The following is a 115343-nucleotide window of genomic DNA, read 5'->3' as shown; positions in this document are numbered from 1 at the left end:
GGCGAGCGGCCGGATCGAGCCTTGCACGATGCTCGCGCCGAAATCGCGGATCAGCGACTGCACGAACGGGTCGCGCTGGATTTCCTGTTCGGCCTCCTGCTGGCGTCGTGCGCGTTCGCGGGCATCGAGCGCGGCGGCGGTGCGGCGCACGGGGCCGACAGCGACGTTGACCTCGATTGCGCGGCCGAGTTTTTCCGCGAGCGCAGCCTTGAGCTTTGCGACGTGCGAGGCGTCGGCGTACATCTGGACTGCGACGGCGAGCGTGACGGAATTCGCGTCGCAGGCGCTCAGTTCGCTGTTGAACGCAAGCTGATAGGCGACGCCCTTGAGCGGCAAATCGGCTGCCAGCACGGCCCATTCGACCGCGACGCCGAGCGCATCGAGCGGCACGGCGGGCGGAAGCGGCGTGGCATCGACCTTCGGTGCGGGCGTGGATGCGGACTCGCCGGCGAAGCGCATGTCGTCCGGGCCGCTATCGAACGCGGGCACGAAGCCGTCATCGGGCGGCATGAAGTACTCGTCTTCCGACGATACCGACGGGTAATCGTCCGGCGGCATGTCTTCCCACGGCGGGACGACCTTGGCGGCGGGCTTGGCCTGCGGTTCGGGCGCGGCTGCGGGTGCAGCGGCCGGCGCAGCGCGACGCGGCGCGGGAGCCTGAACCTGAACGGCTGGCTTGGCGACCGGTTTCGGCGCGACAGGCTTCGCCGCAGCCGCCGATGCCCCGCGCGCTCCGCGATCCGACGACAGGCGCATGCCTGCGCTGCGCAGCACTTCGAGCGCGGCGCTGGGTCCGGTGCCGGCGCGCTTCGCCGCTTCGGCCTGCGGGGTGTCCTGTGCCTGACTCGCGGCGTCGTTCAGCGCTTGACTCGCTGCTTTGGGAAGCGGCGCGGACGCGGCGGGCGGCGCATCGGCCGGTTCACTCGGCTCGGCCGCTCGCGTCACGACGACAGGCGGTGGAGCAACATCAGCAGAGGCGTCGACGATGGTTTCCGCGACCGGCTGCGCCGGCTTTTCGCTAACCGCCGGCTCGCCCGTAACCGGCTGCGGCTGAGAAATATCCGCAGTTTCCACGCGCATGACGGACGCTTCCGCCGTCGGCTGCGACGAACCGTTCGCCGAAGTCTCGACGGGCGAAACTTCCACCGCCTTCGCGGAGACCGGCGCGGGCGCCACCGCGCGCTCGGCCATCGCGCCGGCGAGCGCGGCGCTGCGCTGCGACTTGGCCGGCTGCGGCGCGTTGACGGCGACACCGCCGCCGCCCGGCCCGCCCGCCGGCTCGAACGCCAGCATGCGCAAAAGCGTCATCGTGAAGCCGGCGTATTCGTCGGGCGCAAGGCCCAGTTCGCCGCGCCCCACGGTTGCTATCTGATAGAACAATTGCACCTGCTCGGCGGAGAGCATCTCCGCGAAGCGGCGGATATCCGCGGCCTCGGGCCATTCGTCGAGCACCGACGACGGCGCGAACTGCGCCCACGCAATTCGATGCAGCAGACTCGCCAGATCCTGCAGCGCCGTCGAGAACGACAGGCTACGCAGCGCCATTTCATCGGCGATGGCGAGGACGCCTTCGCCATCGCTCGCGGCGAGGGCGTCGATCAGCCGGATCAGATAGCTTTGATCGAGCGCGCCGAGCATGCCGCGCACGGCTTCCTCGGTAACTTCATTGGCCGAATACGCGATGGCCTGATCGGTCAGCGAGAGCGCGTCGCGCATGCTGCCGTCCGCGGCGCGCGACAGCAGCCGCAGCGCCTGCAACTCGAACGTGATCTGTTCCTGCTGAAGGATGTTCTCGAGATGCGAGACGATATGCCCGGCCGGCATCTGCTTCAGATTGAACTGCAGGCAGCGCGACAGCACCGTCACCGGAATCTTCTGCGGATCGGTCGTCGCCAGGATGAACTTCACATGCGGCGGCGGTTCTTCCAGCGTCTTCAACATCGCGTTGAAGGCGTGGTTCGTCAGCATGTGGACTTCGTCGATCATGTAGACCTTGAAGCGCGCATCGACGGGCGCGTACACGGCGCGCTCGAGCAACGCGGCCATTTCATCGACACCACGATTACTCGCCGCATCCATCTCGACGTAATCGACGAAGCGGCCTTCGTCGATTTCCCGGCACGCGCGGCACACGCCGCACGGCTTCGAGGTCACGCCGGTTTCACAGTTGAGCGCCTTCGCGAAGATCCGCGAGAGCGTCGTCTTGCCGACGCCGCGCGTGCCCGTGAACAGATGCGCGTGATGCAGACGGCCGCCATCGAGGGCGTGCGTGAGCGCCCGAACGACGTGCTCCTGGCCGACGAGCGACTCGAACGATTTCGGCCGCCATTTGCGTGCGAGAACTTGATAGGTCATGCGCGAAATTGTATCAGCAACGACTTTGGGTAAACGCCGCTCGGACGCGCAGTGCCGGGCGTCGGAACGGCCGCTTTCGGGACAACGGATGCCCGAAGCAACGCGCGCGAAAGCAGCGGCTCGTGCTGGAATGACTTCGAAGATGGGGGGAGATACAGCAGAAGAAAAGCGGAAGGTGACGAGCCCGACCCTCGGCACTGGTGGAAAGCGGCTGTGGCTGCTTCGTTCCCGACCTGACCAGGTTGACCGCGCCACCATGCGAGGAGGCCCGTCACGACGAATCATAGCACAGCCCGCGCGACGCCCGGAAGCCTCGTACAGGCGCCCTCTTGCGCTGCGTGTTTTCGGCCTCAGATGGTCCCCCTATCGGGCACCGGCAACGGATAGCAAAGTAAGCTAAGATGACACATGACTCATCCGTGACCGGCGAATCGCACGCTTCATGACGACGTCCGGCAAGCGGAGTTCGCGGCTTTCGAGCGGCGAAATCCTTTTTCTGTTTTGGTGTATCGTGGCGAGCATTCCAACGCGGCCTCGAATCAATTGAGGTATTCAGATAATGAGCGAATCAATCAAGCACATCAGCGACGCTTCTTTCGAACAGGACGTCGTCAAGTCGGATAAACCTGTCCTGCTCGACTTCTGGGCCGAGTGGTGCGGTCCGTGCAAGATGATTGCCCCGATCCTCGACGAAGTTGCGAAGGATTACGGCGATCGTCTGCAGATCGCGAAGATCAATGTCGACGAGCATCAGTCGACGCCGGTGAAGTTCGGCGTGCGCGGCATTCCCACGCTGATCCTCTTCAAGAACGGCGCGGTCGCCGCGCAAAAGGTCGGCGCGCTGTCCAAGTCGCAGCTCACCGCATTCCTCGACAGCAACCTGTAAAAGCGTCGCCGGGCGTCTGCCTCGTTTATCCCGGCGGCAGCGCCATGAAGAACGCGCCCGGGCCGATGTTGTCGCGCGACAACATCGGCTGAAAAGCCCCGCCCCCGGCCTATCCGAGGCCTGCAAGGCGTGTGCTATGCTAGAATTACAAGACTTCAAGAAGTATTAAGTCCTAGAGCGGTTCCGCTCACCTCTTCTCCCATCTTTCTGTCGCACCTCTTCTCCCTGGCGGGAAATCCGTATGCATTTATCCGAGCTCAAGTCTCAGCACGTGTCTGCACTGATCGAGATGGCCAATGGCCTCGAGATCGAAAACGCGAACCGCCTGCGCAAGCAGGAATTGATGTTCGCGATTCTTAAAAAGCGCGCCAAGGCTGGCGACACGATTTTCGGCGACGGCACGCTCGAAGTGCTGCCGGACGGCTTCGGTTTCCTGCGCTCGCCCGAGACTTCCTATCTCGCGAGTACGGACGATATCTATATCAGCCCGTCGCAGATCCGCCGCTTCAATCTGCATACCGGCGACACGATCGAAGGCGAAGTCCGCACGCCGAAAGACGGCGAACGTTATTTCGCGCTGGTCAAGGTCGACAAAGTCAACGGGCAGCCGCCCGAGGCCTCGAAACACAAGATCATGTTCGAGAACCTCACGCCGCTGCATCCGAACAAGCCGCTGCCGCTCGAACGCGAAATGCGCGGCGAAGAAAACGTCACGGGCCGGATCATCGACATGATCTCGCCCATCGGCAAGGGCCAGCGCGGCCTGCTGGTGGCGTCGCCGAAGTCGGGCAAGACCGTGATGCTGCAGCACATCGCGCATGCGGTGAAGGCGAATCATCCCGACGTGATCCTGTTCGTGCTGCTCATCGACGAGCGTCCGGAAGAAGTCACGGAAATGCAGCGTTCGGTGCGCGGCGAAGTCATCGCATCGACGTTCGACGAACCCGCCGCGCGTCACGTGCAAGTGGCCGAAATGGTCATCGAGAAGGCGAAGCGCCTCGTCGAAATGAAGCACGACGTGGTGATTCTGCTCGACTCCATCACGCGTCTCGCGCGTGCGTACAACACGGTCGTGCCGGCGTCGGGCAAGGTGCTGACGGGCGGTGTCGATGCCAACGCGCTGCAGCGTCCGAAGCGGTTCTTCGGCGCGGCGCGCAATATCGAGGAAGGCGGGTCGCTGACCATCATCGGCACGGCGCTGATCGAAACCGGCAGCCGCATGGACGACGTGATCTACGAAGAGTTCAAGGGCACCGGCAACATGGAAGTGCACCTGGAACGCCGCCTCGCGGAGAAGCGTGTTTATCCGTCGATCAACCTGAACAAGTCGGGCACGCGCCGCGAAGAACTGCTCATCAAGCCGGACCTGCTGCAAAAGGTCTGGGTGCTGCGCAAGTTCATTCACGACATGGACGAAGTCGAAGCGATGGAATTCCTGCTCGACAAGATCCGTCAGACGAAGAGCAACTCCGAGTTCTTCGACATGATGCGCCGCGGCGGGAGTTGATCTCCTGCTCGACACAAAAAACCGCCTGCACCGTCAGGCGGTTTTTTTATGCTCGCCGGGGTGCCGCCCTTCGTACAATCGATCTGTCTTCACGATCCGCACGACCGATGGCCAATCTTTTCACCCGCTGGCTCGGCGCGCAACGCCGCGAGCGCGCGCTGCGCAAACACGCTATCGACGACGCCCTCTGGCAACGCACGCTCGATGCGTTCCCGTTTTACCGCCACCTGAACGCGGCCGACCGCGAGCGTCTGCGCGAGACGACGAGCCTCTTTATCGCGCAGAAGGAATTCTCGACCGCGCATGGACTCGAGCTGACCGACGAGATGATCGTGTCGATCGCCGCGCAAGCCTGTCTGCCGGTGCTCAATCTGGATCTCGATCTGTATGGCGGCTGGGTCGGCGTGATTGTTTATCCGGGCGAGTTCGTCATCAGGAAGACGGTGGAGGACGAAGCCGGCGTCGTTCACGAGATCGAGCACGACGCGAGCGGCGAAGCATGGGAAGGCGGGCCGGTCGTGCTGTCGTGGGAAGACACGCAGATGGCCGATGCCTCGGACGCGTACAACGTCGTCATCCACGAGTTCGCGCACAAGATCGACATGGTCAACGGCGAAGCCGACGGGCATCCTCCGCTCTTTCGCCGCTGGCACGCGCCGCTCGACAACGCCGCGTGGTCCGACATCTTCGATAACGCCTACGACCAGTTCTGCGCCCGCGTCGATGCCGTGCCGCAGCGGCGCTGGAGCCGTTTCGAGCGCGAATCGCTGATCGATCCTTATGCGGCGGACCATCCGTCGGAGTTCTTCGCCGTGTGCAGCGAGGCGCTCTTCGTCACGCCGGACGCATTCGAATCCGGGTACCCGGAGCTCTATCGGCTGCTTGCGCGGTATTACCGGCAGGATCCGGCGAACGTCGGTGCGCTGGCCGGCTTCTCCGCGTGACCGCAAAAAGTGTCGAGCGGCTGATTTTCTGGCATAATCGCCGTTTTTCGACCCCAGGCAAGTGACTCGCGAAAAGCGCCGTGAAACGGTGCGGCGGGTTGGCTACCGCCAGATACCAGGAAAGACCATGAAAGAAGGCATTCACCCGAATTATCGCGAAGTCCTGTTCGTCGACATGTCGAACGACTTCCGTTTCGTGACCCGCTCGACCATCCAGACGCGCGAGACCGCCGAATTCAACGGCAAGACGTACCCGCTCGCGAAGATCGAAGTGTCGTCGGAATCGCACCCGTTCTACACCGGCCAGCAGAAGATCATGGACACGGCCGGCCGCGTCGAGAAGTTCAACAACAAGTTCGCACGCTTCTCCGCCAAGAAGTAAGTTGGGCTTTAGGTTTCAGCAAAAAGGGCAGCTTCGGCTGCCCTTTTTTGTCGGCGCGCGGTTTGTGCGTCGCGCCGCTGCATCGCAAGCGTGGAGCCGGGTCCCGCATTGAACGCTGCAACCCGCGACACGACTACAATGCCGGATGCTCCAGCCACGCTGCGTTTCGGCACATCTCTCAGGCCCGTCTTTTCACCAAGCTTCTCGCATGCGATCTGTCGTTCGTCTGACCGCCTCCGCCACCAGCGCCCTGCCGCGCTGGCTGCTGCTCGCCATCTGCATCACCTATGCGTCGTTCGGCCTCTTCGGCCGCGATCCCTGGAAGAACGAAGACGCGGCCGGCTTCGGCGTCATGTGGACGATGGCCAACGGCGACGCCCGCGACTGGCTCCTGCCGAACCTGATCGGCAAAGCCGCCACCGGCGACGGTCCGCTGATGTACTGGCTCGGCGCGACGTTCATTCGCGTGCTGAGTCCGTGGGTCGATGCGAGCAACGCATCGCGCGTCATCACCGGGCTGCTGTTCTGTCTCGCGTGCGCGTTCGTGTGGTACTCGGCCTATCTGCTTGGCCGGCGTGACGAAGCCCAGCCCTTCAAATACGCTTTCGGCGGCGAGCCAGAACCGCGCGACTACGGCCGCACGCTCGCCGATGGCGCGCTGCTCATCCTGCTCGCGTGCTTCGGTCTTGCGGAACGCGGCCACGAAACCACGCCGCAACTCGCGCAGTTCGCCGGCACCGCGATGCTCATCTACGGCCTCGTGCGCAGCCTCGACAAGCCGATCCACGGCGCGCTCGTGTGGGGCGCGGCGATCGGCGTCGTCGGGTTGTCGAGCTCGCCGGTGCTCGTGTTCGCGCTGCTGCTTTGCACGCTCGCGATGACCGTCATCGTGCGTCAGGTACGCGCCGCGCCGCTGCTGATCTACGGCTTGCCGGTTGCGGTCGTGCTGATCGCCGCCTGGGTGCTGCCGACGCTGCACTTCTTCCCCGACGACGGCGAATGGTGGCTGCGTCAATGGTGGCGCAACAGCTTTCATACTTTCACCGCGCCGCCGTCGCTGGAACTGGGCTACGCGATCAAGAACCTCCCGCTCTTCACGTGGCCCGCGTGGCCGCTCGCGATCTGGGCGTTCGTGAGCTGGGGCGGCATGCGCCGCTCGCCGCACGTCGCGGTGCCCTTGTCGATCATCGGGCCGCTGCTGGTGCTGGTCGTGCTGCAGGCGCACGAAACCAACCGGCTCTTCATGCTGCTGCTGCCGCCGCTCTCGGTGCTCGCGACGTTCGCGCTGCCCACGCTCAAGCGCGGCGCGATCAACGCGATCGACTGGTTCGCGATGCTGAGCTTCACGATCATCGGCACGCTGGTCTGGCTCGTGTGGACGGCCGGCATGTTCGGCTTTCCCGCGCCGATGGCCCGCAATCTTGCGCGTCTGGCGCCGGGCTTTCATCCCGAGTTCAAGCTGATTTCGTTCGTCTGCGCGGTCGCCGTGACGGTCTGCTGGTTCATGCTCGCGCGCTGGCGTCTCACGCGTCATCCGAAGGTGCTGTGGCGCAGCGTCGTATTGTCGAGCGCCGGCACCACGCTGATGTGGGTGCTGCTCATGACATTGTGGCTTCCGGTGGTCAACTATAGCCGCACCTATCGCGACGTCGCGGAGCAGATCGCATCGCATCTTCCGCCTGATTACACCTGCATCTCCCCGGCGCGTCTGGGCGACGCGCAGATCGCCACGTTCGCCTATTTCGGCGGCATGCAGTTTGCATTCGACGAAGACTGCGACGTGATCCTGCGTCAGGATCGCGCGGACTTCGGCGATCCGTCGTCCATGTCGACGTTCGAATGGAAGCTCGTCTGGGAAGGCCGGCGCGTCGCCGATCGCGACGAGCGGTTCCGACTGTATGTGCGCATCCAGCGTCCGGTGCCACCGCCGACAAAACCCGAGCGCAAGCGCAGCCTGCGCCGGCCGCAATAAAAGGACATGACCTCGATATCACCCGTTCGTACCGGCACGACCGGCATGTGGAGCGATGTGCGAAAGATCGCATCGCTTGCATGGCCCGTGCTGATCGGCCAGCTCGCGGTGATCGCGTTCGGCGTGATCGATACCGCGATGGTCGGCCGCTTCTCCGCCACCGATCTCGCCGCGCTCGGCCTCGGTTCGTCGATCTATATCTCCGTCTACATCGGGCTCACGGGCATTCTCGTCGCGCTGCAGCCGATCGCCGGGCAACTCTTCGGCGCGGGCCGCGAAAGCGAGATCGGCGAGGAGACGCGTCAGGCGCTGTGGCTCGCGGCGGTGCTGACCGTCGCCGGTTTCGTGCTGCTCTATTTTCCCGAGCCGCTGCTGAGTCTCGCCAAAGCCCCGCCCGCGCTGCATGACCGCACGGTCGACTATCTGCGCATCCTGTCGTTCGGCTTGCCCGCGAGCCTCGCGTTTCGCGTCTACAGCTCGCTGACGAACGCGGTCGGCAAGCCGCGGCTCGTAATGTTTCTGCAGATCGGCGGACTCGCGCTCAAGTTTCCGCTCAACACCTGGTTCATCTTCGGCGGCTTCGGCGTGCCCGCGCTCGGCGGGCCGGGCTGCGCGCTCGCGAGCACGCTCATCAACTGGGTGCTGGCGATCGTCGGCATGACGGTGCTGCTGAAGTTCGAATTCTTCCGTCCATTCGGCATCTTCTCGCGCTTCACGTGGCCCGTGTTCAAGCGACAGGTCGCGCTCCTGCGGCTCGGCATTCCGATGGGCCTCTCGTACCTGATCGAAGTGACGTCATACACGTTCATGGCGCTCTTCATCTCGCGCTTCGGCACGACGACGCTCGCCGGTCATCAGATTGCGGGCAATCTCGGCGCGGTGCTGTACATGACGCCGCTGTCGATCGGCATCGCATCGTCCACGCTGGTCTCGCAGGCGCTCGGCGCGCAACGCTTCGACGATGCCGCGTCGATCTCGCGTCACGGCATCGGCATGGCCTGCGTCCTGGCGCTCGGGTATGGCGTCGCGCTGCTTGCCGCACGGCCGCACGTGATCGGCGCCTACACGCCCGATCCAAACGTCATCGCCGCGGCGATGCCGCTCGTGCTCATCATCTTCTTCTATCACCTCTGCGACGCGCTCCAGATCACCACGGCGTTCATCCTGCGCGCGTACAAGGTGACGATCGTGCCGACCGTCATCTATGCAATCGCGCTGTGGGGCATCGGACTCGGCGGCGGCTATCTGCTGGGCTTCGACGTCGGCGGCGCGGTGCCCGCTTCGCTGCAAGGCGCACGCGGTTTCTGGATCGCCAATTCGCTGAGTCTCGGCGTGGCGGGCGTCGGCCTCTTTCTCTACTGGCGGCGCGTGAGCACCCGGCATATCAGCACCGTCGACCTGCGCTGAGCCAATTCGTCGCAAAGCGTCAACGCTTTCGCACGGGCAGCAAGAAGGACGTAGGCGTCCAGTAGAATCGCGCGTCGAGGAACCCTCGGAGCGAGTGGATGAGCCGCGTTATCAGCAAACAAAAATGGATCCTGGCCGCAACCACCGTACTCGCCGCGCTTGCGTTGAGCGTGGCGAATCATCGGGCCGATGCGGCGCGCGCCGTCAGCGTGTCGCCGCAAGGCAAGGTCGCCCAGGTGAGGCAGGTCGTCGTCAAGTTCGACGAAGCAATGACCGCGTTTGGCGGCCCCACTGCCGCCGCCCCGGCGAAGCTCGCATGTGACGGCGCGCCGGCCGCTGCCACGGCGGGCAGCGCGCGCTGGATCGACCAGAAGACGTGGGCTTTCGACTTCAACAGCGATCTGCCGCCCGGCGTGCGCTGCGCCGTCGATCTCAACGCGGGCATCAAGTCCGCCGCAGGCAACGCGCTTGCGGGTCCGAGTCACTTCACTTTCCAGACCGGCGGTCCGTTCGTGACGCGCATCGAGCCGCGTGGCGGCGACATCGAAGAAGATCAGGTCTTCGTGCTGCGCCTGAACGGTCCGGCCACGCAAGCCTCCGTGCTCGATCACCTCTGGTGCGAATCGAGCGCGCTCGGCAACCGCATCCCTGTGCGCATGACCGATGACGCGACCCGCACAGCTCTTCTCGAACATTTCCGCTACCAGAAAGAAAGCGATCGCGTGCTCACGCTCGCGTGCCAGCAACGGCTGCCGTCCGCGTCGAAGATGCAGCTCGTCTTCGGACAAGGCGTGACTGGGCCGAGCGGCATCCCGAACGACGTCGAGAAGCGCTTCGACTACACCGTGCGCGAACCGTTCAAGGCAGGCTTCACGTGCGAACGCGAGAACGCCAACGCGCCGTGCACGCCGCTGAGTCCGGTCCGCCTCTCGTTCACCGCGCCGATCAGCCGCGCGGACGCAGCGAAGTTCGTGTTGCGCGGGCCGAACGGCAGCGTCGCCCCGCGCTTCAATCCGGACGACAAGGATGCCGAAGTAAGCGCCGTCGAGTTCGCCGCGCCACTGCCGGAGCGCGCCGCGCTGACCATCGAAGCACCGTCGAACCTGAAGGACGTAAGCGGCCGCGCGCTCGCCAACGCGGACTTCTTCCCGCTCAAGACGGCCACCGCCGGGATGCCGCCGCTCGCGAAATTCTCGTCGGGATCATTCGGGATCATCGAGCGGTTCGCCGAACCGGACATGCCCGCCATGCTGCCGGTCACGCTGCGTCACGTCGAAGCGGACCTGCACGTGCAAGGGCTCAATGCCGGCGCTTCCAGGATCACCAAGCTCAAGCTCGATGCGGACACGGACATCCGCCAATGGATGCGAACCGTCGACGTGTTCAACGGCATGACGATGCCGCGCTCGAGCGTCCAGGCGCGCATGCCCGAAGCGTTGCATAACGGCATCGCGCCGGTCATCGTGCGCAATCAGGATGGCATCGTGAGCAGCGATCCGGCCATCGACATTCGCTCGCTGTCGCTCCTGACCAAGCGCGCGGGCGTCGAAACGCTGACGCTGCCCGCCGCCGATCCGAAGGCGCTGCGGCCGTTCGAAGTCGTCGGCATTCCGTTCGCGAAGCCCGGGTTTTATGTCGTCGAACTGGCGTCGCCGGCGCTCGGCGCATCGCTCTTGGGCAAGCAACAGTCGATGTTCGTCCGCACGTCGGTGCTCGTCACGAACCTCGGCGTGCATTTCAAGCAAGGGCGCGAAAGCAGCGTCGTCTGGGTGACGACGCTCGACAAGGGCAAGCCCGTGCCGAAGGCGCAAGTGCGCGTGACGGACTGCAACGGCGATCAGGTCGCCACCGCCACCACCGATGCGCTAGGCATCGCGAAGATCGACAAGCCGCTCGCGGCGGCGCGCGAGTGCGGCGAGCGGAGCCTGGCCTATGACGGCTTCTTCGTATCGGCGCGCGTGAACGATCCGGTCACCGGCCCCGACATGGCCTTCGTGCAATCGGACTGGAATCGCGGCATCGAATCGTGGCGCTTCAACGTGCCGACGGACATGAGCGTCACGCGCACCGCACGCGCCCACACGATCTTCGACCGCACGCTGCTGCGCGCGGGCGAAACGGTGTCGATGAAGCATCTGCTGCGCGTCGAGACGCTCGGCGGCTTCGCGTTCGCGAAGAAGTATCCGACGCGCGTGACCATCCGCCATATCGGCAGCGGGCAGACCTGGCATCTGCCGCTCGCGTGGGCCGCGGACCATAGCGCGGATTCCACGTTCAACGTGCCCGCAGCGGCGAAGCTCGGCGAGTACAGCGTATCGCTCGACGACGGCAAGTCCGGCGCAAGCAGCACGGACGACGAGGACAACGGCGGCCCGGTCAGCGAGTCGTACGCGACGGGCAGCTTCCGCGTCGAAGAATTCCGCCTGCCGGTTTTCAAGGGTTCCATTTCGGCCGGCGACAGCAAATCGCCGGGACTCGTCGCCGCGAAGGAAGCGCCGGTTTCGGTGCGACTCGAATACGTGCAAGGCGGGCCAGCGTCGAATCTGCCGGTGCAGGTGTCGGCGCTCGTGCGCGACGCGTACCCGTCCTTCGCTTCGCAATTCGCAGAATTCAGCTTTTCGCCGTATCGCAAGCCGGCGAACGATGGCGCAAGCGCGCCCGCCGAGGATCAGGAAGGCGATGGCGGCGAAGAGCAGCAAGGCGACTCGACGACGAAACTGGTCGCCGACAAGGTGCGCGTGACGCTCGATCGCGATGGCGCGGGCAAGCTGACCGTGATGCCGCTGCCCGCCGTCGATGCGCCGAAGCGCCTCGCGCTCGAAGCCACCTTTGCCGACCCGAACGGCGAGATTCAGACTATCAGCGGCGCGGCGACGCTCTGGCCCGCCGCTGTCGCTGTCGGCGTAAAGGCCGGGCATTGGGTGTCGGTCGGCGATACCGTGCCGGTTCAGGCGCTCGCGCTCGACCTGCAAGGCAAGCCGCGTGCGGGGGTATCGATCGAAATCAGAGGCATTGCGCGCGTGATGTCCAGTTCGCGCAAGCGCATGGTCGGCGGCTTCTATGCTTACGACAACCACAGCGAGACCAGCGACCTCGGCACGCTCTGCAGCGGCAAGAGCGACGATCACGGCCTGCTCTCCTGCGACGCGAAGCTGAAACAGGCGGGCAACGTCGATCTGATCGCGGTCGCGAAAGACGGCGACGGCCACGAAGCCAACGCGAGCACGTCGGTCTGGGTCACGCGCGAGGACGAACTGTGGTTCGGCGGCGAGAACACGGACCGCATCGACGTGTTGCCGGAAAAAACCAGCTACGAGCCGGGCGAAACCGCGCGCTTTCAGGTGCGCATGCCGTTTCGCGCGGCGACGGCGCTCGTCGCCGTGGAGCGCGAGGGCATCGTCGAAACGCGCGTCGTCGAACTGAACGGCAAGGATCCGACCATCGAACTGAAGGTGCAGGACGCGTGGGGGCCGAACGTGTACGTGTCGGTGCTCGCGCTGCGCGGACGCGTGCGCGAGGTGCCGTGGTACTCCTTCTTCACGTGGGGCTGGAAAGCGCCGGTCGAATGGGCGCGTGCGTTCTGGTACGAAGGGCGCCAGTATCAGGCGCCGACGCCGCTCGTCGATCTGTCGAAGCCCGCGTTCCGTTACGGGCTTGCGTCGATCAAGGTCGGCACGGCGTCGCACAAGCTCGCGGTCAGCGTGAGTCCGGACGCGAAGTCGTATTCGGTGCGCACGACGGCGCATGTGAAGGTGAAGGCCGCCCTGCCCGATGGCAAACCCGCGCCGGCCGGCACGCAGATCGCCGTCGCCGCCGTCGACGAAGCCTTGCTCGAACTCATGCCCAACCAAAGCTGGGACGTGCTCGACGCGATGCTGCAACAGCGCGCATACGGCGTGGAAACGGCGACCGCACAAATGGAAATCGTCGGGCGGCGTCACTTCGGGCGCAAGGCGGTGCCCGCGGGCGGTGGCGGCGGACACGGCGCGACCCGCGAACTCTTCGATACCCTGCTCCTGTGGAATCCGCGCGTCACGCTCGATGCCAACGGCGAAGCATCCGTCGATGTCCCGCTGAACGACGCGCTCACGCGCTTCAGGATCGTCGCGATCGCGGCTGTCGGCGCGGGGCGTTTCGGCACGGGCAGCGCATCGATCCAGACGTCGCAGGACCTGCAGCTCATCTCCGGATTGCCGCCGCTCGTGCGCGTCGGCGACGCGTTCCGCGCCCAGTTCACGGTGCGCAACGCGACGTCCCGCACGATGCGCGTCGTGCTTTCGCCGCACGCCGGTCCGCTCGCGCTCGATGCGCGGACCGTCGAACTGGCGGCGGGATCGTCGCAGGAAGTGGCCTGGGATGTAACCACGCCGGATGTGCTCGGCGCGAATGCTTCCGCCAGCCTCGTCTGGGACGTGAGCGCCAGCGAGCAAGGCACGGGCAAGGCCACCGACGCCGTGAAACTCACGCAGCGCGTCGTGGCAGCGATTCCGGTGACGGTGCAGCAGGCGACCATCGCACAGGTCGATGGCACGCTCGCGCTGCCCGTCGCGCCGCCCGCCGATGCGACTAAATCCGCCGATGGCGCGGTGCGCGGCGGCGTCGCGGTATCGCTGCAACCAAAGCTCGCGGACGGCTTGCCGGGCGTGCGCCGCTGGTTCGAGCGGTATCCGTACAACTGCCTCGAACAGCAGACCTCGCGCGCACTCGGCTTGATGGACGCCGCGCAATGGCAAGGCGTGCTCACGCGCATGCCGGCTTATCTCGATGGTGACGGCCTCGCGAATTACTTCCCGCCGTTCGACGATCAGCGCGCGAGCGGCAGCCCGGCGCTGAGTGCGTATCTGCTCGCCGTGACGGACGAAGCCGCGAAGGCGGACCGCCGCTTCGCGCTGCCCGCCGATCTGCGCGACCGGCTGACGGCGGGCCTCGCGAACTTCGTCGAAGGCAAGGTCGAACGCAAGTTCTGGGCGCCGCGCAACGATCTCGACTTCGAGAAGCTCGCGGCCATCGAAGCGCTCTCGCGCTACGGTCTTGCGCAGCCTCGCATGCTCGGCTCGATCACGGTTGCGCCGAACCAGTGGCCGACATCGGCGGTGCTCGACTATTACGCGATTCTGTCGCGCGTCGATGGCATTCCGAATCGCGAAGAGAAGCGCGCGCAGGCCGAGCAGATCATTCGTGCGCGGCTCACGTATCAAGGCACGCGCCTCGGCTTCTCCACCGAGCACGACGATGACCTCTGGTGGCTCATGACGAGCGTCGAGACGAACGCCGCGCGCACTGCCCTGCTCTTCGCCGATGCGCCCGGCTGGAAGGAGGAGATGCCGCGTCTCGTCGCGGGCCTGCTCGCGATGCAGCAGCACGGCGCATGGCAGACGACCACGGCCAATCTGTGGGGATCGCTCGCGGTCGGCCGCTTCTCGCGCCTGTTCGAGAGCACGCCGGTGACGGGCAGCACGGCGCTCGCGCTCGGCTCGTCGGTGCGTGACGTGAACTGGGATGCAGCCGCGCCGGCGGCGATGGCGTCGACGGTATCGGCCACGCCGGTCACGAAGACCGCCAACACGCGCAACACGATGCTGCCGTGGTCGACCGGCTCGCTCACGCTGACGCAAAACGGCACGGGCAAGCCGTGGGCGACCATCGAAAGCCTTGCGGCAGTTGCGCTGAAGGCGCCGCTCGCGGCCGGCTATCGCGTCACGAAGACGGTGACGCCCGTCGAGCCGGCGGTCAAAGGTGTGCTCTCGCGTGGCGACATCGTGCGCGTGCGGCTCGAGATCGACGCGCAAAGCGACATGACCTGGGTCGTCGTCAACGATCCGATTCCGGCCGGCGCGACCATCCTCGGCTCCGGGCTCGGCCGCGATTCCGAAGCGGCGACGCGCGGCGAGAAGCAGGACGGCGCGGCGTGGGCGACGTTCATCGAGCGCAGTTTCGACGGCTATCGCGCGTATTACGACTATCTGCCGAAGGGCGGGCTGAAGGTCGAATACACGATGCGGCTCAACAACGCCGGCACGTTCGGCCTGCCGCCGACGCGCGTCGAAGCGCTCTACGCTCCGTCGACTTTCGGTGCTTTGCCGAATGCGCCGATGGTCGTCAAGCCGCTCGCGGCAAAGTGACATCGTGAAGCGCGCCGCCTGCTTCGTCATCGCGATGGCACTCTGCGCGGCCGCTCACGCCGCGCCGGGCTTCGACGAGGTGCGCGCGAACTGGCGCAGCTCCGACTGGCTGCTGCTCGACCGCGACGGCGAAACGCTGCAACGCACGCGCATCGACAAGAGCGCGCGGCGCGGCGACTGGATCGCGCTTGCGGAGATGTCGCCGGCGCTGCGCGAAGCGATCGTCGTTTCGGAGGACAAACGATTCTACGAGCACGCGGGCGTCGACTGGCGCGGGGCCGCCGCCGCCGCGTGGGGCAACTTGTGGAACACGCGCACGCGCGGCGCATCGACGATGACGATGCAGCTGACCGGTCTTATCGGCGATGAAGGCAGGAAGCCGTCCGGGCGGCGGTCGCTCGCGGAAAAAGCGCAGCAGACGGTCAGCGCGTTGTGGCTCGAGCGCACGTGGCGCAAGGATCAGATCCTCGAAGCGTATCTGAACCTCGTGCCGTTTCGCGGCGAGATCATCGGGCTGTCGGCGCTGTCGCAGACACTCTTCGACAAGGCGCCGTCGGGCCTCGACGAGCGCGAAGCCGCGCTGGCCGCCGCGCTCGTGCGCGCGCCGAATGCGCCGTATGCGAAAGTCGCGGCTCGCGCGTGCCTCATCCTGCGCGACATGCAGTCCTTGCACGCAGACGGCAAACAGAAGGCCGCCGATCCCTGCGTCAATCTCGACAGCTACGCGCAACTGACGCTCACGCGCACGGCCTCAGCGCCGTCGTACGCGCGCGGCGGCGATGCGCTCGCGCCGCATCTCGCGCGGCGCATCGCGGGTGAAGTGCATCCCGCAGCCGGCGCGCGCGTGCGTTCGACGCTCGATGCGCGGCTTCAGCGCTTCGCCCGCGACACGCTCGCCCGCACGCTGGCCGAGCTGAACGCGCGCGCGCATCCGCGCAACGTGCATGACGCGGCGGCGATCGTCATCGACAATGCTTCGGGCGATGTGCTCGCGTGGGTCGGATCGGCGGGCGGCTTGTCGAACGCACCCGAGGTCGATGCCGTGCTCGCGCAACGTCAGGCCGGCTCGACGCTCAAGCCTTTTCTGTACGCCCAGGCGATCGACGAAAAGCGCCTGACCGCCGCCACGCTGCTCAACGACGCCCCGCTCGATCTCGCGACGGGCGGCGGCCTCTATATCCCGCAGAACTACGATCACGACTTCAAGGGCTGGGTGAGCGTGCGCACGGCGCTCGGCTCGTCGCTGAACGTGCCGGCCGTGCGGGCGCTCGTGCTGGTGACGCCGCATCGCTTTGCGAAGACGCTCGTCGCGCTGGGCCTGCCGCTGTCGCAAGCGGGCGATTACTACGGCTTCAGCCTCGCGCTCGGCAGCGCCGATGTGACGCTCGCGTCGCTTACGAATGCGTATCGGGCGCTGGCGAACGGGGGCATCGCGCGGCCGGTTTTCGATCTGGCGGACCATCCGGCGGCGCCTGCCGGAACGCGCGCGTTCAGCCCGGAGGCGAGCTTCATCGTCACCGACATGCTCGCCGACAACAACGCGCGCACCCGCACGTTCGGCTTCGACAGCGTGCTCGCTACCCGCACGTTCAGCGCGGTCAAGACCGGCACCAGCAAGGACATGCGCGACAACTGGACGGTCGGGTTCACCTCGCGCTATACGGTGGGCGTGTGGGTCGGCAACGCGGACGGCGCGCCGATGTGGGACGTCTCCGGCGTGACGGGCGCAGCGCCCGCGTGGAATGCGCTCGTCAACTATCTGCATCGGCGTACAGGCAGCCGCGCGCCCGATGCGCCGCCGGGCGTCGTGAAGACGCGCGTCGCGTATCAGGACAATATCGAGCCGGCGCGCGACGAATGGTTCGTGCGCGGCACGCAGATGGACCGGATCGGCCTGACGGCGACGGCTGCGGCGGCAACCCGCACCGTGCGCCTCGATGCGAAGGCCGCGAAAATCGGCGCACCGACCGACGGCACCATTTTCGCGCTCGATCCAGACATTCCGCCCGCGCGCCAGCGCGTGTGGTTCGAACGCACGGGCGGCGGCCGTCTTGTCTGGCGGCTCGATGGCAAGCCGTTCGGTCACGATGCCCGCGCCGCCTGGCTACCGTGGCCCGGCCGGCATGTGCTCGAACTCGTCGATGCGCGCGGCGACACGGTCGACAAGGTCGGCTTCGAAGTGCGCGGTGCGTTTGCAAAGACAGCCCGGCCGGCATCAAAATAGGTTGCCTGGATCACGCGAACATTGGCATCGCGAAAGTTCTCTCGCCGGCGATTGCTTCGCCGCAGGCTTCTTATCTCTCCGACGTTAAAGATTGTGCGCAAACGCGGCGCATCCTGCCGGGTCATGCAAAATGCCCACGGTCCCCGCTCAGGGCGGGAAATTGTCCTATGCTTGACGGCGTTGCCCGCCTGATTCCTTCGGCGGTACGTGCCTGAGCGTTTCCAATCCACTGTTTCGATTCCTTTGTCCGGAGTGTCGTCATGCTGAAAAAGCTGTTGATGCTGTGCGTTGCGTTCATGCTGTCCATCGGCGCCGCGTTGGCCGCCGTCGATGTCAATACCGCCGACCAAGCCGCGCTCGAAGCGGTGAAAGGGCTTGGGCCGGTAAAATCGAAGGCCATCGTCGATGAACGCACGAAGAACGGACCGTATAAGGACGCGGACGATCTCGCGAACCGTGTGAAGGGCCTCGGCACGAAATCGGTGGCGAAGCTGGAGGAGAATGGACTGACCATCGGCGGCTCGTCGCTGCCGCCGACCGGCAAGACCTCGACGCCCTCGTCGACGAAGCCGCAAGGCGGCGCGGCGCCCAATTCGACCGTCAGGTCATCGACGGCGGCGACGGCAGCGACATCCCCCGCGGCCACGAACGAGCGGACGCCGGCTGTGACGCCGGCGTCGGGCCCGTCCACTGCTTCCGGCAAGAAGAAATCGAGCGCGACGAGTGCCGCAGCATCGGCACCGGCCGCGACGAGCGACGCGCAAGCGTCCAAATCAAAGCGCAAGAAAGACAAAGCGGCGAGCGCCACGGCCGCCAGCGGTCTGTGATGCGCGACGTTACCCGAAAACCTTTTGTAGTGAGATAGAAATGAGCCTACTCGATATCCTCGCCTCCTCCCTCGGCAATTCTTCGCAACAAGGCGGCCAGAGCGGCGGCGGTCAGGCCGCGCTGATCGCGGCGGCGCTTGAGTTCGTCAACAGCCAGCCTGGCGGCATCGCGGGCCTGATTCAGCGTTTTCATCAAAACGGCGCGGGCGATATCGTGTCGTCGTGGATCGGCACGGGTGAGAACAAGCCGATTAGCCCGGGACTGCTGACTAATGTGCTCGGCTCCGAGAATGTCGGCGCGCTGGCGCAGAAGGCGGGCGTGTCGGGCGATCAGCTTTCGGGATTGCTGGCGACGGTGCTGCCGCATATCGTCGACCGTGCTACGCCGAACGGCGAAGTGCCGCCGGAAGGAAAGCTGGATCTGACGGGCGTGCTGGGGTCGCTGGGCGGCCTCGCCGGGCTGTTCGGGGGAAGCGAGAGCCCGAAGCAGGGATAAGACGCGGTTTGTCCCGCATTGGGATGACTTAAAAGCCCCGCCCGGCGAAGCCGGGCGGGGCTTTTGCTTTTTCGATTTCGTGGATTGAAGAAAGGCGCGCATGCGGTTCAAGCGAACCGATGGCGTTTCGCCGTAGTGGCGCAAGCACGCAGCTACGCGACAAACGCGATCACGCACGGCCCGCGCGATGTGCGGGCGCTGCTGCCGATGCCCGCGGAGGATGCTGCGATGGCGCGCAGTCGGCCAGGTTGGTGGGAGGTTCCCACGCGATCGACCCTCCCGCGTCTCACCGCTATCAGCTTTTTCAATTCACTATGCAGAAAGTGACAGTCCGTATGGGCTGAACAGCGAGGTGCATTTGATACGGCATCCAAACTAAGTACCGGAGCCACCGCATGCGGATTTCCGACTTCGGAATTCCGTACTACGATTCGAACGTTTTGCGACGATGGAAACGCCGCGACGGTTGCCAAGTCGTCGCTGACATGGACATCTCATTGCTGCGTGAACCGCCAAAAAGACTTCATTCAGGCGCAAGAGATCGCGCCGGGAGCGCGAGCCGTGCTTCATCAGGCTAGCCAGTTCTAACGACGTACTACTCAAGAAAAAAGGCAACGGTCCCCCGTTGCCTTCCAACCGCTCCCCCGCCTCAGCAAGGGAGCGAACCACACCTTAATGCACCACCCGGTCAAACACGAACTCGCCATCCCGGATATCAACCGGAATCACATCCTTAGGCCCAAAGCGCCCTGCAAGAATGAGCTTGGCCACCGGATTTTCGATCTCCTGCTGAATCGCCCGCTTCAACGGCCGCGCACCGAACACCGGGTCATAACCCACCTTCGCGATCTGCTCCAGGGCCGCATCCGACACGTCGAGCTGCATATCCAGCTTGGCCAGCCGGTCATGCAAGCGCTGCAGTTGAATCTTCGCGATCGACTCGATATTTGCCCGGTCGAGCGAATGGAACACCACGACATCATCGATACGATTCAGGAACTCCGGCCGGAAATGCAGTTTCACTTCCTCCCAGACCGCGTCTTTCACCTTGTCGTGCGGTTCGTCGACCATGCCCTGAATCACATGCGATCCGAGGTTCGACGTCATCACGATCACCGTGTTCTTGAAGTCCACGGTACGGCCCTGTCCATCGGTCATGCGGCCATCGTCCAGCACTTGCAGCAGCACGTTGAACACATCCGGATGCGCCTTCTCGATTTCATCGAGCAAGATCACGCTATACGGCTTGCGGCGCACCGCTTCAGTCAGATAGCCGCCCTCTTCATAACCGACGTATCCCGGCGGCGCGCCAATCAACCGCGCGACGCTGTGCTTCTCCATGAATTCGCTCATGTCGATGCGGATAAGATGCTCCTCCGAATCGAACAGAAACGCCGCAAGCGCCTTGCACAGTTCCGTCTTGCCGACGCCCGTCGGCCCCAGGAACAGGAACGAACCATACGGACGGTTCGGATCGGAAAGACCCGCGCGTGAACGGCGGATCGCATCGGCCACCGCGCCGATCGCTTCATCCTGGCCGACGACGCGCTCATGCAGCTTGCCTTCGATCTGAAGCAGCTTCTCGCGCTCGCCCTGCATCATGCGCGACACGGGGATGCCCGTCGAACGCGACACCACTTCCGCGATTTCCTCCGCGCCGACCTGCGTGCGCAAGAGACGCGGACGCGTCGGATTGTTCTGCTCCTGCGATTCGGCCTGCGTGACCTGCTTCAGCCGCGCTTCGAGCTCGGGCAGCTTGCCGTACTGCAACTCGGCGACCTTCTCGAGCTTGCCCTCGCGCTGCAAACGCGCGATGTCGGCGCGCGCTTTCTCGATCTCTTCCTTCAGTTGCGCGCTGCCCTGCACCGCGGCCTTCTCGGCGGTCCAGATCTCTTCGAGATCGGAATACTCGCGGTTGAGCCGCTCGATTTCCTCTTCGATGAGCTGCAGCCGCTTCTGCGACGCCTCGTCCTTCTCCTTCTTCACCGCCTCGCGTTCGATCTTCAACTGAATGAGACGGCGATCCAGCTTGTCCATCTCTTCGGGCTTCGAATCGATTTCCATCTTGATGCGCGACGCCGCTTCGTCGATCAGATCGATGGCCTTGTCGGGCAGAAAACGGTCGGTGATATAGCGATGCGACAGTTCCGCCGCCGCGACGATCGCCGGATCGGTGATTTCGACGCCGTGGTGAAGCTCGTACTTCTCCTGCAAGCCGCGCAGGATCGCGATGGTCGCTTCCACCGACGGTTCATCCACGAGCACTTTCTGGAAACGGCGCTCGAGCGCCGCATCCTTCTCGATGTACTTGCGGTACTCATCGAGCGTCGTCGCGCCGATGCAATGCAACTCGCCGCGCGAGAGCGCAGGCTTCAGCATGTTGCCCGCATCCATCGCGCCTTCGGCCTTGCCGGCGCCGACCATCGTGTGAATTTCATCGATGAAGACGATCGTCTGCCCTTCGTCCTTCGCGATGTCGTTCAGCACGGCCTTCAGGCGTTCCTCGAACTCGCCGCGATACTTCGCGCCGGCGAGCAGCGCCGCCATGTCGAGCGACAGCACGCGCTTGCCCTTGAGCGTCTCCGGCACTTCGCCGTTGACGATGCGCTGCGCGAGACCTTCGACGATCGCCGTCTTGCCGACGCCCGGCTCGCCGATCAACACGGGGTTGTTCTTCGTGCGGCGCTGCAAGATCTGAATGGAGCGGCGGATTTCGTCGTCGCGGCCGATCACCGGATCGAGCTTGCCGGCGCGTGCGCGCTCGGTCAGATCGACGGTGTATTTCTTGAGCGCCTCGCGCTGGCTTTCGGCGTCCTGGCTGTTGACCTGCGCGCCGCCTCGCACCGCGTTGATCGCGGCTTCCAGCGCACGCCGCGTGAGCCCGTGCTGCTTCGCGATGCGGCCGGCCTCGCCTTTGTCATCGGCGACCGCCAGCAGGAACATTTCGCTCGCGATGTAGGTGTCGTTGAGCTTCTGCGCTTCCTTGTCGGCGTTGTTGAGCAGGCCCGCCAGATCGCGGCTGACTTGCACGTTGCCATCGGTGCCCTGCACTTGCGGCAGACGGCCGATCGCGTCGTTGACCGCCGACTGCAGCGCCTGAACCTGCACGCCGGCATGCGACAGCAGCGAGCGCGCGGAGCCGTCGCGCTGCGCGAGCAACGCGGACAGCAGATGCACAGGCTCGATATATTGATTGTCGTTGCCGACCGCCAGACTCTGCGCGTCGGACAAGGCTTCCTGAAATTTGGTGGTGAGTTTGTCGATTCTCATTTTTGGACAGCTCCAATTCTGAATACGACGAAAATGAGGCGGTTTCGCCCGCTTTCAAGCACGGTTTCGCTCAACCAGCGCATTTTTTTGGGTCTTTGGCGCGCGGATGGCGTCCGCGGATTCGGCCATAGCGCGAACGGACGTTCAGCGCGGCGTATCGGACGATACGATCGCAATCGCGGGCCTGGCACCCTCATTCGCGACGCCCAGCAGCCGCGCGAGTTCGTTCTCCGGCTCGGAGAGTTCGGCAACGGTACGCTTGTCGAGTTCGGCGAGAAACGCATCGCGGGCGGCGGCGAGCGCGCCGCGCAACCGGCAGACCGGCTGGATCACGCAATGGCGATGATCGCTTTCGCGCGCGAAACAGCCGACGATCGCGAAATCGCTCTCCGTCGCCCGCACGATCTCTCCGATCGTCAGCGAACGCGCCCGCTCGGCGAGCCGCAGGCCGCCGCGCCGCCCGCGCACCGTCTCCACCCAGCCCAGGTCTCCCAGTTGCTGGACGATCTTCATCAGATGGTTCCGCGAGATGCCGTAGGCGTCGGCGATTTCCTGAATCGTCGAAAGGCCCGACGGCCGCACCGACAAGTAGAGCAGGACGCGCAACGCATAATCGGTGTAGTCGGTCAGTCGCATGATGTCGTGCGATGAGTGAAGAGCCGGGTGCGGCAATAAATCCGCGCGATCCCAAGGGGCGATCGACCCGCGTGGGCGTCACGCGGTCTAATATCCGGGCGCAGCCTGCATGAGACACGCATTTTGCGCCACATGAGTGCCTGTCGTCAGGAAATACCCCATCGACGTCTGCCCGACCGATTTACGCCATGAGTCAAGACCCACCGAGCGCCGCCGACACGCGCGAGCGCGAACCGAACGAAACCAACATCCGCGCGCTGGTCGAAGCGTTTTACCGCCGCGTGGACGACGATCCCCTGCTCGGCCCGATCTTCGCCCGCGAACTGGCCGGCCGCTGGGACGAGCATCTCGCGAAGATGACGACCTTCTGGTCGAGCCTCGTGCTCGGTTCGAAGCAGTATCGCGGTAACGTGCAGGAGGCGCATCGGCCGCTGGAAGGCATCGAGCCGCGTCATTTCGCGCGCTGGCTGTCGCTGTTCCTGAACATGGTCGAAGCGCGCTACGCGCCGGCCGCCGCGGTGCAGTTCATGGAACCGGCGTTGCGCATCGCGCAGAGTTTGCAGTTGAGCAAGTTCGGCTGGGACTACCAGATTCCCGTCGAACAAGAGGAACTGCTCGCGGCGCTGAAACGCCAGCGCACCGCCGGCAACGATGAGCCACGCTTTCCCGAGCGCCCCGCCGGCGAGCCATTTCCCGCGAAATTCGTCGGCAAGCCCGTTGACGAGCGATAACCATCAGCTTCCCGGCGTCGTCCAGCGCGCGAGCGCGGCGTCGTCGGATTCGCGGGCGTCCACCCAGCGCTCGCCGCGTTCGGTCTTCTCCTTCTTCCAGAAGGGCGCTTGCGTCTTCAGATAGTCCATTACGAACGCGCACGATTCGAACGCTTCCGCGCGATGCATCGCCGTCGTCGCGACGAGCACGATCTGATCGAGCGGTTTCAGCTTCCCCACGCGATGCACGATCAGCACGTCCGAGCCCGGCCAGCGCTCGCGCGCCTGATCGGCGATCGCTTCCAGCGACTTCTCGGTCATGCCCGGATAGTGCTCGAGTTCCATCGTCTCGATGGCGCTGCCTTCGTTCAGGTCACGCACCGTGCCGATGAAGCACGCCACCGCGCCGACCTTCGGATTGTCGGCGCGCAGTGCGGCGACTTCCGCGCCGAGATCGAAATCGGCTTCCTGCACGCGGATTTTGGCGGGCGTCGTCATGTCAGCCGCCCGTCACCGGCGGGAAGAACGCGACTTCGCAGCCATCGGTGATGCGCTGCGAGGCGTTCGTCATCACGTGATTGCAGGCCATGCGCAGCGCGCGGCCTTCCGCGAGCGTCTCGGCCCAGGCGCCGCCGCGCATGCGCAGCCAGGCGCGCACGTCGCCGACATTGACGACCGTATCCGGCACGCTCACGGTCTCGTTCGCGACGCCCAGCGCCTCGCGCACGCTCGCAAAAAATCTCAGTTCGACTTTCATTTACGCTGGTCCTTCGCCTTCGATTAGCGCATCAATTCTGAAAAGGGGATGAAGCGCACCATCTCGCCGGCGCTGATCGCATGATCCGGCGGATTGTCGATGAGTCCATCGCCCCATACCGTCGACGTTAGCACCGCCGAACTCTGGTTCGGAAACACGTCGAGTCCGCCCGTCTCGTTCACGCGCGCGCGCAGGAATTCGTTGCGGCGGTCGCCCTTCTTCTGCGTGAAGTCGGCGCGCATCGAGTAGACGCGCGGCGCGACGTGCGCCACGCCCGCCAGCCGCAGGATAAACGGCCGCACGAAGAGCAGGAACGTGCAAAAGCTCGATACCGGATTGCCCGGCAAGCCGATGAAATACGCCTCGTCCGGTTCGCTCGCCTGTCCGCGCCTCACCGCGCCGAACGCGAGCGGCTTGCCCGGTTTCATCGCGATCTGCCACATGGCGATGCGGCCTTCCGCCTCGACAGCGGGCTTCACGTGATCTTCCTCGCCGACCGACACGCCGCCGCACGTCAGAATCAGGTCGTGCTCGAGCGCGGCGCGGCGCAGGGTATCGCGGGTCGCGTCCAGCCGATCCGCCACGATGCCGAAATCGGTGACGTCGCAGCCGAGCTTCGCGAGCAGCGCGCGCAGCATGAAGCGGTTCGAGTTGTAGATCGCGCCGGGCGCGAGCGGCTCGCCGGGCATGCGCAGTTCGTCGCCGGTAAAGAAAATCGCGACGCGCACACGGCGCACGACTTCCAGCGACGCGCATCCCACCGATGCCGCAAGCCCCAGCGCCTGCGGCGTCAGTTGCGTGCCCGCCGGCAGGATCACCGCGCCGCGTTCGATGTCCGCGCCCTGCTGCGTGATCCATTCTCCCGCCTCGGGCGCTTGCGCGAACGCGACGCTCCCGTCGCCGGATGCGCGCGCCATCTCCTGCATCACGACCGCGTCCGCGCCCGGCGGCACCGTCGCGCCCGTGAAGATGCGCGCCGCCGTGCCCGCCGCGAGCGGCCCGGCCGTGTGGCCCGCCGGCACCCGCTGCGAAACCGGCAGCGCGACCGGCGCGGCGTCGCTGGCGGCGGCGAGATCGGCGGCGCGGACCGCGTAGCCGTCCATCGAGCTGGTGTGCATCGGCGGGACGTCGAGCGGTGAGATCACGTCGGCGGCCAGCACGCGGCCGAGCGCATCGAGCGTGTCGATGCGCTCGACGCCATCCACCCGGCGCGCGGCATCGAGCAGAAGGCCGAGGGCGTCGGCGGTGGCGAGCATCGGAGGACGGGGTTGTGATGACATGGTTCGCTGAGGCGCGCGGCGCGCTTGTGTAATGAGACGGCAGGTTATGAGCAACTATTGTAGCGAGTAGCCGGCCGGCTTCGCCCGCGCGCGAAGCATCGAAGATAAAGAAACCGAACGACCGTCACGCGCCAAAGCCGCCCCGCCCCGGTGATACACTCGCACCACACTTTCCGCCATCCATTTCCATGAAATTCTGTTCCGTCTGCGGCCATGAGGTCGGCCTGAGCATTCCGCCCGGCGACAACCGCGAGCGCTATGTGTGCGGCCATTGCGGCACCGTGCACTACCAGAATCCGCGCAATGTCGTGGGCACGGTGCCGGTGTGGGACGACAAGGTCCTGCTGTGCCGCCGCGCGATCGAGCCGCGCTACGGCTACTGGACGCTGCCCGCGGGCTTCATGGAAATGGACGAGACGACGAGCGAAGGCGCGGCGCGCGAAACACTGGAGGAAGCCGGCGCGCGCGTCGAGATACAGAGCCTTTTCACGCTGCTCAACGTGCCGCACGTGCATCAGGTGCATCTGTTCTATCTGGCGCGGCTGCTCGACATCGAAGTCGATGCCGGCGAGGAAAGCCTCGAAGTGCGTCTTTTCGAGGAAAGCGAGATTCCGTGGGACGAGATCGCGTTCCCGACGGTCGGGCAGACGCTGCGCTTTTTCTTTGCCGACCGCGCCGCCGGCAATTTCACGCTGCATACGGGCGATATCTTCCGCACCCTGCGTGAAGGCTGAAGCAGCGCCCGCCGATCATGGTCCCCTGGCTCGCATTTGACGATCCGTTCCCGCCCGTCGAGCGCGCGCTCGGCGCATCGAGCGGTGCGCCGGGCTTGCTCGCCGCGAGCGCGGATCTGCTGCCCGCGCGTCTCATCGACGCTTACGGGCGCGGCATTTTTCCGTGGTACTCGGACGGCCAGCCGGTGCTCTGGTGGAGCCCCGACCCGCGCATGGTGCTCGTGCCGGCCGAGTTCAAGGTGTCGCATTCGCTGCGCAAGACGCTCAAGCATGTGGTGCGCGATCCGCTGTGGGAAGTGCGCGTCGACGACGACTTCCCCGCCGTCATGCGCGCGTGCGCGCAGACGCCGCGCGAGGGCCAGCGCGGCACGTGGATCACGGCGGATATCGTGGATGCGTACACGTCGCTGCATCGCCAGGGGAAAGCGCATAGCGTGGAGACGTGGTTCGACGGCGTGCGCGTCGGCGGGCTGTACGGCGTCTCGTTCGGGCGCATGTTCTTCGGCGAATCGATGTTCGCGCACCGCACCGATGCGTCGAAAATCGCGCTTGCCGCACTCGTCGGACACTTGCGCCGCAACGAAATAGAGATGATAGACTGCCAGCAGAACACGTCGCATCTGGCGTCGCTGGGCGGCCGCGAGATTGCCCGCCGCGCGTTCGTCGCGCATCTGCGCAAGGCAGTCGCCGAACCGCCCATTGCCTGGCGCTTCGACAAATCCGTCCTCGCCGGTCTCATCGAGACGCCCGCGCGCTGACGCCTTCGGCGCGTTGCGTCCCGCCAGGCGCGACGCTTGCAACGCAGTACTGACGACAAGCACGATTAGCCAGGCGCCGCTTGCCAACAAGCCGGCGATGCCGGCCACGAGAGACGACGCCTGCGAGAGCCTCCAACGTGACACATCCGAACGAGCTGCCGCTGTCACCGCTTTCCGCGCTGCAATTCTATGCAACAGCGCCTTACCCTTGCAGTTATCTGGAAGGGCGCGTCGCGCGCTCGCAAGTCGCGACGCCGAGCCATCTCATCAACTCCGATGTCTACACGGAACTGGTCAAGGCCGGTTTCCGGCGCTCGGGCGTGTTCACCTATCGCCCTTACTGCGACGGCTGCCGCGCCTGCATTCCTGTGCGCGTGCCGGTCGGGCGCTTCGTGCCGAATCGGGCGCAGCGGCGCGTGTGGAAGCTGCACGGCGATCTCGTCGCGAGCGTTGCGCCTTTGCATTACGACGAAGAGCATTACGCGCTCTATATGCGTTACCAGTCGGCGCGGCACGCGGGCGGCGGCATGGACCGCGACAGCCGCGATCAGTACGAGCAGTTCCTGCTGCAAAGCCGGATCAACTCGCGGCTCGTCGAATTCCGCGAGCGGCCCTCGCCGGACACGCCGGATGCGCCCGGCCCGCTGCGCATGATCAGCATGATCGACATCCTCGGCGACGGGCTCTCGTCGGTCTATACGTTCTTCGAGCCCGATATGCCGAAGACGAGCTTCGGCACGTTCAACATTCTCTGGCAGATCGAGCAGGCGAAAAGCCTCGACTTGCCGCACGTCTATCTCGGCTACTGGATTCGCGAAAGCGAAAAGATGGCGTACAAGGCCAATTTCCGGCCGCTGGAAGGGTTGATCGACGGCCACTGGTCGCTGCTCGATCCCGCCTCGACGCACTCGGCGGGCGCACTGCCGATGCCCGGGCGCATGAACGGCCCGAGCCAGCCGAAATAGCCGCCGCGCGTCCGGGCGCTTCAGGCAGTCCGGCAGACGCGCCAAAGCCGCTAAAATAGCGGTCTCAAAAAATTCGCCGTCGCCGGCTTTCATTTCGTGTTCAGTTCTCTCTACCCGCTCGCGCGTTCGCGCCTCTTTCGCATGGACGCGGAAGACGCGCATCACCTGACGCTGCGCATGCTCCGCGCGGCTGGCCGCACCGGACTCGCCGGCATGCTCGGCAGACACGGCCCCGACTCGCCCCGCACGGTGATGGGTCTCACGTTCAGAAATCCGGTCGGCCTCGCGGCGGGTCTCGACAAGGACGGCGCGTGCATCGACGGGCTCGCGGCGCTCGGTTTCGGCTTCATCGAAGTGGGTACGGTCACGCCGCGCGCGCAGCCGGGCAATCCGCGTCCGCGCATCTTCCGGCTGCCGGAAGCGGGCGCGCTCATCAACCGGATGGGCTTCAACAACGGCGGTGTCGATCAGTTCGTCGCGAACGTGCAGGCCGCGCGTTATCGCGGCGTGCTGGGGCTCAACATCGGCAAGAACGCGGATACGCCGATCGAGCGCGCCGCCGACGATTACCTCTACTGTCTCGAGCGCGTTTATCCGTTCGCGAGCTATGTGACGATCAACATTTCGTCGCCGAACACGAAAAACCTGCGTCAGTTGCAGGGCGCAGGCGAGCTCGACGCCCTTCTCGGCGCGCTCAAGGACAAGCAGCAGCGCCTGTCCGACCTGCACGGTAAGCTCGTGCCCCTTGCGCTCAAGATCGCGCCCGACCTCGACGACGAGCAGATCAAGTCGATTGCCGGCACCTTGCTCACGCATCGGATCGACGGCGTGATCGCCACCAACACGACGCTTTCGCGCACCGCCGTCGCGGGCATGCCGCACGGCGACGAAGCGGGCGGGCTGTCGGGGCGTCCGGTATTCGATGCATCGAATGAAGTGATTCGCAAGCTGCGCGCGGAAGTGGGCGCGGATGTGCCGATCATCGGCGTGGGCGGCATTTTTTCGGGCGCGGATGCGCGCGCGAAGCTCGCGGCGGGCGCATCGCTCGTGCAGATTTATACGGGGCTGATCTATCGCGGGCCGGCCCTCGTCACGGAATGCGTCGAGGCGCTTGCATAGGAATATCGACATAAGCAAACGATCTGACGCGCGGCTTGCGTTTTATCTATGATGCCGCACCTATCGGGCGTGCCGCGCGAGACACGCGCCGCCCACAAGCCAACACCAGGAAAACAACACGATGAAACTGTCCACGCTCAAGAAGCTCGTCGCCGCCAGCCTGATCGGCGCATCCTTCACCGCCGTCACCACGGCTGCGCATGCCGAGGATCTGCTCGATCAGGTCAAGCAGCGCGGCACGCTGCGCGTCGGCCTGGAAGGCACGTTCCCGCCGTTCAACTCGAAGTCGCCGTCGGGCGAGCTCGTCGGTTATGACGTGGACATCGCGAAGGCCGTCGCCGCGAAGCTCGGCGTGAAGCCGGAGTTCGTCACGACGGAGTGGAGCGGCATCATCGCGGGCCTGCAGGCAGGCAAGTTCGACGTGATCGTCAACCAGGTCGGCATCACCGACAAGCGCAAGGAAACGCTCGACTTCTCGCCGGCGTACACGTACTCGAACGCGCAACTGATCCAGCGCGCGGACGACAAGCGCGAGTTCAAGTCGCTCGAAGAACTGAAGGGCAAGAAGCTCGGCGTCGGCCTCGGCACGAACTACATGGACATGGCGAAGTCGGTGCCGGGCATCGACGTCAAGACGTATCCGGGCGCGCCGGAATATCTGCGCGATCTGGCTGCGGGCCGTCTCGACGCCGCGCTCAACGACCGTCTGATGCTCGCGTATCTGCTCAAGAACTCGCAATTGCCGCTGCGCACGGGCGCGAGCGTCGGCGCGGGCAACCCGTCGGGCATTCCGTTCAAGAAGGGCAATCCGAAGTTCGCGAAAGCGATCGACGACGCGGTGACCCAGCTCGAGAAGGACGGCACCTTCGCGAAGATCTCCGACAAGTGGTTCGGCATCGACGTGACGAAGCCGGCGAAGTAAGCGCGGGCTGACCGGCATTCGGCAGTGGGCGGCATCGTTTTGCGGTGCCGCCCTTCTTTTTTGGCGTCCGGTTTATGATGGGCGCTTTGCGCGCGGCGCTTGCTTCGGATTCGCGCGCTTTCCGCTTACGTTTCCCCTTTCATGTCCACGACTTCCCTGCTCGTTCAATCGGCGCCGGTGCTGGCGCAAGGCGCGCTACTGACGATCAAGTTCGCGCTCTATTCGATGTTCTTCGGCCTCATCGGGGCCGTCGTGCTCGCGTTGATGGGCATCAGCCGCAACCGAGGCCTGGTCGCCATCGGGCGCTGCTACGTGAGCATCATGCGCGGCACGCCGCTGCTCGTGCAGATATTCGTGATCTATTACGGCTTGCCTAGTCTCGGCATCTCGCTCGAACCGACGCCCGCCGGTGTGATCGCGCTGTCGGCGAACGTCGCGGCGTACCTGTCGGAAAGCATGCGCGGCGCGATTCTCGGCATCCATAGCGGGCAATGGCTCGCGGCGTACAGCCTCGGGTTGTCGCGCACGCAGACCCTGCGCTTCGTGGTCGGGCCGCAGGCGCTGCGCATCGCGGTGCCGAGCCTGTCGAACAGCCTCATCAGTCTCATCAAGGATACGTCGCTCGTGTCGGTCATCACCGTCACGGAGCTTCTCAGAAGCGCGCAGGAAGTGATTGCATCGACGTATCAGCCGCTGCCGCTCTATCTCGCTGCCGCGTTCGTCTACTGGGTGCTGTGCAGCGTGCTAGAAGTCGTGCAGCGCGTGTTCGAGCGGCGTCTCGCGCTGCCGGGACGCCACTAGCGCGCCGCTGACGGTCAGTCGGTCTCGAAGGGAAAGCGCACGCCGAGATCGCGCCGTGCGGCGTCCATGATCGCCATCATGCGCATGGACGTCGCGTGCGGCATGACCGGGCTTTCCGTCGCGCCGGCGCGCAGCAGTTCGCAGAAATGCGCGGTCTCGTAGTTGAGGCCGCCGCCCGTGAACGGCTCGTCCAGTTCGACCGTGCGCCCGTCCGTATAAGCGATGGTCGCGCGCGCCGGATTCCACCAGTTCTCGTGAATCGTCACCGTGCCGAGCGTTGCGCCGATCAGCGCATCGCCGCGCCCCTGCATGTCCAGCCCGCAGAAGGTCTGCGAAATGCCGCGCTCGTGGCGCACGTTCAGACTCGCGAACACGTCGACGCCCGTTGCGCCGACCCGGCCGATGGTTTGCACGTCGATCGCCTCGCCGAGCCAGTCGACTGCGAGAAACGCCTCGTAAATGCCGATATCGAGCAGCGCGCCGCCGCCCGCATCGAGCGAAAACGACGGATGATCCGCTGGCACATTCGCCATCGAGCAACCCGCGCGCACGAGACCGATATCGCCGATCGGATCGCTTTGCAGATGCGCCTTCAGACGGCGATAGAGCGGATAGAACGGCGGCTTCATCGCCTCCATGAAGAGCAGCTTCGATGCGCGCGCCGCATCGATCATGCGCTGCAGCGTGCGCGCGTTCACGGCGGCGGGCTTTTCGCACAACACCGGCTTGCCCGCTTCGAACGCGCGCAACGCGTAATGCGGGTGACTGTCCTGCATCGTCGCGATATATAGAGCGTCGATGTTGTCGAGCAGCGCGTCGAAGTCCTCGAACGCACGCGCGCCAAACGGCTCGGCGAGCGCGCGGGCAGGTTCCGGGCGCCGCGACCACACGCCCGCGAGCGTCGCGCCTTCCACGTGTTGCAGACTGCCGGCGAAGCGCTGCGCGATGCGTCCCGCGCCGACGATGCCCCAGCGGATCGTTTCGAGATTGGTGTTGGTATGCGTCAAGCGCGCCTCCGCGTTGTGTTCGTCGTGCGGGGCATTGTGCCTGAACACGCGTCGCAGAAAGCACAAAGCCGGGACTTCTCCCGGCTTCGCTCGGACAGCATGGTCGCCCTTCGACGGGCGATGGCGTCAGACGCCTGCGGAAGCGTTGACGTCCGGCGGCGTCGCGCGCTCGCCCATGCGCTCGAGCGAAAATGCGCGCCCGACTTCCTCGGCGGCGAGATCGACGAGCGCCCGCGTCGCGCGCTCGGCCCCCGCCGGGTCTTTTGCCTCGATCGCTTCGACGACGTTCAGCTGCGCCGCGAGCGTCGCTTCGCGCACGGACTCGATGCCATCGACGATCGGATTCACCGTCACCAGCGCACCGCGCACGATGGCCGTCATCTGCCTGAAGAACTGATTGCCGCTCGCGGCCACGATGCGCGTGTGCAGCACTTCGTCCGCCGCCTGATAGCCGGGCTCGCCGACATGCAGGCGCGACAGCGCCTCGAAAGCGTCGCGGATGCCGGCGATTTCATCGGGCGTCGCGCGGGCTGCTGCGAGCGCGGCGGCGCGCGGCTCGATCAACATGCGGAATTCGATTACATCGCGCAGAAACGTCTGATCGGGCTTTGCGCGAAAGCGCCAGCTCACCACGTCTTCGTCGATGAGACGCCAGTCGCTCATCGGGCGGATGCGCGTGCCTGTTTTAGGCCGCACGTCCAGCATGTGCCGCGCGAGCAGCATCGAGAGCGCCTCGCGCATCACGGTGCGGCTTACGTCGAATTCTTTCGAGAGAATGTCCTGCGGCGGCAATATCGCGCCATATTTTTGCTCGACGATCCCGGAGACGAGTCCGTCCATGACTTTCGCCACCAGCGACCGCTCTTTGTTTTCATCCATTACGCTTCTCCCCTTTCCGCCTGTCCGTAGCCGTGTGTGTCCGTGCGCATCGCATCGCTTCGCGCGTCCCTTGGCGGCAAGGCACGATGACTGCTTTCGCATTCGATCATCGCGCTATACGTTGCGTCTTCGTGGCGTCGAAAACCAGTCGGGGGGACTCCTGACAGGGTAATCCCTCTCGCCTTTGCACGAATCGCCGCCGTATCTGCCGCTTGCCTTGTCCGTCCGCTTGTTTCTCTTAGCTGCGCTTGCGCCGCGCGCGTGCCTCCATTCATCAGCAAAACTGAGGAATGGCGGCACCGCAGCGCGGCGCTGGCGTTCACTATTTTCGGCCGTGGTATTCGCCGGCCGCTGATACAGTCATTTGAGCAAGCATCCAGTAGGCTTTCTGTGCGAACGCGAACGCTCACCGGATTGGGGGTGGCTATTGTATGACGCGTTGCAGCGAATATCGTGCAGTGCTTAGTACATTCCCCCGACGAATGCGACGCTGGAAACCGCGTTTATCTGCACTTTATGCGGCGCCGTTGGTGGAGCGCGTGCGCCTTGCGTCGATTCGCATCGACCGATGATCGAGCGACTGGCGTTCGGCCAGTGTTTGCTGATAAACCGTCATGTAGTCGCCCGCCACGCGCTCGACCGACAAACGCTCCAGATTCTCTGTCGCACGCACTGCGTACTGGCCGCGCGCCTGCGAATCGATCAGCAGCCAACGCAGCTTTGCCGCGAACTGCGCCGGATCGCCCGGGGGCACGAGGACGCCGGCCGCGCCATCGTCGAGCAAATCGGGGATGCCGCCCACGCGCGTCGCAACGATTGCGCAGCCGGCTTCGCGCGCCTCCGCGATCACGAGCGGGCACGGGTCCTGATGCGAGGCCAGCGCGAACACATCGGCGCACGCGAGATACGGACGCGGATCCGCGACAAAGCCCGTGAACTCCACTGCATCTGCAATGCCGAGTTCGGCGGCGAGCGCTTCCATGGCGCTGCGCTCGGGCCCATCGCCGATCAGGTACAGGTACGGCGCCGGCAGGAATTCGCGCTGATCCTCCGACTGCGTGCGTACCAGCGCAAAGGCCTTCAGCAGATCGGCGATGCCTTTGCGCCGATACAGCCCCGCGACGCACACCACGTTCGGATGCCTCAACCGCACTTGCCTCGCCATCGGCCGGCACACGAGCCGTGGCGCGCCGACCGCACCGTTGAGCACGACCGAGAGCCGCTCCTTGCCGATGCCGCGCTCCTCCAGCGTGAGCGCGACGGCGTCGCTCACGGCGACCATGCGATCGCCGGCGCGCACCAGCGATGCGCTCTTCTGCAACTCATGATGCACCGTCGTCACCAGCGCGAAACGCCGGCGCATGCTGCCGAAGCGCGAGATGAGCGCGCCCGTCATCATGTGCGCGTGAACGATGTCGGGATCGAAACGATCAATGAGTCTGTTGAAGCCCGCGATCATCGACGGCACGCGCCAAGGCTGGCGCGACTGCTGAAGCGGAATATGCGTGATGCCATGCCGGCGCAAGAGCGGCTCGAAACCGCCGCCCGACGAAGCCACTACCACGTCCTGCCCCATCCGCGCCTGCATGCATGCGAGGTCCACCATCATGTTGACGGTGCCGTTGCCGATGGTCTGCGCGTGACTGGCGAGATGAACTATTCGCATGGGGGAGCAGGTTGCACGCGTACCCGTCATACGTGAGTACGCCGGGCGCGTAATTCGTTATTTTTCTGGAATGGAATGACGGATGGCGCGCGAGCGGCTCGACGCGCGCCGGCACGGCTTACAGCAGTTCGTACGTGTCCGCGAATGCGCTTGCGCCGATCTGACGTTTGCCTGAGCCTGTCGCTTCGCGCGCCTGACGGCTCTTTCTCGTCAGACCGATAAAAGGCATCCCGTGTTCAAGGAAAGGTCCTTCGGTCTTTCTGAAGCCGAATGCTTCATAGAAACCGCGCAGGCTGGCGGGCGCCGTCAAACGCACGGCGCGGCCGGGCCAACGTTCCGCACAGACGGCAAGCACGCGTTCGATGAGCGCATGCGCGGTGCCGTCGCCACGACGCAAAGGGCTTGTCAGTATCTTGTCCACCACGACTTCCGGATCTTCGACATCGCCTTCATGAATGCGCGCATAGGCCAGCACTGGCATTGCACGCGTCATGTCGTCGGTGGCGAAGACATGTACGCCGGTTTCATCGCGGCCGTCCGCATCGAGATGAACATGCGATTGCTCGACGACGAACACCGCACTGCGCGCGCGCAGAATCAGATATAGCTCGCGCGCAGTGAGCTGTTCGAAATCCAGGATTTTCCAATTCATGTTCTTTTTCTCCTTGCTTGCCGGTTATCCCGGCGTTGACGATTGAACGTTAAGTCGCGCGCGGCAATGTTTCAGTGCGCGGGCGCACCGACGCTCGACGTTGCAGCCCCGTCAAATAAGGCCTGAAGCGCATTGGACGTTCGGGGAAAAAACGTCTTTCAAAACAGCGCCACATACGTCGAAGCGTCTTGCGGAAATTCACGCAAGGACTGCGCACGTGTGTCGATTGCGCTCGCGTCGTCAGGCACCTTCATGGGAAAATCAAAATGCATACCGCCATCGAACGCGATAGAAACGCAGGTAAAAACAACGAGGACTTCGAAACGCACGCGGTATCGGTTGCCGGCTTCTCCGGTCCCGAGGTCACACCATGAGCGCGTTTCATACCAGCGCTATGACGACTTCCAGCGTCAGTCGTTCACGCGTGGTTTCACTCGACCCGCTGCGCATGCGTGCGCGGCGTCATCGTGCGCACGAGTTGCATCACGGTGAGCGGATCTGGCGCGATGGTGCAAGCCCTGTCGATCTATGGATCGAGCTTCTTCACGGCAACGGACTCGAGCCCCATGCGGCGCTCGCCTTCACCGTCATGCAAGACTTCGAAGACGATCAGTTCACGCTCGCTCGGCTGCCGCAGGAAGACATCGAAAAGCTATACGGATTGCAGGTGCAGGAGCTATCGGTGTTCGATTCGCTCGAAGAACGCGCCATCGTGCAGACGCGGCGCAAGAACATCGTGCTCGTCGAAGTCGATGCGTTCTATCTGCCGGATACGCGCGGCCTGTCGTATCGCTCGGAACATGCGAAGACGACCATTGGCATCGACGTGATCGATGCCAATGCAAAGCGGCTCGGCTACTTTCATCACACGGGCTATCACCTGCTCCATGACGACGATTACGACGGCGTCCTGAGAACCAACGCCGCGCATGAAGCGGGACAATCCGGTGCAGCGGGCACGGTGCAAGGGCAGACGCTCTTTCCTCATGTGGACTTCGTCAAGCGCGTGCGCGATCCGCTGTCGGGGACGGCGCTGGCGGAAGCATCCGCTGATCTGCTTTGCGCGCATCTTCTGCGGCGTCCGTCGCATAACCCGATCGAACGATGGCGCGCCGCGTTTCCCGCACACGTCGAAACGATGCTCGCGCGAGGCGAACCCTATGCGCGCCTCTATGCGTGCAACGTGATGCGTCAGCTCGGCGCGAACTTCGAGCTGCTCGCGCATTACCTGCAGTGGATGCGCGAGCAGGGCTTCGACATTCCGGTGTCCACGCAACTCGGCGCACGCAGGATCGCAAGCGAAGCGATGGTCATGCAGTGCCGTCTTGCGCGGGCGCTGTCGCGCTCGGAAGCCGACATGTGCGATGCATCGTTCGACGCGATGCAGGAAGCCTGGGAGCGGGTCGTGCCGCCATTGGCGGATATCGTCTGTTGATCGTTTCATGGCGCGCCTAAGCCGGCACTTCGACCGCTTGTGTCGGCGCAAAACCAACATCGAGTCATGGAACGCGAATATGTCATTCGCATGTCATCGGCATGTGATGAGATGAATGGCGTCGAACATTGTCCTCGATGAAACGTTTCTGTGCGGTCGCACCACGGTTCTCGTCAGTCGAAAAAGCACGATACGTCGGTTCCGGGGCGCAAACGTTTTACGCCGGCGTCGATTTCGTCAGCCGGGAGTGGAGCGTCCGGCAGAGGCTTATGTGGGGCGCAGCACGCCACGCCGTGGTGCGCCAGGGCGCATTGGAACGAGGCCTTGCTCACAAACTCTTCGAAACGTGCAGCCGGCGCAACGTTTGGGCATTTCACGAGAATCGGCCGCGTCGACTGTTCGTCGCCCCGAAAGCCCCGTGCGCAAAGGCTCGAACGGATCTCACGAATACCCGCGCAGACCACGCGTTCGCCAGGCCACCAAACGGATGGAACACGGATGAATCAATTTTATTTATCCCTACGATAGTAGGTGTCCGCTCGGGATGGCGGTTCTCTGCGAGGCTTATCGCACGGTGATGACCGAAGATCGGGCCGCGGATTCGCGGGATTGCGCTGACCATAGCCCTCGCGGCGCATTCGTATTCTTAAGACCACCGATGTTCAAGACTGAAACAAAAGCGAAGCGCTGCGCCGCATCACAACCAGCACGCCGACGACGAGGCCCCACCAGCATTGACGTTGCCCGCATTGGCACAGTCCTCGCTAAAAGAGTCGCGCAACCCGAACCGACGCGACCAACTAGATCAACTCAAGCGAGGACGGGCTGCTAACGGGGCTGGTGTGAGGCGTTTTCGGTAGCGGCAGCAAGCCGCGCCAGAGAACGGTGACACCAGTATAAAAAGTGAAGCGCAACGCGCGAAGTTACGAGAGAAAAAATCATGCTGACCCTCCAGTCCGACCTGCACGGCAACCACCTGCTTGGCGCGCTCCCCGCGCACGAATGGCAAGCGCTGACTCCGCATCTCGAACTCGTTCAACTCCGCACTGAACAACTGCTCTGTGACTCGGGCCAACGCATTCATCACGTGTACTTTCCGACGACGGCCATCATCTCCCTGCTTCACACGATGGAAGACGGCGGCTCGGTCGAAATCGCCGCCGTGGGCCGCGAAGGCATGACCGGTGTGCCGGTGCTGACGGGCGGCGAGACGATGCCGACTCGCGTGCAGGTGCAGTGCCCCGGCTTCGCTTATCGCATGAGCGCGCAGGCGCTGCGGGATCAGTTCGGCCGCTCCGACTTTCTGCGCCGCCTGATGCTGCTGTACATGCAAGCCCTGCTTACGCAGGTTGCTCAGACCGCGGCATGTAATCGTCACCACTCGCTGAACAAGCAACTGTGCCGCTGGCTGCTGATCGAGATCGACCGGACCGCATCGAACGAATTGCAAGTGACGCAGCAACTCATCGCCGACATGCTGGGCGTGCGTCGTGAAGGTGTGACCGAAGCGGCGGGCAAGCTGCACGACGCGGGCCTCATCCATCACAGCCGCGGCTGCATCAAGGTCGTGGATCGCGAAGGTCTCGAAGCGCGCGCCTGCGAGTGCTACGGGCTGGTCAAGCGCGAGTTCGACCGCCTTCTGCCGCGTCTGCGTGCGCAGGAAGCCGTGTCGGCGTCCAGCGTCTGACGATGCAGATGCAGACGCGCAATACGCACGACATGTTCGGCTGGACGGCACGCGCTCTCGACGTGTCGCTGATCGTCGCAGGCGGGGTAATCGCGCATTCGATGCGCTTCTCCTCGCTCGATTTCAGCGATATCGAGAGACTGCTGATCGCTTTCAATAGCGTGCTCGCGTTGTTGCTGTTCCCCGCGTTCGGCGTGTACGACACCTGGCGCGGCAAACCGCTGCCGATGATGCTCGCGCGCGTCACGCTCGCGTGGATCGCCGTGGTCACGGGCGCCCTGCTGCTCGCGTTCACGCTGCATCGCATGGATGCGGTGTCGCGCCTGTGGCTGGGTTACTCGACGCTGATCTCCGGCGCGCTCATCGTATTCGCGAAGTGCGCCGTTCATTTCGGCCTGCGCGTGATGCGCGGTCGCGGCTTCAATCAGCGCACGGTGGCGATCGTCGGCGCGCAGGGCTTTGCGCGCACCCTCCTCGCGCACCTGAGCAGCACGCCCGAGCAAGGCTTCACGCCGGTATGCCTGCTCGATACGACGGGCGATGAAGAACTGCAAGCGACGGGCGTCGGCAGCAGAATAGGCGCATCCGCTCGCCTGCCGGTGCTGAACGACTTCGATGAACTCGTTGAGAAGGTGCGTGCCGAGGAAATCAACGAAGTGTGGCTCGCGTTGCCGCTGTCGCAGGAGCACACGATCTATCGCTTCGTGCATGCGCTGCGCCATGACTTCGTGAATCTTCGGCTGATTCCCGACACGCGCAGCATCTCGCTCTTCAATCATTCGATGACCGATGTCGCCGGCCTCGCGACCATCAACCTGACGACGTCGCCGGTCAATACGCTGCAGATGTGGCCAAAGCTGCTGTTCGACCGCTGCTTCGCCGCCGCCGCGCTGCTGGCGCTGTCACCGCTGCTGGTGGCGATCGCCATCGCGATCAAGGCGACCTCCGATGGCCCGGTGTTCTTCACGCAGCATCGCAAGGGCGCGGACGGACGGCCGTTCCGCATCTACAAGTTCCGCTCGATGGCGGTCCACAAGGAAACGACAGGACATGTCACCCAGGCGACGCGCAACGATCCGCGCGTGACGAAGATCGGCGCGTTCCTGCGCCGCACGAGCCTCGACGAACTGCCGCAGTTCATCAACGTGCTGTTCGGGCATATGTCGGTGGTCGGGCCGCGTCCGCACGCGATCGAGCACGACGATCTGTACAAGGATCTCGTGTACGGCTACATGTTCCGCTATCGCATCAAGCCGGGCATTACCGGCTGGGCGCAAGTGAACGGCTATCGCGGCGCGACGGAGAAGGTCGAGAAGATGCAGAGCCGCGTGAAGTTCGACCTGTTCTACATCCACAACTGGTCGTTCTGGTTCGACATCAAGATCGTCGCGTTGACGCTGTTCAAAGGATTCATCGGACGCAACGCGTACTGATTCGCGGACATCAAAAAAGGCCGGGCGACTCGCGTTGCCCGGCCTTTTTCGCTTGTGTTGCGGCGCTTCAGTAGTCGATGCGCTCGACGCCCTGTTCCGTGCCCAGCAGACACACATTCGCCCCGCGCGCTGCGAAGAGACCGACCGTCACCACGCCCGGCCACGCGTTGATTTGCGCTTCGAGCGCGCGAGGATCGGTGATCGACAGGCCTTTGACGTCGATGATCTCGTTGCCGTTGTCGGTGATAAAGGGCATGCCGTCCTTCGTCACGCGCACGATCGGTACGCCGCCGAGCGCCGTCAGCTTGCGGCCGATCGCCGTGCGCGCCATCGGCACGACTTCGATGGGCAGCGGGAACGTGCCCATCACGTCGACGCGCTTGCTCGCATCGGCGATGCAGACGAACACGTCCGCCACCGACGCCACGATCTTCTCGCGCGTGAGCGCGCCGCCGCCGCCTTTGATCATCGCGCCGCTCGCGTCGATTTCGTCGGCGCCGTCGACATAGACCGGCAGCGAGTCGATGTCGTTCAGGTCGAACACCTGGAAGCCGTGCGATTCGAGCCGCGCGGTCGTGGCCAGCGAGCTCGACACCGCGCCGCGATAACGCGACTTGGATGCGGCGAGCGCGTCGATGAAGCAATTGGCCGTCGATCCGGTGCCGACGCCGATGATCGAGCCTTCCGGCACCTGCGCGTTCACATAGTCGGCGGCGGCCTGGCCGACCAGTTGCTTGAGTTCGTCCTGAGTCATGAAGTGGTGCTGCGCGTGAGAGAAAACTCCAATTTTATCGGAGCCCGCGCGACGGCCACGCGTTTTTGCGCGTCTTCAGGCGATGGCGTGCAGGAAGCCGAGCGGATCATGCGTGCGCGCAACCGATGCGATAAACGCGAACACGGCGATCGCCAGCACGCCGAAGACCGCGCGTGCGCCCTTCGTACGGCCGCGCTTCAACGCGAGCGTACCGAGCACGATGTAGACGACGAGCCCGGCGATTTTCGCGGACAGCCACGCGGCGTTCGGCCCGAAGCCGATGATCGCGACGAGCGCGATGGCGCTCGCGAGCAGCAGCGTATCGACGATATGCGGGACGATTTTGGTCGCGCGTGCGGTGAGCAGCCGCGAATTCGTCAGCATCCAGATCCAGCGCAGCACGAAGCCCGCGATGCTGAGACCGGCGCACGCCATGTGCAGCGCGCGTATCGGCAGAAAGTAATCGCCCATGTTTTTCGTTGAGTCTTATCGAGGGAAGTATTTGTCGAGCAGCGCCTGCGCGATGGCGTCAGTCTCGGCGTCCGCATCGCCCGCATAGTCCGACGGGCGGAAATGCATCTGGAACGCGCTGAAGACGCGGCGCGTGCGGTCGTCGAATACGCCGTCGATGGCGATGTCGTAGCCGTAGCGCTTGAGCTTCTGCTGAAGCGCGCGCACGTCGACGGGCGCTTTCGGATCGCGGCCGGCGAGATGCGTCGCGACCGCCGGTTCATCGGGCCATGCGCCGATGCCCGCATCGTACAGCGTGCGCCACGGAAACAGCGGGCCCGGATCGATCTTGCGTTGCGGTGCGATATCGCTGTGGCCGACGATGCGCGTCGGCGGAATGCCGTATCGCTCGACGATGTCGCGGGAGAGCTTCACGAGGGCGTCGATCTGCGCCGGCGGATACGGCTGCCACGCGCGGCCCGAAGGGGTATCGACGGGGCCGAGATTCACGTTCTCGATACCGATCGACGAAGCGTTCAGCTCCGTCGCGCCCTGCCAGTAGCTTTGGCCCGCATGCCACGCGCGCTTGTCTTCCGGCACGAGCTGATAGACGACCGGCTCGCCGTCGCGGATGCGCGGGGCATCGGGCACGACGTAATGGACGCTGACCTCGTCGCCGGTCAGGACGGCGAGCGAACGCGCTTCGTCGATCTCGGTGTAGTGCATCACGAGAAAGCGCACGCGGGAATCGGCGTTTTTCGCGTGATATTGCGTGTCGGCGATGTAGGTGCCGCGGTTTTGCATGGTGGAAGTGCAGGCGGTGAGGGTGACGGCGACGGCGCAGGCAAGCGCCAATGACGACAGGCGAAGCAAGACGCGCACGTTACTTCTTCACTCCCCGCTGCCGCACCGCCTCGAACAGACACACCCCGCTCGCCACCGATACGTTCAGGCTCTCCACCGTCCCCGCCATCGGAATATTCATGATCTCGTCGCAGGTCTCGCGCGTGAGGCGGCGCATGCCCTCGCCTTCCGCGCCGACGACGATCGCCACCGGGCCGTCCAGCTTCGTCTCGTAGAGGCTCGCTGTTGCTTCGCCCGCCGTGCCGATCACCCAGACGCCCGCGTCCTTCAGTTCGCGCAGCGCGCGCGCCAGATTCGTCACGGTGATGTACGGCACGCTTTCCGCCGCGCCGCTCGCCACTTTTGCGGCCGTCGCGTTCAAACCGGCGGAACGGTCGCGCGGCGCGATCACCGCATGCGCGCCGGCCGCATCCGCCACGCGCAGGCACGCGCCGAGGTTGTGCGGATCGGTGACGCCGTCGAGCACCAGCAGCAATGGCGTGCCGGAGATGCCGTCGAGCAGTTCGGCCAGATTCTGCGCGAGCGGCAGATCGTTCGCGCGCGCGACCACGCCCTGATGCTGGATGTTGCCCGCGAGGCCCCACAGGCGCGATTCATCGGCGGCGATAAGGCGCACGCCCGCTTCCTTCGCGGTCCGCAGAAAGTCCTGCATGCGCCGATCCTTGCGCGTGGGGTCGTACAGCACCTCCTCGATCGACGATGCATCCGCGCGCAAACGCGCCGTCACCGCGTGAAAACCGTATAGAACCTTGAGACGTGACATGACTGATCTGAACCTTCGCTGGAAACCATGAAAAGCACGACGCGGTCCGACGCGAAAACGCATCGGACCGCGCGTAATGTAGTGGGCGATCGGCCGCGCCCGTCAGCGCTTATCCGCGCTTCTTGCGAGCCGGTCTCGCCTGCGCCAACGACTTCGACGCCGCCCCGCGCTTCTTCGCCGCGCCGCTGCGCGCCGTCGCCGTCCCGCCCTTCTTCGAGCCGCCGCGCTGACGCGTGCCCGGCGTATCGTCATCGGCCAGCTGGCGGATGCGCGGACCCGACGATGAACCATTGCCGCCCGGCGCGCCATGCTCCGGCGCCGGCGACGGCCTCGGCGACGGCTTCACCGGCGTATCGCGCACGAGGCGGAAATCGATCTTGCGCGCATCGAGATCGACGCGGCCGACCTGCACGCGCACGCGGTCCGTCATGCGATAGCGGATGCCGGTGCGCTCGCCGCGCAGTTCGTTCTTGATCTCGTCGTACTGGAAGTAGTCGGAGCCGAGTTCCGTCACGTGCACGAGCCCTTCGATGAACAGCGAATCGAGCTGCACGAAGATACCAAACGACGTCACGCCGTTCACCATGCCGCCGTATTCCTCGCCCAGCTTGTCGCGCATGAAGTAGCACTTGAGCCATGCTTCGACATCGCGCGAGGCTTCGTCGGCGCGGCGCTCGTTCGACGAGCAATGCAGCCCCAACTCCTCCCACACCGCGACGTTGTTGCGCGATCGGCCGCGCGCGCTGTCGTCGGCCAGTTGCATTTCGCGCGCCGCCTTCGTGAGACCGGTGCTCAGGGAAACGTCGTGTCCGATGCTCGGCACGTACTTCTTGCCCTGCAGAATCGCGTAAATGGCGCGGTGCGTGAGCAAGTCGGGATAGCGGCGAATCGGGCTCGTGAAGTGCGCGTACGCCTCGTACGCAAGCCCGAAGTGGCCGATATTGTCCGGACTGTAGACCGCCTGCTGCATCGAGCGCAGCACCATCGACTGAAGCATCTGCGCATCGGGCCGGTCGCGGATTTGCGCGATGAGCGCCGCGTAATCGCTTGCGTGCGGCTTGTCGCCGCCGGTCAGCGTGAGGCCCACGCCGCGCAGAAACTGGCGCAAGTTCTCGAGCTTCTCTTCGGTCGGCCCCGCGTGCACGCGATAAAGACCCGGATGCTTGTTGCGCTTGAGAAAATCCGCTGCGCAGACGTTCGCGGCCAGCATGCACTCCTCGATCAGCCGATGCGCGTCATTGCGATGCCGCGGCACGATCTGCTCGATCTTGCCCTGCGAGTTGACGACGATGTACGTCTCGGTCGTGTCGAAGTCGATTGCGCCGCGTTTCTGCCGCGCCGCGTGCAGCGACTTGAACACGCCGTGCAGGTTCTGCAGGTCCGGCACGCGCTCGGCGCGTCGTGCGGCTTCGGGCCCCTTCGTGTTGGCGAGGATCGCCGCGACTTCCGTGTAGGTGAGCCGCGCCGCCGAGTGCATCACGCCGGGATAGAACTGATACGCCTTGATCTCGCCGCGCGCCGTGATGACCATGTCGCACACCAGCACACAGCGATCGACATCCGGGTTCAGCGAGCACAGGCCGTTGGAGAGCTTCTCCGGCAGCATCGGAATCACGCGGCGCGGGAAGTACACCGATGTGCTGCGATCGAGCGCATCGACATCGAGCGGCTCGCCGGGCTGCACATAGTGTGAGACGTCCGCGATCGCCACCAGCAGACGGAAGCCCGAGCCGCGGCCGACGGTGATCGGCTCGCAATAGACGGCGTCGTCGAAATCGCGGGCGTCTTCGCCGTCGATCGTGACGAGCGGCACGTCGCGCAAGTCGACGCGATGCCGGATATCCGCCGGACGCACTTCGTCGGGCAGCTTCGCGGCTGCGGCGAGCGCGCCTTCGCTGAACTCATGCGGCACGCCGTACTTGCGCACGGCGATTTCGATTTCCATGCCGGGATCGTCGATGTCGCCGATCACTTCGGCCACGCGCCCGAGCGGCTGCGAATGCCGGCTCGGAAAATCCGTCAGATCGACGGACACCACTTGCCCGACCTTCGCCTTCTTCGGATTCTGCGTGATCAGGATATCGTGGCCGATGCGCTTGTCTTCCGGCACGAGGAGCAGCGCGCCATTCTCGTTGATGAGCCGTCCGATAACGCGCTTGTTCGCGCGCTCGGTGACCTCGACGATATGGCCTTCCGGCCGCCCGCGCCGGTCGTAGCCGACGATGCGCGCGAGCACGCGATCGTTGTGCATGACCTTTTGCATCTCGCCGTTCGGCAGGAACAGGTCGTCCTGGCCGTCGTCGCGAATCAGGAAGCCGAAGCCATCGCGATGACCCTGCACGCGGCCCGCGACGAAGTTCGACGGATGAGTGAGCTGGTAATGGCCGCGCTTGTCGAGGCGGATTTGCCCGTCGCGTTCCATGGCCGCCAGTCGCTTGAAGAAGCCTTCGCGCTCCTGGCGCTTGATCGACAGCGCCTCGGCGATGTCGTTCGCGGCATGTGGAGTCTCGCTCGTGCGCAGCACACCGAGGATTTCTTCGCGGCTGGGAATCGGATACGGATATTTGCTCAAGGGCTTGATAATGTTCTTCTCGTTGAACGGGACTTTCGCGTGTTTTGCCGCGAGTCGAGCGGCAATCGTCGAAACGATTCTAACACCGTGCCATACGGCGGTTTGCCGTGATTCTCTTGCCGTGCAGCGCTTACGCCGATGATCGTTCCGATGGCCGGTTCGACGCGGATTGCGTGCAAACGCCAGTCCAGAGAAATCATGCCACGGAACGCTTGACACGCCTCAGGAACACGCTACAATGGCGTTCTTTGCTGCTGAACGCACGCAAAACACGCAGTACACGCACCCTTGCCCAGGTGGCGGAATTGGTAGACGCACTAGGTTCAGGTCCTAGCGGTGGCAACACCGTGGAGGTTCGAGTCCTCTCTTGGGCACCAGATGTTGGAAAACGCCACCTTCGGGTGGCGTTTTCTTTTTATGCAGAGACCGTGTTTTGAGTCTCTGGCCGGTGTGAGGGTGTGCAGTTGACACCGCCCGGCTTCCCGCTAAAATAGCGGGCCTGCTGTACCCCTTGGCCCAGGTGGCGGAATTGGTAGACGCACTAGGTTCAGGTCCTAGCGGTGGCAACACCGTGGAGGTTCGAGTCCTCTCCTGGGCACCAAGGTCCTTCTCGCGGAACACGCGAACGCGCAACAGCGCCGCATTCAGCCCCACGCTTAAACGTGGGGCTTTTTGTTTGGCGCGACGTCTTCTTCATTGCGAAACTAATTCAGCGCCCTTTCGTATTCGTTCGAATCTTTCGTTTGATCGAAGGTAAATGAATTAATCCGGAATCCGGTTATTCATATTAGCCCCGGATTAACACTCGCTCTCCGTTCGAATTCTGCATGCCCTTAATCGGCGGCGTACACTCGTCCTGCCCGCGCGACCGCTCTGCCCGCCGCGCGCTCGATACGGCCTGGGTTATCACGCCTTGCCGCATCTCAACGCTGACTAATCAGAACCAAAGTGGAGACAGGCGATGAGTTGGACGCGAGAACAAAGAAACGTGACGATTGCGGCTTATCTTGGCTGGACGCTCGATGCATTCGACTTCTTCCTGATGGTCTTCGTATTGAAAGACATCGCAGCCGAGTTCAAGACCAATATTCCCGAAGTCGCCTTTGCCATTACGCTGACGCTCGCGATGCGACCCGTCGGCGCGCTGATTTTCGGCCGGCTGGCGGATAAATACGGCCGCCGTCCGACACTGATGATCAACATCGCGATCTACTCGCTGCTGGAATTGCTGTCGGGGTTATCGCCGAATCTGATGACGCTTCTCGTTCTCCGCGCGCTTTTCGGCATCGCGATGGGCGGCGAATGGGGCGTGGGTTCGGCGCTGACGATGGAAACCGTGCCGCCGAAAGCGCGCGGCTTCGTTTCCGGGCTGCTGCAGGCGGGCTATCCGAGCGGTTATCTGCTGGCGTCGATCGTCTTTGGCGTGCTCTATCAATACGTGGGCTGGCGCGGCATGTTTTTCGTCGGCGTCGCGCCGGCGCTGCTCGTGCTCTATGTGCGGGCGCACGTGCCGGAATCCCCCGCCTGGCGCGCGATGGAAAAGCGCGAGCGGCCCGGCCTGATTGCGACGCTGAAGCAGAACTGGACGCTCTCGCTTTACGCGATCGTCCTGATGACCGCATTCAATTTCTTCTCGCACGGCACGCAGGATCTTTATCCGACCTTTTTGCGCGAACAGCATCATTTCGATCCGCACACGGTGTCGATGATTACCATCGTGCTGAATATCGGCGCGATCGTCGGCGGACTGTTTTTCGGCGCGATGTCGGAGCGAATCGGACGGCGCGTCGCAATTTTCATCGCGGCATTGATCGCATTGCCGGTGCTTTACCTGTGGGCTTTCTCGGAGGGACCCGTGGCTCTCGCAATCGGCGCGTTCCTGATGCAGATTTCCGTCCAGGGCGCGTGGGGTGTCATTCCAGTGCATTTGAACGAGATATCGCCGGATGAGATTCGCGCGACGTTTCCGGGGCTCGTATATCAACTCGGCAATCTGCTGGCGGCCATTAATGCCACGATGCAGGCGGGCATCGCGACAGCGCACGGAAACAATTATGGAATGGCGATGGCGATCGTCGCGGGGACGGTCGCTGTCGTCATTGCGGCATTGATTTTCTTCAGCCGCGAGCGCAAGGGAATCGATATGACACGGTCGGCGCAGGAGATGGGAGCGGCCGGGTAGTTTGGGCGGCACTGAGGCTCCCGCCGCAGCGGAGCCTCAGTGCCTCGTTGACCTGCGCAATCATCTGGCGGAGCGGCCACGCCGAAGGCAACCAACACATCAGACGCATTAAAGCGGTTATCCTTTTTTCGCGGTCCGGCGAAATCTCGCCGCTGCCGTGAGAAGTGCGTGCTCCAAGGCTTGCGTATTCTGAGTCCTTTGCCGCACGCATAACCGCGCCGCGCACAGCGCCGCGCTCTCCACCGGTTCCGTTCGCCAGCATGAATCGATGAAAGACCGCTATCTCGACTTCGTCAATTCGCCCTTCGGCACGAGCCTCGCCCGCGCGCTCGGGCTGCCGAAGCCCGAGGTGTTGCGCCGCCATCGACCGGGCGAAGCCGAGTTCGGGGCCATGGCCGCCATCGGCGCCGGGCCGTCGCCGCAGATGTTCGATCAGCTGATCCGCGTGCTCACCGCCATCGGCATGACGGGCATCGCCCACGACAGCGCGCCCGGCTGGCTGGCGCTCGCGCACGCCCAAGGTGCGATGAGCGGCCGATTCGAGCCGTCCGCCGCCGATGCCGCCGCGACACACCGCGTCGACGCGCTGATCTTCGATGCAACCGGCATCACCGAAAGCAGCGCGCTTCGGCCGATGTACTCCTTCTTCCACGACGCGATACGCTCGCTCGCCAGAAGCGGCCGAATAATCGTGCTCGGGCGCGCACCCTCGTCATGCGCGAGCCCGCGCGCCGCCACCGCCCAGCGCGCGCTGGAAGGCATGACGCGATCGCTCGGCAAGGAGGCGCGCAACGGCGTCACGTCGAATCTGCTTTACGTGGCCGGCGACGCGGATATCGAAGGCGCGCTGCGGTTCGTCCTCTCGCCGCGTTCGGCCTACGTATCAGGGCAAGTCGTGCATATCGACGGTCCCGCCGCCGCCCCGGCAAGCTACGCGACACCGCTCGCCGGCACGCGCGCCGTCGTGACAGGCGCGGCGCGCGGCATCGGCGCATCGATTGCGACCGTGCTGGCGACGCAAGGCGCTATCGTCACGGGAATCGATATCGACGCCGCCCGCGATGCGCTCGACCAGACCATGCTCGCGATCGAAGACGCGTCGCCGTCGGGCGGCGCGCATACCGCGCTCATCGCGGACATCTCCGCCCCCGATGCGCCCGCCGACATCGCGGCGGTGCTTCTTGCCTCGGGCGGCGTCGATATCGTCGTGCACAACGCGGGCATCACGCGCGACAAGACCATCGCGCGCATGACCGGCGACATGTGGGACAGCGTGCTCGAAATCAATCTGCTCGCGCAGGAACGCATCGACGATGCGCTCCTCGCTCAAAACGTGCTGCGCGCGGGAGGCCGCATCGTGGCGGTGTCGTCGATCAGCGGCATCGCGGGCAATCGCGGACAGACGAACTACGCGACATCGAAGGCCGGCGTGATCGGACGCGTGCAAAGCATGGCGCCGCTCTTGCGCGAACGCGGCATCACGATCAACGCGGTCGCGCCGGGCTTCATCGAGACGCACATGACCGCGCGCATGCCGTTCGCGACGCGCGAAGCGGGACGGCGCCTCAACTCGATGGGACAAGGCGGCCTGCCCGTCGATGTCGCCGAAACCGTCGCGTGGCTCGCGAGTCCGTCGTGCGCGAACATCACCGGCAATGTCGTGCGCGTGTGCGGCCAAAGCCTCGTCGGAGCCTAGCGATGCAGACGCCTTTGTCCGCATCGCCGATGCAACGCGCGCGCACCGTCGTCATCGACACCTTGCCGCCTCCCGCCAAACTTTATGGGCGCGTGCTGCCCGGCCTCTTCAGACGCGGCCGTGCACCTGAACTGCCCGCGCTGCGGCTCGTGCGCCCGGACGTGCGGCTCGACGCCGAACACATCGGCCGCTATGCGCGCGTGTGCGGTTTCATCCCGGAACATGGCGTGCCGCTCACGTTCCCGCATGTGCTCGCGTTTCCGCTGCATCTGATGATGCTCACCGACCCGTCGTTTCCGTGGCCCGCGCTCGGCATGGTGCATCTCGCGAACAGCGTGCGCCTGCGCAGGCCGCTCGCCGCCGGACAGCGCGTGCGTATCGAAGTGGAATGCGGGCCGGTCGTGGCGCACGAGAAAGGACACGCTTTCACGCTGCACACGCGCATTTATCGACGTGGGGAAGCCGTCTGGGATGGCGACAGCGTCTATCTGAAACGCGGCGTCAGAAGCGAAAGCGCCGCGCCGCTGCTCCGTGCCGCGGAAACGCCCCACATGCCGCTCGTTCGCGAAGCGCGCTGGCAACTGCCCGCACAGCTCGGGCGCGATTACGCCAAGGCATCGGGCGACTTCAATCCGATCCATCTGCACGCGCTCAGCGCGAAGGCGTTCGGTTTTCCGCGCGCCATCGCTCACGGCATGTGGACGCTCGGACGCACGCTCGCGGCGCTGTCTCCGTCGAAGGCGCTCGCTGCGGGTCACGCGCACGGCGATTTCAAGCTGCCGCTCTACCTTCCCGGCGATGCAACCCTGTGGAGCGCCGAGCCCGCGCCCGATATACGCGACTTCGAGGTGCGCGACCTTGCGGGCGAGCGACCGCATCTGCGCGGGCGTTTCGAATGGGAGTTGCCATGAACGAAGTGCGCCGCGTCGCGATCATCGGCAGCAACCGGATTCCGTTCGCACGATCGAACACAGCTTACGCGACGGCATCGAATCAGGACATGCTGAGCTTCACGCTGCAAGGGCTCGTCGATCGCTACGATCTGCACGGCGTACGGCTCGGCGAAGTGGCGGCCGGCGCGGTCCTCAAGCATTCGCGCGACTTCAATCTCACGCGCGAGGCCGCACTCGCGACGACGCTCGCGAAGCAGACGCCCGCCTACGATGTGCAGCAGGCATGCGGCACCGGTCTCGAAGCGGTGATTCTCGTCGCCAACAAGATCGCGCTCGGGCAGATCGATGCGGGCATCGCGGGTGGCGTCGATTCGGCATCGGATGCGCCGATCGGCGTGAACGAACGCCTGCGCAAGATCTTGCTCGAAGCGAATCGCAGCCGCTCGACGCGTCAACGCGCCGGCGCGCTCGCGAAGCTGCGGCCCGGCATGTTCTTCCGGCCGGCACTGCCGCGCAATGTGGAGCCGCGCACCGGGCTTTCGATGGGTGAGCATTGCGAGCTCATGGCCAAACGCTGGAAGATTTCGCGGGAAGCGCAGGACGCGCTCGCGCAGCAGAGTCACCTCAAGCTCGCGGCGGCTTACTCGCGCGGGTTCTTCAACGATCTGCTGACGCCGTTTCATGGGCTCACGCGTGACAACAATCTGCGTCCGGACGTATCGCTCGATCAGCTTGCGCAGTTGAAGCCCGTATTCGATCGCGATGCGGGCACGCTCACTGCCGGGAATTCGACGCCGCTCACCGACGGGGCTTCGGCGGTGCTGCTGGCGTCCGAGGAATGGGCGGGGCGTCGCGGGTTGCCGGTGCTTGCTTATCTCACTGTTTCCGCTAACGCGGCGGTTGATTACATCGATCAACGTGAAGGGTTGTTGATGGCGCCCGTGTACGCGGTGCCGCCGATGCTCGCGCGTGCCGGTCTTACGCTGCAGGATTTTGACTTTTACGAGATTCATGAGGCGTTCGCCGCACAGGTGCTTTGTACGCTCGCAGCCTGGCAGGACGAAGAGTATTGTCGCGATGTGCTCGGAGTTGTGGGGCCGCTCGGCGCTGTCGATCTCTCGCGGATGAACGTGAGCGGGGGATCGCTCGCTGCGGGGCATCCGTTTGCGGCGACCGGCGGGCGCATCGTCGGGACACTCGCCAAGTTGCTCGCGAATGCGCCCGAGCGCGGGGATGGGCGGCCTTCGCGGGGGCTGATATCCATTTGCGCTGCGGGCGGGCAAGGGGTTGTTGCGATCTTGGAGCGCTAAGGCTGATATGCGGGAAGCTTGGTTTCGTGTCGGTCTATTTGCTCGCCCCTCCCCGGGGCGGGGGTCACTTTCCTGGCTGTCGACCAGAGTTGGCGCTTTAGCGCCTTACTCCGGTCTCATGCAAGAAAGTAACCAAAGAAAGCAGCTTTTTTCTGAACCGCCCGCAGCACTAACTCGTCTGGCCACTTCGTAGAACAGCGGTGGCACTCAGCTTGAAAGAACCTTGAATCACCTTCCACGCCCGCTGAGCGCGAGCGTCCTCCGAACCCCCTGGCTCGTCAGAACCAGTGGGGCGCAACGTGCTACGCGAAGCAGGCGTGAGCGCGTCGTCGCACGACGGTGGCACTCGAACTAATTAGCAACCTTGAACCACTTTCTACGCCACTGAACGCCTGCAAGCGCTTCGCACACGACCGGTGGCACACGAATCAATCAGCGCCTCGCGCCACGTCCTCCAAGCCCTTGGCTCGTGAAACCATCGGGGCGTAACCTAGTACCCGAAGCGTCAACGGAAGAAAGGTACCGGCTTCATCGTTAACGATGACATCCCGTATCGTCCCATCTCCCGCGCGATGCCCGCCCCGCTGCCGCAATCAAGGATGTCCCATGCCGCCAACGCGCCCTTGCCCCTTTTGCCGCTCGCTTCGTGGCCTGCTTGCGTTCGCGTTGCTCGTCATCGGTCTGCACGCCCACGCTCAAGAAAGCGATGCCGCACGCATCGGCACAGAAACCATCGATCAACAAGTGCACTGGCTCTCGCAAGCCGCCGCTAACGGCACGCTCGCCGCGCTCGACGACAATCAACTCACTTCCCTCTTCCGCTCGCTCGATCCGCACACGCTCCCCCGTTATCTGCAACAGGGACTCAGCGAATACGCATCGTGCGAATTCACCATGCTGCGGCGCGAACGCATCAACGGCCGATGGCCCAGGCGCGCCGATCACATGCTCGTGCGCGTCACGCACGAACCGCTGCGGATCTACGCAAAGTGGCTGCCCGATGGCGCTCACGCCGGCCAGGAAGTCATTTACGATGCATCCAAACGCCCCGGCGAACTCTACGGTCATCTCGGCGGCATGCTCGGCGTGTTGCCGATGTGGGCATCCGTCAACGGGCCGCTCGCCCGCGCACAATCGAATCACTCGATCCGCGAACTCAGTATCGACGCCATCACGCAACGCTTCATCGATGAAGGCCGCAAGTTCGCTGCGACAGGCATCACGCAACCCTCGAACATCGAAGTGAAGACCGTCCACGGCGTGCGCGTCGTCGCCCTGACGTACACCGCGCCCGATGGCCAGCCGGGCTTCTATGCAAAACGCGAAGTGCTTGGCCTCGATCTGGAACAGCCGCTCTTTCGCACCGTCGAGTCGTTCGACGACGACGGCAATCCGTTCGAAAGCATCGTCTTCGAGCACATCGCCCCGAAGCCGTTCGACGATCTGACCTTCGATCCCGAGAATCCCGACTATCGCTTCTGAAGCACCCGCTGACTTCCTGACACACGGTGTAACGCCTGCTTCTTGCCCGCAACGCGAGATTTAAGTTTCGCCTAAGAATGCGTCGATACGCTTGCCCGACTTCATCATCGACATCAACGCGGCCGCATCGGCAAGCGGCCCGCATCGTCATGCAAACACAAGGAGTTCGCTCATGAACCTCCGCTCCAATCTCCGGCCCGCCCGAGCCATCAAGCGGTTTCTTAGTCACCACGAAATCGCGACGCTGCTCTTGCTGCTGCACGCGCCGATCGACGTGATGGCCGCCACGCCCGACGTCGCCTCGTTGCAGGAATACGGTTATGTCGAGATCGTGTCGCCCGACGCAACCGGCCAAAAGGTGCGCCTTACCGAAGACGGCAACGCCGTGCTGCGCGGCCTCGGCGTGAAGTAAGCGGTCCGCCTTTCATCGCGAACTCTGTAATAATCGGTCGATACATTCACCACCGACCGAAGGAGCGACTCGCGATGTCCGCTACTGAACCCATCGTTCAACGTGTGCTGCTGACCAACGACGACGGCATCGACGCGCCCGGCCTCGCGGTGCTCGAAGCCGTCGCCGCAGAACTGGCGCACGAAGTCTGGGTGATCGCACCCGAACACGATCAAAGCGGCACGTCGCATTCCATCAGCCTGCATTCGCCGCTGCGCATCTCGCGTCAGGGCGAGCGGCGCTTCGGCGTGCAAGGCACTCCCGGCGATTGCGTCGTCATGGCCGCGCGCCATCTGATGAAGGACGCACCTCCCACGCTCGTGCTGTCGGGCATCAATCGCGGCGCGAATCTTGGCGTCGAAACGATGTTCTCCGGCACCGTCGGCGCGGCGATGACGGGCCTGCTGCTCGGGCTGCCGTCCATCGCGCTCAGTCAGACCTTCTCCGATCGCGAGAACGTGCGCTGGGATACCGCGCGTGAACTCGCACCCGGCGTCATCCGCCGGCTGCTCGCCATCTCGCACGACGCGCCCACGTGTCTCAACGTCAACTTTCCCGATTGCGATGCATCGGCCGCCGGTCCGCTGACCGTGACGCGGCAGGGCGTCGGACTCGTGGAGGGCATCGACGTCGTGCCGGAAGTCGATCCGCGCGGCATCGATTACTTCTGGCTGCGCTTTCAGCGCGGACCGCGCGAAAACGCGCCCGACAGCGAAACGGCCGTCGTCGCGTCGAAGCGCATTTCGGTCACGCCGCTGCACTTCGACCGCACCGCTTTGCAGACCTTCGAGACGCTTCAGGCGGCCCTGCAGAGCAACGCCTGATCCGTAAATCAAAGCGCCATCACAAGAACAAGGACATCACATGACGCATTACATTGGCCGCCTCGGGGCGCGCGTGGTGACGAGCGCATTTCTCGCGTTCGCGGCAGCCGGCGCGTTCGCGCAAGCGGCGACGCCGGTCGGCACATGGCAAACCATCGACGACACGACGGGCAAGCCGCGAGCGATCATCCAGATCGTCGACGACGGCAACGGGCAACTCGAAGGCAAAGTCGTGCGCGGCATCGGCGAATTCGATCATCCGGAGCGGCGCTGCACGTCCTGCACGGACGAGCGCAAGGACCAGCTCATCAAAGGGATGACGATCATCACCGGCATGAAGCGCGACGGCGACGCGTGGACCGGCGGGCACATTCTCGACCCGGAGAACGGCAAGCTCTACAAGTGCAGGATGACGCTCGAGAGCGGCGGGCAAAAGCTGGTGGTGCGCGGCTATATCGGCGTGTCACTGCTCGGCCGCTCGCAGACGTGGCTGCGGCAGGAATGATGCGCGCGACGCACCTGTAAACGACAAAGCCGGCGAAGACTCCGCGTCTTCGCCGGCTTCTTAGCGACGCGCAAGCGCGTCACGTTTTTCTTGCTGCGCTCACGCGGCGTGGCGCACGGGCGCCGCGACATGCTGCACACGCGCCGCGGCAATCTCCGGCACGCCGGTGATACCTTCCACCGCCGCGACAGGCATCTCCGCCGGCACCCGCATGCGCGACGTCATGAGCGAATACAGCGATTCCCCCGCCGGGCCGAACAGTTGCGTCATCACGCGCAGCAACACACCCGATTCGTGCCACGCCTTGAAACGGCGATGGCAGGTCTGATACGACGGATACTTGCGCGGCAGCGTGGACCACGACGCGCCGCTGTACATCACCCAAAGCACGCCGTTCAGCACCGCTCGCGTGTTGGCGAGCGGTCGACCGCGCAACTCCGAACGCGGGCGCAGTTCAGGGAGCAGAGGAGCAACCATCTGCCATTCTTCGTCAGACATATCGCGGTAAGGCTTCACGGTATTCTCTCCAATTAGCTGACTAATAACTGGCTAGAACAATACCGAGTGACTCCCGGCTGGCAAATCAGAGGCATCCGAATCTTGAAAATCCGGCCCAAGCCTTATGCCGTTTGGCTGACGGCACATTTTTGATTTCTCGTATTAACCTAGGTAAGCGATACGTTCACTGTGCGGCGCGGCGTCTCGAGATACTCCTGCGACTGCATCTCGACAATGCGCGATACCGTGCGCGCGAACTCGTTGGCCATCGGTCCTTCCACGTAGAGCTGCTCGGCGGGAACCGCCGCCGACATCAGCAGCTTGACCTTGTGGTCATAGAACACGTCGATGAGCCACGTGAAGCGGCGCGCCTCGGACGCCATGCGCGGCGACATTTGCGGCACGTCCGACAGGATCACCGCGTGGAAGCGGCTCGCCAGTTCGAGATAGTCGTTCTGTGAGCGCGGGCCGCCGCACAGCGTCGCAAAGTCGAACCAGACGACGCCATCGGCCTTGCGCAGTGCCTTGATTTCGCGTTTCTCGATATGCAGGATCGGGCTTTCATCCGGCACTGCGGCAAGCTTCGCGTAATCCGCGCGCAGCGCCTTGTCCGCCGCTGCGCCGAGCGGCCAGTGATACGCCTTCACCTGAGACAGCGTGCGCTTGCGATAGTCGGTGCCGGCATCCACGTTCAGCACGTCGAGATTTTTCTTGATGAGCTCGATCGCCGGCAGCAGGCGGTCACGATGCAATCCTTCGGGATACAGCGTGTCCGGATCGTAGTTGGACGTCATCACGAACTGCACGCCGTTCGTGAAGAGGCGATCGAGCAGGCGATAAAGGATCATCGCGTCGGCGATATCGGAGACGTGGAACTCGTCGAAGCAGATTAGCCGATACCGCTTCGCAATGCGCCGCGCTAGCTCATCGAGCGGATCGGCCTGGCCTTTCAGCTCTTCCAGCTCGCGATGCACTTCGCGCATGAACTCGTGAAAATGCAGGCGCGTCTTGCGCTGCACCGGAACGACGGCGTAGAAGCTGTCCATCAGGAAGCTCTTGCCGCGCCCCACGCCGCCCCACATGTAGACGCCTTTCGGCAGATCGGGACGCACGAGGAACTTCTTCAGCGCGTTCGAGCGGCGCGCCTTGTACGCCACCCATTCCTCGTAGCAGCGCTGCAGCCGCTCGACCGCCGCAAGCTGCGCCGCGTCCGATTGATAACCCCGCGTCCGCAGTTCGTTTTCGTAGTATTCGGTGACGTTCATCTTCTGCCGTTTGAAATGACGAAGGCGAGCGGTTGATCCGCTCGCCTTCGTTTCGCGATGCCGTCGGGGCCGTGCACTCGTCAAACAGCCACGCTGTTTTCAGGTGAACGGACCCCGTGCGAAGCGTCGAGCGTTACATGTTCAGCGCGCGCTTGTCCACCGCCAGCGCCGCTTCGCGCATCACTTCGGACAGCGACGGATGCGGATGGCAAATCCGGCCGATGTCTTCCGACGCCGCCTTGAACTCCATCGCCACGACCGCTTCCGCGATCAGGTCCGACGCGTCCGCCGCGATGATGTGCACGCCGAGGATCTCGTCGGTCTTCGCGTCCGCGATCATCTTGACGAAGCCCTCGGCCTTGCCGATGCCCAATGCGCGGCCATTCGCCATCATCGGGAACTGGCCGGTCTTGACCTCGCGGCCTTCGGCCTTGAGCTGCTGTTCCGTCTTGCCGACCCACGCGATTTCCGGTTCCGTGTAAATGACCCACGGCACGCAGTTGTAGTCGATATGCGGCTTCTGGCCGTCGATGATTTCCGCCACCGCCACGCCCTCGTCTTCCGCCTTGTGCGCGAGCATCGGGCCGCGCACCACGTCGCCGATTGCGTAGACGCCCGGCACGCTCGTCGCGCAGTGGTCGTCGACGTCGATGAAACCGCGCTCGTTCGCCTTCAGGCCGATGGCTTCGAGACCGAGGTTATCCGTGTTCGGCACGCGACCGATCGACACGATCAGGCGATCCGCGTCCAGCGTTTGCGCATTGCCCGCGTTGTCCGTGTAGGCGATCGAAACGCCCTCGCCCGTCGTCTTCACTTCGCCGATTTTCACGCCGAGATGAATGTCGAGGCCCTGTTTCTTGAACTGCTTCGCGGCTTCCTTCGCGAGCGATTCGTCCGCTGCGCCGAGGAATTGCGGCAGCGCTTCGAGCACGGTGACTTCCGCGCCCAGACGACGCCACACCGAGCCGAGCTCCAGGCCGATCACGCCCGCGCCGATCACGGCGAGCTTCTTCGGCACCGAGTCGAACGACAGCGCGCCTTCGTTGTCGGCGATCAGCTTGTTGTCGACCGGGATGTTCGGCAGATGACGCGCCTTCGAACCCGTCGCGATGATCACGTTCTTCGCCGTGACGACTTCCGCTTCGCCTTCGCCCGACACTTCGATCTGCACGCCCGCGCCGGTCTTGCCGGTGAACTTGCCATGACCCTTGAGCCACGTGATCTTGTTCTTGCGGAACAGGAACTCGATGCCCTTCGTCATCTTGTCGACGATGCCGTCCTTGCGCGCGAGCATCTTCGACACATCGAGCTTCACGTCCGCCACGCTGATGCCGTGATCGGCGAGATGCTTCGACGCATTCTCGAATTCTTCCGACGACGCGAGCAGCGCCTTCGACGGAATGCAACCCACGTTGAGACACGTGCCGCCGAGCTTCAGCGCGCCGGCCGGATTCTTCCACTTCTCGATACACGCAACCGTCTTGCCGAGCTGCGCTGCGCGAATCGCCGCGATATAGCCGCCCGGGCCCGCGCCGATCACGACGACATCAAATTCTTTGGACATGACTTTCCTTGAGGTGACTCCGCTTTTGCGGAGACGCTTTACGCGGCGCGCGCGAGCCTATCGCGCGCGCCGGGGCAACGATGCTTCTTACAGATCGAGCAGCAGGCGCGCCGGATCTTCCAGCGCGTCCTTCATCGCGACCAGCGACAGCACGGCTTCGCGGCCGTCGATGATGCGGTGGTCGTACGACAGCGCGAGGTAGTTCATCGGGCGGATGACGATCTGGCCGTTTTCGACGACCGGACGTTCCTTCGTGGCGTGCACGCCGAGAATCGCGGACTGCGGCGGGTTGATGATCGGCGTCGACAGCATCGAGCCGAACACGCCGCCATTCGAGATGGAGAACGTGCCGCCCGTCATTTCGTCGATGGACAGCTTGCCGTCGCGCGCCTTCGCGCCGAACTCGGCGATCTTCTTCTCGATGTCGGCAAGGCTCATCTGATCCGCGTTGCGCAGGATCGGCACGACCAGGCCGCGCGGCGAACCAACCGCGATACCGATGTCGAAGTAGCCGTGATAGACGATGTCATTGCCGTCGATCGACGCGTTCACGAGCGGGAACTTCTTCAGCGCGTGAACGGCGGCCTTCACGAAGAACGACATGAAGCCGAGCTTCACGCCGTGTTCCTTCTCGAAGCGGTCCTTGTACTTGTTGCGCAGATCCATGACCGGCGCCATGTTGACTTCGTTGAACGTCGTCAGGATGGCGTTGGTCTGCTGCGATTCGAGCAGACGCTCGGCGATACGCGCACGCAGGCGCGACATCGGCACGCGCTGTTCCGGGCGATCCTTCAGCCACTGATCAGCCGATGCCGGCGCGTTCACTTGCGGCAGCGACGGCTTCGCAGCCTTCGCGGGCGCAGCGGCCGGAGCCGGTGCGGCGGCCTTCGCAGCCGGTGCGCCTGCCTGTGCGGCGAGGGCATCGCCCTTGGTGATGCGGCCGTCGCGGCCCGTGCCCGACACTTGATCGGCCGACACGCCCTTCTCCGCCAGAATCTTCGTCGCGGCCGGGGACGTTGCGCCGCCCGTCACGGAACCGCCGGTAGCAGTAGCGGTGGCCTGTGCGTTCGCCGACGACGATGCAACCGCCGGTTCGGCTTGCGGCGCGGGCTTCACTTCCGCGTCGCCGGCAGCGGCGACGGCGGCGGGCGCGTCGCCTGCCTTTGCTTCGGTATCGATCTTCGCGATGATTTCGTCGGCGGTGACGATATCGCCGTCATGCTTGATGACTTGTGCGAGCACGCCGGCGGACGGCGCGGGCACTTCGAGCACGACCTTGTCGGTCTCGATTTCGATCAGGATTTCGTCCTGGGCGACAGCCTCGCCCGGCTTCTTCTTCCACTGCAGCATGGTGGCTTCCGAGACCGACTCGGAGAGCTGGGGAACCTTGACTTCTACGATAGCCATTTCTGTATTGTCCTAATGCGTGTCTGTGTGTACGAGCATCGGGACCGGCGCACGTTTCGCGCGCCGGTCCCGGTCAGGCAGATTACTTCGCGACGGTCTGCGCGCCCTTCAGGCGGCCGAACGCGCCTTCGACCAGCGCCTTCTGCTGCTCGTAGTGCTTCGCGTAGTAGCCGACTGCCGGCGAGGCCGAAGCCGGGCGGCCGCTGTACGCGAGCTTCATCCCTTCCTTCATGCCTTCACGCAGATGGTGCTCGACGTAGAACCATGCGCCCTGATTCTGCGGCTCGTCCTGCACCCAGACCACTTCGGTCGCGTTCTCGAACTTCTTGAGTTCCGCGTCGAACTGCTTGTGCGCGAACGGATACAGCTGCTCGATACGCACGATGGCGACGTCGTTCGCCTTCGCTTCGCGGCGATGCGCGACGAGGTCGTAATACACGCGGCCCGAGCAGCAGACCACGCGCTTCACCTTCTTCGCGTCGATGGCTTCGTCCACTTCGCCGATAACCGGCTGGAACGAACCCTTCGCCAGTTCCGACAGATCCGACACGGCTTCCTTGTGACGCAGCAGCGACTTCGGCGTCGCGATGATCAGCGGCTTGCGGAACAGGCGGATCATCTGGCGGCGCAGCAGATGGAAAATCTGCGCGGGCGTCGTCGGCTGGACCACTTGCATGTTGTGATCCGCGCACAGTTGCAGGAAGCGCTCGATACGCGCCGACGAGTGCTCCGGACCCTGGCCTTCGTAGCCGTGCGGCAGCATCATCGTGAGACCCGAGACGCGGCCCCACTTCACTTCGCCCGACGAGATGAACTGGTCGATCACGACCTGAGCGCCGTTCACGAAGTCGCCGAACTGCGCTTCCCACGCGACGAACGTATTCGGCTCGGCAGTCGAATAGCCGTACTCGAAGCCGAGCACCGCTTCTTCCGACAGCACGGAGTCGATGACGGTGAACTTGGCCTGACCTTCCGCGATGTTCTGCAGCGGGATGTACGTGCCGTCGTTCCAGCGTTCGCGGTTCTGGTCGTGCAGAACGGCGTGACGGTGCGTGAACGTGCCGCGGCCCGAATCCTGACCCGTCAGACGCACCGCATAACCCGATGCGACCAGCGACGCGAACGCGAGATGCTCGCCCATGCCCCAGTCGAGCTTCGATTCGCCACGGCCCATTGCGCGGCGATCGTTGATCACGCGCTCGACGAGCGGATGCAGCTTGAAGTTCTCGGGGATCGTCGTGACACGCTCGGCGAGGCGCTTGAGTTCCGCGAGCGGGACGGCCGTATCGGCGGCGTCGGTCCACTTGCGGTTCAGGAACGGCACCCAGTCGACCGCGTACTTGCTCTTGTAGTTCGAGAGCACCGGATCGATCGTGTGATGGCCTTCGTCCATCGCCTGACGGTACGCCTTCACGAAGTTATCGGCGTCTTCAGCGGTGATCACGCCTTGTTGCACCAGCTTCTCGGCGTACAGCGCGCGCGTGCCCGGATGCTTCGCGATGGTCTTGTACATCAGCGGCTGCGTGACCGCCGGCGTGTCCTGCTCGTTGTGACCCAGCTTGCGGAAGCAGACGATGTCCACCACCACGTCCTTGTGGAACTTCGTGCGGAAGTCGATCGCGAGCTGCGTGGCGAGCACGACGGCTTCGGGATCGTCGCCGTTCACGTGCAGCACCGGCGCCTCGATCATCTTGACGACGTCCGAGCAGTACAGCGTCGAGCGCGAATCGCGCGGGTCCGACGTCGTAAAGCCGATCTGGTTGTTGATGACGATATGCAGCGTGCCGTGCGTGCCGTAGCCGCGCGTCTGCGCGAGATTCAGCGTTTCCATCACGACGCCCTGGCCTGCGAAGGCCGCGTCGCCGTGAATCTGCACCGGCAGCACTTGCAGGCCTTCTTCGTCGCCACGGCGATCCATCCGCGCCTTCGCCGAACCTTCGACCACCGGGTTCACGATTTCGAGGTGCGACGGGTTGAACGCGAGCGACAGGTGAACCGGGCCGCCTTCGGTCGACACGTCCGACGAGAAGCCCTTGTGGTACTTCACGTCGCCGGCCGGCAGATCGTCGACGTGCTTGCCTTCGAATTCGGCGAAGAGGTCAGCCGGCATCTTGCCGAGCGTGTTGACCAGCACGTTCAGACGCCCGCGGTGCGCCATGCCGATGACGATTTCCTGCACGCCGTTCTTGCCCGCGTGACGGACGACTTCGTCCATCGACGCGATGAAGCTCTCGCCGCCTTCCAGCGAGAAGCGCTTCTGGCCGACGTACTTGGTGTGCAGGAAACGCTCGAGGCCTTCGGCGGCCGTCAGGCGATTCAGGATGTGCTTCTTCTTGTCGTTCGAGAAATTGGGCGTCGAGCGGATCGACTCGAGGCGTTCCTTCCACCAGCGCTTCTGTTCCGGATCGCTGATGTACATGTACTCGGCGCCGATCGTGCCGCAATACGTGTCGCGCAATGCCTTGACGATCTCGCGCAGCGTCGCGCGCTCGAAACCGAAGTACAGGTTCGTGGCGCTGAACGTCTGGTCCATGTCGGCTTCAGTGAAGTCGTAGAACGCAGGCTCGAGTTCGGGGATGTGCGGACGCTCGCGGCGCTTGAGCGGATCGAGATTGGCCCATTGAGAGCCGAGAAAGCGATACGCGCCGATCAGGGACTGAACGTAGACTTGCTTGCGCGCGGTGGCGAGGTCTTCCGTTGCGCCTTCACGCGGGAGGAAGGCGTTCGACTTCGCGCGTTGTGCGAAAGATTCGACGATGGGGCCGTGGGCCACGTCGTTGTGATTGGTGCCGTCCGATGCGGGCACGTTTTGCAACGCATCGAAATAGGCTCGCCAGGTCTCGGGCACTGACGCGGGATTATCGAGATATGCCTCGTACAACTCTTCGACGTACGGAGCATTACCGCCGAACAGATAAGAGTTCGACTGGAATTGCTTCATCATTTTACGCTCACCTTTCTTCGAGTTTCTCGAGGAAGTGCGGGTTACGAAACCTTCCGCGACACGGCCTGACCGTTTAGCGGATTGCGCGAATCAAGTCTGCTTGGAAGGACCTAAAAAGCGACAGCTAATCCGAGTAGCATAGCACATAACCATTCGTCATATGACCGGTGGTCGCACCGTCGCTCTCGTCTTCGCCCTTCTGCAACGGGCATTTGCGGGCGTTGATCCGCATTACAAGGGCGCATGCTGCCGCTATTTATCGGCTGCCGCCGGACAATCTTTAGCGGCTTTCACGGCCACTAAACACAAAAGCCGCCCGAAGGCGGCTTTTGCTTGTCACTGCTGTGAAGCTTAGTCAGCAGCCGACTCGCGGCTCGCGCGACGGCGCTCGTGTTCCTTCAGATGACGCTTGCGAAGACGGATCGACTGCGGCGTCACTTCGACGAGTTCGTCGTCATCGATGAACTCGACCGCGTATTCCAGCGAAAGCTGGATCGGCGGCACGAGCCGCACGGCTTCGTCGGTGCCCGATGCGCGCACGTTGGTCAGCTGCTTGCCCTTGATCGGGTTCACGACGAGGTCGTTGTCGCGGCTATGAATGCCGATGATCATGCCTTCGTACAGCGCATCGCCGGGCGAGACGAACATGCGGCCGCGATCCTGCAGCTTCCACAGCGCATAAGCGACAGCGGCGCCATCGTCCTGCGAGATCAGCACGCCGTTGCGGCGCTCGCCCACCGAGCCTTCCTTGACCGGCGCATACGAATCGAAGGTATGGCTCATCAGGCCCGTGCCGCGCGTGAGCGTCAGGAACTCGCTCTGGAAGCCGATCAGACCGCGCGCCGAAATCTTGTACTCGAGACGCGTGCGGCCGCGGCCGTCCGACGTCATGTCGAGCATTTCGCCCTTGCGCCGGCCGAGTTCTTCCATCACGCCGCCCTGATGCTGGTCTTCGATATCGACCGTCAGGTTTTCATACGGCTCGCACTTCACGCCGTCGATTTCCTGCAGCACCACGCGCGGACGCGACACCGCGAGTTCGTATCCTTCGCGGCGCATGTTCTCGACGAGAATGGTCAGGTGCAATTCGCCACGGCCCGACACTTCGAACGTGGTTTCGTCGCCGGTATCTTTCACGCGCAACGCGACGTTGTGATTCAGTTCCTTCGTGAGACGATCGCGGATCTGGCGGCTCGTCACGAACTTGCCTTCCTTGCCCGCGAGCGGCGACGAATTCACGAGGAAGTTCATCGTGAGCGTGGGTTCGTCGACGGTAATCATCGGCAGGGCTTCCGGATTGTCCGGCGCGCAGATGGTCACGCCGATGCCGATTTCCTCGATGCCGTTGATCAGCACGATATCGCCCGCTTGCGCTTCTTCCACTTGCACGCGCTCGAGGCCGTGGAACGACAGCACCTGATTGATCTTGCGATTCAGGATCGCGCCGTCCGGACCCGAACGCACCGCGACCTGCATGCCGGGGCGGATGCGGCCACGCGCGACACGGCCCACGCCGATACGGCCGACGTACGAGTTGTAGTCGAGCGACGTGATTTGCAGTTGCAGCGGACCGTCCGGATCGGCCGGGCGAACCGGCACGTGCTCGAGAATGGCTTCGAACAGCGGACGCATCGTGCCTTCGCGCACGTCCGGATTCAGTCCGGCAAAGCCGTTCAGGCCCGATGCATAGACGATCGGGAAATCGAGTTGCTCTTCGGTGGCGCCGAGCTTGTCGAACAGATCGAAGGTCTGGTTGATCACCCAGTCGATGCGCGCGCCCGGACGATCCACCTTGTTGACGACGACGATCGGCTTGAGGCCGAGCGCGAGCGCCTTCTTCGTGACGAAGCGCGTTTGCGGCATCGGGCCTTCGACGGCGTCGACGAGCAGCAAGACGGAATCGACCATCGACAACACGCGCTCCACTTCGCCGCCGAAGTCGGCGTGCCCGGGGGTGTCGACGATGTTGATGTGCGTGCCTTCATACTCGACCGCGCAGTTCTTCGCGAGGATCGTGATGCCACGTTCCTTTTCGATGTCGTTCGAGTCCATGACGCGCTCGGCGACCTGCTGGTTTTCACGGAACGTGCCCGATTGACGGAGCAACTGGTCGACGAGCGTGGTCTTGCCGTGGTCGACGTGAGCAATGATGGCGATATTGCGGAGGGCGCGAGTCATAAGGGATATCTTGGTTGTGCGCCGTCGAAGCGAACCCCGGGAGCTGGAAACTCCTGGCTGGCTCGGCAGACCGTCGATTGAGCGTCACATCGTGCATGACGCCTGGCGTGGATCGCTCGGAAGACTTCAGGGATTTGAACTACTCTTCCGGCCCGGCGCGGTGAGAACCGTAAAGTGTAGCACGCACAAACGTCCTCTTTTCGACAATAGGACGCTACCCGAACCTCGAGAGGCGCTTTCGAAGCGGCCGCGGCAGGCGGCCGAACGCGACAAGACGCGCTGAAGCCCGCCGCACAAGGCCGCAGGCGAAACGCGCCGTTCATTGTAAGTGGATCCAGAAAAGTCCCTTGCAGGCGGCGTAACGCCGCGCCTATAATGCTGCCTAGTCCACTATTGCACTTGCATATTCCTTTCATGAGCGACGCCCCAAAACCCACGTCGATCGACAGCTATGTGCTGAGCGAGAGCGTCGGCTATCTGATCAGTCGCGTGCGCTCGACGCTATGGAACATGGTGACGCAGCACACGACGGCCGAACTCGGCATCACGAGCACGCAGGCGAGCATCGTGTTCATGCTGGCGGTCGGCAAGTGCCTGACGGCGGCCGACATTGCCCGCGAATACGGCATCGACGCGAGCGCGGTCACGCGTCTCATCGACCGGCTGGAGAAGCGCGGGCTGCTGTCGCGCGTGCGCAGCAACGAAGACCGCCGTGTCGTGCGCCTCGCGCTCACGCCCGACGGCCGCGCGATGGCCGAGCAGGTCCCGGCGATCTTCACGCGCGTGCTGGATACGCTGCTGGCCGGCTTCACGCCGGAGGAAGTCGGATTCCTGAAAAGCATGCTGCGGCGGATTCTCGCGAACACCTGCGATCCCGCCGCCGCGTGCCTCGCCGGCAACGTCGACAAGCCCGGCGCGCCTTCACGATGACGCGCGGAAAGATCGGTCTGCCAGCGCATCTGAAATAGTTGCAACGTCCATAATCCATACCTCTCTCAAGAGACGAGCGATGAAACACCTTTCCTTGTCCGCACTTTGGCCCGCGAGCCGATTGCGCCGCGCGCAGAGCGCGGTGGCCGCCGCCGTGGCTGCGCTCGCGGTCGCGGGCTGCGCGAACTACGCGGGCATTTCGAGCGACAAGCAGATCACCGCACCCGAAACGCTGGAGTCCACGCAGAGCGTGCCGGCGCAGGGCGGCCAGTGGCCGAGCCTCGACTGGGCGAAACAGTTCGGCGATCCGCAACTGCCGCAACTCATCGACGAGGCGCTCGCGGGCAATCCGAGCATCGCGCAGGCGCAGGCGCGCATCGCGAAGGCGTCGGCTTATATCGAGAGTTCGCGCTCGTCGCTTTATCCGCACGTCGAGGCGAAATATTCGTGGACGCGCGAACTGTATTCGGCCAACGCCCTCTTCCCGCCGCCCTACGGCGGAACGTGGTACAGCGAGAACAACGTGCTCGCGAGCGCGTCGTGGGACCTCGATCTGTGGGGCAAGAACCGCTCGCGCCTGAACATGGCGGTCTCGCAGCAGAAGGCGGCCGAAGCCGACATGCAGCAGGCGCGCGTGACGCTGGCGGCATCCGTGGCGCGCACGTACAACCAGCTTGCGCTGCTCTATGCGCTGCGGGATGTCACGCAGCGTGAGATCGCCAATCGCGAGAACGTGGGGCGCATCACGAGCGGGCGCGTCACCGCCGGTCTCGACACGAATGTCGAGCAGCGCACCGCCGAAGGCAACGTCGCGACCAGCCAGACCAATCTCAGCGAACTCGACGGGCAGATCCAGTCGGTGCGCTATCAGCTGGCGGCGCTGCTCGGCAAAGGCCCCGATCGCGGGCTGCAAATTGCCAATCCGTTGATCAATCCGGACATCAACGTCGCGCTGCCGGACAACGTGCCCGCCGATCTCATCGCGCGCCGGCCGGATATCGTCGCGTCGCGCTGGCAGATCGAAGCGGCGACGCACAACATCAAGGAAGCGAAGGCCGAGTTCTTCCCGGACATCAACCTCGCAGCAGGCTTCGGTTTCGACGCCTTCGGCTGGGGCCGCTTCCTGACGGCGAGCAGCCGGCAGATTCAGGCTGGCCCGGCAATCCACCTGCCGATTTTCGACGCCGGCGCGCTGCGCGCCCAGTTGAAGGGCCGCTACGCCGACTTCGAAAACGATGTCGCCAATTACAACCAGACGCTCGTCAACGCGCTGAACGACGTGGCGACCAACATCGCCGCGATCCGCGCGCTCGACAGGCAAATGGCCGACGCGCAGCGTGCGCTCGCCGCCGCCACGAGCGCCTACCAGCTCGCGGTGATCCGCTACAAGGCGGGCCTGTCGCCGCAACTGCAGGTGCTGACGGCGGACCAGAACCGCCTCGCCAACGAGCAGACCGTCACGAACCTGCGCCTGAAGCGCAGCGATCTTCAGATCGCGCTGATTCAGGCGCTCGGCGGCGGTTTCGACGCGACGAGCACCGACCTTGCCATCGACGGCAGCGGACAGCGCCAGGCCGTGAACCAGCAAGCGGCATCGCACTGAGCCGCGCACAAGAACACGCATTAAGACCAATACGGAATTTTCGGAGCCCTTCATGAGCGACCCTAAACAAAACGCCGCCAGCGCACCCGCCTCCGCGCCGGCGCCGAAGCAAAACAACAGCAAGCGCCGCCGGCTGATGGCGCTGATCGTGCTCGTCATCATCATCGCGGCTGTCGCGTACGGCCTGTATTACTTCCTCGTTGCGCGCTTCCACGAAGACACCGACGACGCCTACGTCAACGGCAACGTCGTCCAGATCACGCCGCAAGTGGTCGGCACGGTCATCTCCGTCAATGCCGACGATACGCAGACCGTGAAAGCCGGCGATCCGCTCGTCGCGCTCGATCCGGCCGACTCCAAGGTCGCGCTCGAACAGGCCGAAGCGAATCTCGCGCAGACGGTGCGCCAGGTCCGTACGTTCTTCGTGAACAACAACCAGTACGAAGCGCAGATCGCGCTGCGCAAGTCGGACCTGTCGCGGGCGCAGGACGACCTTCGCCGCCGCCTGACCGTCGCGCAGACGGGCGCGGTGTCGCAGGAAGAAATTTCGCATGCACGCGATGCGGTTCGCAGCGCGCAAGCCGCGCTCGACGCAGCACAGCAGGAACTCGCGTCGAACCGCTCGCTGACCGCCAACACGACCATCGCCGATCATCCGAACGTGCTCGCCGCTGCGGCGAAGGTGCGCGATTCGTACATCAACTATGCGCGCAACACGCTGCCCGCCCCGGTCACGGGCTATGTCGCGAAGCGCTCGGTGCAGGTGGGCCAGCGCGTGGCGCCGGGCAATCCGCTGATGGCGATCGTGCCGCTCAACGCCGTGTGGGTCGACGCCAACTTCAAGGAAGTGCAGCTGAAGCACATGCGTATCGGCCAGCCGGTCGAACTGACGGCTGATCTGTATGGATCGGGCGTTGTGTTCCACGGCAAGGTGATCGGCTTCTCGGCCGGCACGGGTTCGGCGTTCTCGCTGCTGCCGGCGCAAAACGCGACGGGCAACTGGATCAAGGTGGTGCAGCGTCTGCCGGTTCGTATCCAGCTCGATCCGAAGGAACTGGAACAGCATCCGTTGCGCATCGGCCTGTCGATGAACGTGGATGTCACGATCAAGGACGAGCAAGGCGGCCAGCTCGGCGCGGCGCAAAACACGGTGTATCAGACGAACGTGTTCGACAAGTACGGCGAGCAGGCGGACGCGGAAATCGCGAGGATCATCCAGCAGAACGCCGGTACGGGCGCGGGCACGCAGGGCACGTCGCCGTCGGCTTCGCGCGGCAACGCGACGAAGTCCGCGTCGGCCGCCAAGCTGATGTAAGCGGCAGCATCGCGGACTCCACACATGTCTCAAGCTAACGTCGTTCATCCGCCGCTCTCGGGCGGAAAGCTGGTCGTCGGAACGATCGCCGTGTCGCTCGCGGTGTTCATGAACGTGCTCGACACGTCGATCGCGAACGTCTCGATTCCGTCGATCTCCGGCGACCTTGGCGTATCGTCGGATCAGGGCACGTGGGTCATCACGTCGTTCGCGGTCGCCAACGCGATCTCGGTGCCGCTGACCGGCTGGCTCACGCAGCGCATCGGCCAGGTGCGGCTGTTTCTCGGCTCGATCATCCTGTTCGTGCTCGCGTCGTGGCTGTGCGGACTCGCGCCGACGCTGCCGTTTCTGCTCGCCGCTCGCGTGCTGCAGGGCGCGGTCGCCGGCCCGATGATTCCGCTGTCGCAAACGCTGCTGCTCGCGAGCTATCCGCGCGAGAAAGCGCCGATGGCCCTCTCGATGTGGTCGATGACCACGCTGATCGCGCCCGTCGCCGGCCCGGTGCTCGGCGGATGGATCTCGGACAACATTTCGTGGCCGTGGATTTTCTATGTGAACATCCCGGTCGGTATTGCGGCGGCGCTTGCGACGTTCGCGATCTTCCGCGACCGCGATTCCGCGATCCGCAAGGCGCCGATCGACACGGTCGGGCTCGCGCTGCTCGTCGTGTGGGTCGGCTCGCTGCAAGTCATGCTCGACAAGGGCAAGGACCTCGACTGGTTCAACTCGACGACCATCGTCGTGCTCGCGCTGATCGCCGTCATCTCGTTCGCGTTTTTCATCGTGTGGGAGCTGACGGCGGAGCATCCGGTCGTCGACTTGTCGCTATTCGAATTGCGCAACTTCACGGGCGGCACGATCGCGCTGTCGATCGGTTACGGGCTGTACTTCGGCAATCTCGTGCTGCTGCCGTTGTGGCTTCAGACGGATATCGGCTACACGGCGACGAACGCGGGTCTCGTGATGGCGCCCGTCGGCGTGTTCGCGATCCTGCTCTCGCCGATCACCGGCAAGTTCTTGCCGCGCACGGATCCGCGCCGCATCGCGACGGCCGCGTTCCTCGTGTTTGCGCTGTGTTTCTGGATGCGCTCGCGCTATACGACCGGCGTCGATACTTGGTCGCTGACGCTGCCGACGCTGATTCAGGGCATCGGCATGGCGGGCTTCTTCATTCCGCTCGTGTCGATCACGCTGTCGGGGCTGCCGGGGCATCGCATACCGGCGGCGTCCGGACTGTCGAACTTCGTGCGGATCATGTGCGGCGGTATCGGCACGTCGATTTTCTCGACGGCATGGGAGCATCGGTCGATCGTGCATCATGCACAACTCATCGAACAGGCCAACGCCTACAACCCGACGTTCGTAAATTCGATGCAGCAGATGGGCGCGCTCGGCATGTCGCAGGAACAGACTTACGGTCTCTTCAACAGCATGGCGACGCAGCAGGCCGCGCAGCTTGGCGTGAACGACATGTTCTATATCTCAGCGGGGATTTTTGTCGCGCTGATCGCGCTGATCTGGATCACGCGGCCCGAACGCGCCGGCGGCGGGGATTCGGCGGCGGCGGCATCGGCGGCGCATTGAGTCTTTTTGCACCGCGCGCGTGAAAAAGCCCGGAATCTTGCGATTCCGGGCTTTTTCTTTGGTGCTTAGCTTGCCGTGACGACGAGGCGCTCCGGCGCGAGCACGCCTTCGCCTGCTTTTGCCACGCCGAGCAATCGGCCGCCTGCCTGCGCGTAGACGCGCACGCGGCCCGCCTCGATGTGATCCGGCGACACTTCGGCCAGCTTGAGCCGCTGCCCATGCAGAAACCGGCGGCACGCTTCGTCGTCGAGCCGCACCGCGGGAAACGTCGACAACAGCGCGTCCACCGGCTGCAGCCGCGCGTCGCGATCCGCTTCGTCCAGTTCCGCCAGTTCGTCCAGCGTCAGCGCATGCTCGAGCGTCAACGCGCCCACGCCCGTGCGACGCAGCGCCGTCAGATGAGCCCCGCAACCCAGCGCCTCGCCGATATCCTCCGCCAGCGTCCGCACATAGGTGCCCTTGCTGCACGTCACGCGAAAGGTCACGAGCGGCAGCGCGCACGCGATCATCTTCAGAGCGTGAATCGTCACTTGGCGGCCTTCGCGCTCGACCGTCTGCCCGGCGCGGGCGTATTCGTAGAGCGGCTTGCCATCGCGTTTCAGCGCTGAATACATCGGCGGAATCTGCACGATATCGCCGATGAACCGCGTCATCGCCGCTTCGACGGCTGCTTCGTCGCACGCGACTTCGCGCGTTTCCACCGCTTCGCCTTCGGCATCGCCCGTCGCCGTGCGGATGCCGAGACGCATCGTCGCTTCGTAGGTCTTGTCGGCGTCGAGCAGGTCTTGCGAGAACTTGGTCGCTTCGCCGAAGCAAAGCGGCAGGAGGCCGGTCGCGAGCGGATCGAGCGTGCCGGTGTGACCCGCCTTTTTTGCCAGATAAATGCGCTTCGCCTTGATCAGCGCGTCATTGCTGGACAGCCCGAGCGGCTTGTCCAGCAGCAGCACGCCATCGAGCGCGCGGCGCACGAGCTTCGGCCGGGCGGCGTGGTTCTTCGAAGCGGTCATCGCTCAGGCGCCTTCCTCGTCGTCCTTTGCGCGCGTCGCGTTCGCTTCGTCAATCAGGCGCGACATCTCGACGGCCTTTTCGATCGTCTGGTCATAGTGGAAATGCAGCGTCGGCACCGTATGGATGTGCAGCCGCTTGAACAACTGGTTGTGCAAATGGCCGGCCGCGTGGTTCAACGCTTCCTGCGTTTGCATCGGATCGCCCGTTAGCGTCGTGAAATAGACCTTCGCGTGCGCGTAGTCCGGCGTGAGTTCGACGCTTTGAATCGTCACCATCCCGACGCGCGGATCCTTCACCTCGCGCATCAACTCCGACAAATCTCGCTGAATCTGATCCGCAATCTGCACGTTGCGGTTCGCGGATGTCCGTCTTTTAGCCATGATCTTGTTCCGTTTTCTGTCTTGCCGCCGCGCCAAAGAAAAAGGCGGAGCCAGCCGTTTGGCCCGCTCCGCCTCGAGGCTCAGCGTATTGATGCGTTACAGCGTGCGAGCCACTTCCGTCACTTCGAAGACTTCCAGCTGATCGCCTTCGACGATGTCGTTGAAGTTCTTGATCGAGATACCGCACTCGAAGCCCTGACGCACTTCCTTGACGTCGTCCTTGAAGCGCTTGAGCGATTCGAGCTCGCCCGTATGGATGACGACGTTGTTGCGGATCACGCGCACCGACGAGGAACGCTTGACGAAACCGTCCGTCACCATACAGCCCGCGATCAGGCCGACCTTCGGCACGCGGATCACCTGGCGCACTTCGACCATGCCCGTCACCGTCTCGCGCTTCTCCGGCGCGAGCATGCCGGACATCGCAGCCTTCACCTCATCCACTGCGTCATAGATGATGTTGTAGTAGCGGATATCGATGCCGTTCGATTCGGCCAGCTTGCGGGCTTGCGCATCCGCACGCGTGTTGAAGCCGATGATGACCGCCTTCGACGCCGTTGCCAGGTTGACGTCCGACTCGCTGATCGCGCCGACCGCGCTGTGCACGATCTGCACGCGCACTTCGCCGGTGGACAGCTTTTGCAGCGACTGCACGAGCGCTTCCTGCGAGCCCTGCACGTCCGCCTTGACGATGAGCGGCAGGTTCTGCACTTCGCCTTCGCCCATCTGCTCGAGCATGTTCTCGAGCTTGGCGGCTTGCTGCTTCGCCAGCTTCACGTCGCGGAACTTGCCCTGACGGAACAGCGCGATTTCGCGCGCCTTGCGCTCGTCCGGCAACACGATGACTTCTTCGCCCGCCGCCGGCACTTCCGACAGACCCTGGATTTCCACCGGGATCGACGGACCTGCGGTCTTCGTCGGCTTGCCGGTTTCGTCCAGCATTGCACGGACGCGGCCGTAGGCGCTGCCCGCCAGAACCACGTCGCCGCGATTCAGCGTGCCCGACTGCACCAGGATGGTTGCGACCGGACCCTTGCCCTTGTCCAGCTTCGCTTCGATGACGAGACCCTTCGCGGCAGCTTCGACCGGCGCGGTCAGTTCCATCACTTCGGCTTGCAGCGAGACGTTTTCCAGCAGATCGTCGATGCCCTGGCCGGTTTTCGCCGACACTTCGAGGAACGGCGAATCGCCGCCGTACTCTTCCGGCACCACGCCTTCCGCGACGAGTTCCTGCTTTACGCGGTCGGGGTTGGCGTCCGGCTTGTCGATCTTGTTGATCGCGACGACGATCGGTACGCCGCCCGCCTTCGCGTGAGCGATTGCTTCCTTCGTCTGCGGCATCACGCCGTCGTCGGCTGCGACCACCAGAATGACGATGTCAGTGGCCTTCGCACCGCGCGCACGCATTGCCGTAAAGGCTTCGTGACCCGGCGTGTCGAGGAAGGTAATGACGCCGCGCGGCGTATCGACGTGATAAGCGCCGATATGCTGCGTGATGCCGCCCGCTTCGCCCGCCGCCACTTTCGCGCGTCGGATGTAGTCCAGCAGCGACGTCTTGCCGTGGTCGACGTGACCCATCACGGTCACTACCGGCGGACGCGGCAGACGCTCCGCCGTTTCCTCGGTCGTTTCGCCTTCGGTCAGCAGCGCTTCCGGATCGTCCAGCTTGGCCGCAACCGCGCGATGGCCCAGTTCCTCGACGACGATCATCGCGGTTTCCTGGTCCAGCACCTGGTTGATGGTGACCATCTGGCCGAGCTTCATCATCACCTTGATGACTTCCGAAGCCTTCACCGACATCTTGTGCGCGAGGTCGGCCACCGAAACGGTTTCCGGCACGTGCACTTCACGGATGATCGGCTCGGTCGGCGCCTGGAACGTGGTCTGATCCTGATGCTTGCCACGGCCCTTCGGACCGCCGCGCCAGCCGCGATCGACGCCGCCGCTCGTGTCGCCGCGCGTCTTGATGCCACGGCGCTTCGATGCGTCGTCCTGCCAGCCGCCCTTGCCGCCGGCCTTCTTCTTGTCGCCGGAAGGAGCCGCCGCTGCGGGCGCTGGTGCGCCGGCAGCCGGCTTCTTCACGGCGGGACGCGCTGCCTGCGCGCCTTCCGGCTTCGCGGGCTTGTGCAGCGTACCCTTCGCTTCGGCAGCCTTGGCCGCTTCCGCCGGCTTTGCAGCCGGGGCCGGTTCCGGCGCCTTGACCTGCGCCTTGCGCGGGGTGTTCATCATTTCGCGGATGGCGCGTGCTTCGGCTTCCGCCGCCGCACGGCGCTTCGCGATGGCTTCTTGCTCCATGCGAGTCTTCGCAGCGGCCGCCTTGGCGTCTTCTTCCGCCTTCTTCGCGGCTTCACGCTGGGCGGCGCGCTCGGTGGCGGCCTTCTCTTCCGCTGCCTTTTCGGCAGCAGCAGCGGCTGCGCGCTGAGCGCTGTCGTCTTGCTTGTCTTGTTTGTCCTGCTTCGGCTCGGCCTTCGCCTCAGCGGTGACCGGCGTACGCGCCTCCTGACGTGCAGCCTGAGCCGCACGGGAGATTTCCGCTGCCTGCGCCGCCGCCGTCGCGCGGCGTTCCGCCTCGGCTTCCTGCTTGCGACGCTCGGCTTCGGCCGCTTCCTCGCGGGCGCGGCGCTCGGCTTCCTCGCGCTCGAGCTGGGCCTGACGCTCCTTCAGCTCGCGCTCTTCGCGTTCGAGCTGCTCGGCAGCGCGGCGCGCTTCTTCCTCGCGGCGCTGCAGTTCGGCCTCGTCGACTTCCGGCTCTTCGACGTGATTGGGCGTTTCGACAGGCTGCTCGACGCCGGTTTCGTCGCGCTTCACGAAAACACGTTTTTTGCGCACCTCGACCTGAATGGTGCGAGCTTTACCCGTTGCGTCGGATTGCTTGATTTCCGACGTATGCCGGCGGGTCAAAGTGATCTTGCGCTTGTCGGCGTCGGCGGACCCGTGCGACTTGCGCAAATGATCGAGCAGACGCGCCTTGTCCGTCTCGGACAGGTCGTCATTCGCGCTCGCTTTCTGGACGCCAGCCGCCTGCAGTTGCTCGAGCAGGACGCCCGCAGGCATTTTGAGTTCCGCGGCAAATTGGGCTACGTTGTTACTCGCCATTCATTCCTCTTGATGCAAGGACCAATCCTTGCGGTTAGATCGGGGTCATGCGGCCAAACCGGCCGCGATATATCAGTGCGCCATGGTCATTTCTCACTGGAACCAGTGTTCACGTGCTTTCATGATCAACGCCTTAGCGGCATCCTCTTCCATACCGGTCATTTCGACCAGTTCATCTACTGCCAACTCCGCGAGGTCATCGCGGGTTTGAACCTGGTGCTCCGCGAGCTTCGCGAGAAGCTCGTTGTCCATGCCTTCCAGACTCTTCAAATCGAGCGCGACGCCTTCCACCTTCTCTTCGTTGGCGATGGCCATCGTCAGCAGCGCATCACGCGAGCGGTTGCGCAACTCGTGCACGGTGTCTTCGTCGAAAGCTTCGATTTCGAGCATCTCGTTGAGCGGCACGTAGGCGATTTCTTCGAGGCTCGTGAAGCCTTCGTCGATCAGGATGTCGGCAACTTCCTCGTCGACATCGAGACGCGCCATGAACAGGTCGCGCAACTTGCCACGCTCTTCGTTCTGCTTCAACGCCGACTCGTCCGGCGTCATGATGTTGATCTGCCAGCCGGTGAGCTCGCTGGCGAGTCGAACGTTCTGGCCGCTGCGGCCGATGGCGACCGCGAGTTCGCTTTCGTCAACGACGACGTCCATCGAATGCTTTTCTTCATCGACGACGATCGACTGGACGGCTGCCGGCGCGAGGGCGCCGATCACGAACTGCGCGGGGTCTTCCGACCATAGCACGATGTCGACGTTCTCGCCACCGAGCTCGTTCCTCACAGCCTGCACGCGCGAACCGCGGATGCCAACGCAAGTGCCGATCGGGTCGATGCGCTTGTCGTAGGCGATCACCCCGATTTTCGCACGCACGCCGGGATCGCGCGCGGCCGCCTTAATTTCCAGCAGCCCTTGTTCGATTTCCGGCACTTCGAGTTCGAACAGCTTCATCAGGAACTCGGGCGCCGTGCGCGAGAGTTCGATCTGCGGGCCGCGCGCGGTGCGATCGACCTTCGCGATGTACGCGCGCACGCGGTCGCCCACGCGCAGGTTTTCCTTCGGAATCAGCTGGTCGCGGCGCAGCAGCGCTTCCACACGACCCGATTCGACGATGAAATTGCCCTTGTCCAGACGCTTGACCGAGCCGGTCATGATCTTTTCGCCGCGCTCGAGGAAGTCGTTCAGGATCTGCTCGCGCTCGGCGTCGCGCACCTTCTGCAGGATGACCTGCTTCGCGGCCTGTGCGCCGATACGGCCGAATTCGATCGACGGGATCGGTTCTTCGATGAAATCGTCCACTTCCGCGTCGGCCTTTTGCTCCTTCGCTTCGAACAGCAGGATTTCCTGATCCGGCTCTTGCAGGCCGGCCTCGTCCGGCACTACGCGCCAGCGGCGAAACGTTTCGTGCTCGCCGCTTTCACGGTCGATCGCGACACGGATATCGACATCTTCCTCGAACAGCTTTTTCGTTGCCGAAGCAAGCGCAGCCTCCAGGGCTGCGTACACCACGTCCTTGTTGACGTTCTTTTCGCGCGCCAGCGCATCCGCCAGCATCAAAACTTCGCGACTCATTGTTTGCGGCTCCTAAAGTCAACTTTGGGGACGAGACGTGCTTTATCGAGGTCCGCGACCGTGAAATCGAGCATTGCGGCGCCGTCCTTCCCTTCAAATTCCAATTCGATCTTTTCGCCTTGCGGGGCGTGCAGAATGCCCCGGAACGACTTGCGGCCGTCCAGCGGCTTTTTCAATGTGATGACGATTTCGCTTCCCGCGAAGCGCTCGAAATCGGCCAGCTTCTTGAGCGGGCGATCGAGCCCCGGCGACGACACTTCGAGGCGGTCATAGTCGATGTTCTCGACCTCGAGCACGTACTGGAGCTGACGTGTGACTTTTTCGCAGTCTTCGATGGCGATACCGGCCGGCTGGTCGATATAGATGCGCAGCATGCCGCCTCCCGAACGCTCGAGATCGACAAGCTCGTAGCCCAGGCTCGAGACCGTGGTTTCAATCAATTCCGTCAGTTGCACAGTAACTCCAAGGTGTTCGCGCATCGCGCCGCGAAACACCTGCGGGCGAGCGCCTTGACCGGGCGCGCACCCCTGCTCCCGAGATGCCGAACCAAAAAGCCAAAAAAAAATGGGCGCAACGCCCATCTTTTTCAACCGAGGTCGCACCCGGGCAGCGCGAAAACTATGTGCCCAGCGACTTCGTGATTTTAGCCATTTTTCGGGATAAACGCAAACGTAACGCCCGCGTTCGGCACTGTTTCGCGCCGGATCGCATGCTTTTTTGCTTTGTGTCGATGGCGCGGGCTGCGCGCTTTCGAATTCGGCCGATAGCGCCGCTACCGGCCGGTCCGGTCCGTCGCCCGGTCAGGCGACGAACAGGTTTTCATCGTCCGCGCGAGCGATTGCGCGGACCGCCGCGACCCGCGCCGGCCTTGCCCTGCGTCGCAGCGGGCTGCTGTCCGCCGCCCTGACGATTGCCGCCGCGCGGGCCATTGCCGCTTGCGCGCTTCGCCGGGCCATTCGCACCCTGCGGGCCGCCTTGCGGACGAGCGCCGCGCTGTCCCGGACCACGACCGCCGCTGTTCGCGCGGTTGCCGTTCGGCTCGCCGCCGGCGCGATTGCCGTTCGCTTCCTGACCACCGCGCCGGCCGGAACCGCCCGCATTGGCGCTGTTCCCGCCGAAACCGCTGCCCATGCCGAACCCGCCCGGCATGCCGCCCGCCGCGCCGCGCCGCCCGCCGCGAACCGGCGTTTGCGCCATGCGCAGGTGCGAACTCAGCACCGGCTCACGCGTGATGAAGCCCATCGAAGTTTGCATCGGATCGGGCTGCACACGCGGCGTCGAACTGCGTCCGCCCTTCTCGGCGACCGGGGCCTTCAGGCCCACCGACTCCATGAGACTGCGCACCTGATTGTCTTCCAGCTCTTCCCACTTGCCGCGTTTCAGGCCGCGCGGCAACGCGATCGGACCGTGACGCGTGCGGATCAGGCGGCTGACCATCAGGCCGGCCGCTTCGAACATCCGGCGCACTTCGCGATTGCGGCCTTCCGCCAGCGCGACGTGATACCAGTGATTCGTGCCTTCTCCGCCGCCGTCCTGAATGCGCAGGAAGTTCGCGGGGCCGTCGTCGAGTTCGACGCCCTTCAGCAGCTTCTGCTTCATCGCCTCCGACAACTGGCCGACGACGCGCACCGCGTACTCGCGCTCGACGCTGTATCGCGGATGCATGAAGCGGTTCGCGAGATCGCCCGAGGTGGTGAGCAGCAGCAAGCCTTCGGTATTGAAGTCGAGGCGGCCGACCGCGAGCCACTTGGCCGTTTTCATCGACGGGAGCTTGTCGAACACCGAGGGACGCCCTTCCGGGTCCGCGTGGCTGACGATCTCGCCCGTCGGCTTGTGATACAGCAAGATGCGCGGCGGCTTGCTTGCGAGCTTGCGCTTGAGCGGCTTGCCGTTGACGCGCACCTGGTCCGTCGGCATGATCCGCTGGCCGATGTGCGCCGGCTCGCCGTTCACCGACACCCGCCCCGCGATGATCAGTTCTTCCATGTCGCGACGCGAGCCCATGCCGGCATCGGCGAGAACCTTGTGGAGCTTCGGTGTGTCGTCGTCCGGCTCGAGCACGCGCTTTTGCTGGGTGGCATTGCGGCCGCGGCGCAGCATCGGCGCACGCACGCCGCCAGAACCGTTGTCCGCGTCGAATGCGGGCGACGTCACGTAAGCGAACACGTCGTCGACGGCAGCGGCGGCGGCCTTCTCGACCGTCGCCGGACCCGCATCGTTGCGCTTGCCGCGCTTGTCCTGCTTGTCGCGGGCCTGCTGGGGCGCCTTGCGACGACCGCCTTCGCGTGGTGCGGCGGCTGCCGTTTCGCCCGATGCCTCGATCCCCGCCTCGCCCGGATTGGGACGCGCGTTCTTGCGCCCGCCTTGTTTGCGCGCAGGCTTCTCGCCCTGCTTTTCGGTCTGCGGCTCGCCGCCGGCGTTACGCGGCGTCTTCGCGCTCGCGTCCTTGCGCGGCATGCGCACCTGCGCGACCACGACGCCATCCGGCGGCGCTTCCGTCACCGCGCCCGGCGCGGCGGGCGCGCCTTCGGCGCCCTTGGTCTTGGCGACAGCGCGGCGTCGCGCGATCAGACTGCGCGGCCCGCGACGCAGGCCGCGGCGCGGACGATCGTCGCCGTCGGCGCTCTCGTCGCTGCGCGTGCGTTCGCCGGCATCGGCCGGGTCATGGGCGTCCGCGGCATGCATGGGCCGCGCGGATTCGGGCGAATCGCTGTCGTGGGAGTGTGTCAAAACAACCTCAAATGTCGAAGTGCGCGCCCGGGCGGACGCGCCAAAAATATCCACTGATCGGACCGGCCTCCGTCTTCGACGTAATCTTTTATCGAAGACCGGGTGAATCAGGGGCCATGCAATTGCATCAGGCGCGGCGCGCCTTCGGTTCCTCTTCGGAATCGTCGTCGGTCAGGTCGACGCCGGACGACGGGCGTGCGGCCTGTTCGTCGCCGTGCGCCTCGCGAGCCGCATCCGCGCTGCCGGCGTCGGCGGCTTCGTGCTCCGGCTTCAGCGGCTGCACGCGAAATTCGGTCAGCGACGAAGCGGCGGTCTCGCCCTCCACGTTCGCATGATCCGTTCCGGCTTTTTCGTTACTTTCCGCTGCCTCTGCGGCGGTTTGATCGATATGCGCTGCCTGCGCGTCCTGCTCGCCGCTTTCGCTCGCGGCGTCTTTCAGCGACGCCTGCGCCGCCGCGCCATCCGGGAAATTGATCGAATGCTGCGCGAGCAACGATGCTTCCAGTTGCGACGACGGATTGTCCAGCGCGGGCAGTTCGTCGAGCGCGGTCAGGCCGAGATCGTCGAGAAACTGCTTGGTCGTCGCGTAGAGCGCGGGCCGGCCGGGAACGTCTCGATGGCCGATCACCTCGATCCATCCGCGATCTTCCAATTGCTTGACCACTTGCGTATTCACCGTGACGCCGCGAATCTCTTCGATATCGCCGCGTGTCACCGGTTGCCGATAAGCAATGATAGCCAGCGTTTCCATGACGGCGCGCGAATACTTCGGCGGCTTTTCCGGATGCAGCCGATCGAGATAAGTCCGCATGGCGGCCTTGCTTTGAAAGCGCCATCCCGACGCGAGCGCCACGAGTTCGACGCCGCGGTCCGACCATGCAGCCTGGAGTTCTTCGAGCAGCGTACGCACGGTATCCGCCGATATGTCTTCGGCGAAGAGCTTGCGCAACTCACTCAGCCGCAGTGGCTCCTGCGCGCAGATCAAAGCGGTCTCGAGGACGATTTTCGCCTCTTGGGTATTCATGCAGCTTGGGTCAACCCTGTATGGTCAATGATCCAATTTCAAATCGAGCCTGAGCGGATTCAAACGGCACCGCAGCGGTGCACGCGATAAAGCTGGACGCGGAGTTTCAGACGCGCTCGCCCGATTGATCGGTCATATTGATTGGGAGCACGCACCGGGGGGAGGCGTCAATGGGCGATCGGTGAGCGAATCGCCGGGCCATCCCAGCCGGACGAGGTGGCGCTTTCCTAGGCGAAAGCGCATGACTGAGCGCCATATTACGCAAAAAGAACCGGGGCGTAAAGGTGATTGATTCCCTGCCCCGGCGCTCACTCATCACGCACGTTGCGCGAGAAAACGCCGCAAGCGTTCGACGCCTTCGTCGAGTCGCGCGGGGTCGCAGGCGTAGCACCAGCGGACGAAACCTTCGCCTTCCGCGCCGAATGCGCTCCCCGGCGCAAGTCCGAGCCCCGCCTCGCGCACCAGCGCCTTGCACAGCGCCAGACTGTCCGACGCACCGGGCAGCGAGAAGAACACGTACATCGCGCCGTCGGGGGCGCGGACATCGACACCGTCGATGCTTTGCAGCGCCCTGACGAGGTGATCGCGGCTTGCGCGCAGATCGGCGACGAGCGATTGCGTGAAGGCTTCGCCCTCCTCCACCGCGACGATGCCCGCCTGCTGCACGAACGACGGCGCGCAGGACGTGTTGTATTCGACCAGTTTGCCGAGATCGTCCATCAAGGCCGTCGGCGCGACGATCCAGCCGAGACGCCAGCCTGTCATGAGCCACGCCTTCGAGAACGAATTCACCGCGATCACGCGCTCGTCGCGCGCCGCGAGGTCTAGGAACGATGGCGCGACGGTTGCGCCCGCGCCGTAGTAGAGCCGCTCATAGACTTCGTCCGCGACGATCCAGATGCCGTGCCGCCGGCAATGCTCGAGCACGATGCGTTGCTCGTCGCGCGTCATCGTCCAGCCCGTCGGGTTGTTCGGCGAGTTGATCATCAGCATGCGCGTGGAGGGCGTCAGCGCAGCGAGCAGTTGCTCGACGTCCAAAGTCCAGCCGCGCGGGCCGTAGCTCAGCGAGACCGTGTCGACCGTCGCGCCCAGGATCTTCGGGATTTCGACGAGGTTCGGCCAGAGCGGCGTCACCGCGACCACGCGATCGCCCGCGCCGACGACGAGCTGCGCCGCCAGCATCAGCGCATTGACCCCGGCGCTCGTCACCGCGATGTTTTCCGCGGGCGTCGCGCCGTGCAGTGCGCTGACGTAGCGCCCCAGCGCCCCGCGCAGCGGTGCGATGCCGAGATTGTGCGTGTAGAACGTTGCGCCATCGGCGAGCGCGCGGCTCGCGGCATCGCGGATGAAGGGGGGCGTGACGCGGTCCGACTCGCCGAACCAGAACGGCAGCACATCGGGCACGCCGAACCCCGCGTTCGCCACTTCGCGGATCTGCGAAGGCCGCAGCGCCCGCACGGCATCGCGCGCGTTGGGAGCGCCGCGCATGTCCGCCTGCGCGCCCGTCAAGCCGCTCAATTCAACGATCACCGCGCCTTCCGATTCACTCATCGCCCGCTCCGTCGAAAAAAACGAAGTCTACCGCGGCCGCGTCGATTTCGAGATGGCCCGCCGCTCGTTCAGGCGTTTTTTCGGGCTTATTCCGGCCTCATTCCAGTTCTTCCGCGCGCGCCGGCAGCCCCGCGACCAACGCCCAGACCGATTCAGCCGCAGGCGACAACGAACGGTCGCGCCGACGCACCAGCTCGACGGTGCGCTCGGCACGCGGCTCGAGCGGCAACGCCACGAGCGATGACTCCGCCGGCAGCGGCAGCGCGAGCCAAGGCAACACACTGACGCCGACGCCCGCCTCCACGAGACCGAACACGGTCGCCGAATGACCCAGTTCCTGAACGACGTGCGCGTCGACGCCATGCTCCTGCATGACGGCATCGATGATCGGCCGGCTGCCGGACGCATAGTCGAGCATGACCAGCCGTTGGCCCGCGAGCGCCGCCCAGGGCGCGGCGCGCTCCTGCGCGAGCGGATGATCGCGTCGCGCGACGAGACAGAAGGAATCGGTCATCACGGGTTGGCACTCGAGTTCGTCGGCAGCGAACGGCCCGATCACGACGCCGAAGTCCACTTCGCCAGATTTGACCTTGCGGACCACGTCGGACTGCACGTCATCGCGCAGACTCAGGGTGATGAGCGGATGCTGCCGCAGACACGAGGCGATCACGCGCGGCATCAGCCGGCACGCGACCGTCGGACTTGCGGCGACGATCACGCGTCCGCGACGTTGCTGGCCGAGATCGCGCACCTCGCGCAACGCTTCGTCGAGATCGGCGAGCAGCCGCGATACCGTGCCGACGAGATCGACGCCGACGTCCGTCAACTGCACCTCGCGCGTCGTCCGGTCGATCAGTTTCAGGCCGATCTCGCCTTCCAGCTCGCGCACGCAGCGGCTGACCGCCGATTGCGTGAGGCCGATCTCATCGCCCGCGCGGCTAAAGCTGCGCAGCCGGGATACTTCGATAAAGACGCGCAGTTGCCGCAACGTCACGTTCAGAGGCGCGTTCATTACACAGAGTCATCAATAGCCGCTTTTCATGCGGGATTATAGGGGTGCTGCGTCGCCGCTCGCTTATCGGCCCTGGTTTCGCTGCGGTGCAGCAATCCGCATTGAACGCACGGCAGATGGGCCTGCTGCACAGGATTGGTGATTGTCCCGATTTCTTAATCAATCCGTTTCGGGTCTGATACGGGCCATGCTGACATCGCGTCAGCCTACTGCCATGCGGGTTCCCGGGATTTCGCGATACGCATGGCACGGTTCTCGCATTTCATTGCGCACAAAGGTCGGAGCCATACGCGGACATCTCGCAGCACTGCCGCGGCCGCTTCGGCCTTTCCTTGGTATTCGTTCATCGGATTCCGACCAGAGTGCGCGGCGCGGGGCAGCGCACCGGGGTTAGCTTCGCTGAGGTGAGATATGGTGCTGTTCGACGATTTGAGAGATAACGAGTGGGCGCTGGTCGAGGCGTTGTTCTGTTCCGAGCCGGCGCGTAGCGAACGGCGCGGCCGTCCGCGCGTCGAAGCGCGCTCGGTGGTGAACGCCGTGCTGTGGGTATTGTCGACCGGCGAAGGCTGGTCGAAGCTTCCTGGCCGTTATCCTTCGCCGCCTACCTGCCGTCGTCGCTTCGACGAGTGGCAAGCCGATGGCACGCTCGCGGAAATCGTGAAGCGGCTGTCGAGCAATGGCCGCGAGGTTTCGCTGCGCGGACGCATCGGTTCGAGCGCGGTGAAGCCGCCCGCACCGCCCAGCCGTGACCGCTTGCGCGGCGCTTTCTGGACCAATCCGGAATCCTGGCGCGCGCCCGCGAAGATGGCCTGATTTAATTGCTTCGGTCGTAGCCGGGTGCGCGCCGGCTACGGCTGTCTGTCTTCCTCTGCGCGCGTCGTAACTCTTTTCTCTCGCACGAGCGCTGCGCGCTTTACGCGATACATCTCTTTACCATTGCTTACAGCGGCACGATCCGACGAGGCATAGCTTGTGGAGTGGATGAACACGTCCACGAGGACTCGAAGGACTTTCCATGAAGGCATCGACTCTGCTCGTCCGAGGCGCGCTGCTCGCGCTCGCCGGCGTAGCGGCAGCCGGCCAGGCCCAGCCGCCGCTCGCATCATCGGAATTGCGTTTGGGCGCCCACACGTCGGCGGCTTCGCAACAGAATGCAGCGCGCGCGCGTGTTGCGACACCGCCCGCGCCGCGCGGCGACCTGCGCGGGGATATCGCGAGCAATGCCCGCGCTCGGCCGGACAACGATCGCGAGGAACGCTCACCGCAACACTGATTGCGCCGGTCCATTATCGCGGAACCACGCGCGCCGGCATCAGTCACACCTTATGCCATGAGCACAGCATGGCAACAGCGATATCCGGTCTGCCCGTATCCCCAGGATACGGGCTTTTTTTCGACCTTCACCGCCTGCACCAGCGACGACGCTGCCCCTCGACCCGTTCGCCGATCGGTCCCCGCCGTCCAGGGGCGCTGACTAAATCCTCGCTTCGAGCATCGCTTCGTGGCCGCCGAACGTGTATGGCTCGGCACGGCGCAAATCCCAGTCGGTTGAACGCTCATCTCTCGACAGCCGCGAAAATTCCTGCTTTCCACGCTCGGTGACGACGGCGATATCGACTGGCGCGTGGAACCCGGGCGCCGGCGCGACGGTTCGCTGCCGCGCGAGTTCGAGCAGCCCGAGGGCGCGAAGACGGTCGAAAACGTTGGGGCGCTTCGCCCACGGAACTTGACGATACTGGGCTCGGCGAAGTGCTTCGAGTACGGCTTCGTTGGAATACGTGGTCATCTCGTTCTTTCTTCCTGTGCAGCCATGACGACGCTCGTGACGGTCGCAAGACAGCCCGCGACGTCGACTAAACGCGGCGCGCCGAATTTCGCGCTGACGAGCGAGACCGCCGTTCGCAGCCTGAATGTTTGGCCGCCGCTTGCGTTAGGTGCTGCTTTCTCTTAAAACCCCCGTTGACGCGCGCTGATCACGCGCCTTCTACATCCCCGCCGATGCGCTCTCGAACACACGATGACGGAGCGAATTGTCCTTAAACCAATACGTTACCCCAATCAAATTGGTTCTATTTACTTTATTGCTGCTTTTTTTCGCATTGTTAGCGCTTTGGCCGCGAAGGCGCAAGCAGATCGCCATCGTGGGCCTGTTGCTCGCCTGGGGCTTCGGTACAGGCTGGTTTGCGAGGCCGCTGTTCGCTCTCGCACAGTACGGTTATGAAAAGACGATACCGCCTGCCTTCGCCCCTAAAACGACGATTGTCCTGATGGGCGGCGGCACTTCCCGCAGCGACGCCGGACTCGTCCCCAAGCGGGCCGCGATGCCGCGCATCGATGCCGCGGCGCAGGTTTATCGCGAGTGCCGCGCGAAAGGCGCGTCGTGCCGCGTCATCGTGAGCGGCGGCGACCCGCAGGATCACGGTCAAGCGGAAGCCGACAACTATGCGCCTTACGTCCTGGCGCGCGGAGTGCCGTCCGCCGACCTCGCGCGCGAGAACAAAAGCCTGAACACCTACGAGAACGCACAGAACGTAGCCGATATCTTAGGGAACGCGCACGATGGCGCTTTGATCGTCATCACGTCGGCTTATCACATGCGGCGTTCTGTCCGGGCGTTCGAGGCGTTCGGCTATGAACCACAGCCCTATGTCTCCGACGTGCGGCGCTCACGGCTCACGCTCATTCCGCGCTTCAAGAGCTTCGAAAACAGCGAGTTGGCGCTGCATGAACTCGTCGGACTGGCGCGGTTTCATGTCTATCGCTGGCTGCATCTTTATTAGGGGCGCCATACCAAAATAGTCAGGACTAGAAAGTACCGGAACGCGCCGGTATGATTTCGCTCCGGCCTCGATGGCTGGACGAAATTGCCTGTCCGACATCTTGCGGACTTGTTTTAAGCTTACGATCGACGAGGCGGAATCGTCGCCCGCCGGCTGGCCCGCGTCATCGCCGTCATCATTTGACGCGCGAGCGCGCCGTCATCGGCAGGAGCGCTTTTTGCTCGTATCGATGCGTCTGTCCAACCGGATCGGCAGGCGATTCCCGGGTTCAACTGCTATTAGGAGCTAAAAATGAAGAAAGTGTCCCTGGCTGTTCTGTTGTCCATTAGCGCAGTCGCATCGGCATATGCGCAAAGCGAACAAGGCGTGCGGATGAGCACGGATCCCGCAACCATCGCGGACGTCGAATCGCGCGCGCAGGCGCTGCAATCGCGTCAGTCGAGCATGCAAGACATGCAGATGGACCAGTCGACGTCGGGCAAGTCGGGCCATCACAAGAAGTCGCACGGCAAGTCGAAGAAACAATCCGCCGAGTAAGGCGCTTCGGCTTCCGGCCCGCAGCGCGGGTCGCCGCGCCGTCACTGCGATGCACGCGCGTCGCGTGACGGCGTGGGTTGCTTTTTACTTTCGTTTCGCGCTTAGCCGCGAGCAGTCCGGTGCGCGATCCAGTCGCCACCTTCTATGCGCGGCAGTCCTTGCGCCGCCGCCGCCGTCACCGGGTAGATCAGACAGTCGATGGGCGTCGCCGCGCCGTCCAGCTCGAGTTCGACGTGCAAACGATGCGCGCGAAAAAGCCCTTCCACGCCCGGATACACGTGTTCTATCTCATCCAGCACGGGCACGAGCGCGTCTTCGATCTGATACACCTCCCCATGAATGGGCGTGCCTGCGTCGTCCAGCACCAGTCCCGGATACGAGCCGAAATCGTATAAACGGCCGGCCACGTGCGCAGCGCCGATTCTGATCGGCGCCGCAATCGCATGACGTTGTGCAGCCGCGTTGATATCGTTGACTTCGCCCGCCCGCAGCGTGCCGTACACGAAAACGTATTGCATCGGAGAAACCGCTCCCACGTCGATAATCAGGTGAGCGACCATTATCGCCGCTCAAAAACCCGCTGCGTTCGATGCTCGATTAACATCGACGGGTCGCGGCCAGTGTCCAGCGCCGTCATGCACCACGAGCACAGACCGATACGAACATGGCGTCCTTCGCCGATTCACGGCCGATCAACGAGGAAGTCGAACATCTCGACATTCCCGTCGAGCATTCGCCGACGCTTGACCATCCCATCCGCGTGCGCTCCCGCCCGGTGCCGTCCGGCGTGCGGATCGCGCTGCATACGCATGCGTGGGCGCAGGTGGCGTACACATCGCGCGGCGTGCTGCGCGTCGCGACCGCCGATTCCACCTGGATGGTGCCGCCTTCGCGCGCGATCTGGGTGCCGCCCAACGTGACCCACGAAGTCGTGATCGTCGAGGACGCGTATCTGCGCACGCTGTACGTCGATGCCAGCGTCGTGCCGCCAGGCCTCGATGCATGCCGTGTCGTCGAAGTATCGCCGCTATTGCGGGAAGTGATTGCAGCGCTCGATGACAAGCCGATCACCCGCGAGCGCGAGCGGCTGCTCGGCACCCTCGCGCTCGATGAAATCATCCGCTCTCAGCCCTTGCCGCTTTCCGTGCCGATGCCCACGGAAAAGCGCCTGCGCTCACTCTGCAACGCGGTGCTCGCGGACCCCTCGCACGCGGACCTGGAGCGCTGGTCATCGGAAGCGGGCGCGAGTACGCGGACCATCGCGCGGCTTTTCAGGCGGGAACTGGGTGTGAGCTTTTCACAGTGGCGTCAGCAGGCGGTACTCGCGCGTGCCATTCCGCTCTTGAGCCAGGGGCGGCCGCTCGCGCAGGTTGCACGCGAGTTGGGTTATCAGAGTCAGAGTGCGTTCTCGGCGATGTTCCGCCGCGCCTTCGGCGAAAGCCCCCGCGCCTTCTTCGCACGCGATTCCAGCGACGGGGGCAACGGCGACAGCCTTTGAGGGCTATGTCGAAAGCCTCAGACGCGCCGCACCATGTGCCGTATCGCGCCGAGTTGCGCCAGCCGCGGCCCGGCCGGTCGATAGCCCATGCGCATATAAAGCCGCGCGGCGGGGTTATCGACGAACACGCGCAGTTGGCATTCCGCCAGACCTCGCGCGCGGGCCCACCGGTGGGCGGTATTGAGCAGGAAAGTGCCAGCGCCCCGCCCGCGATAGCCCTGCGCAATCTGCACGTCGCGGATATGAAGGGAGTGATGTTCCTCGGTGACGCGCATCATGCCGATTGGCACGCCGTCCGCTTGCAGTATGAAGTTCTCCGACTCCCGCCAGCTCGACAGGAAGAGATCCCCGCGCCAGACGAGGTTATGCCGCCGGTAGTAGCCGACCATGTTGTCGTGCGTGAGCGCTTCGGCGAAGGCGAAATCGGCCATCGTCGCCTGGCGGAGTTGATAGAGGGAAAGGTCTTCGGTCGGGTCGAGCATCGCACGCATGCAGGCACGGGACAGTGCCTCCACACTATGACAGCGCGAGCGTGCTGGCAATCAAAATGCGAGGATCGCAGCGTGGTTTCCGCTTGATCAGTAAAGCAGGCAGCGAATACGGGAAGAAAGGGCAAAAAAAATCCAGCCCGAAGGCTGGATTTTCTCATCATGAGCTGGCGGAGCGGACGGGACTCGAACCCGCGACCCCCGGCGTGACAGGCCGGTATTCTAACCAACTGAACTACCGCTCCAACTCTTTCATCGCGCCCGCGAGAGTGATGAATCTCGCGAAACGTGCAGCGCTTAACTAGCAGCCGCCGATGTTCTGGCGTCCCCTAGGGGATTCGAACCCCTGTACTCACCGTGAAAGGGTGATGTCCTAGGCCTCTAGACGAAGGGGACAACAAACTTATTGCAACCCTGCGGCGAAAAAAAACCGGCTAATCAGCCGGACTACTCCTGCTCGCAAGGCATTGGCGGAGCGGACGGGACTCGAACCCGCGACCCCCGGCGTGACAGGCCGGTATTCTAACCAACTGAACTACCGCTCCAACTCTTTCATCGTCTCACGTGCCTGCCTGGCTCATGAAACTCGCAGCGCTTTCAACTAGCAGCCGCCGATGTTCTGGCGTCCCCTAGGGGATTCGAACCCCTGTACTCACCGTGAAAGGGTGATGTCCTAGGCCTCTAGACGAAGGGGACAGAAACTTGTGATTCTGTCTTTACAACTTACTTCGCTGATTCTTTTGCTGCTTCGAATCAACGAAGACCGAGATTCTAAACAACTTCGAGTATCTTGTGAAGTATTTTTTGCGGCTTGCGGTTTCGGCAACTACTTCGCAAATTCACTTCATCTGTTCTTTGGTGGAGGTAAGCGGGATCGAACCGCTGACCTCTTGCATGCCATGCAAGCGCTCTCCCAGCTGAGCTATACCCCCTTGCAGAACAGAAACGAGATTCTAGCGGCCGTTTTCGAACTTGTAAATACCTTCTGGCCGAACAATCGAACTTTTTTTGCCTGTCCGCCGCTTTCGCGCGCAATGGGCGCTTTCGCCCATTGCGCGCCGCTTCATCAGGCAGCCGCCTTGCCGAGCCGGCGCAGCACGGTTTCGCGACCGAACAGCATCAACACGATGTCGATGGAGGGCGTATGCGTCGTGCCCGCGACGAGCAGACGAACCGGCATCGCGAGTTGCGGCATCTTGAGCTTGTGCGCGCTCAGCGTCGATTTGAACGCGGCCGAGATCGCCTCCTTGCTCCATTCTGCGTTTTCGAGCGCCGTGCGCAGATCGGCTATCGCCGGGCGCACCGCGTCGGTCACGTGCTGCGCGTAGGCGTCAGGTTCGATGACCGGCTCGCGATAGAACATCGCGGCGTTCTCAGCGATCTCCTTGACCGTCGATGCGCGATCCTTCAGCAGCGCGACAACCTGATCCAGCGGCGCGCCGCCGTCGATGGCCGCGGCGTCGATTCCGGCTTCCGCGAGGAACGGCCTTGCCAGCTCCGCGAGCCGCGCGTTGTCCGCTTCCTTGATGTAGTGCGCGTTCAGCCAGTTGAGCTTGTCGTGGTCGTACTGCGCCGGCGACTTGCCGAGATGGTCCAGATCGAACCACTCGACGAACTGCTCGCGCGAGAAGATTTCCGCATCGCCGTGCGACCAGCCGAGGCGCGCGAGATAGTTCACAACCGCTTCCGGCAGATAGCCCGCATCGCGATAACCGACGACGCTCATCGCGCCGTGGCGCTTGCTCATCTTCTCGCCCTGCTCGTTCAGCACGGTCGGCAGATGCGCGTACACCGGCGGCTCGCCGCCCAGCGCGCGCAGGATGTTGATCTGGCGCGGCGTGTTATTCACGTGATCGTCACCGCGAATGACATGGGTGATCTTCATGTCGAGATCGTCGACGACGACGCAGAAGTTGTACGTCGGCGTGCCGTCGGGGCGCGCGATCACGAGATCGTCGAGTTCTTCGTTCGAGATTTCGATACGCCCCTTCACTGCATCGTCCCACGCGACGACGCCCGTCAGCGGATTGCGAAAGCGCACGACCGGCTGCACGCCTTCGGGCACCGGCGGCAGCACCTTGCCCGGCTCCGGGCGCCACGTGCCGTCGTAGCGCGGCTTCTCCCCTGCGGCGCGCTGACGTTCGCGCAGCGCGTCGAGTTCTTCCGTCGACATGTAGCAGTGGTACGCAAGCCCGCTTTCGAGCATCTGCGCGACGACCTCGCGATAGCGATCCATGCGCTGCATCTGATAGAACGGGCCTTCGTCGAAGTCGAGGCCGAGCCACGCCATGCCTTCGAGGATGGCATCGACGGATGCTTCCGTTGAGCGCTCCACGTCCGTGTCCTCGATGCGCAGCACGAAGGTGCCCTTCATCTTGCGCGCGAACGCCCACGGATAGAGCGCGGAGCGGATATTGCCGAGATGGATGAAGCCGGTCGGGCTCGGGGCGAAGCGTGTACGGACTTGGGTCATTGCGTTGTTCTCGAAATACTCGATGGCCGGCGCTCGCAAACCGCGATGCCTTCGCGCGTCCCCACAATCGGTTGCTCGAAGCGCTCTGACGGAACGAAAAGCGCCGTGGGCACGAGGCGCGCGCCACCTAGAAAATGAGACGAAATTATACTCGTCGACCGCTTCGCGCCGCCCCGCCCGGCTTTGTTTTATGATGTGCGCGCCGTTTTCCCTCGCACGCGAAACCGTCCTCGAAAGCCGGCCCTTTTACACTCGTCGCACCCGTCGCACCGCTGGAGTTCGCCTTGAAGTCATCGTCACCTCGTCTTTCGCGCCGCGCCTTTTCGCTCGCGGCGGCATCGTCCGTTCTCGCCGCCTGCACCACCACGGGCGGCGGCAGCTCCGGCGGCGGCGCGCCCGTCGCGGCCACGCCCGCGCCTAACGCAGGTTCGCAGCGTCCGGCCCGCATCGGTCTCGCGCTCGGCGGCGGCGCGGCGCGCGGCTTCGCTCACATCGGCGTCATCAAGGCGCTCGAGGCCCGCAACGTGCCGGTCGATCTGGTGGCTGGCACGAGCGCGGGTTCCGTGATCGCGGCCTTGTACGCTTCGGGGATGAACGGCATCGCGATCAACAAGCTCGCGCTGACGATGGACGAAGCGTCGATCAGCGACTGGGCGATGCCCTTTCGCACGCGTGGCATCCTGCAAGGCGTCGCGTTGCAGAACTATCTCAACAGGACGCTCGACAATCGGCCGATCGAGAAGATGGCGAAGCCGCTCGGCATCGTCGCCACGGATCTCAGGAGCGGCCAGCCGATCCTCTTTCAGCGCGGCAATACCGGCATCGCGGTGCGCGCGTCGTGCAGCGTGCCGTCCATTTTCGAGCCGGTGAAAATCGGCGGCCACGAATACGTCGATGGCGGCCTCGTCAGCCCGGTGCCGGCTGCGTTCGCGCACAAGATGGGCGCGGATTTCGTGATCGCCGTCGACATCTCCGCGCGTCCGGAAACCGCGCTCACGCAGAGTTCGTTCGACGTGCTGATGCAGACCTTCACGATCATGGGCCAGTCGATCAAGGCCTATGAACTCGACAAATACGCGGACGCGGTCATTCGCCCGAATCTCAACGCGATGAGCAGTAGCGACTTCAGTCAGCGCAACGCAGCGATCCTGGCGGGCGAAGAAGCAGTCTCGAAGATGTGGCCGGCGCTCCAGCGGCAGCTTGCGGAGCGCGGCGTGCGCGTTTGAACGACACGCTGAAGCTAGTTGGGCGATCCAAGAAGACGAAGGCCACGCATCTGCGTGGCCTTCTCTCTTTAGCGCAAGGACTTCACCTTGTCGGCCGTGACGTCGCTTCGCTGCCCGCCCCACGTCGCGCGCAGATAGTTCGTCAACTGCGCGATCTGCTCGTCGCTATACGTGCCGGCGAAACCGGGCATGTGCTGCATGCTTTCGATGCCCGGAAACGCCTGCGCTTCGATACCGTCGAGCATCGAGACGATCAGGTTGCGCGGATCGCTCTGACGCAGCGTCGAGTTCTGATTCATCGCCACTGCGACATGCGGCTTGCCCTCGCCCTCGCGTCCGTGACAGCCGGCGCAGGAATCGAGATAAAGATTGCGGCCCGCCGCCAGTTGCGCGGCATCGCCGCTCTGGACTGTCATCGGCGCGGGTGCGGGCGGCGCATCGCCCAGCAGATACACCGTCAGCGCGCGCAGATCGTCCGGATTCAGATGCTGCGTGCTCAGATAAACGACCGGATGCATCTCGCTGAACGCCGAGCCTTGCTTCGCGAAACCGGTGGAGAAGAACGCCTGCAGATCCGGACCGGTCCAGCCGCGCGCCGCCAGTGCGGCGGGCGTAATGTCCGGCGCGCCGACGCGTCCGAGCGTTCCGCCCTGCAGTGTCTGCGCGCCCTGAAGCTGACCGAACGCGCCGCGCGGCGTGTGACATTCCGTGCAGTGACCGAGCGCGTTGGCCAGATAGCGGCCGCGCGTCCAGTCGGCGGAATGTCCCGTCGAGGCGTCGGGCAACTGATCCTTCAGGAACAGCGCGTCCCAGAAACGCACGGCAAAGCGCACGTTGTACGGGAACTTGAGATCGGCGCCGATGTTCGGCACGGCCGCCGGCTTCTGCGACATCAGATAGGCGTAGATCGCATCGCTGTCCTCGGGCGTCATCTGCCGATACGACGTGTACGGCATCGCCGGATACAGCTTGCCCTTCGGCGTCTTGCCGTCGTGAAGTGCGGCGTAGAAGTCGTCCGCGCTCCACTGGCCGATGCCGTATTTCGGATCCGGCGTGATGTTCGTGCCATGGAACGTGCCGAACTGCGATTCCAGTTTCACGCCGCCCGCGAACGGCGCGCCGCCCGTCGAGGTGTGGCACGCGGCGCAATCGGCGGCTTGCGTGAGATAGCGACCACGCGCGACCAGCTCCGGCGAACTGGTCTTCGGCGCAGCGTTCTCATGGCTGCCGCAGGCGGACAACGCGAATGCGCCGGCTGCCGCGAGAACGAGCGGCAACGCGCGCATTGCGCGGGAGAAGCGGCGAGTGACGGTTACGGTCGATCCCATCATGCGGCGTCCTTCACGAGTCCCGGCGTGGACAGCACGAGGTCCTTCACCGCCTCGTAGTAGCGAACGTAGCCGGTGCAGCGGCAGATGTGATCGTTGAGCGCGTCCATGATGGTCGCTTCGATCCGATCCTTCGCGATCGGCTCGCGCTTGAGCTGCTCCAGCAGCACGGTCGTCGCGTTGACGAAGCCGGGCGTGCAATAGCCGCACTGAAAGCTGAAGTGCTCGAGGAACTTCTGCTGCACCGGCGCGAGTTCGACGACTTCGCCCTGCTCGTTGCGCTTCGCGTGGCCTTCGATGGTCCGCACGGTCTTGCCATCGAAGAAATGCGCGCCGTTGATGCACGTGCGCACTTCCTCGCTCGTGCCGTCGGCGCGATCCACGATGACGACGCACGCGTGGCAGACGCCCTGCCCGCAGCCGAGCCGCGAGCCCGTGAGGCCTGCGTACTCGTGCAGGAAATCGATCATCGGCAGACCGGCGGGGACTTGCATCGGCCCGACCTTGTTGCCGTTGATGGTCATCGAGAGCGGGCGTGTTTCGACGCCCGCGGCGGATTGGATGGCCGTCATGCGAGCACCTCCTGAATGTTCTTCGGCGTCACCGGCAAATCGGTGAAGCGATGGCCGATCGCATGCGCGATCGCGTTGACGATGGCTCCGACCACCGGGATCATCACGACTTCGGCGATGCCTTTCGGCGGGTCGGTCTCACTGAGCGGCGGCAGCACTTCGCCGGTCTGTTTCCACACGGCGACGTCGCTTGCGAGCGGCAAGTGATAGCGGTTGAAGTTCCAGGTGCCGTTGCCGGGGCCGTCTTCGTAGAGCGGCAGATATTCGTGCAGCGCGTGGCCGATGCCCATCGCGAGGCCGCCGTGCAACTGGCCCGACACGAGTTGCGGCGAGATCTGGTTGCCGCATTCCATGATCGAGTGATGCGACAGCAGTTCGACCTTGCCGCTTGCCTCGTTCACCGCCAGTTCGACGAGCGTGCCGATCGCGCTGTAGTACGTGACCATCGCGTTATTGCGCTGCACGGGCGGGATCATCAGCTTCTTGCGATCGAGCACCGTGTAGCCCTTGGCGGCGGCCTTGCCCGTCTCTTGCGCGCCTTCGCCGCCGAAGCGCACCGAGAGGCCATCGAGCGGAAGCCGGTCGGGCGTGCCCGCGATATCGAATTGCGCCTCGCTCCATTGCCAGCGGTTGAACGTGTGCACGACCGCGCCCGTCACGAGGCCGAGGTCGTGTGCTTTCTTCGCGAGGACTTCGAAGGCAATCGGTTCGAGGCCGTCGGCGGAGAGCTTGCCGTCGACCCAGCGCGCATCCTCGATACGCACGATGAACGACGTCGCCTGCCCGCCGCCGATGCCTTCCGACCAGATCGCCATCGCAGCGGGCCACAGGCCGTGACGGAACACGACGCGCGCCGCCTCGCGCGTGGCGTGCGAGAAGTAGTACGCCGAGTTCGTCGCGCTCGCCGGCGACATGTAGGCCGGCGACCAGCGTGGATTCGCGCTCAGGCGCTCCTGCTCCGCCTGCGACATGATGTACGGATCGCCGCTCGTCACGACCGGCAAATCGATCCAGTCCGTGACCGCCATGTGAACCTCGGAGGCCGGCTTGCCCAGCCATTTCGCGACGACGAGCGCCTGCGCCGTCGACGATCCGGTGCCGATTTCCGCGCCCGAGTGCGACAGCGCGATGCGCCCGTCCGCCGTGAACTCGACCTTCGCAAACGCGCTTTCCGCACCGGTGCCGAAGTCCTTCTGCGTGCAGGCAAAGCCGACGCCATAGCGCATGCCCGGATGCGCGGCCTCGTATTCCACCTTGCGCTTCGCACGCTCCGTCCACAGCGGATGCGTCTTCGCCTTGCGCAACACGTCCTCGGCGCGCACGGCGCCGGCGGGGATCGCGCCCTGCGTGTTCTTCATGCCGCTGCGCATCACGTTCTTGAGGCGCAAGTCGATCGGATCGATATCGAGCTGCGCGGCGATATCGTCGATCAGCATCTCGGTGGCTGCCATGCTCTGCAGCGTGCCGTAGCCGCGCGCCGAGCCGGCGTCGACCGCGCGCGATGCAGTCGCGACCGCGATGAGATCGCTCTTCGGAATGTAGTAGATGGATTGCGCAGCGGTTGCGCCGACCATCGCCACCGACGGCGAGAAGTTGCAGCGTCCGCCGCCGTTCGCGCTGAAGTCGCCCTTGAACGACTGAATCTGGCCGGTCTTCTTGTCGACCGCCATGCGATAGCGCATGTCGAATGCGTGGCGCTTGAGCGAGGTCTGGAACTGCTCGAAGCGGTCGAACGCGAGGCGCACCGGGCGGCCGTCACCGTACATGGCCGCGACGAGACCATAGAACGGCACGTTGTAGTGATCCTTCGAGCCGTAGCCGACCGTGTAGCACGGATGCAGGAAAAGGTTCTTCACCGGGAAGCGCGACTTGCCCGCCATCTCCAGCGCGCTTTGCGCCACTTCATGCGGTCCCTGCGTCGGGATGACCAAGTGCAGCGATTGCGTCGCGGCGTCGTACCAGCAGTTCGCGTTATCCGGCTCGAGCGCGGCGGTATCGACGGATTGCGTCTTGTACTCGCGATCCACCACGAGCCATTCCGCCGGCGGATGATCCAGCTCGTCGGCGATGGCCTGCGCGTGAAACACGCCCTGCTCGTCGAGCTTGCCGTGCTCGTGGGCATCGGCCCAGACCGGCTCGCGCTTCTTCATCATGTGCGGGAAGAGCGGCGAGTCCTTCATGCTGGAGAAGGTGTCGTCGTCATACGGCGTCTTGCCGCCGACGCGCACGAAGCGGAACGTCGCCCACGGATCGCGCTCGACGAACGCCGTGCGCTCGCCGTAACGGACGACGCCTTCGCGGAACTGCAGCTTGTCCTTCGCGAGACGGAAGCGCGCGAAATCGTGATAAATCAGAATCGCGACCGCCTGCCCGAGATACGCGGGCGTCTTGCCGGCCGGCAACAACATGTCGTCGCCGTAGAAAGCGGGAAACGCGAGCTTGTCGCGCGCCAGATCGTCGGCAGTAACGACGCGATCAGGCGCGAGCCCGCCGTCGAGCGACGAAAGATCGATGCCCGCGTAAGTGCGATCCGCGAGCGTCGTGCGCAGAACGAGCGCGTGCGACTGCTCCTGCGGCCAGTGCGGCATGTCCTTCGCGCGGATGTCGCGAGCGAACACTTTCGCGCCCGTTACTTTCGCGATGCCGTCGATGCGAAACTTCGCGTTTCCGCTCGCCGCATCCCACTGCACGGGTGTCAGGATCTTTTCTTCGAACAGGGCCGCGAACGCGCGGCTGCCCAGGGGCGCAATGAAAACCGACACGCCTGCGAGCGCGCCCGCCTTCAGAAAACCACGACGCGACAGGCCGAGTTTTCCCATGTACTTCTCCTAAAATGAACGCCCGGAAACCATCCGTTGGACGGACGGCCACACGCCGGCTCGACGCGGGCATGTAAGATTTTGTTCGTGATGCCAAACATCGACGCGCCAATTACTGCGGCGTCTGGGCGAGATGGATTGCGGCCGGCGTTGCTTGCCGGCACACAGCGGGCGCGATTTTAAGTGGCAGGGGAAGCGTGAACAACGCTGGCGGCGTCAAGTTCTGTCAAGATTCGCGGGCGGCAAGCCGTGCGGACTGTGGATGGCGCGCGCCAAATGAAAAACGGCGGCCTCTCGCGAGCGCCGCCGTTCTTTGAAGCCGATGCAGTGGGGAATTCAGTAATCCGCGTCTTCGATCCACGCCGCCTGAATCGCTTCGAGGATTTTTTCGTTGGATTTTTGAGGATCGTCGTCGAAACCGTCGAGTTCCGTCACCCAGCGATGCAGATCCGTGAAACGCACGTATTGGGGATCGACATCCTGATGCGCGTCGGTGAGCGCCATCGCGATCTCCTGGGTATCCGTCCACTTCATGGGCGAGCCTCCTGTCAGTGATTTTCCTTGGCATGATTGATGGAGTACCGGGGAATCTCGACCACCAGGTCGTCCTCGGCCGGCATCATCGCCTGACATGATAACCGCGAAGTCGGTTCCAGGCCCCAGGCCTTGTCGAGGAGATCGTCTTCGGTCTCCTCCGACGGTTCCAGCGCGTTGAAACCCTCCCGGATGATGACGTGGCAGGTCGTGCACGCGCACGACTTCTCGCACGCATGCTCGATTTCAATGCCGTGTTCCAGCAGGTTGTCACAGATGCTCTTGCCGACATCGGCGTCGATCACCGCGCCGTCCGGGCAGAGTTCGACATGAGGCAGCACAACGATTTGAGGCATGGTTTTCCGTGGATACTTGAGTGGATCAGACGTCGTCGAGCTTGCGGCCGGCGAGCGCGCGGCGAATGCTCTTGTTCATGCGGCGCGCGGCGAACTCGTCGGTGGCGGCGGATAGCGCCTTCGTCGCGTCTTCGATCTGCTGCGTCGATTCGCCCTTCGAAAGCGTCGCCAGTTCGGCCGCGAGCGTGTCAATCTGCGCGCGCTCGGCGTCGTCGAGCAGCTCGGCGTCAGCGGCGATGGCCGCGTGCGTCGCTTCGACGAGGCGCTCCGCTTCGACCTGCGCCTCGCGCAGCGCGCGGGCGCGCATGTCCGTCTCGGCGGTCTTGAAGCTCTCTTCGAGCATGCGGGCGACGTCGTCATCGGCGAGACCGTAGGACGGCTTCACCACCACCGACGCCTCCACGCCCGACAACTGCTCGCGAGCGAACACGGACAGCAGGCCGTCCGCGTCGACCTGATACGTGACGCGAATACGCGCGGCGCCCGCGGCCATCGGCGGAATGCCGCGCAGTTCGAAGCGCGCAAGCGACCGGCAGTCGGAGACAAGCTCGCGCTCACCCTGCACGACGTGGATCGCCATCGCCGTCTGGCCGTCCTTGAAGGTCGTGAAATCCTGGGCGCGGGCGGTCGGGATCGTCGAATTGCGCGGGATGATCTTTTCGGTGAGGCCGCCCATCGTTTCGACGCCGAGCGACAGCGGGATCACGTCGAGCAACAGCCAGTCGTCGCCTTCGCCGCGCCGGTTGCCCGCGAGCAAATCCGCCTGAACCGCGGCGCCGAGCGCGACGACCTGATCGGGATCGAGATTGACGAGCGGCGGCTGGCCGAAGAACGCCTCGACCGCGCGGCGGATGACCGGCATGCGCGTCGCGCCGCCGACCAGCACGACGCCCTTGATGTCGGCGGGCGTGACTTTCGCGTCGCGCAGCGCCTTTTTCGTCGGCCCGAGCGTGCGGGCGACGAGCGATTCGGTCAGCGCGGCGAACTGCGCTTCGGTCACGGCCACGTCGATGTGCACGCCCGTCGACAGCGTCGCCTGCACGCGCGCTTCGTTCGCCGACGAGAGCGCTTCCTTCGCGGTGCGCACGTGATCGAGCAGCAGGCGCACGTCCTCCGGCGCTTCCGGCTGAACGCCCGCCTGGGCAAGCACATGCCGGTACAGCGCATGATCGAAGTCGTCGCCGCCGAGCGCGGAATCGCCGCCCGCCGCGAGCACTTCGAAGACGCCCTTCGTCAGCTTGAGAATCGACAGATCGAAGGTGCCGCCGCCGAGGTCATACACCGCGTAGAGACCTTCCGCGCCATTGTCGAGGCCATAGGCGATCGCGGCCGCGGTCGGTTCGTTCAGCAGGCGCAGCACGTTCAGGCCCGCGAGCTTCGCCGCGTCCTTGGTCGCCTGGCGCTGCGCTTCATCGAAATAGGCGGGCACGGTGATGACCGCGCCGACGAGATCCTCGCCGAGCGTGTCTTCCGCGCGATAGCGCAGCGTCGCAAGAATCTCCGCCGATACTTCGACCGGGCTTTTCACGCCATCGACGGTGCGGATCTGCACCATGCCCGGCGCGTCAATGAAGTCGTACGGCGCGTTTTCCGCGCCCTCCACTTCGGTCTTGCCGCGACCCATGAAGCGCTTGACTGAGACGATCGTGTTGCGCGGATCGGTGGCGGCTTCTTCCTTCGCGATCCGGCCGATGCGCCGGCCGCCCTTGTCCAGATAGCGCACGACGGACGGCAGCAGCACGTGGCCGTCCTCGTCGGGCAGCGCTTCGGGCACGCTGTTACGCACGGCGGCCACCAGGGAATTCGTGGTCCCGAGATCGATGCCGACCGCGACGCGCCGCTGGTGCGGCGCAGGCGCCATGCCGGGTTCTGAGATTTGCAGTAAAGCCATCGTTGGTCTTGTGGGGTTGTATCCGGCGCGTGCTGGTCAGTGATCGAGCCGCTCGATCTGCTCGCCGATCTCATGCGCCACGCGCTCGATGAACATCAACTGACGCACCGCTTCGCTCGCCGCCTGGTCCGCCTTGCTGTCGATCAGCGCTTCGAGCTTCGTGAAGCGCACGCGCTCTTCGTCGCGCAGTTCGTCGAGCAATGCCTCGAGCGCGCCGACGTTCTTCGCGGCGGCGGCATCCTCGATATTCTCGCGCCATTCCATCTGCTGCATCAGGAAAGCCGGCTCCATCGCCGTGTTGTTTTCCGCGCCGACATCGACGCCGCGCAGCGACAGCATGTAGCGCGCGCGCTTGAGCGGATCGCGCAGCGTCTGATACGCCTCGTTCGCGCGCGTCGCCCATTGCATCGCGAGGCGTCGCTGGGCGTCGCCGGCGGCGGCGAAGCGGTCAGGATGAACCTGCGCCTGCACGGTGCGATAGGCGTCGTCGAGCTTCTGGCGATCGACGGCGAACGTCTGCGGCAGGTCGAAGAGATCGAAGTGACTGTCGGTGAGCGTGACCATGACGTTGGTGTGTGTTCAAGAAACGCGAATGAAAAAGGCGGCCAGCGCCGCCTCTTATGCCGAAACCGCCGGCGTCACTCGCGTCATACGCGGAACGATTCGCCGCAGCCGCATTCGTCCTTCGCGTTCGGATTATTGAAGCGAAAGCCCTCGTTCAGCCCCTCGCGGGCGAAGTCGAGTTCGGTGCCGTCGAGGTACGCGAGGCTCTTCGGGTCGATTACGACCTTCACGCCGGCCGATTCGAACACCATATCTTCCGGTGCGAATTCATCGACATACTCGAGCTTGTAAGCCAGACCCGAGCAGCCCGTCGTGCGCACGCCCAGGCGCAGGCCGAGGCCCTTGCCGCGTCGCGTCAGATACTTCTGCACGTGTTGTGCCGCCTTCTCCGTCAACGTGATTGCCATAGTCTTCGCGTCTCTCGCGCTCAAATCCCGCCTTGTCGCAGCGTTGCCGCCGATGATGCGGCGCCGCTGCGGCCATGCCTTGCTTCGAAAACCGTATGCGCGCGTTGATGCTCGCGCGCTCGTCCTTACGCTGCCTGCTGCTTCGCTTGCGCTTCCTGCGCTTGCGGAGCCGCTGCGCCGTGACGCTCCTTGTAATCGGCGACCGCTGCCTTGATCGCGTCTTCCGCGAGAATCGAGCAGTGGATCTTCACCGGCGGCAGCGCCAGTTCTTCGGCGATGTGCGTGTTCTTGATCGACAGCGCCTCGTCCAGCGTCTTGCCCTTCACCCATTCGGTGACGAGCGAGCTCGACGCGATGGCCGAGCCGCAGCCGTACGTCTTGAACTTCGCGTCTTCGATCACGCCGTCCGCGCCGACGCGGATTTGCAGCTTCATCACGTCGCCGCAAGCGGGCGCGCCAACCATGCCGGTGCCGACGGTGTCGTCGTCCTTCGAGAAGGAGCCGACGTTGCGCGGGTTTTCGTAGTGGTCCAGAACCTTGTCGCTATAAGCCATGATTCAAAATCTCCTTTATTCGATGACGCGCGTCGCTCAGTGCGCCGCCCACTGAATGGTCGAAATGTCGATGCCGTCCTTGTGCATTTCCCAGAGCGGCGACAGATCGCGCAGTTTCGCAATCTTGCTCTTGAGCAGGTTGATGACGTAATCGACATCCTGCTCGGTCGTGAAGCGGCCGACCGTGAAGCGAATCGAGCTGTGCGCGAGCTCGTCGTTGCGGCCGAGCGCACGCAACACATACGACGGCTCGAGCGAAGCCGACGTGCACGCCGATCCCGACGACACCGCGACATCCTTCACCGCCATGATCAGCGATTCGCCTTCCACGAAGTTGAAGCTGATATTGAGGTTGTGCGGCACGCGGCGCTCCATGTCGCCGTTGACGTACACCTCTTCGATATCCTGCAGGCCCTTGAGCAATCGGTCGCGCAGCATGCGGATGCGCTCGTTCTCGGTCGCCATTTCCTCGCGCGCGATGCGGAACGCCTCGCCCATGCCGACGATCTGATGCGTCGCGAGCGTGCCCGAACGCATGCCGCGCTCGTGGCCGCCGCCGTGCATCTGCGCTTCGATGCGCACGCGCGGCTTGCGGCGTACGTACAACGCGCCGATGCCCTTCGGGCCATACGTCTTATGCGCGGAAAACGACATCAGATCGACCTTCAGCTTTTGCAGGTCGATTTCGATCTTGCCCGTGGCTTGCGCGGCATCGACGTGAAAGATGATGCCTTTTGCACGCGTGATCTCGCCGATTGCCTCGATGTCCTGAATCACGCCGATCTCGTTGTTCACGCTCATTACCGAGACGAGAATCGTGTCCGGGCGGATCGCCGCCTTCAGCTTTTCCAGGTCGATGAGACCGTCGTCCTTCACATCCAGATACGTGACTTCGTAGCCTTCGCGCTCCAGCTCGCGGCAAGTGTCGAGCACGGCCTTGTGCTCGGTCTTCACCGTGATGATGTGCTTGCCCTTGCTCTTGTAGAAGTGCGCCGCGCCCTTGATGGCGAGGTTGTCCGATTCCGTTGCACCCGAGGTCCAGATGATTTCGCGCGGGTCGGCGTTGACGAGCGCGGCGACGTTCTCACGCGCTTCCTCGACTGCCCGCTCCGCGTCCCAGCCATATTGATGGCTGCGCGAGGCCGGATTGCCGAACTGCTCGCGAAGATACGGAATCATCTTGTCCACCACGCGCGGATCGATCGGCGTCGTCGCGCTGTAGTCCATGTAAATGGGCAGGTGGGGAATATCGTTATTCATCAGTCGCTCCGGATTAATCGATCAAATCGTCTGCCAGGCCGCTGCCTGCCGCGCTGCCTTTGCCGGCTTCGCGCGGCGGCGCAGATCATCCGGCCAGATTGAAAATGGAATTCGGCCCCTTGGGCACGACACGCGCGGCCTCGACGCCAGCCGGCTCGGCGCGCCGGTCGCGCAGCACCGCCTCTGAACCTTCGCGGGCGCGTTGCTGGTCGACCAGGTCTTTCAGCGAGACGGAATCGAGGTACTCGACCATCTTCTGATTGAGCGTCGCCCACAGTTCGTGCGTCATGCAATGGCCGTCGTGCTGCTTCGTGCCTTCGCAAGTGCCCTTGCCGCCGCACTGGGTTGCGTCGATCGGCTCGTCGACCGCGATGATGATGTCGGCCACCGTGACGTTTTCCGCGCGGCGCGCGAGGTTGTACCCGCCACCCGGACCGCGCACCGATTCGACAATCTCATGGCGCCGCAGCTTGCCGAACAGTTGTTCGAGGTAGGAAAGCGAGATGCGCTGGCGCTGACTGATGCCTGCCAGCGTCACCGGGCCCTGCTCCTGGCGCAACGCCAGGTCGATCATCGCCGTGACGGCGAAACGGCCTTTCGTGGTGAGTCTCATAATTGGGGGCTAACGCTAATACTCGATGATTTTCGTCAAGTATAAATATCCCACAGTTTTAGTCAAGTATCCGGGGCGAAATATGTAGCGGTTTAAGGGGATTTTTTTGCGCGCTTTTCTGCGCCGTGCGGGCCGCCGCCGGTCACGCCATCAACTGGGCGCGAAGGGCCTTGAGCAAGCCGGCGCACGCGTCTTCACACTGATCCAGCACGCGCTCGAAGCCCTCGTCGCCGCCGAAATACGGATCGACGACGACGCGGCTGTCATCCAGTGTGGCGAACTCCATCAGCAGGCGGATCTTGTCCCGGTGCTCCGGCGGACAGACCGATGCGAGCGCCGAAGCGTTCGCGTCATCCATCACGATGAAAAGGTCGAAGCGCGCGAAATCTTCCGCCGCGACCTGACGCCCGCGCAGGCCCGACAAGTCGTAGCCCCGCTTCTTCGCCATGCGCTGGGCGCGCTCGTCCGGCGGCTGACCGATGTGCCAGTCTCCGGTGCCCGCCGAATCGATGATGATCCGGTCCGCGAGCCTCGCACGCCCGACCAGATCGCGCATAACCGCTTCCGCACTGGGCGACCGGCAGATGTTGCCGAGACAAACGAAGCAGACAGCGATCGAATTCATCGGGACGAGAACGTAAAGAACGATGGGAGCGGCGCGGTCGGATTATACAAAGTAGCGACAAAGCGCGCCGGGACGGCCGTTCGGCGGATCAGCGTTCGTCGCGGTGAATATCGTGAGTGACGAAACGCGCTTCGCCGTTCGGCATCTCCAGCCAGTCACGATGCGCGAGCGTGCGGCGGATATCGGTAAGTCCGCTCTCCCAGTGCTCGCGCATGGTCGACAGGCCAAATTGATAGTCTTTGTAATGGCCCTCGTATTCCTTCTGCCGGTAAATCAGGTGGATGACGTTGTACCGCTTCGAGCACGAAAGCTCGGCGGCGAGGCGGCACCACTCGTCGTTCTTGCGGACGTCCTCCGGCACGAGATCGAGCACATGCTGCAGCACGTTGCGGTATCGCTGCGCGCGCTGCATCTGATCCGTGACGAGGCGCGTGCGGCTCGAATACTGGACGTCCTTCACGCGGCCCATCACATCGACGATGCTGTCCGGAACCGGTCCGCGCGCGCTCCACAAGTCGACCTGAAAACCGAGCGTGTCGCGGCGCGGGGTCGCCTGCGCGATCTCGTAGAGCGGCGTGTTCGACATGAGGCCGCCGTCCCAGTAAAACTCGCCGTCGATCTCGACAGCCGCGAAACCGGGCGGCAGCGCGCCTGACGCCATGAAATGCTCGGCGCGCAGTTTCATCTGCGTGTTGTCGAAATAGGCGAAGTTGCCCGTGCCGACATTGACCGCGCCGACCGACACGCGCGTCTCGCCTGAATTGATGCGATCGAAGTCGCAGAGACGTTCGAGCGTGGCCTTGAGCGGCGTCGTGTCGTAGTAGCTCGCGGTTTGCGGCGAACCGGCGGCGAGCGGCGACGGCGGCGGGAAACGCGGCACGAAGAAGCCCTTTTGCCCTTCGACTAGCGCCCCGACCGCCTGCAGCGCCGTAAAGGCCTTACGGATCTCGTCGGGAGATTCGAACAAGGCGCGCTCCGCGAACGCGGGCAACGGGAATCCGAAGGCTGGCTGGCAGATGGTTTCCCAGAATTCCAGCAGACGCGTCGCGCGCTTCTCCGGCGCATTGCCCGCGATGATCGCCGTATTCAGCGCGCCGATCGAAATACCGGCGATCCAGTTCGGATGGATATTCGCCTCGTGCAGCCCTTGATAGACGCCCGCCTGATAGGCACCGAGCGCGCCGCCGCCCTGGAGCATCAGCGCGATGGTCTCGTAGGGCGGCAACGCGATGTGCTTGCCGGACGCGGCACCGGCGGAGGCTTCGGGCGCGGCTTCGTGCTCCGCGAGCGGTTCCATGTCTGCCATGACGCGTCGCTCCTTATTGCATGTGCCAGCCGTGGCTGACGACGAACGACTGCCCCGTCAGCGCCGCTGTTTCGAACGCGGACAGGAAGAGCACCGTCTGCGCGACGTCGTCGACCGTGGTGAACACGCCGTCCACCGTGCCGCCGAGCATCACGCGCCGAATCACTTCTTCCTCGCTGATGCCCAGTTCCTTCGCCTGCTCGGGAATCTGCTTGTCGACGAGCGGGGTGCGCACGAAGCCCGGGCAGACGACATGTGAACGGACATTGTGCTTCGCGCCCTCCTTCGCGAGCACGCGGGCGAGGCCCAGCAAACCGTGCTTCGCCGTCACGTAAGCCGATTTCAACGGCGACGCTTCGTGCGAATGCACCGATCCCATATAAATGACCACACCGCCGCGATCGTCCTTGTACATATGCCTGAGCGCGGCGCGCGTAGTGAGGAACGCGCCGTCGACGTGGATCGCCATCATCTTTTTCCAGTCGGCATAGGCGTAGCTCTCGATCGGATTGACGATCTGAATCCCCGCGTTCGACACGAGAATGTCCACCGAACCGAGTTCCGCCGCGACGCGGTCGATGCCGCTGTCGACGGCTTCCTCGTCGGTCACGTCCATCGCAATGCCGATCGCCTTGCCGCCTTTCGCACGAATTTCGGCGGCGACGGCGTCCGCGCCGGCCTGATTCAGATCGGCGATGGCCACCGCCGCGCCTGCATCGGCCAACGTGAAAGCGATCGCGCGGCCGATGCCGCTCGCCGCGCCCGTCACTACTGCCGTTTTGCCGTCGAGCTTACCGTTCTGTGACATGCGAATCTCCCTATCGGATGACTGAATGACAACATGCGATGCAAAGGGCCATCAAGCTGGCCGTTCGGCATAGGAACAATCGCGCAGAGTCTGCGACACCGCCTATGCCGTTCGGCCGACTGTTGCGCGCGGCCCGGACCGGCTATTGTGCATGAACGTCGTGATGCACCGCACCAGCGTATCAACCCGTAAGCCGCGGGCGTGTGCTCCGTTACAATCGACCGTTTAGCTTCTCTTATGCGCCATTCGCCATGCTCAGTTACCGCCACGCCTTTCATGCCGGCAATCACGCCGACGTGCTGAAGCACGCGATCGTCGTTCAGATGCTTCGCTATCTCGGGACGAAGGACAAGTCGTACTGGTACATCGACACCCATTCCGGCGCGGGCGTGTATGCCCTCACCGAAGGCTTTGCAGCGAAGAACGCCGAGTACGAAACCGGCATCGCGCGGCTTTGGGACCGCACGGACTTGCCGCCGCTGCTCGCAGATTTCGTCGACGAAGTGCGGGCGCTGAATCCGGAGGGCGGCTTGCGCTTCTACCCCGGCTCGCCTTATCTGGCCTGGCGCGCGATGCGCGAGCAGGACCGCATGCGGCTCTTCGAGTTGCATAGCACGGAAATCGACGTGCTGCGCCACAACTTCCGCGACGCGGGCCGCCGCGCCATGATTTATGAAGGCGACGGCTTCGACGGCATCAAGGCGCTTCTCCCACCGCCGCCGCGCCGGGCGCTGGTTCTGATCGATCCGTCTTACGAGGACAAGCGCGACTACGCACGCACACTGTCGTGCCTGGAGGAATCGCTGAAGCGGTTCGCGACGGGGACCTACGCGGTGTGGTATCCGCAAGTCGCGCGGATGGAATCGCAGCGGTTCGCGGAACAGTTGAAGGCGATTCAGCCGAGTGGATGGCTGCACGCCACACTGACCGTCAAGGCTGCGCCGGCCGATGGCTTCGGCCTGTTCGGCAGCGGCATGTTCATCCTGAACCCGCCGTACAAGCTGGCAAGCGAGCTAAAGGCCGCGCTGCCTTATCTCGTCGATGCGCTCGGGCAGGACGCGAGCGCATCGTTCAAGCTGGAGCATCGCGCGGACTGAGCGCAAGCGACTTCAGGGATACGTCCCGCGTTGTCGCCGGTAATGGCCTTGGCCGTTCGCCGGCGGCGCAGCGCTCTCGCCGCCATATTGGACGTAAGGCGAAACGACGATGGGCTGCTGCTCCTGTTGCGGCGGCCCGGGCAGCGTCGCCATCGGCACCATGCCGGGCGCACCGAGCGGCGCGCTTTGCAGGACGGTGCCGCTCACGCCGCTGTGAATGCCGGTCTGCGTGTCGAGCACGAGCGGTTCACCGCCGGGCTTGGCGACAACCCCTTGGGTGAAAGGAAGGCACACGGCTGCGAGAGCACAGATACGCAACGTCATTGTTTTGCGAATGAAGCCTGGCATCGCTTGCTCGATTGAATAGACGAAACGCTTTACCTTACCCCGCTGGCAAGCTTTACGCTAGGCGCTTCAATCCGCACGAGATCCGAAGGAGTATCGATGAAACCTACAAGCGCGCTACTTGCCGTCTTCACCGCCTTCTGCAACGCAACCGCCATCGCACAGACGGCAGTCCCGGCACACGGCGACATGCCGGGCATGCACGCGGAACAATCCGCAGCTAGCGACACCGACCTTCCTTCCACGGCGGCTTTTCAGGCAGCCGACCAGTCGATGATGTCAGCGATGTCCGATATCGAATACACGGACGACGCGGACCGCGATTTCGTCGCGCACATGATCCCGCATCATCGGGGCGCCGTGGCCATGGCGAAGATCGAACTGAAGTACGGGAAAGACGAGAAGCTGCGCAAGCTGGCGAAGGACATCATCGCGGCGCAGGACAAGGAGATCGCGTTCATGAATCAGTGGCTGGCCGCGCATCCGGCGAAGAAGTGAGATTCGCTCTGGCCGCGTACCGCGCCTGAAAAGACAAAAGCCCCGCAATGCGGGGCTTCTCGTTCAACTTCTGGCGCTTTTTCGCGCCGGGCGATTTCGCCTTAGAAGTTGTAGCCGTTGTTTTCGAGCGAACGGATGCGCTTTTCCAGCTGAACCACGTCCGACGATCCTGCGAGGTATTCTTCGCGGCGGCGTTGTTCGGCGGCTTCAAACCAGATGCTGAGTTTTTCGAGCAGGATTGCAAACATGATGTTTCTCCAAGGATTCTGTTGGTCCCTGGCGTTCGGGTCAGGGATACCCGCATTAGGGATAACCCGGATTATAGCGACACCCTCGGCGATGCGGTAGTGAAATGCATGCATCAAGTGCATTCTGTTTCGGAATGGTGCGCGGGTAACAACGCCGTAACCGCTTGACTCGAAACGATTAAGCTAATTGAACGCACCATGTCGGTGCGTCTATTGCGCCAATTTGTCCAAGATCGGGCAATCGGGCCGCCCGTCGCCGTGACAATTCCTCGCCAGATGTGCGAGTGTGTCGCGCATATCGGTCAGCTCCGCGATGCGCCGATCAAGCTCTGCGACGTGTTCCAGGGCGATCGCCTTCACTTCCGCACTTGCGCGAGACCGGTCTTGCCAAAGCGCCAGCAGTTTCCGGATGTCTTCCACGAGAAAGCCGAGCCTTCTCGCCTGTCGCACGAAACGCAGCGCATGCACTTCCTGCGGCCCGTACACGCGATACCCCGCCGACGTGCGTCCAACCGGATTGAGTAATCCAACGCTCTCGTAGTAACGAATCATCTTGGCCGTCACGCCCGACGCTCGCGCAGCCTCGCCGATGTTCATGGTCAACTCCCTGATCATCTATCGATTCGACTCTACACCCTCCCATCATGGCAAGGTATACGATGGGGGTATTCAAAGTCATTCAAAGAGGAAACCGACATGACGGAATTCCAGGTTCAGGGTATGAGTTGCCAGCACTGTGTTGCCGCGGTCACGCGCTCGATTCAGGAAATCGATCCACAAGCGCAGGTGCGCGTCGATCTCGATAAGGGCAAAGTCGCAGTCGACTCCACGCAATCCGAACAGGTACTGAAGGACGCCATCGACGATGCCGGGTACACGGTCGTCGGCGTCGCGTCGGCATGACGGGCGCGGAGCGCTTCACTGTCGCGCTGATCGGCGCGTCGGGACTGTTGGGGCGTGCGGTTGCCGTCGAACTGGCGCGGCACGCGAAGGACTGCCGCGTCGTGTGTACGGCGCATCGCCGTGCCGCTGCCGGCAGCGTGCCGCTGGATATTCGCGATCACGATGCCGTGCGCGCGTTCCTGCGCCGCGAGAAGCCGCAGGTGATCGTCGTCGCGGCGGCGGAGCGTCGGCCGGACGTGTGCGAGAACGATCCCGCGCTCGCTCGCGCATTGAACGTCGACGCGCTCGGCGCGATTGCCACCGAAGCGCGCGCGCTGGGCGCGTGGGTGCTGTCGATTTCGACCGATTATGTTTTCGACGGCACGTCCCCGCCGTATTCGCCCGATGACGCGCCCGCCCCGCTCAACGCCTACGGCCAAAGCAAGCTGGAAGGCGAAAACGCGCTGCTCGGCTGCGATCCGCACGCCTGCGTGCTGCGCTTGCCGCTGCTTTACGGGCCGGTCGTCGACTGGAGCGAATCCGCAGTGACGAGCCTCACGCCGGCGATCGTCGCATCGGTCGATCCGGCCAACGCGCCCGCTACGATGGACGCCTGGGCGACGCGCTATCCGACGTACACGCCCGATGTCGCGGTCGTGATTCGCGGGATGATCGAGCATCACGCGCGGGGCGCGACGATTTCCGGCATCACGCAATGGTCCGGCGACGAGCCGATGACGAAGTTCGATATCGCGGAACGCATCGCGCGGGCGCTGAAGGTCGACGCGAAACTCGTTGCGCAGCGCACGCCGGCCGATGCGACACCCCGACCGCGCGATTGCCATCTTGATTCGGCGCGGCTCGCGGCGCTCGGCATTGGCCAGCGCACGCCGTTCGATACGGCGATCGCACATGTGCTGGCCCGCTATCCGGCGCTGCCGCCGCATTGACGTTCAGTGGAAATCGCGGCTCGCGGCGGCGAGGCGGCCGAGCAGCGAAGTATGGTCTTCGAGCCGTTGCGCAACCAGATGCCGCACGTCGCCTTCGTTCTGCCAGACGCCGTGCACGCCGAGCAGCGATGACCCAAGCAATACCTTGCGCTGCTTTTCAACGAGCCCCGGCCAGACGATCACGTTGATCGCGCCCGTTTCGTCTTCGATCGAAACGAAGATCGTGCCGTTTGCCGTGCCCGGCCGCTGACGCACCGTCACGATGCCGCATGCGCGGACGATGCGCCCGCTTTTCAGTTCCGCCAGATCGGCGGCGGTTTTGAAGCGCAGGCGCGAGAGCTTCGTGCGCAGCAACGCCAGCGGATGGCGATTGAGCGTGAGCCCGAGACTCGCGTAGTCATCGACGATTTCGCGGCCTTCCGATGCCTGCGGCAACGCGAGCGGCGCTTCGGTCATCGGCGCATCGCGCAGCAGTTCCGGCGCACGCTGCTGCGCAGTGACGGCCCACCACGCCTGACGCCGATGTCCCGCAATGCTTGCGAGCGCATTGCCGGCGGCCAGCGCCTCGAGTTCGCGGCGGGACAGGGCCGCGCGCCGCGTGAGATCGTCCACATCGGCGAAAGGCGCTTCGGCGCGCGCGATCATGATCCGCTCGGCCGCCGCCTGCGGCAAACCCTTGATCAGTTGCAGACCGATTCGCACGCCCGGCCCATTGGCGCCGTATCGCTGCGCGGCCAACATGATGCGCGCTTTCAGCTTGCGCGCACCGCGCCGCATGGTTTTGCGGAACACCTGATCCGGCAGCGGCGTGCCATAGAACTGCTGCCGCCGCCGCTCTCTGCCGGGATCGAATACGACGCGCTCGCCGTTGCCGGGCGCCCTTTCCAGCACGGATTCCCAGTCGCTCAGCGAAACATCCGGCGCGAAGACCTCGACGCCGTGACGCCGCGCGTCCTGCACGAGCTGCGACGGCGAATAAAAGCCGAGCGGCTGGCTGTTCAGCAAGCCGGCAAGAAAAGCCGCGGGCTCGTAACGCTTGATCCACGCGCTGAAATAGACGAGCAGCGCGAAACTCGCCGAATGACTTTCCGGGAAACCATATTCGCCGAAACCCTCGATCTGCTTGCAGACGCGCGCCGCAAAGTCATGCTCGTAACCGCGCGCGAGCATCTTTTTCATCAGATCGGCCTGATATTCCTCGAGATGACTGCCGCGTCGCCAGGCGGCCATCGCGCGGCGCAGTTGATCGGCCTCTTCCGCCGAATAGCCCGCCGCGACCATCGCGAGCTTCATCACCTGCTCCTGAAAAATCGGCACGCCGAGCGTGCGGCCGAGCACGGGCCGCAGTTCTTCCTTGGGATAGTCCGCATCCTCCAGGCCCTGCTTGCGTCGCAAATACGGATGCACCATGCCGCCCTGAATCGGGCCGGGCCGCACGATCGCCACTTCGATCACGAGGTCGTAGTATGTCTGGGGCCGCAAGCGCGGCAGCATGCTCTGCTGCGCCCGCGATTCGATCTGAAACACGCCGATGGTGTCCGCGCGGCAACACATTTCGTACACCGCCCTGTCTTCGCGGCGAATGTGCGTAATGCCGAAATTCGGGACGCCGCGCCGCAGCGCGACGAATTCGAGCGCGCGCCGGATCGCCGACAGCATGCCCAGCGCGAGCACATCCACTTTCAGGAGCTTGAGCTGGTCGATGTCGTCCTTGTCCCACTGGATCACGCAGCGGTCTTTCATTGCGGCGTTTTCGATCGGCACGAGCCGCGACAGCCTTTCGCGCGCAATTACGAAACCGCCGACGTGCTGCGACAAGTGGCGCGGAAATCCGCGCAGTTCGCGCGTCAGGCGGATGAGATGCCGCGTGATGTGCGAGTCCTCACTAAAACCCGCCTCCTTGAGATAACCGGCCACCGCCGACGGCCCGTCCCACCACTGCTGCGACTTGCCGATGCGCTCGATCAGCGATGCATCGAGCCCGAGCGCCTTGCCGACATCTTTCAGCGCGCTTCTCGTGTGATACGTCGTGACCGACGCCGCCAGCGACGCGCGATGCCGCCCGTACTTCTGATAGATGTACTGGATGACTTCCTCGCGTCGCTGATGCTCGAAATCAACGTCGATATCGGGCGGCTCGTTGCGCGCCCGCGAGATGAAACGCTCGACCAGGAGGCCCATCCGGACCGGATCGAGTTCGGTGATGAAAAGACAGAAGCAGATGATGGAATTCGCTGCCGAGCCGCGTCCCTGGCAGAGGATTCCCTTGCTGCGCGCGAACGCGACGATGTCGTAGACCGTCAGGAAATACTTCTCGTATTTCAGTTCGGCGACGAGTTCCAGTTCTCTGTCGATCTGGCCGATGGTGCCGGCGTCGAATCCGTCCGGCCAGCGCTGCTTCGCGCCCTCGATGACCTTCTTGCGGAGATAACTGGCGGGCGTCTCGCCGCGCGGCACCAGTTCCTCGGGATATTCGTACTCGAGCTCGTCGAGCCGGAATGTGCAGCGGGCGGCCACTTTTAGCGTTTCCGCGATCGCCGCCTTTGGATACAGCGCGCCGATACGCAAGCGCGTGCGTAGATGCCGCTCCGCGTTCGCTTCGAGCGCATACCCGCACTCGCCGAGCGGACGGCCGAGGCGAATGGCGGTCAGCGTGTCCTGCAACGGCTTGCGCGATCGCGCGTGCATCAGCGCGCCGCTTGCCGCGACGAGCGGCAGACCGCTCGCCTCGGAAATCACGCGGCATGAGGCGAGGCGCTCGTCGTCGCTGCCGTCTTGCCACAACTCCAGGGCAAGCCACGCCCGCCCCGCTGCAAAACCGGCGAGCCAGTGCGCGCGGTCGAGCGTGTCGGCGAGCGTTGCCGAGCGTTGCGGCACGAGAATCAGCAGGCAGTTGGGCAGATGCTTCAGGTGCGCGATATCGCCGCGCAAATCGGTGAGATCCGTGGCGTCGGACGACGCGGCGGGATCGGTGAAGTCTTCCGGGCCCAGCCGATAGCGGCCTTTCGGTGAACGCGAACGCGCCAGCGAAATCAGTTCCGACAGATTGCCGTAGCCTTCGCGGTTCGTCGCGAGCGCGATGAGCGTGCAGAACGGCTGCCCGTCGGCATCCGTCAGATGCAGTTCAGTGCCGATGATGAGCTTCAACGTCGGCTTGTCGGGTAGCGGCTGGCCGGCAAGCCGCGCGGCCTCGATGGCCGCTTTCGCCTTCGCCTCGATGTCCTTGATCGCACCATGCGCGCGGACGACGCCCGCGAGCGAACATTCGTCGGTGATGGCGAGCGCGGTATAACCGTGCTCGAGCGCGGCGAGCGCCAGCTCTTGCGGGTGCGACGCGCCGCGCAGGAACGAAAAGTTGCTCAGGCAATGCAATTCGGCGTAACCGGGCAAAAGCGCCGACGCGGACACCGCGCCCGACGAACCGCTGCCTTCGCCGCTCAGGCCGATGATGTCGTTCAGATCGTCCATGAGCGCGTCATCCGAAAAATCCGTGCAGGAACCAGGCGCCGCTCAATCGCTCGCGATAGAGCCAGAACATGCGGCCGCGATCGTCCGAAGCGACGTAATAATCGCGCTGAACACCGTTGCCGTCCCACCATCCCGCCTCGATGCGCTCCGTGCGGCTGATCAGCTTCAGCGGACGGCGGTAGAACGGACGCTCGTTGCGCAGTTTCAGCGGCTGCGGCGTCTCCAGAATCCAGGACGGTCGCGGCTGCGAAGGCACGGCCAGGTCGGGCAGTTCGAGCCGCTCGCCCGGTTCCATGTCCGCCGCTTCCATTTCCTGCTCTTCGTCGGGAGCCGCTTCGGCAGGCGCCTCCTTCGGCTTTTTGCCGCCCTTCGGCCGGGCATCGCGCGCGACCTGATAGGGCTCGACCGTCATCGCCACCTCCGGCCGATGATCCTCCCGCTCGACCAGTTGCACGACGTTTTCGGCGCCCAGCCGCGCGCTCAGGCGTTCGAGCAGTTTCGCCATCGATTCGTTATCGGAAGCCGGCATCGGAAACAACGTATCGGACGGCGGCGTGTGCTCGCTGACCTTGTCGGCAAGCAGCTTCATCTCGATGACCGGCGCGATGAGCGTCGTCTGATTCAGCTTTTCGCGCAGCAGCCAGAGGATGTGGTCGGCATCGCGCGTCGGCACGGCCCAGGCAATCTGGAGCGTCGAGGTCTTCGGCGCGTTGCGCGCAGCCAGTTCGTGTTCGAGCAGCAGCGCAAACCCGCTGACTGCGGCATGATGCGCACTCAGCCAACCGGCCAGTTGCAGCACGAGCCGGCGCGCCGCGAACAGCAAGGCCTCGGCACTATCGACGCGCGCCTGTAATTCGAGCCGCGCTTCGAACGATGCCGGCGCGCAGAACGCCTCGCGAGGATCAGGGGCCTGCCCGTACGCCTGTGCGAGCCACTGCAGGATGCCTTGTCCGAACCGGCGCGCCACGCCTTGGCGCGGCAGGTGGCGCAGATCGGCAAGCGTCGAGCAGCCGATCTGTTCAAACACGTTGCCGTGCGATTCCGCCGACGGAACGAGCGATACCGGCAAGGCATCGAGAACGCGCACGAGCGTCGTCTCTTTCACGATTCGCACGCGACGCGTCACCCGACGCGTACGCGCGTGCGCGAGCAACCACGCGCCCCACGCGGTTGGCGCGCAACCCAGGCGCGAGGTGAATCCGCAGCCCTTCACTGTGGACGCCACCTTCAATAGCAGCGTGCGCAGCCCGCCAAACAGCCGCGTGCTTCCACTGACTTCCAGCAGCACCGTATTGGCGTGCGCAAGCACGACCTTCGGCGTAAATGCGAGCAAGGCCAGCGCGACGGCTTCGAGCGCGCGCTGCTCCTCGCTGATATCGACTGCAAGCAGCGTCAGGCGCGGCGCCAGCGCGAACGCGTGCGAGCGTGTGCTGCCGGGCCGCACGCCAAGCCGAAACGCGATGAGATCGGGCAGCAGAATGCGCGCGTGATCGGCAAGCGCAAAGCAAGGCTCGTCGATGGCGTCTGCCGCGTGGTCATTGCCCGTCGGCCTCGCTCCAGGCGAAATCGAACTCGCCGATGCGGATGGCATCGATGGCGGCCTGACTGCTTCGAGCGATAAAAGCGGCAATGTCACCGCTATCCACAACATGATTGACCTCTCGTACTTTCCTTTGCTGGCTCGCGCGTCGCAGATGCTCGGGCAACGCAGGCAACTGCAACGGCAGGCGCAGCTGCAATGGCTTTCCCAGCAGCGGACCACGCCGCTTGATGATGTCGATTTCCAGCATGACGGCCTGCATCCATTCGCGGCGGTTCATCGTCTGCGCGGCAGGCGGCAGTATCGGCTTGCAAACCATGCGCAGTGGCGCGGCGGAAGATTGCTTCGCGGCATTGAGCGGGCGGAACAAAAACGCCAGCGATTGGGACTCCTGGGCCGCCACCTGCAGCCGGCGCAAGGCTTCAGGACGCGCCTTGGGCAGCCAGATCAACACCGCGCCGATGCCCTCCTGCTTCAGCGACTGCTCCGCGGCCCAAAGCACCTGTTCATCGGCCGCTCTGACCCAGACCAGCTTGTTCGTTGCGATGTGCATTGCCCGGAAGGCAGCGAAATTGGGCATCCACGGCGGCGCGACGAATACGACGGATCGGCTTTGAGTGGTCGTCAGCTCTCGAAGCGAGCGTGCAAGCAGTCTGATTTCACCGACGCCGCTCTCTTCGATCAGCACCTCGGTAACGGTGCCGGGCAGCCAACCTGCGCCAGGCAAAACGCGATCGAGCAAGCGATAACCGCTCGAGACAACGTTTGGATGCGACGTGCTGAACTGCTCGCCTTGCCAAAGCTGCTGCTGCAGGCGGGCAGTCAGTTCGAAATCGAGCAATGAAAGTGCGGCACCCATGAGTTCCCGTTCGAAATTGGACGGGGCCGCTCATGCGTGACACGTGACGGCCTCTAGCTATACTGTATATTTATACAGTATTTTTGAGGCGAATGGTAACTGCGAAGGGGCTGGTAGGAGCGAAGTCTAGGAGCGCGAGCGATGAAGGGGAACCGATATCGCGTAAATTGCGCCCCAACGCAAAAACCCCACCTTTGTGGGGTGGGGTTTTTGTTTGCGGCATGAGGAGCCTGACGATTACCTACTTTCACACGGGCAATCCGCACTATCATCGGCGTGGAGTCGTTTCACGGTCCTGTTCGGGATGGGAAGGGGTGGTACCGACTCGCTATGGTCATCAGGCATGACTTGTTGTTGCGCGCCTTTTGGGGCGGACAACCAATCTGGGAAGAAGCAGTAATGAATTCGGGTGGTGACTGTGGCACAGTCGCTTACTCAACCAGTGGTGCATCCCCTGCGGGGATCGGACCAGAGTAAGTGCTGAAGCACTAACTCTGGTCGAGACACACTGGTTATAGGATCAAGCCTTACGGGCAATTAGTATCAGTTAGCTCAATGCATTACTGCACTTACACACCTG

At 64.1% G+C, this 115343-nt stretch carries 96 protein-coding genes, 7 tRNA genes, 1 rRNA gene, 1 other RNA gene and 1 pseudogene (1 of these 106 running past the window's edge); 44 read left to right on the top strand and 62 right to left on the bottom strand.

Features of this window, described 5'->3' with window-relative positions:
• Positions 1 to 2355 carry the 5' portion of a DNA polymerase III subunit gamma/tau gene (locus tag AB6804_RS15180; RefSeq protein ID WP_370887117.1) on the bottom strand. Its footprint begins 36 nt before the window's first position, so the window shows 2355 of its 2391 coding nt (coding positions 1-2355); the start codon lies at positions 2353 to 2355; its stop codon lies off the left edge, out of view.
• Positions 2356 to 2529: 174 nt separating this feature from the next.
• Positions 2530 to 2628, bottom strand: an RNA gene (gene ffs, locus AB6804_RS15175) — signal recognition particle sRNA small type.
• Positions 2629 to 2914: 286 nt separating this feature from the next.
• On the opposite strand from ffs, the gene trxA reads away from it, so the two are divergent.
• The 10 genes from trxA to AB6804_RS15125 all read left to right on the top strand — a co-directional run bounded on the left by trxA (position 2915) and on the right by AB6804_RS15125 (position 19122).
• Complete coding sequence (gene trxA, locus AB6804_RS15170) at positions 2915 to 3241, top strand: thioredoxin TrxA (protein WP_008349330.1); 327 nt, start codon at positions 2915 to 2917, stop codon at positions 3239 to 3241.
• A 241-nt stretch (positions 3242 to 3482) separates the two neighbouring features.
• Positions 3483 to 4748: a transcription termination factor Rho gene (rho, locus tag AB6804_RS15165; RefSeq protein ID WP_035968253.1), complete on the top strand. Its 1266-nt coding sequence runs from the start codon at positions 3483 to 3485 to the stop codon at positions 4746 to 4748.
• A gap of 107 nt (positions 4749 to 4855) precedes the next feature.
• Positions 4856 to 5692 (top strand): zinc-dependent peptidase, encoded by an 837-nt coding sequence (locus AB6804_RS15160; RefSeq protein ID WP_370887116.1) that lies wholly within the window; start codon positions 4856 to 4858, stop codon positions 5690 to 5692.
• Positions 5693 to 5819: 127 nt separating this feature from the next.
• Complete coding sequence (locus tag AB6804_RS15155; protein ID WP_244794596.1) at positions 5820 to 6074, top strand: type B 50S ribosomal protein L31; 255 nt, start codon at positions 5820 to 5822, stop codon at positions 6072 to 6074.
• 208 nt (positions 6075 to 6282) lie between these two features.
• Positions 6283 to 8046: an ArnT family glycosyltransferase gene (locus AB6804_RS15150; RefSeq protein WP_370887115.1), complete on the top strand. Its 1764-nt coding sequence runs from the start codon at positions 6283 to 6285 to the stop codon at positions 8044 to 8046.
• Positions 8047 to 8091: 45 nt separating this feature from the next.
• Complete coding sequence (locus AB6804_RS15145) at positions 8092 to 9453, top strand: MATE family efflux transporter (protein WP_370887237.1); 1362 nt, start codon at positions 8092 to 8094, stop codon at positions 9451 to 9453.
• A 98-nt stretch (positions 9454 to 9551) separates the two neighbouring features.
• Complete coding sequence (locus AB6804_RS15140) at positions 9552 to 15575, top strand: MG2 domain-containing protein (protein ID WP_370887114.1); 6024 nt, start codon at positions 9552 to 9554, stop codon at positions 15573 to 15575.
• A complete protein-coding gene (pbpC, locus tag AB6804_RS15135; protein WP_370887113.1) occupies positions 15538 to 17799 on the top strand; it encodes a penicillin-binding protein 1C in 2262 nt (753 codons plus the stop codon). Before AB6804_RS15140 ends, pbpC begins: the two co-directional genes overlap by 38 nt.
• 260 nt (positions 17800 to 18059) lie before the next feature.
• On the top strand, positions 18060 to 18626 hold the full coding sequence (locus AB6804_RS15130) for a ComEA family DNA-binding protein (RefSeq protein ID WP_370887112.1): 567 nt from the start codon (positions 18060 to 18062) through the stop codon (positions 18624 to 18626).
• A gap of 40 nt (positions 18627 to 18666) precedes the next feature.
• On the top strand, positions 18667 to 19122 hold the full coding sequence (locus tag AB6804_RS15125; RefSeq protein WP_035968237.1) for a YidB family protein: 456 nt from the start codon (positions 18667 to 18669) through the stop codon (positions 19120 to 19122).
• Between the two features lie 672 nt (positions 19123 to 19794).
• Here the strand turns inward: AB6804_RS15125 and clpB are convergent.
• Both clpB and AB6804_RS15115 read right to left on the bottom strand, forming a co-directional pair.
• Complete coding sequence (gene clpB / locus AB6804_RS15120; protein ID WP_370887111.1) at positions 19795 to 22392, bottom strand: ATP-dependent chaperone ClpB; 2598 nt, start codon at positions 22390 to 22392, stop codon at positions 19795 to 19797.
• Positions 22393 to 22536: 144 nt separating this feature from the next.
• Positions 22537 to 23028 (bottom strand): Rrf2 family transcriptional regulator, encoded by a 492-nt coding sequence (locus AB6804_RS15115; RefSeq protein WP_035970522.1) that lies wholly within the window; start codon positions 23026 to 23028, stop codon positions 22537 to 22539.
• Positions 23029 to 23216: 188 nt separating this feature from the next.
• Here AB6804_RS15115 and AB6804_RS15110 point away from each other — a divergent pair, with 188 nt between their 5' ends.
• On the top strand, positions 23217 to 23759 hold the full coding sequence (locus AB6804_RS15110) for a group III truncated hemoglobin (RefSeq protein WP_370887110.1): 543 nt from the start codon (positions 23217 to 23219) through the stop codon (positions 23757 to 23759).
• Positions 23760 to 23762: 3 nt separating this feature from the next.
• Here the strand turns inward: AB6804_RS15110 and moaE are convergent, their stop codons facing one another.
• Genes moaE through glp form a run of 3 tightly spaced genes read right to left on the bottom strand, consistent with a single transcriptional unit; the run spans position 23763 to position 25751 of the window.
• A complete protein-coding gene (gene moaE, locus AB6804_RS15105) occupies positions 23763 to 24236 on the bottom strand; it encodes a molybdopterin synthase catalytic subunit MoaE (RefSeq protein WP_370887109.1) in 474 nt (157 codons plus the stop codon).
• A gap of 1 nt (position 24237) precedes the next feature.
• Positions 24238 to 24495, bottom strand: a complete 258-nt coding sequence (gene moaD / locus AB6804_RS15100; RefSeq protein WP_370887108.1) for a molybdopterin converting factor subunit 1 — start codon at positions 24493 to 24495, stop codon at positions 24238 to 24240.
• Between the two features lie 23 nt (positions 24496 to 24518).
• Entirely contained in the window at positions 24519 to 25751 is a 1233-nt protein-coding gene (glp, locus tag AB6804_RS15095) for a gephyrin-like molybdotransferase Glp (protein WP_370887236.1), read from the bottom strand.
• 212 nt (positions 25752 to 25963) lie between these two features.
• On the opposite strand from glp, the gene AB6804_RS15090 reads away from it, so the two are divergent.
• From AB6804_RS15090 to AB6804_RS15065, 6 genes are all read left to right on the top strand, one after another.
• The gene (locus tag AB6804_RS15090) at positions 25964 to 26509 is read left to right on the top strand and encodes an NUDIX hydrolase (protein WP_370887107.1); all 546 of its coding nucleotides are present in this window, start codon (positions 25964 to 25966) and stop codon (positions 26507 to 26509) included.
• A 17-nt stretch (positions 26510 to 26526) separates the two neighbouring features.
• Positions 26527 to 27267: a leucyl/phenylalanyl-tRNA--protein transferase gene (gene aat / locus AB6804_RS15085; RefSeq protein ID WP_370887106.1), complete on the top strand. Its 741-nt coding sequence runs from the start codon at positions 26527 to 26529 to the stop codon at positions 27265 to 27267.
• Positions 27268 to 27404: 137 nt separating this feature from the next.
• Entirely contained in the window at positions 27405 to 28232 is an 828-nt protein-coding gene (locus AB6804_RS15080; protein WP_370887105.1) for an arginyltransferase, read from the top strand.
• A 96-nt stretch (positions 28233 to 28328) separates the two neighbouring features.
• Positions 28329 to 29351: a quinone-dependent dihydroorotate dehydrogenase gene (locus tag AB6804_RS15075; RefSeq protein WP_244794585.1), complete on the top strand. Its 1023-nt coding sequence runs from the start codon at positions 28329 to 28331 to the stop codon at positions 29349 to 29351.
• A 121-nt stretch (positions 29352 to 29472) separates the two neighbouring features.
• A complete protein-coding gene (locus AB6804_RS15070; protein ID WP_035970512.1) occupies positions 29473 to 30273 on the top strand; it encodes a cystine ABC transporter substrate-binding protein in 801 nt (266 codons plus the stop codon).
• Between the two features lie 141 nt (positions 30274 to 30414).
• A complete protein-coding gene (locus tag AB6804_RS15065) occupies positions 30415 to 31074 on the top strand; it encodes an amino acid ABC transporter permease (protein WP_370887104.1) in 660 nt (219 codons plus the stop codon).
• 14 nt (positions 31075 to 31088) lie between these two features.
• Here the strand turns inward: AB6804_RS15065 and AB6804_RS15060 are convergent, their stop codons facing one another.
• From AB6804_RS15060 to AB6804_RS15040, 5 genes are all read right to left on the bottom strand, one after another.
• Positions 31089 to 32147: a Gfo/Idh/MocA family protein gene (locus tag AB6804_RS15060; RefSeq protein WP_370887103.1), complete on the bottom strand. Its 1059-nt coding sequence runs from the start codon at positions 32145 to 32147 to the stop codon at positions 31089 to 31091.
• Between the two features lie 60 nt (positions 32148 to 32207).
• Positions 32208 to 32960 (bottom strand): FadR/GntR family transcriptional regulator, encoded by a 753-nt coding sequence (locus AB6804_RS15055; protein WP_370887102.1) that lies wholly within the window; start codon positions 32958 to 32960, stop codon positions 32208 to 32210.
• A 514-nt stretch (positions 32961 to 33474) separates the two neighbouring features.
• Entirely contained in the window at positions 33475 to 34626 is a 1152-nt protein-coding gene (locus tag AB6804_RS15050; protein ID WP_370887101.1) for a glycosyltransferase family 4 protein, read from the bottom strand.
• Between the two features lie 118 nt (positions 34627 to 34744).
• Complete coding sequence (locus AB6804_RS15045; RefSeq protein ID WP_370887100.1) at positions 34745 to 35278, bottom strand: GNAT family N-acetyltransferase; 534 nt, start codon at positions 35276 to 35278, stop codon at positions 34745 to 34747.
• Between the two features lie 158 nt (positions 35279 to 35436).
• Entirely contained in the window at positions 35437 to 35607 is a 171-nt protein-coding gene (locus AB6804_RS15040) for a hypothetical protein (protein WP_370887099.1), read from the bottom strand.
• 95 nt (positions 35608 to 35702) lie between these two features.
• Here AB6804_RS15040 and AB6804_RS15035 point away from each other — a divergent pair, with 95 nt between their 5' ends.
• The 3 genes from AB6804_RS15035 (at position 35703) to AB6804_RS15025 (ending at position 39833) form a co-directional block, all read left to right on the top strand.
• Entirely contained in the window at positions 35703 to 36713 is a 1011-nt protein-coding gene (locus AB6804_RS15035) for a DUF1839 family protein (RefSeq protein WP_370887098.1), read from the top strand.
• 940 nt (positions 36714 to 37653) lie between these two features.
• Positions 37654 to 38400: a Crp/Fnr family transcriptional regulator gene (locus AB6804_RS15030; protein ID WP_035970502.1), complete on the top strand. Its 747-nt coding sequence runs from the start codon at positions 37654 to 37656 to the stop codon at positions 38398 to 38400.
• A gap of 32 nt (positions 38401 to 38432) precedes the next feature.
• Positions 38433 to 39833 (top strand): undecaprenyl-phosphate glucose phosphotransferase, encoded by a 1401-nt coding sequence (locus AB6804_RS15025; RefSeq protein ID WP_370887235.1) that lies wholly within the window; start codon positions 38433 to 38435, stop codon positions 39831 to 39833.
• Positions 39834 to 39900: 67 nt separating this feature from the next.
• On the opposite strand, the gene rpiA is transcribed toward AB6804_RS15025, so the two are convergent.
• From rpiA to rnr, 5 genes are all read right to left on the bottom strand, one after another.
• Positions 39901 to 40587 (bottom strand): ribose-5-phosphate isomerase RpiA, encoded by a 687-nt coding sequence (rpiA, locus tag AB6804_RS15020; RefSeq protein ID WP_370887097.1) that lies wholly within the window; start codon positions 40585 to 40587, stop codon positions 39901 to 39903.
• A gap of 75 nt (positions 40588 to 40662) precedes the next feature.
• The gene (locus tag AB6804_RS15015; protein WP_370887096.1) at positions 40663 to 41058 is read right to left on the bottom strand and encodes a SirB2 family protein; all 396 of its coding nucleotides are present in this window, start codon (positions 41056 to 41058) and stop codon (positions 40663 to 40665) included.
• A gap of 15 nt (positions 41059 to 41073) precedes the next feature.
• Positions 41074 to 41919 carry an N-acetylmuramoyl-L-alanine amidase gene (locus tag AB6804_RS15010; protein ID WP_370887095.1) on the bottom strand — a complete coding sequence of 282 codons (846 nt, stop codon included), beginning with the start codon at positions 41917 to 41919 and terminating at the stop codon, positions 41074 to 41076.
• A 1-nt stretch (position 41920) separates the two neighbouring features.
• A complete protein-coding gene (gene rlmB / locus AB6804_RS15005; RefSeq protein WP_035970564.1) occupies positions 41921 to 42664 on the bottom strand; it encodes a 23S rRNA (guanosine(2251)-2'-O)-methyltransferase RlmB in 744 nt (247 codons plus the stop codon).
• Positions 42665 to 42773: 109 nt separating this feature from the next.
• Positions 42774 to 45236, bottom strand: coding sequence for a ribonuclease R (gene rnr, locus AB6804_RS15000; RefSeq protein ID WP_370887094.1), 2463 nt, complete (start codon positions 45234 to 45236; stop codon positions 42774 to 42776).
• 290 nt (positions 45237 to 45526) lie between these two features.
• On the opposite strand from rnr, the gene AB6804_RS14995 reads away from it, so the two are divergent.
• From AB6804_RS14995 to AB6804_RS14950, 10 genes are all read left to right on the top strand, one after another.
• Positions 45527 to 45613 (top strand) — tRNA-Leu (locus tag AB6804_RS14995).
• 137 nt (positions 45614 to 45750) lie between these two features.
• Positions 45751 to 45837, top strand: a tRNA-Leu gene (locus AB6804_RS14990).
• A 360-nt stretch (positions 45838 to 46197) separates the two neighbouring features.
• On the top strand, positions 46198 to 47418 hold the full coding sequence (locus AB6804_RS14985; protein ID WP_370887093.1) for an MFS transporter: 1221 nt from the start codon (positions 46198 to 46200) through the stop codon (positions 47416 to 47418).
• A 268-nt stretch (positions 47419 to 47686) separates the two neighbouring features.
• Positions 47687 to 49114 carry a 3-oxoacyl-ACP reductase gene (locus AB6804_RS14980; protein WP_370887092.1) on the top strand — a complete coding sequence of 476 codons (1428 nt, stop codon included), beginning with the start codon at positions 47687 to 47689 and terminating at the stop codon, positions 49112 to 49114.
• Positions 49115 to 49116: 2 nt separating this feature from the next.
• Entirely contained in the window at positions 49117 to 50025 is a 909-nt protein-coding gene (locus AB6804_RS14975; RefSeq protein WP_370887091.1) for a MaoC family dehydratase, read from the top strand.
• Positions 50022 to 51317 carry an acetyl-CoA C-acetyltransferase gene (locus AB6804_RS14970; protein WP_370887090.1) on the top strand — a complete coding sequence of 432 codons (1296 nt, stop codon included), beginning with the start codon at positions 50022 to 50024 and terminating at the stop codon, positions 51315 to 51317. The genes AB6804_RS14975 and AB6804_RS14970 overlap by 4 nt, the downstream gene beginning before the upstream one ends.
• Before the next feature lie 606 nt (positions 51318 to 51923).
• Positions 51924 to 52799, top strand: coding sequence for a DUF1571 domain-containing protein (locus AB6804_RS14965; protein WP_370887089.1), 876 nt, complete (start codon positions 51924 to 51926; stop codon positions 52797 to 52799).
• 172 nt (positions 52800 to 52971) lie between these two features.
• Positions 52972 to 53211, top strand: coding sequence for a hypothetical protein (locus AB6804_RS14960; protein ID WP_244794572.1), 240 nt, complete (start codon positions 52972 to 52974; stop codon positions 53209 to 53211).
• 74 nt (positions 53212 to 53285) lie between these two features.
• Positions 53286 to 54074, top strand: coding sequence for a 5'/3'-nucleotidase SurE (gene surE / locus AB6804_RS14955; RefSeq protein ID WP_244794571.1), 789 nt, complete (start codon positions 53286 to 53288; stop codon positions 54072 to 54074).
• 40 nt (positions 54075 to 54114) lie between these two features.
• A complete protein-coding gene (locus AB6804_RS14950; RefSeq protein ID WP_370887088.1) occupies positions 54115 to 54579 on the top strand; it encodes a DUF2147 domain-containing protein in 465 nt (154 codons plus the stop codon).
• Between the two features lie 99 nt (positions 54580 to 54678).
• Here AB6804_RS14950 and AB6804_RS14945 read toward each other — a convergent pair whose 3' ends face one another.
• The 6 genes from AB6804_RS14945 to typA form a co-directional block, all read right to left on the bottom strand.
• Positions 54679 to 55077 (bottom strand): transposase, encoded by a 399-nt coding sequence (locus tag AB6804_RS14945; protein WP_370887234.1) that lies wholly within the window; start codon positions 55075 to 55077, stop codon positions 54679 to 54681.
• 167 nt (positions 55078 to 55244) lie between these two features.
• Positions 55245 to 56342: a cell division protein ZapE gene (zapE, locus tag AB6804_RS14940; RefSeq protein ID WP_035970553.1), complete on the bottom strand. Its 1098-nt coding sequence runs from the start codon at positions 56340 to 56342 to the stop codon at positions 55245 to 55247.
• Between the two features lie 133 nt (positions 56343 to 56475).
• Entirely contained in the window at positions 56476 to 57906 is a 1431-nt protein-coding gene (gene lpdA, locus AB6804_RS14935; protein WP_370887087.1) for a dihydrolipoyl dehydrogenase, read from the bottom strand.
• Positions 57907 to 57993: 87 nt separating this feature from the next.
• Positions 57994 to 59313, bottom strand: coding sequence for a 2-oxoglutarate dehydrogenase complex dihydrolipoyllysine-residue succinyltransferase (odhB, locus tag AB6804_RS14930; protein WP_370887086.1), 1320 nt, complete (start codon positions 59311 to 59313; stop codon positions 57994 to 57996).
• Between the two features lie 82 nt (positions 59314 to 59395).
• Positions 59396 to 62257, bottom strand: a complete 2862-nt coding sequence (locus AB6804_RS14925) for a 2-oxoglutarate dehydrogenase E1 component (RefSeq protein WP_370887085.1) — start codon at positions 62255 to 62257, stop codon at positions 59396 to 59398.
• Between the two features lie 351 nt (positions 62258 to 62608).
• Positions 62609 to 64435: a translational GTPase TypA gene (typA, locus tag AB6804_RS14920; protein ID WP_370887084.1), complete on the bottom strand. Its 1827-nt coding sequence runs from the start codon at positions 64433 to 64435 to the stop codon at positions 62609 to 62611.
• Positions 64436 to 64849: 414 nt separating this feature from the next.
• On the opposite strand from typA, the gene AB6804_RS14915 reads away from it, so the two are divergent.
• From AB6804_RS14915 to AB6804_RS14900, 4 genes are all read left to right on the top strand, one after another.
• On the top strand, positions 64850 to 65365 hold the full coding sequence (locus tag AB6804_RS14915) for a MarR family winged helix-turn-helix transcriptional regulator (RefSeq protein WP_370887083.1): 516 nt from the start codon (positions 64850 to 64852) through the stop codon (positions 65363 to 65365).
• Positions 65366 to 65444: 79 nt separating this feature from the next.
• The gene (locus AB6804_RS14910) at positions 65445 to 66968 is read left to right on the top strand and encodes an efflux transporter outer membrane subunit (protein WP_370887082.1); all 1524 of its coding nucleotides are present in this window, start codon (positions 65445 to 65447) and stop codon (positions 66966 to 66968) included.
• A 52-nt stretch (positions 66969 to 67020) separates the two neighbouring features.
• A complete protein-coding gene (locus AB6804_RS14905) occupies positions 67021 to 68283 on the top strand; it encodes an EmrA/EmrK family multidrug efflux transporter periplasmic adaptor subunit (protein ID WP_370887081.1) in 1263 nt (420 codons plus the stop codon).
• 24 nt (positions 68284 to 68307) lie between these two features.
• A complete protein-coding gene (locus tag AB6804_RS14900) occupies positions 68308 to 69867 on the top strand; it encodes a DHA2 family efflux MFS transporter permease subunit (RefSeq protein ID WP_370887080.1) in 1560 nt (519 codons plus the stop codon).
• Between the two features lie 65 nt (positions 69868 to 69932).
• On the opposite strand, the gene truB is transcribed toward AB6804_RS14900, so the two are convergent.
• The 9 genes and pseudogenes from truB to AB6804_RS14855 all read right to left on the bottom strand — a co-directional run bounded on the left by truB (position 69933) and on the right by AB6804_RS14855 (position 82225).
• Positions 69933 to 70874 carry a tRNA pseudouridine(55) synthase TruB gene (truB, locus tag AB6804_RS14895; RefSeq protein ID WP_370887079.1) on the bottom strand — a complete coding sequence of 314 codons (942 nt, stop codon included), beginning with the start codon at positions 70872 to 70874 and terminating at the stop codon, positions 69933 to 69935.
• Between the two features lie 3 nt (positions 70875 to 70877).
• Positions 70878 to 71255 carry a 30S ribosome-binding factor RbfA gene (gene rbfA, locus AB6804_RS14890; RefSeq protein WP_035969188.1) on the bottom strand — a complete coding sequence of 126 codons (378 nt, stop codon included), beginning with the start codon at positions 71253 to 71255 and terminating at the stop codon, positions 70878 to 70880.
• Positions 71256 to 71351: 96 nt separating this feature from the next.
• Positions 71352 to 74351, bottom strand: coding sequence for a translation initiation factor IF-2 (gene infB / locus AB6804_RS14885; protein ID WP_370887078.1), 3000 nt, complete (start codon positions 74349 to 74351; stop codon positions 71352 to 71354).
• A gap of 93 nt (positions 74352 to 74444) precedes the next feature.
• Positions 74445 to 75920 (bottom strand): transcription termination factor NusA, encoded by a 1476-nt coding sequence (gene nusA / locus AB6804_RS14880; RefSeq protein ID WP_035969193.1) that lies wholly within the window; start codon positions 75918 to 75920, stop codon positions 74445 to 74447.
• The gene (gene rimP, locus AB6804_RS14875; RefSeq protein WP_035969196.1) at positions 75917 to 76375 is read right to left on the bottom strand and encodes a ribosome maturation factor RimP; all 459 of its coding nucleotides are present in this window, start codon (positions 76373 to 76375) and stop codon (positions 75917 to 75919) included. Before rimP ends, nusA begins: the two co-directional genes overlap by 4 nt.
• A 364-nt stretch (positions 76376 to 76739) precedes the next feature.
• Complete coding sequence (rluB, locus tag AB6804_RS14870; RefSeq protein WP_370887077.1) at positions 76740 to 78605, bottom strand: 23S rRNA pseudouridine(2605) synthase RluB; 1866 nt, start codon at positions 78603 to 78605, stop codon at positions 76740 to 76742.
• Between the two features lie 175 nt (positions 78606 to 78780).
• Positions 78781 to 79674 (bottom strand): annotated as a pseudogene (gene scpB / locus AB6804_RS14865) (SMC-Scp complex subunit ScpB); the annotation flags it as partial.
• Between the two features lie 315 nt (positions 79675 to 79989).
• Complete coding sequence (locus AB6804_RS14860) at positions 79990 to 81162, bottom strand: pyridoxal phosphate-dependent aminotransferase (RefSeq protein ID WP_370887233.1); 1173 nt, start codon at positions 81160 to 81162, stop codon at positions 79990 to 79992.
• A gap of 160 nt (positions 81163 to 81322) precedes the next feature.
• Positions 81323 to 82225, bottom strand: coding sequence for a LysR substrate-binding domain-containing protein (locus tag AB6804_RS14855; RefSeq protein WP_370887232.1), 903 nt, complete (start codon positions 82223 to 82225; stop codon positions 81323 to 81325).
• A 423-nt stretch (positions 82226 to 82648) separates the two neighbouring features.
• Between AB6804_RS14855 and AB6804_RS14850 the strand changes: the two genes are divergently transcribed.
• Entirely contained in the window at positions 82649 to 83050 is a 402-nt protein-coding gene (locus AB6804_RS14850; protein WP_035969202.1) for a transposase, read from the top strand.
• A gap of 202 nt (positions 83051 to 83252) precedes the next feature.
• Positions 83253 to 83510: a hypothetical protein gene (locus tag AB6804_RS14845; protein ID WP_370887076.1), complete on the top strand. Its 258-nt coding sequence runs from the start codon at positions 83253 to 83255 to the stop codon at positions 83508 to 83510.
• A 201-nt stretch (positions 83511 to 83711) separates the two neighbouring features.
• On the opposite strand, the gene AB6804_RS14840 is transcribed toward AB6804_RS14845, so the two are convergent.
• On the bottom strand, positions 83712 to 84023 hold the full coding sequence (locus tag AB6804_RS14840; protein ID WP_035969206.1) for a hypothetical protein: 312 nt from the start codon (positions 84021 to 84023) through the stop codon (positions 83712 to 83714).
• Between the two features lie 355 nt (positions 84024 to 84378).
• Here AB6804_RS14840 and AB6804_RS14835 point away from each other — a divergent pair, with 355 nt between their 5' ends.
• On the top strand, positions 84379 to 85017 hold the full coding sequence (locus AB6804_RS14835; protein WP_370887075.1) for a YdcF family protein: 639 nt from the start codon (positions 84379 to 84381) through the stop codon (positions 85015 to 85017).
• 291 nt (positions 85018 to 85308) lie between these two features.
• Positions 85309 to 85554, top strand: a complete 246-nt coding sequence (locus tag AB6804_RS14830) for a hypothetical protein (RefSeq protein ID WP_244794558.1) — start codon at positions 85309 to 85311, stop codon at positions 85552 to 85554.
• A gap of 101 nt (positions 85555 to 85655) precedes the next feature.
• Here the strand turns inward: AB6804_RS14830 and AB6804_RS14825 are convergent, their stop codons facing one another.
• Positions 85656 to 86072, bottom strand: a complete 417-nt coding sequence (locus tag AB6804_RS14825) for a gamma-glutamylcyclotransferase (protein ID WP_370887074.1) — start codon at positions 86070 to 86072, stop codon at positions 85656 to 85658.
• Between the two features lie 146 nt (positions 86073 to 86218).
• Between AB6804_RS14825 and AB6804_RS14820 the strand changes: the two genes are divergently transcribed.
• Complete coding sequence (locus tag AB6804_RS14820) at positions 86219 to 87052, top strand: helix-turn-helix domain-containing protein (protein ID WP_370887073.1); 834 nt, start codon at positions 86219 to 86221, stop codon at positions 87050 to 87052.
• A gap of 17 nt (positions 87053 to 87069) precedes the next feature.
• Here AB6804_RS14820 and AB6804_RS14815 read toward each other — a convergent pair whose 3' ends face one another.
• From AB6804_RS14815 to gltX, 7 genes are all read right to left on the bottom strand, one after another.
• The gene (locus AB6804_RS14815) at positions 87070 to 87534 is read right to left on the bottom strand and encodes a GNAT family N-acetyltransferase (RefSeq protein ID WP_370887072.1); all 465 of its coding nucleotides are present in this window, start codon (positions 87532 to 87534) and stop codon (positions 87070 to 87072) included.
• A 174-nt stretch (positions 87535 to 87708) separates the two neighbouring features.
• Positions 87709 to 87785: transfer RNA gene (locus tag AB6804_RS14810), tRNA-Asp, on the bottom strand.
• Positions 87786 to 87860: 75 nt separating this feature from the next.
• A tRNA-Glu gene (locus AB6804_RS14805) sits at positions 87861 to 87936 on the bottom strand.
• A 72-nt stretch (positions 87937 to 88008) separates the two neighbouring features.
• Positions 88009 to 88085 (bottom strand) — tRNA-Asp (locus AB6804_RS14800).
• 75 nt (positions 88086 to 88160) lie between these two features.
• Positions 88161 to 88236, bottom strand: a tRNA-Glu gene (locus AB6804_RS14795).
• 160 nt (positions 88237 to 88396) lie between these two features.
• Positions 88397 to 88472, bottom strand: a tRNA-Ala gene (locus tag AB6804_RS14790).
• A gap of 134 nt (positions 88473 to 88606) precedes the next feature.
• Positions 88607 to 90013: a glutamate--tRNA ligase gene (gene gltX, locus AB6804_RS14785; RefSeq protein ID WP_370887071.1), complete on the bottom strand. Its 1407-nt coding sequence runs from the start codon at positions 90011 to 90013 to the stop codon at positions 88607 to 88609.
• A gap of 284 nt (positions 90014 to 90297) precedes the next feature.
• Between gltX and AB6804_RS14780 the strand changes: the two genes are divergently transcribed.
• Complete coding sequence (locus tag AB6804_RS14780; protein ID WP_370887070.1) at positions 90298 to 91239, top strand: patatin-like phospholipase family protein; 942 nt, start codon at positions 90298 to 90300, stop codon at positions 91237 to 91239.
• Positions 91240 to 91307: 68 nt separating this feature from the next.
• Here the strand turns inward: AB6804_RS14780 and AB6804_RS14775 are convergent, their stop codons facing one another.
• The 14 genes from AB6804_RS14775 to AB6804_RS14710 all read right to left on the bottom strand — a co-directional run bounded on the left by AB6804_RS14775 (position 91308) and on the right by AB6804_RS14710 (position 104876).
• Positions 91308 to 92570, bottom strand: a complete 1263-nt coding sequence (locus AB6804_RS14775) for a c-type cytochrome (RefSeq protein ID WP_370887069.1) — start codon at positions 92568 to 92570, stop codon at positions 91308 to 91310.
• On the bottom strand, positions 92567 to 93139 hold the full coding sequence (locus AB6804_RS14770) for a (2Fe-2S)-binding protein (RefSeq protein WP_370887068.1): 573 nt from the start codon (positions 93137 to 93139) through the stop codon (positions 92567 to 92569). The genes AB6804_RS14775 and AB6804_RS14770 overlap by 4 nt, the downstream gene beginning before the upstream one ends.
• The gene (locus tag AB6804_RS14765) at positions 93136 to 95958 is read right to left on the bottom strand and encodes a xanthine dehydrogenase family protein molybdopterin-binding subunit (RefSeq protein ID WP_370887067.1); all 2823 of its coding nucleotides are present in this window, start codon (positions 95956 to 95958) and stop codon (positions 93136 to 93138) included. The genes AB6804_RS14770 and AB6804_RS14765 overlap by 4 nt, the downstream gene beginning before the upstream one ends.
• A 336-nt stretch (positions 95959 to 96294) precedes the next feature.
• The gene (gene iscX, locus AB6804_RS14760; protein ID WP_035969227.1) at positions 96295 to 96492 is read right to left on the bottom strand and encodes a Fe-S cluster assembly protein IscX; all 198 of its coding nucleotides are present in this window, start codon (positions 96490 to 96492) and stop codon (positions 96295 to 96297) included.
• A 14-nt stretch (positions 96493 to 96506) separates the two neighbouring features.
• Complete coding sequence (fdx, locus tag AB6804_RS14755) at positions 96507 to 96848, bottom strand: ISC system 2Fe-2S type ferredoxin (protein WP_370887066.1); 342 nt, start codon at positions 96846 to 96848, stop codon at positions 96507 to 96509.
• Positions 96849 to 96873: 25 nt separating this feature from the next.
• Positions 96874 to 98739: a Fe-S protein assembly chaperone HscA gene (gene hscA / locus AB6804_RS14750; protein ID WP_370887065.1), complete on the bottom strand. Its 1866-nt coding sequence runs from the start codon at positions 98737 to 98739 to the stop codon at positions 96874 to 96876.
• 36 nt (positions 98740 to 98775) lie between these two features.
• Complete coding sequence (hscB, locus tag AB6804_RS14745; protein WP_370887064.1) at positions 98776 to 99303, bottom strand: Fe-S protein assembly co-chaperone HscB; 528 nt, start codon at positions 99301 to 99303, stop codon at positions 98776 to 98778.
• Positions 99304 to 99386: 83 nt separating this feature from the next.
• The gene (iscA, locus tag AB6804_RS14740) at positions 99387 to 99710 is read right to left on the bottom strand and encodes an iron-sulfur cluster assembly protein IscA (RefSeq protein ID WP_035969235.1); all 324 of its coding nucleotides are present in this window, start codon (positions 99708 to 99710) and stop codon (positions 99387 to 99389) included.
• A 125-nt stretch (positions 99711 to 99835) separates the two neighbouring features.
• Entirely contained in the window at positions 99836 to 100264 is a 429-nt protein-coding gene (gene iscU, locus AB6804_RS14735) for a Fe-S cluster assembly scaffold IscU (RefSeq protein ID WP_035969238.1), read from the bottom strand.
• Positions 100265 to 100300: 36 nt separating this feature from the next.
• Positions 100301 to 101524, bottom strand: coding sequence for an IscS subfamily cysteine desulfurase (locus AB6804_RS14730; protein ID WP_035969241.1), 1224 nt, complete (start codon positions 101522 to 101524; stop codon positions 100301 to 100303).
• Positions 101525 to 101609: 85 nt separating this feature from the next.
• On the bottom strand, positions 101610 to 102137 hold the full coding sequence (iscR, locus tag AB6804_RS14725) for a Fe-S cluster assembly transcriptional regulator IscR (RefSeq protein ID WP_035969242.1): 528 nt from the start codon (positions 102135 to 102137) through the stop codon (positions 101610 to 101612).
• A 142-nt stretch (positions 102138 to 102279) separates the two neighbouring features.
• Positions 102280 to 102762, bottom strand: coding sequence for a low molecular weight protein-tyrosine-phosphatase (locus AB6804_RS14720; RefSeq protein WP_370887063.1), 483 nt, complete (start codon positions 102760 to 102762; stop codon positions 102280 to 102282).
• Between the two features lie 88 nt (positions 102763 to 102850).
• Complete coding sequence (locus AB6804_RS14715) at positions 102851 to 104068, bottom strand: DUF3734 domain-containing protein (RefSeq protein WP_370887062.1); 1218 nt, start codon at positions 104066 to 104068, stop codon at positions 102851 to 102853.
• Between the two features lie 13 nt (positions 104069 to 104081).
• On the bottom strand, positions 104082 to 104876 hold the full coding sequence (locus AB6804_RS14710; protein WP_370887061.1) for a 3-hydroxybutyrate dehydrogenase: 795 nt from the start codon (positions 104874 to 104876) through the stop codon (positions 104082 to 104084).
• A 251-nt stretch (positions 104877 to 105127) separates the two neighbouring features.
• Between AB6804_RS14710 and AB6804_RS14705 the strand changes: the two genes are divergently transcribed.
• Positions 105128 to 105973 carry a 23S rRNA (adenine(2030)-N(6))-methyltransferase RlmJ gene (locus AB6804_RS14705; RefSeq protein WP_370887060.1) on the top strand — a complete coding sequence of 282 codons (846 nt, stop codon included), beginning with the start codon at positions 105128 to 105130 and terminating at the stop codon, positions 105971 to 105973.
• Between the two features lie 12 nt (positions 105974 to 105985).
• On the opposite strand, the gene AB6804_RS14700 is transcribed toward AB6804_RS14705, so the two are convergent.
• On the bottom strand, positions 105986 to 106321 hold the full coding sequence (locus AB6804_RS14700) for a hypothetical protein (protein ID WP_370887059.1): 336 nt from the start codon (positions 106319 to 106321) through the stop codon (positions 105986 to 105988).
• 96 nt (positions 106322 to 106417) lie between these two features.
• On the opposite strand from AB6804_RS14700, the gene AB6804_RS14695 reads away from it, so the two are divergent.
• The gene (locus tag AB6804_RS14695; protein WP_370887058.1) at positions 106418 to 106816 is read left to right on the top strand and encodes a DUF305 domain-containing protein; all 399 of its coding nucleotides are present in this window, start codon (positions 106418 to 106420) and stop codon (positions 106814 to 106816) included.
• 101 nt (positions 106817 to 106917) lie between these two features.
• On the opposite strand, the gene AB6804_RS14690 is transcribed toward AB6804_RS14695, so the two are convergent.
• Complete coding sequence (locus AB6804_RS14690) at positions 106918 to 107064, bottom strand: DUF3563 family protein (protein WP_370887057.1); 147 nt, start codon at positions 107062 to 107064, stop codon at positions 106918 to 106920.
• Between the two features lie 210 nt (positions 107065 to 107274).
• Entirely contained in the window at positions 107275 to 107661 is a 387-nt protein-coding gene (gene cueR / locus AB6804_RS14685) for a Cu(I)-responsive transcriptional regulator (RefSeq protein ID WP_370887056.1), read from the bottom strand.
• A 99-nt stretch (positions 107662 to 107760) separates the two neighbouring features.
• On the opposite strand from cueR, the gene AB6804_RS14680 reads away from it, so the two are divergent.
• A complete protein-coding gene (locus tag AB6804_RS14680; RefSeq protein WP_370887055.1) occupies positions 107761 to 107967 on the top strand; it encodes a heavy-metal-associated domain-containing protein in 207 nt (68 codons plus the stop codon).
• Positions 107964 to 108896, top strand: a complete 933-nt coding sequence (locus AB6804_RS14675; RefSeq protein WP_370887054.1) for a dTDP-4-dehydrorhamnose reductase family protein — start codon at positions 107964 to 107966, stop codon at positions 108894 to 108896. The genes AB6804_RS14680 and AB6804_RS14675 overlap by 4 nt, the downstream gene beginning before the upstream one ends.
• A gap of 3 nt (positions 108897 to 108899) precedes the next feature.
• On the opposite strand, the gene AB6804_RS14670 is transcribed toward AB6804_RS14675, so the two are convergent.
• The 4 genes from AB6804_RS14670 to rrf all read right to left on the bottom strand — a co-directional run bounded on the left by AB6804_RS14670 (position 108900) and on the right by rrf (position 115105).
• The gene (locus AB6804_RS14670) at positions 108900 to 112364 is read right to left on the bottom strand and encodes an error-prone DNA polymerase (protein ID WP_370887053.1); all 3465 of its coding nucleotides are present in this window, start codon (positions 112362 to 112364) and stop codon (positions 108900 to 108902) included.
• 7 nt (positions 112365 to 112371) lie between these two features.
• The gene (locus AB6804_RS14665) at positions 112372 to 113955 is read right to left on the bottom strand and encodes a DNA polymerase Y family protein (RefSeq protein ID WP_370887052.1); all 1584 of its coding nucleotides are present in this window, start codon (positions 113953 to 113955) and stop codon (positions 112372 to 112374) included.
• Complete coding sequence (gene imuA, locus AB6804_RS14660) at positions 113900 to 114763, bottom strand: translesion DNA synthesis-associated protein ImuA (protein WP_370887051.1); 864 nt, start codon at positions 114761 to 114763, stop codon at positions 113900 to 113902. The genes AB6804_RS14665 and imuA overlap by 56 nt, the downstream gene beginning before the upstream one ends.
• 228 nt (positions 114764 to 114991) lie before the next feature.
• A 5S ribosomal RNA gene (gene rrf / locus AB6804_RS14655) occupies positions 114992 to 115105 on the bottom strand.
• Between the last annotated feature and the right edge of the window lie 238 nt (positions 115106 to 115343).

Origin of the sequence: Caballeronia sp. RCC_10 (assembly GCF_041360715.1) — a bacterium.
GTDB lineage: Bacteria > Pseudomonadota > Gammaproteobacteria > Burkholderiales > Burkholderiaceae > Caballeronia > Caballeronia grimmiae.
The sequence above is the reverse complement of the archived record's forward strand: the minus strand, read 5'-3'. Positions and strand labels throughout refer to the sequence as shown.

Bases quoted from the DNA above. Each gene is read 5' to 3' on its own strand.
- AB6804_RS15055 (WP_370887102.1), bottom strand. From the start codon at position 32,960: ATGGATGAAAACAAAGAGCGGTCGCTGGTGGCGAAAGTCATGGACGGA.
- AB6804_RS14670 (WP_370887053.1), bottom strand. From the start codon at position 112,364: ATGGACGATCTGAACGACATCATCGGCCTGAGCGGCGAAGGCAGCGGT.
- AB6804_RS14710 (WP_370887061.1), bottom strand. From the start codon at position 104,876: ATGTCACAGAACGGTAAGCTCGACGGCAAAACGGCAGTAGTGACGGGC.
- iscR (WP_035969242.1), bottom strand. From the start codon at position 102,137: ATGAGACTCACCACGAAAGGCCGTTTCGCCGTCACGGCGATGATCGAC.
- AB6804_RS15025 (WP_370887235.1), top strand. From the start codon at position 38,433: ATGTTCGGCTGGACGGCACGCGCTCTCGACGTGTCGCTGATCGTCGCA.
- rluB (WP_370887077.1), bottom strand. From the start codon at position 78,605: ATGCATGCCGCGGACGCCCATGACCCGGCCGATGCCGGCGAACGCACG.
- iscU (WP_035969238.1), bottom strand. From the start codon at position 100,264: ATGGCTTATAGCGACAAGGTTCTGGACCACTACGAAAACCCGCGCAAC.
- iscX (WP_035969227.1), bottom strand. From the start codon at position 96,492: ATGAAGTGGACGGATACCCAGGAGATCGCGATGGCGCTCACCGACGCG.
- AB6804_RS14770 (WP_370887068.1), bottom strand. From the start codon at position 93,139: ATGACGGCCATCCAATCCGCCGCGGGCGTCGAAACACGCCCGCTCTCG.
- gltX (WP_370887071.1), bottom strand. From the start codon at position 90,013: ATGACCCAAGTCCGTACACGCTTCGCCCCGAGCCCGACCGGCTTCATC.
- AB6804_RS15065 (WP_370887104.1), top strand. From the start codon at position 30,415: ATGTCCACGACTTCCCTGCTCGTTCAATCGGCGCCGGTGCTGGCGCAA.
- AB6804_RS14850 (WP_035969202.1), top strand. From the start codon at position 82,649: ATGGTGCTGTTCGACGATTTGAGAGATAACGAGTGGGCGCTGGTCGAG.
- AB6804_RS15050 (WP_370887101.1), bottom strand. From the start codon at position 34,626: ATGCGAATAGTTCATCTCGCCAGTCACGCGCAGACCATCGGCAACGGC.
- zapE (WP_035970553.1), bottom strand. From the start codon at position 56,342: ATGAACGTCACCGAATACTACGAAAACGAACTGCGGACGCGGGGTTAT.
- rho (WP_035968253.1), top strand. From the start codon at position 3,483: ATGCATTTATCCGAGCTCAAGTCTCAGCACGTGTCTGCACTGATCGAG.
- AB6804_RS14695 (WP_370887058.1), top strand. From the start codon at position 106,418: ATGAAACCTACAAGCGCGCTACTTGCCGTCTTCACCGCCTTCTGCAAC.
- truB (WP_370887079.1), bottom strand. From the start codon at position 70,874: ATGACCGCTTCGAAGAACCACGCCGCCCGGCCGAAGCTCGTGCGCCGC.
- AB6804_RS14680 (WP_370887055.1), top strand. From the start codon at position 107,761: ATGACGGAATTCCAGGTTCAGGGTATGAGTTGCCAGCACTGTGTTGCC.
- AB6804_RS14860 (WP_370887233.1), bottom strand. From the start codon at position 81,162: ATGCGCGGCGCTCCCAACGCGCGCGATGCCGTGCGGGCGCTGCGGCCT.
- AB6804_RS15070 (WP_035970512.1), top strand. From the start codon at position 29,473: ATGAAACTGTCCACGCTCAAGAAGCTCGTCGCCGCCAGCCTGATCGGC.
- AB6804_RS14675 (WP_370887054.1), top strand. From the start codon at position 107,964: ATGACGGGCGCGGAGCGCTTCACTGTCGCGCTGATCGGCGCGTCGGGA.
- AB6804_RS14815 (WP_370887072.1), bottom strand. From the start codon at position 87,534: ATGCTCGACCCGACCGAAGACCTTTCCCTCTATCAACTCCGCCAGGCG.
- clpB (WP_370887111.1), bottom strand. From the start codon at position 22,392: ATGAGAATCGACAAACTCACCACCAAATTTCAGGAAGCCTTGTCCGAC.
- AB6804_RS14925 (WP_370887085.1), bottom strand. From the start codon at position 62,257: ATGATGAAGCAATTCCAGTCGAACTCTTATCTGTTCGGCGGTAATGCT.
- AB6804_RS14980 (WP_370887092.1), top strand. From the start codon at position 47,687: ATGAAAGACCGCTATCTCGACTTCGTCAATTCGCCCTTCGGCACGAGC.
- AB6804_RS14705 (WP_370887060.1), top strand. From the start codon at position 105,128: ATGCTCAGTTACCGCCACGCCTTTCATGCCGGCAATCACGCCGACGTG.
- iscA (WP_035969235.1), bottom strand. From the start codon at position 99,710: ATGGCAATCACGTTGACGGAGAAGGCGGCACAACACGTGCAGAAGTAT.
- AB6804_RS14665 (WP_370887052.1), bottom strand. From the start codon at position 113,955: ATGCCATCCGCATCGGCGAGTTCGATTTCGCCTGGAGCGAGGCCGACG.
- glp (WP_370887236.1), bottom strand. From the start codon at position 25,751: ATGCTCGCCACCGCCGACGCCCTCGGCCTTCTGCTCGATGCCGCGCGC.
- rpiA (WP_370887097.1), bottom strand. From the start codon at position 40,587: ATGACTCAGGACGAACTCAAGCAACTGGTCGGCCAGGCCGCCGCCGAC.
- AB6804_RS15140 (WP_370887114.1), top strand. From the start codon at position 9,552: ATGAGCCGCGTTATCAGCAAACAAAAATGGATCCTGGCCGCAACCACC.
- AB6804_RS14970 (WP_370887090.1), top strand. From the start codon at position 50,022: ATGAACGAAGTGCGCCGCGTCGCGATCATCGGCAGCAACCGGATTCCG.
- lpdA (WP_370887087.1), bottom strand. From the start codon at position 57,906: ATGTCCAAAGAATTTGATGTCGTCGTGATCGGCGCGGGCCCGGGCGGC.
- AB6804_RS14915 (WP_370887083.1), top strand. From the start codon at position 64,850: ATGAGCGACGCCCCAAAACCCACGTCGATCGACAGCTATGTGCTGAGC.
- AB6804_RS15125 (WP_035968237.1), top strand. From the start codon at position 18,667: ATGAGCCTACTCGATATCCTCGCCTCCTCCCTCGGCAATTCTTCGCAA.
- moaD (WP_370887108.1), bottom strand. From the start codon at position 24,495: ATGAAAGTCGAACTGAGATTTTTTGCGAGCGTGCGCGAGGCGCTGGGC.
- AB6804_RS14905 (WP_370887081.1), top strand. From the start codon at position 67,021: ATGAGCGACCCTAAACAAAACGCCGCCAGCGCACCCGCCTCCGCGCCG.
- AB6804_RS15115 (WP_035970522.1), bottom strand. From the start codon at position 23,028: ATGCGACTGACCGACTACACCGATTATGCGTTGCGCGTCCTGCTCTAC.
- pbpC (WP_370887113.1), top strand. From the start codon at position 15,538: ATGCGCCGATGGTCGTCAAGCCGCTCGCGGCAAAGTGACATCGTGAAG.
- AB6804_RS14900 (WP_370887080.1), top strand. From the start codon at position 68,308: ATGTCTCAAGCTAACGTCGTTCATCCGCCGCTCTCGGGCGGAAAGCTG.
- AB6804_RS15130 (WP_370887112.1), top strand. From the start codon at position 18,060: ATGCTGAAAAAGCTGTTGATGCTGTGCGTTGCGTTCATGCTGTCCATC.
- AB6804_RS14960 (WP_244794572.1), top strand. From the start codon at position 52,972: ATGAACCTCCGCTCCAATCTCCGGCCCGCCCGAGCCATCAAGCGGTTT.
- rlmB (WP_035970564.1), bottom strand. From the start codon at position 42,664: ATGTCACGTCTCAAGGTTCTATACGGTTTTCACGCGGTGACGGCGCGT.
- AB6804_RS14945 (WP_370887234.1), bottom strand. From the start codon at position 55,077: ATGTCTGACGAAGAATGGCAGATGGTTGCTCCTCTGCTCCCTGAACTG.
- AB6804_RS14730 (WP_035969241.1), bottom strand. From the start codon at position 101,524: ATGAATAACGATATTCCCCACCTGCCCATTTACATGGACTACAGCGCG.
- AB6804_RS14845 (WP_370887076.1), top strand. From the start codon at position 83,253: ATGAAGGCATCGACTCTGCTCGTCCGAGGCGCGCTGCTCGCGCTCGCC.
- AB6804_RS14950 (WP_370887088.1), top strand. From the start codon at position 54,115: ATGACGCATTACATTGGCCGCCTCGGGGCGCGCGTGGTGACGAGCGCA.
- AB6804_RS14910 (WP_370887082.1), top strand. From the start codon at position 65,445: ATGAAACACCTTTCCTTGTCCGCACTTTGGCCCGCGAGCCGATTGCGC.
- AB6804_RS15160 (WP_370887116.1), top strand. From the start codon at position 4,856: ATGGCCAATCTTTTCACCCGCTGGCTCGGCGCGCAACGCCGCGAGCGC.
- infB (WP_370887078.1), bottom strand. From the start codon at position 74,351: ATGGCGAGTAACAACGTAGCCCAATTTGCCGCGGAACTCAAAATGCCT.
- AB6804_RS14765 (WP_370887067.1), bottom strand. From the start codon at position 95,958: ATGGGAAAACTCGGCCTGTCGCGTCGTGGTTTTCTGAAGGCGGGCGCG.
- surE (WP_244794571.1), top strand. From the start codon at position 53,286: ATGTCCGCTACTGAACCCATCGTTCAACGTGTGCTGCTGACCAACGAC.
- AB6804_RS14965 (WP_370887089.1), top strand. From the start codon at position 51,924: ATGCCGCCAACGCGCCCTTGCCCCTTTTGCCGCTCGCTTCGTGGCCTG.
- AB6804_RS14985 (WP_370887093.1), top strand. From the start codon at position 46,198: ATGAGTTGGACGCGAGAACAAAGAAACGTGACGATTGCGGCTTATCTT.
- aat (WP_370887106.1), top strand. From the start codon at position 26,527: ATGGTCCCCTGGCTCGCATTTGACGATCCGTTCCCGCCCGTCGAGCGC.
- AB6804_RS14775 (WP_370887069.1), bottom strand. From the start codon at position 92,570: ATGATGGGATCGACCGTAACCGTCACTCGCCGCTTCTCCCGCGCAATG.
- nusA (WP_035969193.1), bottom strand. From the start codon at position 75,920: ATGAGTCGCGAAGTTTTGATGCTGGCGGATGCGCTGGCGCGCGAAAAG.
- cueR (WP_370887056.1), bottom strand. From the start codon at position 107,661: ATGAACATCGGCGAGGCTGCGCGAGCGTCGGGCGTGACGGCCAAGATG.
- AB6804_RS15030 (WP_035970502.1), top strand. From the start codon at position 37,654: ATGCTGACCCTCCAGTCCGACCTGCACGGCAACCACCTGCTTGGCGCG.
- hscB (WP_370887064.1), bottom strand. From the start codon at position 99,303: ATGGTCACGCTCACCGACAGTCACTTCGATCTCTTCGACCTGCCGCAG.
- imuA (WP_370887051.1), bottom strand. From the start codon at position 114,763: ATGGGTGCCGCACTTTCATTGCTCGATTTCGAACTGACTGCCCGCCTG.
- AB6804_RS14700 (WP_370887059.1), bottom strand. From the start codon at position 106,321: ATGCCAGGCTTCATTCGCAAAACAATGACGTTGCGTATCTGTGCTCTC.
- hscA (WP_370887065.1), bottom strand. From the start codon at position 98,739: ATGGCTTTACTGCAAATCTCAGAACCCGGCATGGCGCCTGCGCCGCAC.
- moaE (WP_370887109.1), bottom strand. From the start codon at position 24,236: ATGACGACGCCCGCCAAAATCCGCGTGCAGGAAGCCGATTTCGATCTC.
- trxA (WP_008349330.1), top strand. From the start codon at position 2,915: ATGAGCGAATCAATCAAGCACATCAGCGACGCTTCTTTCGAACAGGAC.
- AB6804_RS15155 (WP_244794596.1), top strand. From the start codon at position 5,820: ATGAAAGAAGGCATTCACCCGAATTATCGCGAAGTCCTGTTCGTCGAC.
- AB6804_RS14830 (WP_244794558.1), top strand. From the start codon at position 85,309: ATGAAGAAAGTGTCCCTGGCTGTTCTGTTGTCCATTAGCGCAGTCGCA.
- AB6804_RS15045 (WP_370887100.1), bottom strand. From the start codon at position 35,278: ATGAATTGGAAAATCCTGGATTTCGAACAGCTCACTGCGCGCGAGCTA.
- AB6804_RS14820 (WP_370887073.1), top strand. From the start codon at position 86,219: ATGGCGTCCTTCGCCGATTCACGGCCGATCAACGAGGAAGTCGAACAT.
- AB6804_RS15015 (WP_370887096.1), bottom strand. From the start codon at position 41,058: ATGGGCGATTACTTTCTGCCGATACGCGCGCTGCACATGGCGTGCGCC.
- AB6804_RS14825 (WP_370887074.1), bottom strand. From the start codon at position 86,072: ATGCAATACGTTTTCGTGTACGGCACGCTGCGGGCGGGCGAAGTCAAC.
- AB6804_RS14975 (WP_370887091.1), top strand. From the start codon at position 49,117: ATGCAGACGCCTTTGTCCGCATCGCCGATGCAACGCGCGCGCACCGTC.
- AB6804_RS15090 (WP_370887107.1), top strand. From the start codon at position 25,964: ATGAAATTCTGTTCCGTCTGCGGCCATGAGGTCGGCCTGAGCATTCCG.
- AB6804_RS14715 (WP_370887062.1), bottom strand. From the start codon at position 104,068: ATGGCAGACATGGAACCGCTCGCGGAGCACGAAGCCGCGCCCGAAGCC.
- AB6804_RS14690 (WP_370887057.1), bottom strand. From the start codon at position 107,064: ATGTTTGCAATCCTGCTCGAAAAACTCAGCATCTGGTTTGAAGCCGCC.
- AB6804_RS14720 (WP_370887063.1), bottom strand. From the start codon at position 102,762: ATGAATTCGATCGCTGTCTGCTTCGTTTGTCTCGGCAACATCTGCCGG.
- rbfA (WP_035969188.1), bottom strand. From the start codon at position 71,255: ATGGCTAAAAGACGGACATCCGCGAACCGCAACGTGCAGATTGCGGAT.
- AB6804_RS15145 (WP_370887237.1), top strand. From the start codon at position 8,092: ATGTGGAGCGATGTGCGAAAGATCGCATCGCTTGCATGGCCCGTGCTG.
- AB6804_RS15110 (WP_370887110.1), top strand. From the start codon at position 23,217: ATGAGTCAAGACCCACCGAGCGCCGCCGACACGCGCGAGCGCGAACCG.
- odhB (WP_370887086.1), bottom strand. From the start codon at position 59,313: ATGGCTATCGTAGAAGTCAAGGTTCCCCAGCTCTCCGAGTCGGTCTCG.
- AB6804_RS14840 (WP_035969206.1), bottom strand. From the start codon at position 84,023: ATGACCACGTATTCCAACGAAGCCGTACTCGAAGCACTTCGCCGAGCC.
- typA (WP_370887084.1), bottom strand. From the start codon at position 64,435: ATGACTCGCGCCCTCCGCAATATCGCCATCATTGCTCACGTCGACCAC.
- fdx (WP_370887066.1), bottom strand. From the start codon at position 96,848: ATGCCTCAAATCGTTGTGCTGCCTCATGTCGAACTCTGCCCGGACGGC.
- AB6804_RS15150 (WP_370887115.1), top strand. From the start codon at position 6,283: ATGCGATCTGTCGTTCGTCTGACCGCCTCCGCCACCAGCGCCCTGCCG.